Genomic DNA, 97,071 nt, shown 5'->3' with positions numbered 1-97,071 from the left:
TCCAGCGCCGATGGTACTGCACTCGACAGGGTGTGGGAGAGTAGGACACCGCCGAACACCCGTTAACCGGAAGGCCCCCACCAGCATTGGTGGGGGCCTTCCGGCATTTCAGCACCTCTTTCACCGACCATTCTTTTACCGCCGCCGGCCCCGGATCGAGGCGAGCGAGTCGAATGCCTACGGGCGCTCGGCGTCGTCGGAATTTCGGGCGATCCGGCGCAGGAGGCCGGCCAAGAGCGCACGCTCGTCGTCGTCGAGTCCTTGCAGCAGTTGCCGATCCCGCTCGACCCGGCGCGGAAATTCCTCGTCGACCATTGCGCGGCCGGCGTCGGTCACCCTGAGCAGGACGACGCGACCGTCGCGCTCGAAACGCTCCCGCGCCACGAGCCCCAGCTTCACCAGCCGATCGGCATGCTTGGTGGTGGCAGCACCGCTCACCATCGTCACCGCGGTCACCTCGCTGGCACGGAGCGGGCGCTCGCTGCGGGCAAGTGCGCAGAGCACCTCGAACTCGGCGCGCGACACTCCGCTGGGGCCCAAGGCGCGGTCGAGTCGGTGCAGGGCCTGTGAGCTGATCCGAGTGATCCGTCCGAGCACCTCGATCGGAGACGTGTCGACGTCCGGGTAGGTCGATGCCCACTCCAGACGGACTTTGTCGATGAAATCAGGCTCGGCGCTGACGGTCGGATCCACTTCCCCATCCTAGCCGCGAGCACTGTTCACTTCATTAGTATTTTACTAGTGAACTAGTGCGCGTACACTGGTTGAAGTGACGGCGCTCGAGACCCCTGACCCCACCCGGTTCGACCACGCCCGGGGAGCCTTGGCGCACGCGGTCGCACCGAGCACCTGGCGCCGGGCGTTCGACCTGCGGGCGGCCGACGCGACGATCGCGCCGGCGCTGCGGGTCGGTTTCGCCACGGCGATCGTGTTCGTCGTGGCCGGCCTCCTCGGTTATCGGGAGTTGGCCGGATTCGCGGCGTTGGGTGCGTTGGCGTCGGCGTTCGGCCGATACGAGCCGTACCCGCGTCTGGCGGGGAAGTTGTCCCTCGTCGGTCTGGCGCTCGTTGCCTTCGTCGCGTTCGGTGGTCTCCTGGGCGCGGCAGCGCTGCCTACCGTCGTGCTGATCGGCGTTCTGTCGGTGGCGGCGGGCCTTGCATCGGCCTTCATGAACACCTTCCAGCTGATCGGGCCCGGCCCGGTGATCCTGATCTTCGCGGCAACCGGGGCGGCCGGCTACTCGACGGCGTCGGGCGATGTCCTGTCGGTGACGACGGCCGCCGCCGTGGGCGTCGCGGTCGGCTGGGTAGCGGCGATGCTGCCGGGCCTGCTTCTGCCGTTGGGTCCGGCTCGGCTGGCGGCCGCGCGGGCGCTGGTGGCCGTCGGGTCACTCGAACATACGGGCGCCGAGCAGGTTTCGGCGGCGCGAGCGGCCGTGGGGCGCGCCCGGGATATCCTGGCCGCCAGCGGACACTCGCGCGCGCGGCGCGGGCACGGCCACGATCTCGCGCTGCTGCTCGACGCCGCCGCAGATGCGATCGACACCTGGGTGGCCGAGGGTGACCCGACCCGGATTCGTGAGATCGCCCGGCACGAACGTGAACTCCGCAAGGTGAAGAGGTCCGGACGTCTCGGCGGCGTCGGTGACCGCCCGACACCTCGCACCGAACTGCCGGCCCCGGCCCGAATGCTGCACGTGGCACGGGTGAACGTTCGGTCCGCGGCGCTTCGGCACACCGCCTATCGGGTTGCTGCGGCCTCTGCCGCCGCGGGTTGGTTCGCGTGGGCGTGCGGGCTCGCACATCCGCTGTGGGCGTCGATGGGCGCGATCGCGGCTCTGCAGGGCCTCAACTTCACGCAGACCGTACAGCGGGGTATTCAGCGACTGGTGGGCAACATCGGTGGTGCCGTCATCGCGGCCGGGCTCATCGCCCTGTCCCTGGGATTCTGGCAGGCGGTCGTCGCTGTCATCGTCCTGCAGACCGCCGCCGAGCTCATGGTGCTGATCAACTACGCGCTCACGTCGCTCGTGGTGACACCGATGGCTCTGGTGCTCACCGGGTTCACGTCGCCGATCACCCCCGAGGCCGGTATGACCCGAATCCTGGACACACTCATCGGCGTCGTGGTCGGTGTGCTCGTGGCGGCGGTGACGGTCAGCCGGGCCGACCGTCACCACGTGGTCTGACTCAGCCGACGCGCGTCACGATCGCGAACGGTCCCACCTCGTCGACGGTGAAGCGCGGGTCGTCGAACAGCGATTTCGGGAAGGAGACGCTGTAGCGGCGGACGTTCGGATCGTTCGGGTAGACGTCCTCGGCCAGGCGCAGGGTGTAGCCGTCGGCGCTCTTGCGGAAGACGAACACGTCCGGTGCGCGCCAGGGCAATTCGTCGAGCGCAGCGACGAGCTCGTCCGGCGTCTCGAACTCCGTCCAGCTCTCGATCGCCTCCGAGCGCTCGCGGAACTGCGCCAAAGGATTCGCGTAGTGCGACGTCAGCGCCTGGAATCCGTAGTACGGGTAGAAGCTGAGGAAGCTGGTGTCCGACGTGAGCACCACCGTGTCGTGGCGCTCGCCGGGGCGCCGCTCGAGGATCGTCCGGTCGATGTCGCCGTAGTAGGAGGCCGCGCCGGGCGGGCGCTGGTCGCCGCGGGCACCGTCGCCGTCCGTGTCGGTGTACGCGACGGTGATGTCGTTCGACAGCACCTGGGGGATGTTCTGCGCGAAGGCGATCAGACCCACGAGTCCGATCACGACGACGGACGCCTTCACTCGCGGATTATCGCTCGTCGCCAGGACGAGCCAGCGCGCGAAGTCGAAGAAGCCGAACACGCCGGCCGCCCCGAGCAGCAGGATGAGCACCGGTTCGAGGCGGAAGGACAGCAACGTGCCACCCACCGCGGTGAACGCCATCGACATCAGCGACCACAGGTAGATCGCCACCACGCCGATGCCGAGCGGTTGGGCTCGACGTGACGAGGTCACCCGGAACACCAGCCAGATCGTGCCGAGCAGACACAGCGCCCCGGAGAGCGAGAGCTGGAGCATCGGAAGCGGCAGGCGCGCACCGGCGTCGGGGAGGTAGTGCGTGGCGGTGCCGCTACCGGCGGGCACACCGTGCAGCGCCTCGAGCAGATAGGGCAGCCAGACGGTAAGCGCGATCGCGATCGCGATCGCGGCGATGACGGCCAACCGAACCAAGGGGGCGACTGCTCCGCGCCACGAGCCTTGCGCCCGGACGGCGAGACCCGCCGCGACCAGGGCCATGAGCGTGATGGCGAATGCCGAGAGTCCGAGGTACAGCGTGTAGAACGCGGCGGCGACACCGAGGAAGATGCCGGTGCCGACAACGGCGCCCCATCCTCCGCGGCCGGTCCGATCCGGACGGTGCAGTCCGCCCCACGCCAGCACGAGGACCGGTGGAATCAGGACGGCGATCACGGCGCCGTACGGCTCGGACGAGGCGTACGCGACTGTCAGCGCGGCGGTTGCCAGCGCGACCACGATCGCGCGGTCGGTGCGAATCAGCTTGGTCCACAACACCAGCGCGACGACGGCGGCTACGGCGATCGAACCGATCGCGTACGGCTTGAAGGTCTCCCAGCCGTCCATGCCGAGCAGGTTCGCGACACGTCCGCCGATCCAGAACCACCCGGCCGGGTAGTACGGCGGTAGATCCGCGTACGTCATGTCGTGCAGCGCTGCGGAATCGGTGAGGCGCGTGAGGTATTCGGTGCGGAACTCCTGGTCGACCGAAACGCCGTGCAGGTACAGCTTCGTGGCGCTCAGCGGCATGCCGAGCGTCACCGTCACGAAGCCGGACAGCCCGGCCCACGACAGTAGGGTCGCCGCGCGGGTCCACCGTCGGGCGCGGAAGAGGGCGACACACAGCGCGAGAACGGCGATCGTGACGACCTGCCCCACCGTCGTGACGGCCTGTGTGACGTTCGACGACGGAAACGCCGGCCACGACACCCGACCGAAGGCGAACAGTCCCACCGCGGCGACGATCGCGGCCACGAAGGCCCCGAGGATCATCTCGACAGCGGTTCCACCGGCCAGTCGGGCAGGGGCGACTCGCGACGTTGCGAGGGGGGCTGCACCTGATTGCGACACGGCCCGAGCTTACTTGGGCGCGGGTCCGGGACCGGGGTTCAGTAGGTTCGAGGAATGAGTGACGAGCACGCGCAGACTCCGCAGTGGTTCCGGGAGGCGCTGGCTGCGCCGGTCGAGACCGGCGAGGTGGACGTCGACGGCGCTGCCATCCGATTCCGCGCGTGGGGCGCAGCGGGGCAGCCGGGTCTCGTGCTCGTGCACGGCGGGGCGGCGCATTCGCGGTGGTGGGACCATATCGGCCCGCAGCTCGCGGGCGATCGCCGCGTCGTCGCACTGGACCTCAGTGGGCACGGTGACAGCGACACCCGTGAGCACTACTCGCTCGACCAGTGGGCGCACGAGGTGGCGGCGGTGGCATCGGCGTCGGGCATCGAGGGCCGTCCGGTCGTGGTGGGCCACAGTATGGGCGGCATCGTGTCGTTCGTCGCGGCGGACCTCCACGGCGACCGGCTCGCCGGCGTGCAGATCGTCGACTCCCCGATCCGGCAGCGCACCCCCGAGGAGGATGCCGCGCGCCGCAAGGCCGCGTTCGGACCCAAGAAGGTGTACCCGACGCGGGAGGAGGCGCTCGCCCGCTTCCGATTCGTGCCGCCGCAGGAGGCGGCGGTGCCGTGCGTTCGCGAGCACGTGGCGGAGACGTCGCTCATGGCCGTCGAGGGCGGCTGGTCGTGGAAGTTCGACCCCGCCATGTTCACCCGCTCCGGCGGTGACACGCTGGCCGTCGCCGTGCCGCGCTGCCCGATTGCGTACTTCCGTGCCCAGCACGGCATCGTCTCCGACGAGTTGATGGAGCAGATGCGGGAGCGGTTCGGTCCGTCGGCGATCGTCGCCGAGATCCCCGACGCGGGCCATCACACGATGATCGACCAGCCTCTCGCCCTGATCACCGGCATCCGCACGGTCCTCGCCGCCTGGGCCGCCGCCTCCTCCTGACCGCGTTTCGCGCACTTGTCGTCAGAATCCGGCCCTCCGGAGCGCATCAAGTGCGCAAAACGCGGGGGGTCAGGGGGAGGGGTCGGTGCGGGTGATCGCCCGCGTGAGCGCCGCTGCCGAGAACTGCGCGAACTCGTCGGAGTCGAGGTAGGACGCCCAGTTGTTGACGATGCTGGCGGCGACGCCCTGCATGCCGGACAGCAGGAAGGGCAGCACCGCGGCCTCGTCGCGTAGGACGCGCCCCTCCTTCGCTGCCGCGTCGGTGACGGCCTCGAGTACCGCCTCGTCATAGCGATTACCCGAATCATGCACTGCGCGAAGTGATTCGCGCTCCGCGTCCGCGGGCCGCTCGGCGTCGCGCCAGATCTGGGACATGCGACCGAGGCGACCCCACCGACGGGCGGACTCGTCGATGATGGCGGCGATCAGCGCGGCCACGCCGCGGTCGCGGGGCAGCGCTGCGACGGCCCGCGTCGACTCGACGATGTTCTCGTCGAGCAGCGCCATGAAGATGTCCTGCTTGTCGGCGAAGTACTGGTAGATGAGTCCGGTGCTCGTGCCGGAGCGCTGTGCGACCGACCGGATCGTCAGTGCCGAGTACCCGCCCTCGTCCAGCAATGCCGCGGCAGCGTCGAGCGTCCGGCGTCGCCGGGCCTCCGCATCGCCGTAGATCGACCCTCCGCTCGCTTCACCCACCGCAACACCGTAGCGGGGCGGATCGCCGACCACCAAGAATGAACAATGTTCGTTTTGGGATTGAACATGGTTCATTCTGTGGTTACAGTCACTCCCATGACCACTCGTGCCGTGACCCCGACCACATCCGATTCTGCTTCCGCGTCGGGAGCAGACTCGCTCGCCGCGGTCGAAATCGCCACGGAGGCCGGGAAACTGCTGCTCGATCTGCGTGAGGGTCTGGCGACTCCGGGGGTCGACGCCGCAGAGATCCGGGCGGCGGGCGACCGACGGAGCCACGAGCTCATCACCGGACTCCTGCGGGACCGGTTCCCGCAGGACGCGGTGCTCTCCGAGGAGGGCGCCGACGACCTGGCCCGCCTCGACGCCGAGCGCGTGTGGATCGTCGACCCGCTCGACGGCACCCGCGAATTCGGGGAGGCCGACCGCGCCGACTGGGCGGTGCACGTCGCCCTCGTCGACCGCGGCGCCCTCACCGTCGGAGCCGTCGCGATGCCCGCGGCCGGCGTCACGTACTCGACGATGGACGGGCCGGTCGACCTGCCGCCGCTGCGCGTCGTACCTCGCGTCGTCGTCAGTCGGACCCGACGGCCGGCGCCCGTCATGGAGTTGGCCGCTGCGCTCGACGCCGAACTGGTCGAGATGGGCTCGGCCGGCGCCAAGGCGATGGCGGTGGTCCGCGGCGACGTGGACGTCTACGCGCACGCCGGAGGCCAGTACGAGTGGGATTCGGCGGCGCCCGTCGCCGTCGCGCGTGCTGCCGGACTTCATGTTTCACGTATCGACGGGTCCGAACTCGTCTACAACCAGGAGAACCCCTGGTTGCCCGATCTACTGATCTGCCGCCCCGAGTGGGCGGACAAAGCACTGGAGGTACTTGCACGATGACCCGTGCGCTGACCCACCTCGAGAGACTCGAGGCCGAGAGCATCCACATCATGCGCGAGGCCGTCGCGGGGAGTGAGAACCCCGTGATGCTGTACTCGGTCGGCAAGGACAGCGCGGTGATGCTGCACCTTGCCCGCAAGGCGTTCTACCCGTCCCGGCTGCCGTTCCCCTTGCTGCACGTGGACACCACGTGGAAGTTCAAGGAGATGTACAAGCTGCGCGACGAGTCCGCAGCCGCAGGTGATTTCGATCTCCTCGTTCACCAGAACCCCGAGTGTGTGGAGAAGGGCATCAATCCCTTCACACACGGCTCGTCGACCCACACCGACATGTGGAAGACCGAGGGCCTCAAGCAGGCACTCGACCACTACAAGTTCGACGCCGCGTTCGGCGGCGCGCGCCGCGACGAGGAGAAGTCCCGCGCCAAGGAGCGCGTCTTCTCGGTGCGCTCGGCGGAACACCGCTGGGATCCCAAGCGCCAGCGTCCCGAACTGTGGCGGATGTACAACGTCCGGCGTTCTCCCGGTGAGACGCTGCGGGTGTTCCCGTTGTCGAACTGGACCGAGCTCGACGTCTGGGAGTACATCCGGCAGGAGGACATCCCGATCGTGCCGCTCTACTTCGCCGCGAAGCGGCCGGTCGTGGAGCGGGACGGCACCCTCATCATGGTCGACGACGATCGAATGCCGTTGCGGCCCGGTGAGGTTCCGGAGATGCGGAGCGTGCGGTTCCGGACCCTGGGCTGCTACCCGCTGACCGGCGCCGTCGAGTCGACGGCCGCGACCCTCACCGACGTGATCCAGGAGATGCTGCTCACCACCACGTCCGAGCGGCAGGGGCGCGTGATCGACCACGACAGCAGTGCCTCGATGGAGAAGAAGAAGCAGGAGGGGTACTTCTGATGGCCCACGCATCCAATCTGATCGCCGACGACATCGAGCAGTACCTCGAACGGCACGCGAACAAGTCCATGCTGCGCTTCATCACGTGCGGCAGCGTCGACGACGGCAAGTCCACCCTGATCGGGCGTCTGCTGTACGAGTCCAAGTTGGTGTTCGAGGATCAGCTCAGCGCACTCGAGAACGATTCGAAGAAGGTCGGTACCCAGGGTGAGGGTCTCGACTTCGCGCTCCTGGTGGACGGGCTCGCGGCAGAGCGCGAGCAGGGCATCACCATCGATGTCGCCTACCGCTACTTCACCACCGAGCGGCGGAAGTTCGTCGTTGCCGACACTCCGGGGCACGAGCAGTACACACGCAACATGGTCACCGGCGCCTCGACGGCTGACCTCGCCGTGATCCTGGTCGACGCCCGCAAGGGTGTGCTCACACAGACCCGCCGACACTCGTACCTGGTGTCGCTCCTGGGGATTCGGCACGTGGTCCTGGCCGTGAACAAGCTCGATCTCGTCGACTACTCGCAAGAGGTGTTCGAGCGCATCGCCGGCGAGTACGCGGACTTCGCGGCCGAGATCGGGCTCGAAAACGTGGTACCGATCCCGATGTCGGCGTACGTCGGCGACAACCTCACCGAGCACAGCCCGAACACCCAGTGGTACACCGGGCCGACGCTGATCGATCACCTCGAGACCGTCGAGATCGAGGACGCGGTGCAGACCGCACCGTTCCGGATGCCCGTGCAGTGGGTGAACCGGCCGGACCTCGATTTCCGTGGCTTCTCGGGGCAGATCGTGAGCGGCATCGTGCGCCCCGGGGACCGGGTGCGCGCGCTGCCGAGCGGGCGGGAATCGACCGTGGCGCGGATCGTGACGATGGACGGCGATCTGGACGAGGCCGTGGCCGGCCGGTCGGTCACCATCACCCTCGCCGACGAGATCGACATCAGCCGCGGTGACGTCCTCGCCGGTGTCGACGCGCTGCCGTGCGTCGCCGACCAGTTCGAGGCGCAGCTGGTGTGGATGGGTGAGCACGAGATGCTGCCCGAGCGGCCCTACCTGTGCCAGATCGGCACCGTGACCGTGCAGGCGCGAATCACCCGGCCGAAGTACAAGGTGAACGTCAACACTCTCGAACAGACCGCCACCAACACGTTGGCCCTCAACGAGATCGGCGTCTGCAACATCAGCTTCGACCGGCCGGTGCCGTTCGATCCCTACGCCGACAACCGCGATACCGGTGGCTTCATCCTCATCGACCGGCTGACGAACACCACCGTCGGGGCCGGAATGATCGCGCACTCGCTGCGCCGTTCGGACAACATCCACTGGCAGGCCGTCGACGTGAACGACGAGGCCCGTTCGCTGCTGAAGGGCCACCGCCCCCAGATCGTCTGGTTCACCGGACTTTCGGGCTCGGGGAAGTCGACCATCGCCAACGAACTGGAACGTCGGCTGTACACCCTCGGGTGCCACACCTACCTGCTCGACGGCGACAACGTGAGGCACGGTCTGGGTCGCGACCTCGGCTTCACCGAGGCGGACCGGGTGGAGAACATCCGCCGGGTCACCGAGGTGGCCCGGTTGATGGCCGATGCCGGCCTGATCGTCCTCGCGTCGTTCATCTCGCCGTTCCGTGCCGAACGCGATGCTGCCCGCGAACTGATCGGGACCGATCGATTCTGCGAAGTGTTCGTCGACACGCCCATCGAGGTGGCCGAGGAGCGCGATCCCAAGGGGCTCTACCGGAAGGCGCGACGTGGGGAGCTCGCCAACTTCACCGGCGTCGATTCGCCCTACGAGACGCCCACCTCACCGGACGTCCGGATCGACACCGCCGAGCTGACCCCGGAACATGCGGCCGACCGCATCGTCGAGGTCCTCCGCGAACGCGGCGTCATCTCCTGATCCGGCCCGATCCTGCCAATCACACCCGAGGAGCGTTCCCTGTGCCTACCCGAGACGAAATATGTTCGGTGATCGATTCGTACGTCAAGCATCTCGGCAATCACGATGTCGACGAACTGGTGGCGTTGTTCGCGACCGACGCGGTCCAGCATGAGCCGCTGGGTGTCCGGACCTACCGCGGCATCGACGAGATCCGCGAGTTCGACACCGCGAACGCGAAGGTGGCGTTCACGGTGAGCCGTCACTCGCCGATCGTCGTCTCCGGCCGGTATGCCGCGATGCAGTTGCGCGTGCAGCGAGAGGGCATGCCCGACTTCCTTGCCAGCGATCTCTTCGAGTTCGACGACACCGGCAAGATCGTCTCGCTCAGCGTTGTTCTGGATCCGGAGGCGCAGGTATGACGTTGGGATTGCAAGCACCACAGCAGATGCCGGCGCTGCTCGACGGGAAGGTCGTGGTCGTCTCCGGTGTCGGGGCGGGGCTCGGGCGCTCGGTGGCGGTCCGCGGCGCGCTGGCCGGCGCCCGGATCGTCCTCGCCGCACGGACCGAGTCGCGGCTGACCGAGGTCGCCGAGGAGATCCGAGAACTGGGCGGTATCGCGCTGTCCGTGCCGACCGATCTCACCGACGATGCATCGGTGACGAACCTCGTCGACGCGGCACTCGCGGAGTTCGGGGCGGTCGACGCGGTGGTGCACAACGCGTTCGTGCAGCCACCCCACGAGCGACTACTCGACGCCGACTTCGATACGGTGCGTCAGGGTCTGGACATCAACCTGCTGGCAGCGCTCAACCTGACCCGGAAACTGGTGCCCGCGCTGGAGAAGTCGCAGGGGTCGGTCGTGATGATCAACTCGATGGTGCTTCGGAACCAGTTGCCGAACTTCGGGGCCTACCGGGTGCAGAAATCCGGGCTGCTGGCTCTCGCTCGCAGTCTCTCGGTGGAGATGGGCCCGATGGGTATTCGGGTGAATTCTGTTGCACCGGGTTATATCTGGGCGGAACGAGTCCAGCGGATGGTGGAGAAGCAGGCCGATCAGCGCGGAGTCGAGCCGGCCGAGGTGTACGCCGAGATCGCGGCCGACACCGATCTGCGTCGGCTGCCCGAACCCGACGACATCGCGAATGCGGTGCTGTTCCTCGCCTCCGACCTCGCTCGCGCGATCACAGGGCAGTGCCTGGACGTCAACTGCGGCCATGCCCACCACTGATCCACTCTCACAAGGATGTAGGAATGACTCAGGATTACGACGGAATCGGTTCCATCGAGGACCTGCACGCGCAGGCGTCTGAAGAAACCGGTCTGGACGATTTCGGTGGCGACGAGCACCTCGAGGGTTTGCGGGTTCTGTTGGACTCGTTCGCGAACGAGGCCGACCTCACCCCGCAAGGGCGAGTGGTCGCCCGGAAGATGATCGTGTCGGCGCTCAGAGGCAGGCTGATCAGCGAGGCTGCGTTCGCGCGCAACCCCGGGCATGTCGATGTTGCGATCGAGCGGCCGATCTTCATGTGCGGACTGACCCGTACGGGCACCACCGCGCTCCATCGCCTTCTCAGCGCAGACCCTGCCAATCAGGGTGTCGAGATGTGGCTGGCCGAGGCTCCGCAACCGCGTCCCGCCCGCGAGACCTGGTCCGAGAACCCCGATTTCCTCCGCTGCGACGCCTTCTACCGGGCCCGTCAGGCGAACGAGGCCGACCTGATGAAGGTGCACTTCATGGGCGCCGAGGAAGTCGAGGAATGCTGGCGACTGCTCCAGCAGACGATGCTGTCGACCTCGTTCGACACCATCGCGTACGTGCCGTCGTACACGGAATGGCTGGCGAAGCAGGACTGGACCGACACCTATGCCCGGTACAAGAAGAACCTGCAGCTCATCGGTATGAACGATCGTGATCGCCGCTGGGTGCTCAAGAGCCCGAGCCACGTCTTCGCGATCGACGACATCCTGAAGGTCTTCCCGGACGCGCTGTTCGTTCGCACCTTCCGTGACCCGCACACCTCGATGGCGTCGACCTTCAGCCTCGCCGAGCAGGGCGGGCACGGTATGTCGAAGGCCTTCGACCGCAAGATCATCGGACGGACCCAGCTGGATCTGTGGGCGCGCGGGAACGCGAACTTCCAGGAGGCCCGGGCTCGCCACAACCCCGAGCAGTTCATCGACATCGACTACCGGGACTTCGTGGCCGACCCGATCGGGACGGCCGAGAAGGTCTACACCCAGTTCGCGATGCCGTTCTCCGACGAGGCGCGCCGGGCGATCGCGGATGCCCACGAGGCCAGCCTCGCCGACCACCGCCGTCCGTCGCACAAGTACTCGCTCGAAGACTTCGGAATCACCGCTGCTGAGGTCGACGCCAAGTTCGCCACCGCCTGACCCCCCTCCTGGATAGGAATCCACAATGAACGCCACCTGGGAAAAGTTCTGCACCGACCTGCTCGACGTGGGCAAGATCTTGTCGGACCCGATCGTGCCGCAGGATCCGCTGACACAGGCCGAGGGCGCCCGCTACCTGTCGCGCCTGCTGCGCTACTCGACGATCAACTGCGTCGAGTACACCGATCCGCGCTGGCCCCAGTTCACGTCGGCGCCGAACCCGAACATGATGACGAAGATCGGCGCCGACAACCCGGACAACATCTATATGCGCGCCAACATCTCCGGCAAGTACACGTACCGGATCACCGGCACGCGCGGGACCATCCCGCTGATCACGTTCGGTTCCCGCGTCAACCGGTACCACATCGACGGCACCATGCTGCAGACCGGCGACCTCCACATCCACGACCTCGAAATCGACCAGCACGGCCGGTTCGAGTTCATTGCCAGCGTGGACAAGCCGGCCGAAGGGGCATGGCTGCCGCTTTCCGTGGACAGCAACCTGATTTCCGTGCGGCAGACCTACGCGGACCGCCGCAACGAGGTGCCCGGTGAGCTGTCGATCGAGTGCCTGAACCCGGACGGTGACTTCGTTCCACTGACCGAGGAAGAACTCGGAGAACGTTTCGACCGTGCGATCGGCATGCTGAAGGGGTCGGCAGCGACGTTCCTCGAATGGTCGCGTGAGTTCATGCCGCAAGCCAACGAGATCTTCGACCGGGGCCAAGAGCAGTTCCAGAAGGCCGGCGGTGACCCGACGATCTTCTACTTCCACGGCTACTGGAAGCTCGCCGAGGACGAGGCGTGGGTGATCGAGACCGAGGTCCCGAACTGCGAGTACTACAACTTCGTGTTGCAAAATTTCTGGGTGGAATCGCTCGACTACCACCGCTCGAACATCTACATCAACAACCACACCGCCAAGCTCAACGACGACGGGACCCTCACGATCGTCGTTGCGGCCAAGGACCCCGGTTACGGCAACTGGATCAGCACCGACGGCCACACCGAGGGCACGTGGGCAATGCGCTGGATCAAGGCCGACTCGCACCCGATCCCGACCGCCAAGGTCGTGAAGATCTGAGTCACAGCGCTTTCCGTACGGTCCGTCCGCGCCGCTCGTCGCGGACGGACCGTGCTCGTGAGTCGACCGATCCGACAACGGAGGACAACGTGCACAACCAGGCCTTCCGGCCCGCTCGACTGTTGGTGGGCGGCCTCACTGCGGTCGCCGTCCTGCTCGCGGGATGCGCGTCCGGGAACTCGGATGCCACCGCTGCGTCCACGTCCCCACGGCAGGCCGGTTTCGTGGGCGAGCAGCCAGACGACGCCGAACCCGCCGCCGGTGGCTCGCTCACCTTCGGGTCGTACTCGCTGCCGACCGTTCTCGACCCGGCACGGACCCAGGCCGCCGCCTCGACCGGCGGAACCGAGATGGCAGCAATCTACGACACCCTCCTCCGGCACGACTTCGACAGCCGAACATTCGTTCCACAGCTGGCGGAGACGTTCGAGGGCAGTGACGACCTCACGACCTACACCGTGACGTTGCGTCCCGGCACCCGTTTCAGCGACGGGAGCGTCCTCGATGCCGACGCCGTGAAGTGGAGTATCGAGCGCTTCGTGACGGCGAAAGGCGATGCATCCCAGACCTGGACGAACGTCGTCGACACTGTCGACACGCCGGACGAGTTGACCGTCGTGTTCCGGCTGAAGCGGCCCTGGAGTGATTTCCCCGCCCTCCTCAGCCTGGGGCCGGGAATGATCGTCGGAGCCGGATCCGACACGGGCGGCACGTTCACCCCGGTCGGCGCAGGACCGTTCACGGTCACGAAGTTCGCGCCCCGCGAGGAGCTGCTGCTCTCCGCGCGTGCCGACTACGTGGGTGGGAAACCACTCTTGAACACATTGCGTTTCGTTCCGACGGCGGGCGCGCAGGCCCAGTACGAGTCAATGCGCAGCGGCCAGTTCGACATGACGTTCATCCTCCGCGACGAACGGGTCATCGATCAGGCACTGGCCGACGGGTACACCGGATTCCTCAGTCCGACCGGCCAGAACGGAATCGGCGTGATCAACAGCCGTCCGGGACGGCCGGGCGCGGATGTCCGGGTGCGCCAGGCCATCGCCTACGGTGTCGATCCCGAGGCGATCAATCAGCGCGCCAACGCAGGATTGGGCACTGCCAGCTCGGAACTCGTTCCCGAAGGTTCGCGGTGGTACAGCGGCGACGAGGGACTCCGGTTCGACCCGGAACGGGCCCGAGAGCTGCTCGACGAGGCGAAGGCCGACGGCTTCGACGGGCGCATCTCGTATCTGACGACCCAGGATCCCGGCCAGCAGGCGACGGCGCTCACGGTCCAGGCGATGCTCCAGTCGATCGGGTTCGACGTCGCCGTCGACTATGCGACCGACACCACCGATCTGGTTCGAAAGGTCTACCGGGACCACGATTTCGATCTGACCCGGGGCGGCGCACCCATCGGGGAGGAAGCGCCGTTCCTGAACCTCTACGGCAGCATGGGAAGCGACTCCCGCAACAATGCAACGGGATTCGCCGATCCCGAGATGGATCGCCTGCTGCTCGCGGTGCAGACGGCTCCCACCGACGACGCCAAGCGGGATGCGATAGGTGACGTCCAGCGCTACGCGAACGAGACCGTGCCCTACGTGCTCTGGGGGCCGGCGGCCGTCCTGACCGCGTGGGAGCCGACGGTGCACGGCGTCAAGCGCACCGTCACCGACATCATGCTGTTCGACGACGCCTGGAAGTCCGCGGGCTGAGGTCTCACGAGACGAACGGGAGTTCACGGCACGCCTACCAGCTCGAAGCGTGCCGTGGGTTCCCGTTCGAGGACGCAAATGGGTGGGCGATTCGGACCCCTCGGGTGCCTGGTGGCGGTCCCGGGCGGACGCCACTGTTGTAGGTGTCCACCCGGACCCCGACACAGAAGGACCCTCTCAGATGATCTCTCGCACCGTAAAGACGCTCGCCGCTTCGCTTCTCGTCGCCGGCGGTGTGGTCGGCGCCCAAGCCGCAGTTGCCCACGCCGAGATTCGTACCGCCCCCGACGGCACCCAGACGACCGTGTGCGTCTACGACGGCAAGGACTACAGCGTCGGCAGTAAGGTCTACCACCCGGACGGCACCTACCAGACCTGCAAGAGCGACGGCACGTGGCAGCGCGTCAAGCCCAACACCGGCAACGACATGCGGGCCGTCCCCGCCCAGCCCCGCTCGGCGATGTAGTCCAGAGCGAAACGATCAGGCCCACCGCAGTGCACTGTGGTGGGCCTGATCGCGAATGCTGTTCCTAGACGGGCAGCTTGCGGAAGATCGCGCGGGGGATGTGCCGCAGCACGACCATCACGAACCGGAACGGGCCCGGTGCCCAGACGATCTCCTTGCCCTTGTCGGACGCGGCGACCGCGAGCGCGGCGACGTCCTCCTTGTTCACCGTCAGCGGCGCTTCCTTGACGTGCGCGCTGAACTTGGTGCGCACCATGCCCGGTCGCACGACCGTGACCTTGGGTCCGAACGGGGCGAGTGCCTCGCCAAGTCCGAGGTAGAAGCCGTCGAGACCCGCCTTGGTGGAGCCGTAGACGAAGTTGGCGCGCTTGACACGCTCGCCGGCCACCGACGACATCGCGATGATGCGGCCGAAGCCCTGTGCCTTCATCTTCTCGCCGACGAGGACGCCCACCGAGACGGACGCGGTGTAGTTGACGTTCGCGATCAGCACGGCCTTGCGCTGGTTCTGCCACAACTCCTCGGCGTCACCGTCGAGAGCGAACGCGACGATCGCGACGTCGACGTCGCCCTTGGACCACGCCTCGTCGATGACCTTGGGGTGGCTGTCGGTGTCGAGCGCGTCGAAGTCGATGACGTCGACCTCGGTGGCTCCCGCAGCCTTCATCTGGGTCACGGCCGCCTCGCGGCCCGGATCGTTCGGCAGCGCAGCGAGAATCACGCGCAGCGGCGACTTCTTCAGGTACTCCTCGCAGATCGCGAGCCCGATCTCGGACGTGCCACCGAGGAGCAACAGGGTCTGGGGATTGCCGACGGCGTTGATCACTGCAGTTCCAACCTTCTGGACATGTCGGAGGCGAAGACGCCTGTGGGGTCGACGGATCGGCGAACCTTGATCCATTCGTTGATGCGCGGGTACATCGCGTGGAACGTCTCGGCCGTGGTCCGCGAATCCTTCGCGGTGTACAGGCGGCCACCGAATTCGAGCACCCGCTTGTCGAGTTCGGTGACGAACTCGTTCAGGCCCGGCTTGATCCGGAAATCGACGCAGATGTTCCAGCCGGCCATCGGGAAGCTCAGCGGCGCCTTGTTGCCCTCGCCGAACAGCTTGAACACGTTGAGGAACGAGTGATGACCGGACGACTGGATGTCGCGGATGATCTGCTTGAACTCGCCGACGGCCTCCGGCGGCACCACGAACTGGTACTGCAGGAAACCGTTGGAGCCGTAGGCGCGGTTCCACTCACCGAACATGTCGAGCGGGTGGTAGAACTGCGTCAGATTCTGGACCTTGCCGCGGTAGGTGCCGGACTTGCGGAACCACACCTCGCCGATCGCCGAGAAGTTGAACTTGTTGGCCAGGCCGTTCGGGAAGACGTCCGGGAACGTCAGCAGCGTCGGCGCGTCGAACTTCAGTGGATTCTTCTGCAGCTTCGCCGGTAGCTGATCGAGCTTCGCGAGGCTGCCGCGGGAGATCGCCGCGCGACCCAGCTTGGGCTCGGGCGCGATGGCGTCGAACCAAGCGCTCGAGTAGTCGTAGTTGTTCTCGCTGCCGTCGCTGTGCAGTGCGATGGTCTCGTCGAGCGTGTGGGTGACGTCGCCGTCGGCGATGAAGTACGCCGTCTCGGTCGGCGTCATCTCGATGGTCGCCTTGAGGATGATGCCCGTCAGGCCCATGCCGCCGACCGTGGCCCAGAACAGCTTCGCGTTCCGGCCGGCCGGGGTGAGGGTGCGGATCTGGCCGTCCGCGGTGAGCAGATCCATCGAGCGCACGTGATTGCCGAAGCTGCCGGCGCTGTGATGGTTCTTGCCGTGGATGTCGGACGCGATCGCGCCGCCGATGGTGACCTGACGGGTGCCCGGCAGCACCGGAACCCACAGGCCGAACGGCAGCGCGGCACGCATCAGCTGATCCAGGTTCACACCGGCGTCCACCGTCACCAGACGGGTGTTGGAGTCGATGTTGTGGATGCGCTTCAGCGCGTTCATGTCGACGACGAGCCCGCCCGCGTTCTGCGCCGGGTCACCGTACGAGCGGCCCATGCCGCGCGCGATGACGCCGCGTCGCAGATGCGACGGCTTCGACTCGTCCTGCTCCGCCACCTGCGCGACCGCCTTGGCGATCAGCTCGACGTCGGGCGTGGACAACACCTGTGCGGTGGTGGGCGCGGTGCGTCCCCATCCGGTGAGGGTGCGGGTCTGCGTGGGGAGCGGCTCGTGAACCGTCTCTTCTGCTGTCTCGGACATCGGGTACGAGGTTACCTGGCGGTAGTGGACGACCCTCGGAAAGCGTGCGCCGTTCCACATCTTCTTTACCCGCGTTTTGCGCACTTATCGCGGGAATTCCGGGGTCCGGGAGTGCGACAAGTGCGCAAAACGCGGGAGTGGGGGACGGGATCAGGCGGGGACGATGAGTCCGGTGGTCTGGGTGCGTGCCTTGGTGAAGCGGTCGGCGACGTCGGCCCAGTTGACGATGTTCCAGAAGGCGTTGACGTAGTCGCCCTTGACGTTCTGGTAGTCGAGGTAGAAGGCGTGTTCCCACATGTCGAGCATGAGCAGCGGGGTGAGGCCGATGCTGATGTTGCCCTGCTGGTCGTAGAGCTGGACGATGATCAGGCGCTGGCCGATGGAGTCCCAGGCGAGGATGGACCAGCCGGAGCCCTGGATGGCGTTGGCGTTGGCGGAGAAGTGGCTGCGGAAGGCGTCGAAGCTGCCGAACTGGTCGTCGATGGCGGCTGCGAGTTCGCCTTCGGGCTTGTCGCCGCCTTCGGGGGAAAGGTTGTTCCAGAACACGGAGTGGTTGGTGTGGCCGCCGAGGTGGAAGGCGAGGTTCTTCTCGTGCAGGTTGACCACGGGGGCGAGGGCGTCGGCTTCGCGGAGCTCGGCGAGCTTGTCGAGGGCGGTGTTGGCGCCGGCGACGTAGGCGGCGTGGTGCTTGTCGTGGTGGAGCTCCATGATCTTGCCGGAGATGTGGGGCTCGAGAGCGGCGTAGTCGTACGGCAGATCGGGCAGCGTGTAAACGGTCATGACGTTGATCTTGCAACCTCGAGTGCACTCGAGGTCCAGGGCCCTGTGCGGGATGTCACGCCGGTGTGCCCGGCGCGGGTCGCCTAGTCTCGTTGCGTGTCCGGAAGCCCCCACGCCCACGATCCGCATGCGCCGCTGCCGGTCGAGATCCCCGTCACCGATTCCATCGCCGACGAGTCCCTGGACCTCAAGACGCAGATCGTGCGCTTCGTGCTCACCGGTGGCCTGTCGGCGGTCGTCGACTTCGGGCTGTACCTGCTGCTGCTCGCCGTCGGGCTGCCGCTCAACCTCGCCAAGGCCATCAGTTTCATCGCCGGCACCACCACCGCGTACCTGATCAACCGGCGCTGGACGTTCAAGGCCGAGCCGAGCCGGGCTCGCTTCGTCGCCGTGGTCGTCCTGTACGCGCTCACGTTCGCCGTGCAGGTCGGACTCAACGGACTGATGGCCCACGTCTTCCCGGACGAGTGGTGGCGCATTCCGCTGGCCTTCGTGATCGCGCAGGGCACCGCGACAGTGATCAACTTCGTCGTCCAGCGTGCTGTGATCTTCAAGATTCGATAGCTGTCTGGACAGCTGTCTGTAGAGTCTTCCGATCCGGAGTGGAACCGGTTACATTTCCTGGTACCGACCACCCCGGAGGAGTCAGATCGTGCGCTACGGCATCAGCCTGTTCACCAGTGACCGAGGCATCACTCCCGCGACCGCCGCACAGGCCGTCGAAAAGTGCGGGTTCGACGCGTTCTACGTGCCCGAACACACCCACATTCCGGTCAACCGGGCGTCGAACCACCCCGGTACCGGCACCGACGCGCTGCCCGACGACCGCTACATGCGCACCCTCGACCCGTGGGTCGCGCTCGGCACCGCGGCGTCGGTGACGTCCCGGATCCGGCTGGGCACATCGGTCGCGCTGCCGCTCGAACACGACCCCATCACGCTCGCCAAGACCATCGCGTCGCTCGACCACCTGTCCGGCGGCCGCGTCACGTTCGGTGTCGGCTACGGCTGGAACGCCGAGGAACTCGCCGACCACGGCGTCGACCCCAAGAAGCGCCGCACCGCGCTGCGCGAGTACCTCGAGGCGATGCAGGCGCTGTGGACGCAGGAGGAAGCGTCCTACGACGGTCAGTTCGTGAAGTTCGGTCCCAGCTGGGCGTGGCCCAAGCCGGTCCAGCAACCCCGCCCGCCGGTCCTCGTCGGTGCGGGCGCGTCGGAGAAGACGTTCGGGTGGATCGCGCGCTCGGCGGACGGCTGGATCACCACCCCGATCGAGCAGGACATCGAGGACAACGTCACGTTGCTGCGCAAGATCTGGGCGGACGCCGGCCGCACCGGGCAGCCGGAGATCATCGTCCTGGCCGGCAAACCCGACGCCGACAAGCTCGCCCGCTGGCAGGACCTCGGCGTCAGCGAGGCACTGTTCGGCATGCCCGACGCCGACGAGGAACAGGTGCTCGCCTACCTGCAGCGCCTGGCGTCCAAGCTGGACATCGGCGGCTGATCAGCGCGGCGGACCCTCCGTCAGCACCATCGAGCCCGACCGCTGCGCGCCGGTGGCGTCGATCCACGCGACGTCGACGACGTCACCGGGGTGGAGCGCGATCATCCGGACCGTGAGGTCGGACGCCGTCCGGATCGGGACGCCGCCGAACTGCACGATCACGTCGCCGCGCGCCAGGCCCAGCCCGTCGGCGGGGGAGCGGTAACTCACCTGCACGATCTGCGCGCCGGCCGGAGTCCCCGCCTGTGGTTCGACGTGGTCGCGCACGCTCACGCCGAGCTGCGGGGTGGGGCCGATGTGCACCGAATCCGACGGGCGCCCCGCGAGGATCTGGTCGACCACCTCCAGCGCCGAGTCGATGGGGATCGCGTACGACTTCGGTGCGGGGGCCGACGGCTCGTCCCGCTGGACGGCGTTGCCCGCGCTGCTCACCCCGATCACCTCGCCGAACGCGTCGACCAATGGCCCACCGGAGTCGCCGGGCCGGACGTCGGCGTTCACCTCGATGAGCCCGGCCAGCTCGTTGCGGGAGCCGTCGACGGAGTTGCGGGTGAGCACCGTGACCCCGAGCCGGGTGACCGCGCCCGGCGCCGACTGCGGGACACCACCGCCCTCTGCGTTTCCGATCGCGGTCACCGGATCGCCGACACCGGCGTTCCGCGACGACCCGAGCGCGGCGGGTGGTAGCGCCGCGCCGCCCGGCAGGCGCAGAACCGCCAGGTCGCGGGAGCTGTCGTAGCCGAGAACCTCGACCGGGTAGGGGGTGCCGTCGCGCATGCTCTCGGCCGTGATGTCCGTCCCGCCGTCGATCACGTGATGGTTGGTGAGCACGATGGCGGCAGGTCCCGCCGGACGCAGCACGATCCCGGTGCCCGCTGTCGTGCCCAGTCCCGTCCGCGCCGTGATGGTGACGATCGTCGGGACGACGCGCTCGGTGATCTGCTGCGGGGCGAGGGGGACGGGTGGCGGTGGGGGCGGTGGCGCAAGGGCCGTCGTCGCCTGCGCCTGCTTCGGGACGTCGAGTGTGCCGTGTTCGAGAGGAATTGCCAGGAGTGCGAGGCCCACTGCGGCGAGCACTGCGATCGCAGCGCTGACGCGGCGCACCCCGAAGGCACTCATCGGCTCACTCGTGGCCCTCCCGGTAGACGGGCAGCAGACCCGCGTCGCGAGCCTGCTGAAGGGTCGGCGCCTCCAGGTCCTTGTCCGACAGCGTCCACTGCAGTGAGCTGCCGTCGCGGCCGACGACCGGCCAATCGATACCGATGCCCGGATCCAGCGGGCTCACCTCGTGCTCGCGGTCCGGGGCGTAGCCCGTGGAGCACAGGTAGATCACCGTCGAATCGTCCGCGAGGGACAGGAACCCGTGGCCCAGCCCCTCGGAGATGAAGACGGCGCGGCGGTCGACGTCGTCGAGCAGCACCGAATCCCACTGTCCGAACGTCGGCGAGCCCACCCGCAGGTCGACGACGACGTCGAGGATCGCGCCCCGCACACACGTGACGTACTTGGCCTGGCCGGGCGGGACGTCGGCGAAGTGGATGCCGCGCAACACGCCGGCCGCCGACACCGAACAGTTGGCCTGAGCCAGATCGAGGGTGCGACCGACGTTCGCGGAGAAGCCGGGGTCCTTGAACCATTCGAGGAACACCCCGCGGTGATCGCCGAACTGTCGGGGCGTGATCTCCCACGCCCCCGGAACCTTCAACTCCCGATAATCCATGGTCACCATTCTCGGCCGCGGTCGAGCAACCCCAGCAGGTACGTGCCGTAACCGGACTTGACCAGCGGTTCGGCGCGCTCGCGCAGTTCGTCGTCGGAGATGAATCCGCGCCGCCACGCGACCTCCTCGGGCACACCGATCTTGAGGCCCTGCCGCTGCTCGATGGTCCGCACGTAGTTCGACGCGTCGAGTAGGGAGTCGAACGTTCCGGTGTCGAGCCAGGCCGTGCCGCGGGGGAGCACCTCCACCTGCAGCCGTCCGGCCTCGAGATACGTGCGATTGACGTCGGTGATCTCGTACTCGCCGCGCGCCGAGGGCGTCAACTCCCGCGCGATCGTGACGACGTCGTTGTCGTAGAAGTACAGCCCCGGCACGGCGTAGTTCGACCGCGGCACCGCCGGCTTCTCCTCCAACGAGACCGCGGCGCCGGTGTCGTCGAACTCGATGACGCCGTACGCGCCCGGATCGGACACCCAGTACCCGAACACCGCGCCGCCCTTGACGTCGTGGAAGCGGGTGAGCGTGGTGCCCAGGCCGGGACCGTAGAAGATGTTGTCGCCCAGGACGAGAGCCACCGAGTCGTCGCGGATGTGGTCGGCACCCAGCACGAACGCCTGCGCCAGACCGTTCGGCTCGCGCTGCACCTGGTAGCTCAGCGAGATGCCGAACCGGGAGCCGTCGCCCAGCAGATTGCGGAACTGTCCGGCGTCCTGCGGGGTGGTGATGATCAGGATGTCGCGGATTCCGGCAAGCATGAGCGTCGAGAGCGGGTAGTAGATCATCGGCTTGTCGTAGACGGGCACCAGCTGCTTGCTCACGCCCAGCGTGATCGGGTGCAGCCGGCTGCCCGTACCGCCAGCCAGAATGATTCCGCGCATGTAGAGCAGTGTTTCACGGGCGACGGTGGGAGATCGCGGGAGTGGCGAGGCCGGTCGGCTACGACGTGATTGTCGGGGGTACCCCGCTCGTCCGGCGAAGGGGCTGCGGCTCCTTGTGCCAAGCGGAGTCGGACATGTCCCGTTAGCGTCGAAAACGACCGATGAAGAAGGTCTGCCTACCGCAGACCCCACGTCTGAAGGGGCCCTACGCATGCAGGAATCGACGTACGGTCCCGCGCGCCAGAAGACTGGCGGCGCCACCGAACCGGGCGCTGACGTGGACCAGCGGACGCTACGCAAGGCCATCGCCGGCTCGGCTATGGGCAACGCGACCGAGTGGTTCGACTACGGCGTCTACGCCACGACGGCCACCTACCTGACCCAGAACTTCTTCCCGGGGCACCTCGGCTCGATCGGCACGATGCTCGGCTTCGCGGTCTCGTTCGTGCTACGTCCGCTGGGCGGCATGATCTGGGGTCCGCTGGGCGACCGGCTCGGCCGCAAGGCTGTGCTGGCGACGACGATCCTGCTGATGTCGGGCGCGACCGCGTTGATCGCGGCGATCCCGTCGTACGCGTCGATCGGCATCGCGGCACCGATCCTGTTGATCCTGCTACGCGTGGTCCAGGGCTTCTCCACCGGCGGCGAGTACGGCGGCGCGGCCACGTTCATGGCCGAGTACGCGCCCGACGACAAGCGCGGCCGGTACGGCAGCTTCCTGGAGTTCGGCACCCTCGGCGGGTTCGCCGCCGGCACCGCCGTGGTGATGCTGTGCGAGCTGATGATCTCCGACGACGACATGGCGTCGTGGGGCTGGCGGATCCCGTTCCTGATCGCGCTGCCGCTCGGGTTGGTCGGCTGGTTCCTGCGCAGCAAGCTCGACGAGTCGCCGGTGTTCGATGAGGTGGACGCGCAGGGCGACAGCCAGAACTCGATCCTGGGTGGCCTCGCCGATCTGCTGAAGAACTACTGGCGCCCGATCCTGGTGCTGACCGGCATGGTCGTCGCCCTGAACGTGGTCAACTACACGCTGCTCACGTACCAGCCCACCTACTTGGAGTCGACGCTCGGCCTGAGCACGCAGTCGACGACGGTCATCATCCTGATCGGCGAACTGGTCATGATGGCGTGCATCCCGTTCTTCGGGCGCTGGTCGGACACGCTCGGCCGCAAGCCCATGTGGTGGGGCTCGCTGATCGGCTTGCTGATCGCTGCCGTGCCGATGTACTGGCTGATGGCGCAGGGATTCGGGTGGGCACTGCTCGCGTTCGCGGTGCTCGGGCTGCTCTACCTGCCACAGCTGGCGACCATCTCCGCGACGTTCCCGGCCATGTTCCCCACCCAGGTCCGCTACGCCGGCTTCGCGATCGGCTACAACGTCTCGACGGCCGTCTTCGGCGGCACCGCCCCACTCGTCAACGACGCGGTCATCCACTCGACGGGCTGGAGCCTGTTCCCCGCGATCTACATGATGGGCGCGTGCGTCATCGGCCTCGTCTCGGTGGCCTTCCTCCGCGAGACCGCGGGTGTCTCCCTCCGCGGCACGTCGATCCCGGGCGAGGAGGAGCAGACGCAGGAACCGGTGCGGGCATGAGCGGTCTGCGACCGTCGGTAGTCTCCCCGGTATGAGGCTGCTCGTCACCGGTGGCGCCGGGTTCATCGGTGCCAATTTCGTCCACCAGACCGTCGCGGAACGGCCCGACGTCCGGGTCACGGTCCTCGACGCGCTGACGTACGCCGGCAACCGGGCCTCGCTCGACGCGGTCGCCGATCGCATCGACTTCGTGCACGGCGACATCGCCGACGCCGACACCGTCAACCGCCTGGTGGCCGATTCCGACGCCGTCGTGCATTTCGCGGCCGAGTCGCACAACGACAACTCGCTGGCCGACCCCTGGCCGTTCGTGCGGACCAACGTCGTGGGCACGTTCACGCTGCTGCAGGCCGTGCGCGACCACGACGTCCGCTACCACCACATCTCGACCGACGAGGTGTACGGCGACCTCGAGCTGGGTGATCCGGGGCGCTTCACCGAGGCCACCGCCTACAACCCGTCCAGTCCCTACTCGTCGACGAAGGCGTCGAGCGACATGCTGGTGCGGGCCTGGACGCGATCGTTCGGGATCCGGGCGACGCTGTCGAACTGCTCCAACAACTACGGCCCCTTCCAGCACGTGGAGAAGTTCATTCCGCGGCAGATCACCAACCTGCTCGACGGCGTCCGCCCCAAGCTCTACGGGCAGGGCCGCAATGTGCGCGACTGGATCCACGTCGACGACCACAACCGCGCCGTGTGGACCGTCCTCGAGAAGGGGCGGATCGGGGAGACGTACCTGATCGGTGCGGACGGCGAGGTCGACAACCGCACCGTCATCGCGATGCTGCTCGAGATCTTCGGGCGATCCGCCGACGACTTCGACTTCGTCCCGGACCGGCCCGGCCACGACCTGCGGTACGCGATCGATTCGACGCGGCTGCGCACCGAGCTGGGGTGGGAGCCGCGCTACCGGGACTTCCGCAGCGGTCTCGAGGCGACCGTGCAGTGGTACCGCGAGCACCCCGAGTGGTGGCGTCCGGCGAAGGCCGCGACCGAGGCCGGATACGCGCGCACCGGGCAGTAGCCGCAGCCTGCGCGAAGCCGTCGATCCGGCCACGGCGACGGACGTCACGCGGTAGCGTCACCAGCATTCGCGTCGGGATCTGTCGCTCAGGGGACGAACCGGAGGGGGCGCTCGTATGGGGGCCGGACCGAAGAACACTGCCGCACCGAACAGCACTGCCGCACCGAACAGCACTGCCGCACCGAACAGCACTGCCGCACCGAACAGCACTGCCCGCCGGCGTCGTGCGTGCCGGGCACTCGTGGTCGCATCCGCGCTCGGGGCGGTGGCCCTGGGCTCCGCCGGCACCGCCGCCGCCGACCCGGTCGCGGGCGCGCCGGCCTGCGCGCCGTTCCGGGTGGAGGGACTGCTGGCCAACGCCACGGCCACCGTCGCGCCGGGCCTCGAACTTCCCGTGCCGTGCCAGGATGCGGTCGGCGTCGGCTACGTCGGACCCGCCGAGATCCAGGCCGGCGCCATCGGTTCGGCTGTCGCCGCCGGACTCGGCAGCCTGGGCCTGCTCGCCGCGAGCAGCATCGACTGGAACAACATCGGCCCCGACAACACCGGCTCCTTCAACCTCGGGTGGGCCAACACCGGGTCCAACAACGTCGGATCGGCGAACACCGGCTCCGGCAACGTCGGGTCCGCGAACACCGGCTCCGGCAACGTGGGGTCGGCGAACACCGGCTCAGGCAACCTCGGGTCCGCGAACACGGGGTCGTTCACCTACGGCTCCCTCAAGACCGGCATCGGGTCGATCGCCGCGGGTTCGCTCGGGATCGGCACGCTGAGCTGACATCGGGGCGCAGGGACCCGCGCGCGGTAACCCCCTAAGCTGGGGGTGCCCGGCGTACCTGCGGCGGCGGCCTCGCAGGGTGCGTGGGTTTATCGAGGAGATTGTCGAATGCTGTTGTCCGTCGTGGTGCCGTGCCACAACGAAGAGAGTGTTCTCGAGGAGCTCGTCCGGCAGGTTCTCGACACCCTCGAGGACGCGGACGTCGAGGCGGAACTCGTTCTCGTGGACGACGGCAGCCGGGACGACACCGTCCGGCTGATGCGTGAGATCAACGCGCGCGATCCCCGTTGCCGTTTCATCAGCTTCAGCCGCAATTTCGGCAAGGAAGCGGCGATGCTGGCCGGGCTCCGATACGCACGCGGCGACGCCGTCGTGATCATGGACGCCGATCTGCAGCATCCCCCGCATCTGCTGCTCGACATGCTGCGCCTGCACGGCGAGGGGTACGACCAGGTGATTGCCCGGCGCACCCGGGAAGGGGACGCGTTCGGCCGCACCCTGGTGTCGCGGCTGTACTACCGGCTCGTCAACTCGCTGGTCGACGTGAACATGGAGGACGGCGCCGGCGACTTCCGCTTGCTGAGCCGCCGCGCGGTCGACGCTCTGCTGCAGATGCGCGAGTACAACCGGTTCTCCAAGGGCATGTTCTCGTGGATCGGATTCCCCACTGCGACCGTGGACTACCACAACGTCGCACGTCAGGGCGGTGGTGAGAGCAAGTGGAGCTTCCGGAGACTGCTCAACTACGGCATCGACGGCATCATGTCGTTCAACAACGCGCCGCTGCGGCTCGCGGTCTACCTGGGCGCGGTCGTCACGGCGGTCTCGTTCGTGTACGTCGTCGCACTGGTCATCGCCGCCCTGGTGCACGGTGTCACCGCGCCCGGCTACGTCACGCTGATCGCCGCGATCACCGGTATGGGTGGTCTGCAACTGCTGTTCCTCGGCATCATCGGCGAATACGTGGGGCGGATCTACTACGAGACCAAGCGGCGCCCGCACTTCCTGGTCGCCGAGACCGAGCCTGGCGGCCGTGAGGTGGAGTCGCAGTGATGCGGCACATACTGCGGTTCGGGGTGGTCGGGGTCGTCAACACCGGCGTCTACTACGCGCTGTATCTCGTGTTCAACACGGTGATGCCGTACCTGGCCGCGCACCTGCTCGCGATTGCGATCTCGATGGTCGGCTCGTTCTTCCTGAACTGCTACTGGACGTTCAGGACGCGGCCGACGTGGCGCAAGTTCGCGCTGTTCCCGCTGACCAACGCCACCAACTACATCGTGACGACGGTCGGCATGGTGCTGCTCGTGACGTTCCTCGGCGTGGACGACCGGATCGCCCCGCTCATCGCTGCGGTCGCGGCCATCCCGGTCACCTTCCTGCTGTCGCGCCGCATCCTCACGCATCAGCCGGCGTCGACGGTGACGGTGGTCGAGACAGCCGACGGTCCCGGCGCGAACTCGGCCGGAAGCCCGACCGAGCGCCACTGACGCGGTCCCCGACGATTCCGGAACCCGCTCGTCACTGACTTATGCTCGCCCGGATGTCTGTGAGGGGTACGAACCAGTGACGGCAGTGACGACGCAGAGGAGCACGGTGGACGGCGGGCGGGCGACGGGCCTTCGGCGGCTGAACGACCGCTTACCGGACTGGGCCGTCGCGATCGGCGTCGGACTCGTCACCGCGGTGGTCGCCTCCATCGCCCAGTGGCGGGGAAGCTTCTTCTTCTACGTCGGCGACCAGCACGAGCAGTTCGCGCCCATGTGGCACATGTTCGGCGAGAGCCTGCGCGACCGCCAGTGGCCGACGATGGACCCGTCCGGCTGGATGGGCGGCAACTACGCCGCCGAGGGGCTGGACGGTATCTGGAACCCGCTCAACTGGGCGAACTTCCTCCTCGTGTCGCGGTTCGACAACCTGTCTCTGGCCGCGTTCGTGGTGATGATCGAGATCCTCGCGATCCTGGCGGCCGGTGTCTTCCTGCTCGCACGCGAGTACGGCGCGCGGCGCAGCGCAGCGATCATGGTGGCCGTCGCCGTCCCGGTCTCCGGTTTCACCCTGTGGTACGAAGCGTCTGGGTGGCCGGCCGGGCTGATGGCGTTCACGTGGATCACGCACTTCTGGTGGTCGACCCGCCGCTTCTCTCGGGGCGGCACCAATCCGCTGGTGCCGTTCCTGTTCGGGTTCCTCGCGATGACCACCGGAAACCCGTACGCGACGCTGGGCGCGATCGTCGTGCTCGCCGCCGTCGGCATCGAACTGCTGCTCGCCCGGGGTTACGGGCGCCTGGTGCAGGTCGCGGTGATGGGCGCGTGTGTGGGTGCGACGGCGCTGCTGGTGTTCCTGCCGCTGCTCGGCAGTAGCGACGTCACGACCCGGGACTCCCTGGCGGCCATCGCGAACGACACCTTCCTGGTGCCGGACCTCGGTGACATCGCCGCGAGCAGTTCGCCCACCTACCTGCCCTCGATGTCGACGTGGGCCGGTGGCCGTCTCGAGGCCAACCCGACCACGTATTTCGTGTGGTTCGCGCTGCCCCTGCTGCCGTGGATCCGGTGGCGGGAGCTGCGGGCCCGCACGGCGGGCGCGGTCAGTGTCTTCGTCGTCGGCGGCTTCTATCTGGTGGCGACGCTCGCGCCGTCGAACGTGTGGTTGTTCCGCTGGCCGGTGCGGTTGGTCGAGTACCTCTATCTCGCGGGCGCGGTACTGCTGGCCCTCGGGCTCTCGTCGGGCCTGGCCCGTGACCACGTGCGACGCCGGGCCGTCACGACCGCGGTGATCGTCGGCGCGGGCGCGTACCTGTCCTGGGCCGTGCGTCCGGACGAAACCCCGACCCATCTGTTCGGACTGGCCGTCACGGCCCTACTGGTCACGGCGCTGCTGGTCGCGTTCCGGCGGGCCGGCGCCGCAGCGGCGGCGTCCGTGGCCGTCGTCGGTACCGCCGCAGTCCTGTTCCTGCAGTCGAGTCTGCTGCCCGCACCGGCCCCGAAACCGGACCAGCCGCCGGCACCGGCGACGGCGGCGCCGGCCTTCGATCTCCCGCGGGTCGCCGCGGGCACGTCCGGTTATCGCGGCACCGTGCTGCAACTGGCCGCGCTGGACCGCACCGGACCGGAGGACGCCCGCAACGGCGAGATCCTGTTCGGCAATCTGCCGCGGGCCGCGGGTGTCGAGTCGATCGCCAGCTACACCGGCATGGGGTTCGCCGAGTTCGCCGAAGAACTGTGCATGGACTATCGGGGCGCCACCTGCGCCGCGGCCTACGACCGGCTCTGGCAGCCGGCCGACGATCGGACGCCCGCCCCGTTGATCGACGTCATGGGCGTCTCGACTCTCGTGTTGCAGCGGGCGCTGCTCCCCGAGGTCGCGGCCGGTGACCCTCCGCCCGGCTGGCACGTCGCCTACGACACCCCGGTCCGGGTCGTGTGGGTCCGCGACGTCGTTCTGCCGGAGGCCGGGCGGGTCACGTGGGCGTCCCCGGGGGTCGAGGTGACCGCGGAGTCCTCGGCGCCGGCCCGCGCGGAGATCCGGTTCTCGGCCGACGAGCCGGGACATATCGTGTTCGCGCGGCTGGCGTGGCCGGGCTACACCGCGGCCGTGGACGGCCGAAGTGTCGATCCGTCCGATGGCCCCGCCGGGTTGCTCGCGGTGGACGTGCCGGCGGGGGAGCACACCCTGGTGGTCGAGTACCGGTCGCCGGGACTGAGGTTCGGCGTCGCCGCAGCTCTGGGCGCGTTCGCCGTCGTGCTGGTGCAGACAATTCTCTGGTACGTACGTCCCCGACGGCGGTCCGCGAGTCCGGAGCCGTCGGACGCCGCTTGATACCCTCGAGCGACGGAACGGCCGGGTCCGGACCGGAACAGCCGTGGGAATGTACATGTAGGAGCGGGATGAGCGAGTCGGCGTCGGTGGTACCTGTGGACGGGAGCACGGCAGCTGTTCGCAGCGCCCTCCACGAGCATCCGGCGTCGGGTCGACTGGTGGTGCAGCGAGGCGTCTTCACAGGACCGACGCCCCGGGTGAAGGACGAGCTCTACGCCTCCATCACGTCGGGGTCGGCGCATCGGGAGCGTTTCGAGCTGCGGCTGGACAAGGGCGCGGTCGTCGACACCGACACCTACTTCGGGCGTTTCGCGGCCAGCTACTACCAGCGATGGACCACGGTCACCGAGGTCGAGGTGTCGTTCGCGTACGACGCCGCCGGTGTCTCGCTGGCGTTGCTGCGGGGATCCGACTCGGGCGGCAACACCCGGACCATCGCGACCGTCGAGGTGGACGGGGCGGGAACGGCGCGTCTGTCCGCGAAGCTCGACATGTTCCTCGACGGTGGCTCGCTGTGGCTCGAATTCCGGGCGGTGGACGGTCCGCTGGGCGTCCGCGAGTGTGAGTGGACCGTGCCGGCGCCCGCCGTCATCCGGCCCGCCGCGATCGCCATCTGCACGTTCAATCGGGCGCAGGATTGCGCGGACACGGTTGCCGCCATCGCCGGCGACGAGCAGATGTGCGCCGGGATCGACGCCGTCTACGTCGTCGATCAGGGCACCGACCACGTGTCCGAGCGCGAGTCGTTCGCCGCCACGGCGGACAAGCTCGGCGACAAGCTCGTCTACATCCGACAGCCCAATCTCGGTGGGGCGGGCGGCTTCACCCGAGGCATGTACGAGGTGACGGCCGTCAACGAACACGCCAACGTCATCCTGATGGACGACGACATCCTGTGCGAGCCGGAGACGGTGCTGCGGATGAATGCGTTCGCGAACGTGACGACGGAGCCGACCCTCGTCGGTGCCCAGATGCTCTACCTGATGAATCCGCAGAACCTGCACGTGAGCGCCGAGGAAGCGGATCTGGGGAAGCTGCGTGCCGGCCGCTGGGCCGCGAATTCGCTGCACGACGCCAACCTGATCAAGAAGCGTCAGGAGAAGCGCGTCGACGCCGGGTACAACGCGTGGTGGTCCTGCCTGATCCCCGCCGAGGTGGTCTCGCGCATCGGACTGCCGATTCCGATGTTCTTCCAGTGGGACGACATCGAGTACGGAATCCGCGCCCGCGCAGCAGGTTTCGTCACCGTGACCCTCCCGAACGCCGGTGTGTGGCATGCGGACTTCCACTGGAAGGATCGGGACGACTGGGCCAAGTACTTCAGTGTGCGCAACTCGCTCATCGTCGCGGCCCTGCACAGCGACTTCGACACGAAGTCCTTGAGCGTGACCCTCGGCCGGGAGATCAGCCAGTACCTGGTGTCGATGCAGTACGGCCTGGCGCACACCACGTTGCGCGGTATCGAGGACTTCCTCGCCGGTCCTGACGTGCTCCAGGACGGCGGGCAGGCGGTCCTCGGTGCGATCCGCAAGGAACGCGCCCGGTTCCCGGAGACGGTGAAGCACCCCGCGAACGACGTCCCCGGTATCCGGTCGTCGGATCTGGTGACCCGGGTGGCGGGCCCCGAACCCGATTCGGCCCGTGAGGACCTGGTGCTCGCGAAGCGCGTCGCGATGCAGTGGCTGGGGCGCACCCAGCACGGCATCGCGAACATCCCCGCCGCCGACGCGCACTGGTGGCACGTCTCCCTCTTCGACCACGCGGTCGTGACCGATGCTTCGCAGTCGGGGGTGCGTGTCCGTCGCCGCGACAAGGACCTCGCGAAGGAGATCACCGCCCGGATGGCGGCGCTGCTCAAGCAGTTCCGGGAGCAGGGTGCGACCGTCCAGCAGCGTTACCGCGACGCATTGCCCGAACTGACCGCCCGGGAGAACTGGGCTCGGCTCTACGGAAAGTAGTTCGCCGCAGTCCTATTCGCGGATGCGGACCACGACCTGTTCGTGGTCCGCGGTGTAGGCGAGGTAGTCGAACGGGACGCCGGTGCGCTCGACGAACTCCGTCCACGCCCGGTGTTCGTGGTTCTGCCAGCCCGGGTAGTTGAAGTACTCGTCGAAGACGAGGACCGAACCGGGCACCAGCCGGTCCTCGAGGAGGTCGAGCACAGCCCGGGTCGACGAGTACAGGTCGGCGTCGAGGTGGGCGAACGCGACCGGCCCGGGATGCTCGTCGAGGAAACCGGGCAGGGTGTCCTCGAACAGTCCCGACACCAGTCGTGCGCCCGGCACCGTCGGCTGGGACTCCTGTGCGAACTCGCCGGCCGGGAAGCCGGTGCGCCACGCCTCGGGCAGGCCGGTCCACACGTCGAAGCCCCACACGTCGTGCCCCGTGGCGCGTAGGGACTCGCTGACGATCCGCAGCGTGGTGCCGCTCGCGACGCCGAACTCGAGCGCCAGGCCGTCGACCTTGACCAACTCCAGCGCGTACCGGAGCGTGTCGTGCGGATGCCAGAACACCGGTGCCGTCGGCATGTGGTCGAGCACGAACTGCGCGCTCTCGGCTGTCGCCCGGATGTCGAGAGCGTGCGTGATGTCGCGGCGGGCGCGCTGTTCCAGGACGTCGAGGCGTTCGCTGATCGCCGCCACCTGGCCGCGGGTCTGCGCGAGCTCGTCGAGGACCCGCCGGGTCTCCGCGTTGTGCGCGGTGAGCTCCGCGAGTATCTGGTCGTGTCTGTTCTCGTGCTCGATCCGCGCCTGGCGGTCGGACTCCCGCACCACCTCGGCGACCGCCCGCTGCATCTTGAGCCTGGCCGACTTCCGGAACCGATCGAACATGCGTGGGAACCCCTCTCGCGTGCGTACGTCGAGTTCGCACTCATGCTGCCAGGGTCGGACGGACCTTGCCGGGATGAATCTCGGGGTGAGTCGGGTCGCCGGCGGGTCAGGGGCGCTGGAACCGCTCCCGCCGTCCCAGCCCACGCAGGCGCATCCACTCGACGAAGCCCTTGGGGTCGCGCCGGTTCACCAGGAAGTACCAGCCGAATCGCGCGTACTCCTGGGGCAGCAGCCGGCGCATGCCCGGCTGGGACATCAGGTAGCCGCGGTTGCGGTACGTGAAGAAGCGTTTGGTCTCGTTGTCCGGGTACTGCGTGTGCATCCGGCCGCCGAGGATCGGCTTGAACTCGTCGGCGCCGTCGGGATGCACGTAGGCGGTCTGCAGGCACGTGCCGAACGGCAGCCCCGACCGGACCAGGCGGCGGTGCACCTCGACCTCGTCGCCGCGCACGAACAGGCGCAGGTCCGGGACACCGACGGTGTCGATCGCGGCGGCCGAGAACAGCGCGCCGTTGAACAGCGACGCGATGCCGGGCAGCAGATCGTCGTCGCCGAGTTCGGAACGCAGCCGCTTCCACTCGACGCCGCGGCGGAGCGGAAACGCCAGCCGGTCCGGGGCGTCGATGTCGCACACGACGGGGGAGACCTCCGCCAGGCCGTGCCGCTGCGCGCACGCGAACAGCGTCGCCAGGACGTCGGGGCCCTCAGGGCGACCGTCGTCGTCGGCGAGCCACACCCAGTCCGCGCCCAGCGACAGCGCGTACAGGATGCCGAGGGCGAAACCGCCCGCGCCGCCGAGGTTGTGCTTGGAACCCAGGTACGTGGTGGGGACGTCGGCGCTCTCGACCAGTTCGCGGACGTCGGCCTCGTCGGCGTTGTCGACGACGACCAGGTGATCGAGGGGGCGCGTCTGCCCGGCCAGCACCTTCAGGGACTGGGCGAGCAGCTCGCGGCGCTTGTGCGTGACGACGACGCCGATGATCTTTTCGCTGTTCGTGTCACCGATCGTCTCGGTCACGACGCCCGCTCCTCGTCCTCTTCTCGCTTCATGTCGGCGATCACCTGGCGGACGTGGTCGGCGGCGTCGTCGCCCTCGTAGGCGCGGACGACGTCCTCGATCTCGCCGTGCTGGCGCACCTGGCCGTGGTCGATCCACATCGCGCTGTCGCACAACTGCGCCAGGAACTCGTTGGAGTGGCTGGCGAAGACGAGGATGCCGGAGCGTTCCACCAGCTTCTGCAGCCGGATCCGGGCCTTCTTCATGAACTCGGCGTCGACGGCGCCGATGCCCTCGTCGAGCAGCAGGATCTCGGGGTCGATGCTGGTGACCACGCCCATCGCGACGCGCACGCGCATGCCCGTCGAGTAGGTGCGCAGCGGCATGCTGAGGTACTCGCCGAGTTCGGTGAAATCGGCGATCTCGTCCATCTTCGCGAGCATCTGCTTACGGGTCTGCCCCAGGAACAGGCCGCGGATGATGATGTTCTCGTAGCCGGAGATCTCCGGGTCCATGCCGACGCCGAGGTCGAACACCGGCGCGACGCGGCCGCGGACGCGGGCGCTGCCACGGGTGGGTTCGTAGATGCCGGACAGCAGCCGCAGCAGCGTCGACTTGCCGGCGCCGTTGTGGCCGACCAGTCCGACGCGGTCGCCCTCCTTGAGCGAGAGGGTGATGTCCTTGAGCGCCTCGACGACGATGACGTCGGAGTCGTTGCGGCCGATGGATCCGCCCGCCTTGCCGAGGAAAGCCTTCTTCAGCGAGCGCGACTTGGCGTCGAAGATCGGGAAGTCGACGCACGCATTCCGCGTCTCGATGCTCACGTTGCCGGTCATGTCAATTACTCCTCGGACCCCTAGACCCAGTAGGCCACGCGGGCCCGGTACTTGCGCAGCGCGAACAGCGCGATCGCCCAGCCGACGGCGGTGATGGCCAGCACGATGTACCAGTGGTAGGCCTGCTGATCCTTCCCGAGCATGGGCGCGCGGACGATCTCGAGGAAGTGGAACAGCGGATTGAGCTCGGCGATCTTCGCGCGCTCGGCGACCTGCCCGCCCTGGGCCTTGAGGGCCTCGGTGGACCAGAAGATCGGGGTGAGCACGAACAGCAGCAGCGTCAGGCTGCCGAGGATCGGTGCGATGTCGCGGTAGCGGGTGGCGAAGATGCCGAACACGATCGACACCCACAGCGCATTGAGCACCAGCAGGGCGAGAGCCGGGATCGCGGCCAGATCGGGCCAGGTCAGGTTCCGCCACACCCCGAACGCGACCAGCATGATCACGTAGATCAGCAGGTTGTGGGCGAAGAACAGGATCTGCCGCCACACCAGTCGGTAGACGTGCACACTCAGCGCCGACGGCAGCTGCTTGATCAGGCCCTCGTTGGCGATGAACACCTCGGAGCCCTCGAGGATCGACGCGCTGATCATGGCCCACACGATCAGGCCGACGGTGACGTACGGCAGGAACTCCTTGATCGACATCCCCAGCAGCGCCGAGTACAGGATGCCCATCGCGGTGGCCTGTACGCCGGTGGCGATCGTGATCCAGAACGGACCGATCACCGACCGGCGGTACCGCTGCTTGATGTCCTGCCAGCCCAGGTTCAGCCACAACTCGCGCTGCGCGAAGCCGTCCCGGAGGTCCTTGAACGCACGACGGAACGTCTGCGAATCGGACACGACGACGTCGGTGTCGGCGTCGGACGCCGGTTCGTGATCCAAGGCTGCTGCTGACACGAGTTCCGAGCCTACCGCTCGCGTCGGAAGAACCCGCGTGACCGTCGCGTCGGGTTACAGGTACTGACCGGTCCCCCCGGGAGCGGGACCGTCGTCCGGGACCTGCATCCGGTGCTGCGGACCCATGCTCATGCCGGGCGGAAGCGCACCCTGCCGCATCTGCTCGAGCTGCGCACGTGCCGCCATCTGCTGCGCGAACAGGGCCGTCTGGATGCCGTGGAACAGCCCCTCGAGCCAGCCGACGAGCTGCGCCTGCGCGATCCGCAGCTCCGCATCGGTGGGCACCGAGTCGTCGGTGAACGGCAGCGTGAGCCGCTCGAGTTCCTCCCGCAACTCGGGTGCCAGACCCTGCTCGAGTTCCCGCACGGACGACTTGTGGATCTCCCGCAGCCGAGTGCGGCTGGCGTCGTCGAGAGGCGCCGCCCGCACCTCCTCGAGCAGTTGCTTGATCATGGTGCCGATTCGCATCACCTTCGCCGGCTGTTCCACCATGTCGGTGAGCGAGTCGCCGTCCGCTCCCTCGGGGGCGGCCGTCTGGGCGCTCCCGTCCTGGGTGGGCCCGGCAACGGGCACGGGGTGGCCGTCGGGGCCGATGACGAGCACACGTTCGTTCTCCGGTTGCGTCATGGCTCCATCTTGTACGGTTCCGTAGCGGATTGGCGAGGGCGGGTTGGTGGTGTCGAAAGTGTCGTGTGCTAGCACGCATTCCGAAAAGTCGGATCTGAATCACAGGGTGTTGACATCGGGTCCTAGAGTGTCGGGCATGGCTTTCGACGTTGCCCGGGTACGGGGACTGATCCCGTCGTTGGGCGACGGATGGGTCCACCTCGATCCACAGGCCGGCATGCAGATCCCCGACGCGGTGTCGCGCACCGTGTCGACGGCCTTCCGCGCGTCCGCGTCGTCGGCCGGTGGGAGGCACGTGTCGTCCCGGCGCAGCGCGGCGATCGTCGCCGCCGCACGCGAGGCCGTCGCCGATCTGGTCGGCGGTGATCCCGCCGGTGTCGTGCTCGGGGCCGATCGGGCGGTGCTGCTGGCGTGGCTCGCGGAGTCGCTCAGTTCACGGTTGGGGCTGGGCACCGGACTGGTGCTGTCCCGGCTGGACGAGGAAGCCAACGTCGCCCCGTGGCTGCGGATCGCGAGCCGCTACGGCGCGCAGGTCCGTTGGGCCGAGGTGGAGATCGAGACGTGTGAGCTGCCGAGCTGGCAGTTCGCGGAACTGATCCAGCCGACGACCCGGCTGATGGCGCTCACCGCCGCATCGCCGATCGTCGGATCGGCGCCCGCGGTCCGCGTCGCGGCCGACCGGATCCACGAGGTGGGGGGCCTGCTGGTGGTCGACGCCGTCGGCGCCGCACCGTACGCGCACCTCGACATCAACGAGCTGGGCGCCGACGTCATCGCGGTGAGCGCGCCGTCGTGGGGTGGCCCGCAGGTCGGTGCGCTGGTGTTCCGCGATCCGACGCTGCTCGACCGCATCCCGGCGGTCTCGCTCAACCCGTACGCCCGCGGCGCCGAGCGAATGGAGGTCGGCGGTCACCAGTTTGCGCTGCTGGCCGGGCTGACCACGTCGATCGACTTCCTCGCCGGGCTCGAGGAGACCGCGACCGGCAGCCGTCGGCAGCGCCTCGAGACGTCGATCAGTTCGCTGCAGGCCTACCACGACCAACTGTTCGACTATCTGTTGCGCTCGCTCGACGCGCTGCCGCAGGTGACCGTGATCGGGCGGTCGCCGCTCCGGGTGCCGACGCTCAGCTTCACCGTCGCCGGTGTACCCGCCGACAAGGTGGCGGCGCACCTCGCCGACAACCGGATCGCGACCGTGAGCGGTCCCCAGAACGGCGGCCGGCTGCTCGACGCGCTGGGCGTCAACGACGAGGGCGGCGCGATCACCGTAGGCCTCGCGCCGTACACCACCCGTTACGAGATCAACCAGCTCGTCAAGCACCTGTCGGCGCTGGGCTGAGCCGCCCCGTCAGTCCTCGCCGACGGTGAGGACCACCTTCCCGACGGTGTCGGGGGAATCGAGCAGCTCGTGCGCCGTCGGCGCCTCGGTGATCGGCAGTTCCGCCGACACCACGGGCACGACGATGCCGTCGCCCACCAGCGGCCACAGCTTGTCGCGCACCGCGGCGATCACGGCGGCCTTGCTCGACGGCCCGGTCTCCGGACGTCCCCGCAGGCCCGTCGCGAGCACGCGGGCACGCTTACCGAGCAGCTTGCCGATGTCCAGTTCGCCCTTGCGGCCGCCCTGCATGCCGATGATCACCAGCTGGCCGTCGGGCGCGAGCGCGTCGATGTTGCGATCCAGGTACGACGCCCCCATGTTGTCGAGGATGATGTCGGCGCCGCGGCCACGGGTGGCTTCGCGCAGCACCTCGACGAAGTCGGCCTCGCGGTAGTTGATCAGGATTTCGGCGCCCAGTTCGGCGCAGCGCTCGAGCTTGTCGGCGGATCCGGCGGTGACGGCGACGCGAGCACCGAGCGCCTTACCGACCTGGATCGCGTGGGTGCCGATGCCCCCGCCGCCGCCGTGGACCAGCAGCACCTGGCCGGCGTGCAGACCGCACTCCATCACCAGGTTCGACCACACGGTGCACGCCACCTCCGGCAGCGACGCCGCGGCCCGCAGGTCCAGCCCCTCCGGCACGGGCAGCAGTTGAGTGGCGGGAACCGTGACCTTCTCGGCGTAACCGCCGCCGGCGAGGAGCGCGGCGACGCGGTCGCCCACCTTCCAGCCGTGCACGTCGGGGCCGATCTCGGCGATCACTCCCGAACACTCGAGGCCGATGATGTCGCTCGCGCCGGGCGGCGGCGGGTAGAAACCCTGCCGTTGCAGCAGATCGGCGCGGTTGACGGCGGTGGCGACCACGTCGAGGAGGACCTCGCCGCGGCCGGGCGTCGGATCGGGAACCTCGGACCAGGACATCACGTCGGGTCCGCCGGGCTCGGAAACTGTGATCGCGTACATGTCCCCGACGCTAGTCCGGTCGCGCCGTCCCCACCGCGCGAGTGTTCCCCGCACCGGCACGGCGCCCGACATGCGGTTCGATTCCGAACGGACAAACCGTGGTGGGCAAGGTAACTCGTCGTCCTGCAGCCCCGACGTCCGAGGACCGAACCGGTCTCCTCTTTTCGTCCGAAAAGTGTTGTCCACGAACAGGAAGAATGCGCGCGTGTCGGGAATGTCGTTGGCGGAACAGGATCCGGAGAATGGGGTCGACCGGTTTGACAAATCTCACGAAACTCGCGCGAGTGTGCTGCACACTGTCGAACGACCGATAGCACTACGATGCATTCGTGACAGCAGATGCTCGAGTAACCACGGGTGCCGGGGTGGCGTGGCTCGGTGCCGAGGAAATGCGCGCGTGGCGCGGTTTCATCGACGGCAGTCAACAACTGATGGCTGTGCTGAACCGGGAGTTACAGTCCGCGCACGACATGTCGCTCGCCGAGTACCGGATCCTCGTGATGCTGTCGGAGTCGCCGGACGGCTCGCTGCGCATGAGTGACCTCGCCGACGGTGTGCTGTCGTCGCGCAGCCGACTCACCCACCAGATCCGCCGCATGGAGACCGAGGGCATGGTCGAGCGCAGCCAATGCGTCGAGGACGGCCGCGGTGTGCTCGCGGTCATCACCGACGAGGGCCGGCGCCGTCTCTCCGAGGCCGCGCCGACGCATCTGGCCGGCGTCCGCCACTACCTGATCAACCTGCTCGACAAGCAGGAGATGCGGGTGCTGGCGAACGTCTTCGACAAGGTCGACAACGCCATCGGCGACCGCGCCGTCGGCTGAGCGGTTTCACGCGCCGCCGTCCGTGCGGTTAGGATCCCCCACGGAAGCGTGGCAGAGCGGCCGAATGCACTCGCCTTGAAAGCGAGCGTGGCGTCAAACCCACCGGGGGTTCAAATCCCTCCGCTTCCGCCGATGGAAGAAGGCTCTGATCTGGTTTCAATCGCCAGGTCAGGGCCTTTTTCGTCGTCTGGCAACTGCGTGGTCAGTCGGCCCGTGCCCACGTCTTGCCCACACTTGCCTTCGATCGTGCCTGATCGAGCGCGCTGCCCACGGCCTCGAGGTCGTCGTCGAACAGGTCCGCGTACGTGTCGAGTGTCATCGCGGCAGACGCGTGTCCGAGCATCCGCTGGAGTGCCTTCACGTTGACGCCGGCCGACACGGCGAGCGACGCCGCGGTGTGCCGTAGGTCGTGCGGCGTCACCCGAGGGACGCCTGCGCGCTCGACGGCCTTCGTGAACCACCCCGTGAAGCTCACAGAGCGGCGCTGGTACTCGCCATCGCGGCCGGGGAACACGAGATCCTCGCGCCCCTTGCCTTCGCACTCACGCGCGAGCTCGGTGGCGAGGAACTCGGGGATCGGGACCCACCGCGTCGTGTGACTCTTCGGCGTGCCGACGTGCATCTCCATGTTCACCTGCACCGCGTTGTCGACGACGTGCAGACGCTTCCGCAGCAGATCGAGGTGCTTCACCCGCAGCCCGACCGCTTCGCCCCACCGCAGGCCCGTGTAGGCGAGCAGGAGGACGAGCGTGCGGCGGTCGCCAGCCTCGTTCGCGAGCGCCTCGACTTGCTGATGGTCGAGGTACACGCGCGGCTTGGGCTGCTTGCGGGGGAGGTTCTCGACACCGCGGGCCGGGTTCTTCGCGAGCCGACCGGACTTCACCGCGGTGTCGAGGATGCCGGCGAGGACGCCGTAGGCGCGGATCACGACGGAAGCGCCTCTGCCTTTCACCTTCCCTCCGTCGACGGTCTTCGTGCGGCCGAGGTCGGCGATCCACCGCTCGACCGAATCGAGGTCGACGTCGGCCAGGCGGACGCGGCCCCAGCGCGGCTCGACGTGCACGCGCCACGCCGTCTCTAGCGACCGGTACGCCGACGGCTTCAGGTCGGCCTCCTTGCGCTCGAGCCAGTCGGGCCCGATCTCGCCGATGGTGATGTAGCCGAGCTTCGGCGGGATGTACTCGCCGCGCATCTTCTCGACCTCGACGGTAGCCGCGAAGGCCTGCGCCTGGCGCTTGCTCGTGAACCCGCGCTTGTCGGTCTGGCGGCGGTCCGGCGTGCGGTAGCGGACGCGCCAGCGCCTGCCGGCCTTCGTCTCGTAGGACTCGATGGTGGCCATCAGTCGCCCTCGGCATCAAAAATGCTTGCCTCGCCAATTCCGGTCTGCAGTGAGACGTTTCGCCCGTCGCTCTCGATTTGCCGGTTAACGAGGACGGGTTTGATGCTCTTGCCGGTACGACGCCTCAAGCTGGGCACCGGTGAGAGAAACTCGGGCTGCGAGTGAACGACGAAGTCGAGTCCGCCATCGGTGAGCGAGCGCATCCCGTCGAGGAAGAACCACAGCTCTCGGGCCGTCGAAGTTATGGTCGCAGTTGGATGAACTTCGCGATCTCCGTCGGTACCACCCTGCATGAGGAGCGTATTCGGCGAGACTTCCAGGGCGATCGCGAGGGCAACCAGATCGTCCACATCGATTCTCCTGTCGCCCTTCTCAATTCGGCTGAGCCCGAGGGGCGGGATTGGCCTGCCGATTGCGGTCAGCCTGCGCGAGAGTTCCGCAATCGAAAGCCCTCGTTCCGTCCGCCAGCGGGCGACGTTCATTGACGCTGCCTCGCCCATGGGGCCGAGGGGGTTCTTCTTGTCGCTCATCACCGAAGTATGAGGCATCAAAATGATGTTCGCCAGCATCTTGTTGACTGCGGAACCATCGACATGCATAGTGTTCATTGAACCTATCGAAATGATAGGTAAGAACATCACCATGAAGGGCTGGCAATGTCGAACTCACCTCTCGCCACAGCGGACGAAGCCGCGGAGTTTCTTCGCACGACCACCCAGCGACTCGCGCAAGATCGCTATCTCGGCACCGGTCCGCGCTTTGTGAAGCACGGCCGACGTGTCCTCTACCGCTGGGAGGACCTCAACGCGTACGTCGAGGCGAACCTCTTCCAGCGCACCGACGACCGACCCGCGGCCGTGTGATGGCCACCGTGACGGGCACGACCGAGGACCTCGAGCAGCTCGTGAGGGACATGGACGACGCCGGCCCCGGCGCTACCGAGTCCAAGACCTACCGCGCGATCGTGGCCGAGCTCGAACGCCGCGCAAACGAAGAAGCCCCCGCCGAGAACCCCGCAGTTGGCGCTACGGGCGACGAGGGCCAGGTCCACCCCAACTTCCAGGAAGGAACGGATCCGATCGCGACTGTACCGAACGCCCAGGCCTGCGAACGCTGGGACGCAGCTGCTGCGGCGAGTCAGACCGACGAAGAGATCGACATCGAATCGATCATCCCGGACTGCATCAGGCCCCGTTGGTGGGATCACAACGCATTTAACGGCCGAACGCCCGCGTCGGCGGAGATGCGTTCGGAGCATCGCTGGATCGCGCTCAAGCGCCACGCCGGCAGTTCGTACAACCACCACGAGACGATCCTGCCGGCGCACGCCGTCCTGTCGATCCGTCAGATCGTCACGGAGCGTGATCCCTCGATCTACCTCGAGCGGTGGCAGCACGTCGAGGGCAGACGGGCTCGACCCGATGGTTCGAGGTACCGGTTCACGCTCGACGAGGCGGAGGAGCTGGCGAACGCGCTTCAGCTTGCTGTCGCGGCCGCGCGCGAGGGTGCGGGCACCGTAGAAATCGATCGGCTCGACAGTGGAGTGCTCGGCGAAGGAGAGGCGCGATGACCTCGGTTGAGCTGGTCCTGGCAGCCCTCCTGGCTTTTCAGTCGATCGCCTGGATAGCAACGGATTTCAGGAGGTTACTCAAGAGCTGAGACATCGCTGTTCAAGGCCCGGTGCAACGAACCTGAACGGCAGCCGGGACGCGAGTACGAGTCTCGCGTCCCGGCGTGAAAGAAGGAGCTCACCATGCCCCACAACGAGGGTATCGGGACCGAGCGCAGGTCACTCGTGATCGGCCTGGTGGTCGCACGTGAGTGCTGAAACCGTCCCTGCAGATGGTGATTGGGGTGGACCTCTCGGCGAGTGCCTCCCGTCGGATCGCTTCGAATGGGAGCGGATCGTGCGCCGAGTCCACATGGTCCAGTCGACCAAGCTTCTCGCGTTCGTGCTGGCTACCTACGCGGACATGAACGGTTCACGAGTCCGCCCGGGAGTCGGCCGACTCTCGCGGGTTGCGGGCGTCACTGATCGAACTGTCAAGCGGGCCCTGGCGACCCTTCGTGAACTCGGCCTCATCGAGCGCGTGAAGCAAGGCAACCGATGGGCCGGCCACGCCGATGAGTACCGGCTGACGATCCCGACGAACCTGCTCGATCTGCCGATGCTAGACCCGGACGAGAACGACAGGTCTGGGGGACGCCAGTGACACCTAGACAGGTATCCACAGGGACGTGTCTGAGTGACACCGGTGTCCCCCAGACCCGTTCATCCAGAGTAAGTCTGGGGGACATTCCAGCCGGGTCTGGGGGACATCTGAGGCAAGTCTGGGGGACATTTCGCGAAGTCTGGGGGACACGGGTGTCACCCCACCATCACAAGGTCACCATCCCAGGTAACCACCCACACAACCATCCCAGCGTTCGTGCCCGATTTGAGAACGCAACTCACGACCGCATGTGCGTGCGAGGAGAACGATGAGAGATCGAACTGGCGAGCGCATTGACGACGAGCCAACTGCGGTCAATATGACCACGGTTGCCCACGACTCCCGATGCCGAAGCGGCTGGCTCGGCGAGGATCTCGACGGTCGGCCGATTCCGTGCCTGCGGTGTCGGCCGCATCTGGCGAGCACGGCGGTCGTCAACGATTGCAGCGTGCGATGACCGATCTCGTCGCCCGCCTGGACGCACTCGGGGTGCCGGTCGACGCATCCCGACGCGAAGCGCTCGAGACGCTTCGGCTGAACGGCGGGGGAGTAGCGACGACGGCGATCCGCGTGGCGCTGGCCGAGCGTCGACGCCGAGCGGGTCTCACACCCCGCGCGCACGCCGTGCGGAAGCCTGGCGGGGACCTGCGTGTCCCTGAGCGACACGCAGCCCAGGTCCGGCGCGCCCGCGCCGCGCTCGAAGGGATCTACGACGAGAGGCTGCGCGGTGCCGCCTGTGTGGGCCGCCACGAGCTTTTCGATGCCGAGTTGGACTACGAACTCGCAGAAGCGCGTTCAAAGCGCCACAGGGCCGCTCAAGCGATCTGCGCCCGATGTCCGGTCATCGCTTCCTGCCACCAGATCGCCCACGTGCACGCCGATTCAATCTCGGGCGTATGGGCAGGGGAGGTGCGCTGAGTGGCGCTGCATCGCCGCGGCTCGTCGTCCATATGCGCCACCGGTGGCTGCCGGTATCTCACCCGGCATCCGTCCGGGCGCTGCCCGACCCATCAGGAGGAACCCGTGCGATTGCACTCGAAGAATCTGCGCACGAGCGTGCGCACCGACGAAAGCGCCACGCGCCCGGTACTGCTCACCTTCGCCGGCCTGACCGTCGCGATGACGGCCGCGGAAGCGCACGAGCTCGGTGACCGGCTGCACGATGCTGCCGAGGAGGGACGAGCGTGATCGCCTCGCGGCTGACTGCGGGTGATCGAACGTCTCTGTCGTACGCGGACATGTCGGTGAACAACGTCACCGACCGTCACATCCTCGACCCGGAGCATGCGACCGACCTCGACACGAACCCGCTATGGCGCGGTGGGTGGAAGTGGTTCGACATCGACGTTCCGGCCATGCGGCTGCGTTCCCACACCCGCTACATCATCCAAGCGTCCACCTATCGCGCGACGTGCCCACACAAGACGGGGAGGATTCCAAACAAGAAGTGCCCCTGCGGACTCCACTACGTCCACGATCGAGACGGCTTCCTCTCGCGAGCAGGGCACATGTGGAACTCCCCACAGATGCGCACCGTGATCGACGACCAGTCAGCACTCCGCGCCGCCCTCTGTCTCGTCCACGCCCATGGCCCGGTGAGGCTGGACAAGCTCGTCAGCCAGAAGTGGGGAGGTGCAACCGCGCTCCGTGCGCGGACCCTCACCCTCGACTGCATCCTCCTCTCGGAGCAGTTCCACGTAGCGCAGCCCGGTGCGCAATCGGAGTTCACGTCGGTATACGGCGTCGACGTCGGAGTCTTTCCCGAGGTTCTCACCGGACGCCGCGCATCGGAGTTCATGGCCGATGTCGAGAAGCTGTACGGGCGGCAGACGTGACCGGGCCGCCGATCCAACAGTTCGGCGCCGCGGTGCTGTTGCAGGGGCCGGCGCTCACCGCCGCACGGCACGCGATCCGCGCCGCCCAGCACAAACGCAACCGAGACGGTCTTGGTCCCTCGCCGACGCTCGTCGAGCTCGACGCCGCGCTCGTGTCCGCACTCGGACATCCGGACGTCCGCGACGAGGTTGACCTGTCACCGTCGGTTCATGAGTCCGACGACATCACGATCGCCGATGCTGCAGCACTTCTCGGCGTCAGCGATCGGCAGTGCCGACGGCTCGCGACGCAACTCGGTGGACGCGTCATCGGCGGCCGGTGGCTGCTCGATCGCCAGACCGTGAACGACTACCTGATCGAGAGAAGGGAAGCCTGACATGGATCGACGACAGATCGTCGACTACATCGCGGCGCTCGACGACAACGAGTACAGCTCGCTCCTGCGGGATGCCCGCAATACCCCGCCGCCGGCGCGCCCGCAGCCCGGCGTTGACCGTCTCGCGCAGGCGTTCAACGACATGCGCGACGCAGAGCAGGAGGGCCGCCAGTGAGCACCACCCGTGTGACCTACGACGGCAGGGGGGTTGTCCAGACCCCCGCCCCCGACCCGACCCCCGAGGGGCCCGAGCAGGCGTGGGCCCGGCACTACCTCCAGCACGTCGCCCCCGGCGAGCAGGCCGCACTCGGCAAGGCCACCCGCCAGGCCGAGCGAGAGTTCCGCGCGGCCCTCGCCGACCAGCCGTGGGTGCAGGCCCTCGTCGACTTGGCCGCCGCCCAGCGTCGTCGCGACGTTGTGGCCGCGATGGTCGAGCGCGCACACGCAGCGCTCGGGAGCGAAGCGCCACCGCGGAACATGGCGGCACTCGATTCGATCGCGGGGTGGCACGACGGGCAGATCTCGCCCGACTTCCTCGCCCGGCCGATCGCTGCGGTTGTCGACGATGCAGCGAGCGAACGGATCGCACGCGAGATCGCCGAGAGCAACGCAGCCGCAGACGCCGTGATCGCCGACAGCGAGAAGCTCGCAGAGCTGCGCGAGCAGAACGCGCAAGACACGCAGCGCGCAGAGGCAGACCCTGCAGCCAGGGTCAGGCTTGGCGGTGGCCGCGTGGAGGTCTCGACGGTCGACATCGACGGGGTGACCTACACCCGACACCACAACCTCGACACCAACGAGTCCGTCATCGTCGACGCCGACGGCAACGAGTACCGACGTCCCCAGCAGTTCCGGGCACCCGAGGCCCCACCGGACTGGACGACGTAGAGGCCCGGGCGTCAACGTCGCCCCGCCGCGCGACGACAGCCGGCACCGCGGACGGGGAGCGATGGCAGGCGAGGCCGGACCGTCTCCTTCATCGACCAGAGACCCTGCCAGCGCCCGAGGGACCGCCCACCGACACGGTGCGGCGGTCCCTGTTCGTCGGAGGCCCTGGCCGGCCGAGGGGTAGGGGTGGACCCCCTTCGAGGTCGAACGGCCGCAACACGGCGAGGCGTCCGATCTCCCCCCGACGTCCTGAACAAATCGGCCCTACCGAAAGGAGCCCGAATCGTGGCCACCACGACCCGAATCCCGAAGCCTCCGATGCCGCTCAAGACCGGCGGCCGGCGCCTCTGGCGGTCGGTCCTCACCAGGTTCGCGCTGGCAGAACACGAGAAGGTCATGCTGCTCGAGTGCTGCCGCACCATCGACACCATCGACGACCTCGTCGCGATCGCCGCGGCCGACGGCGTCGTGATCGAGTCCCCGCAGGGCCGCAAGGCGCACCCCGCGCTGACCGAAGCGCGCCAGCAACGGCTCGTTCTCACCCGATTGCTGCGCATGCTCGGCATCCCTGACGACGCCGACGAGCCCACAGAGGGCGACGATGCGTAGGCGCCGGATGGAGACCCCGACACCCCAGCAGGCCGTCCCGGCACGCTTGCGGACGTTCGACGCTGCGGATTGGCCGGCCGACACCGCTGCCGACAGTTACGAGCTGTGGTCGGCTGCTCGAACGGCGTGGGCAGACGAACACGGCTGGCCGGGCGGTGCGCTCGACCTGTTCCTGTCCGCCGTCGACGCGAAGTGCGTGATCTACGGCCGACGCCCGCCCCGTCGACGAAGCTGATCGGCCTTCAACGCCGATCAGGCCAGATTGTCTGACGCTCGTGCAACACTGATCGCCCAGAACACAGTTGGGAGGGGAAGCATGCCTGCGGTACTCGGCTTCATCGCTGCCTTCGTCGTCCTGGCGCTCATCCTCACGTACTGGAAGCTGCTCATCGGAATCCTCGTCCTCGCGGCAGTCGCGGTCGGCGCCTACCTGACAATCGGCGAGTGGCGCTTCCGCCGGCAGAAGCGCATCCGAATCGAGCGCGGCCGTGCGTCCCGCCTCGCAGCTCGCGCGGAGACGCAACATGAGCAGTACCTCGCTGGCGATGAGCGGGGCCTGTACGGGAGCTATCGGCCGTCGTCGCTCGACTGACTTAGCTACGAGCGCCCAGGCCCCACAACGCGAAGGCACGTTCTGCCAACTGCAAGCTGTCCCTCGGCAGGCAGTAGCTGTCGGACTCCGAGATGTAGAACGAACTTCTGGCCGCGGTTGATTGGAGGCGTTGCCTCGTGACGGGCGTCACGCGTCTGGTTTGATTGCGCCCAATAGACTGAAGTCCGAAGTTGAAAGAGATCACGATGACCGGTGCCGGGCGATGAGCCTCGATGTGTTGCCAGATTTCATTGCTGGAGTGGACGGCTACGAAGTCCTTCCCACTGGCCGCTGGACCTGTACAGAGCAGTGTTTCATCGACCGATTTGTGACGGATCTCCCTGACAGTCAGCGCAGGAAGGAGATCTTCGACGACTTCACCCAGTACCGGGCGATGCAGGCTCAAGCTGGCCTCGTTGTGATCTCATACTGGATCGATGGAAGCTTCACTTCCGGGAAGCTTAACCCCGGCGACATCGACGTCACAGCCGTAATTGACGGCGAAAACTCGGCCCCTAAGCCAGGGTACGAAGACTGGATGACCCCGATGGACAAGTGGAAATCGCTGGTTCATCCAGAGGTTGGCCGTACCTTGTTGGTAGACGGATATTCGATCGTGAAGACACCGGACAGCCACCCGAACATCAGCGCATATCACCAGATGCGTGGATACTGGGACGACTTCTGGCAGCGAAGCAGAGGCACTGGCGAGGCGGCCTCGAAGGGCTACGTGGAGGTGATGTTCTGATGACTGCGTTCGAAAACCTCTTTGAACTGAACCAGGGCCTCTCATCGATCGTCCGGCGTGAGGTGCCCTCCGATGACTGGATGACGAGAGCGAACATCCAGTCTGCGCGCAGTCTCCGGGACCTTGTCCATGAGAGTTGGATGCCGTTCCGAAAGGGGATACTTGCAAGGTTCCACGATGGTGCCGTCTCGGGGCATACTGCGCCGGCATATCAGGTACTTCGCACCGCATCAGAGTTGAACGATGCCGTGGTGGCTGTGTCGAACGCGATGCTTGAGAAGCCGTTCGCGACCATCAACGATTCGGTTCGTAAGAAGCTCGGCCTACTGATGAGACCTGTCCTCGCCGGCTCCGTCGAGATCGACTTGGTCTGCCCAATTCCCGGTCTCGACGAGGACGTGGCGCTACCGAACGAGATCGACGGTCAAACGGTGATGCCCGAACTGGTACAGCTGAACTCGGTCGGAGTCCAGGCCTTAGACCGGGTTCTGAGTGTGCTCAGAACCGCAACCACTCCCAGCGACCGCGACAGCTTGGGCGGACATTCCGAACTCATCGGAGTCGACGGCTGGCAGAAGGTTGCGAGACTCGCCAACAGGTGCGTGGAGGCAGACTTCACGATCGACTTCACTTCCCGGACGGACCCCAGCGATTGGTTCTCGTTCGCTCCGTCGCACGCCGCGGCTCTGAAGTCCTTCATCAAGGACCGTTCGTTGACGAGCGTCGAGGTCGAATACACCGGCCTCTGGCAGACCGCAAGCAGCGTTCGTACTTGGTTCGATCTCGAGACCGCCACCAAACAGCGCGTGAGTGGGACGGTGCCGAAGGACCTGCTAGCTGAGTCGATGCAGTTTCTCGACCAACGTGTACGCATTGTTGTTCGGGAAGATCTCGATACGGAACAGGAAGGGCCGACTGTTCGGCGCAAGCTCGTACGGATCGAGGGCATCGACCACTGACCCGGTGGTGGGAGTTGACGCGTAGCCGTCATGTCGGAATTTGGGACTTCCTGCGGCGCCCGCCCACATTTTGCCCACACTTGCTCACGAAACCGGGTGAATCAGTGCGACTGATCTTGAGCTATTCGCGCTGGTAAGGCCCGATTCAGCGGTACAACCAGGGGGTCCGAGAGAGTTCAAATCCCTCCGCTTCCGCCAAGAGCCCCTCACCTGCACCGCAGGTGAGGGGCCTTTTTGTGGTGTGGAGAAGCGCTAGCCGGCGCATCCGATGCACGTGCGGGCGCCGGGCAGGGCGTCCAGCCGCGCCTCGCCGATCAGGTTTCCGCAGCGGGCGCAGACCCCATAGGTGCCGTCCTCGATCCGTTGCACGGCCGCGTCGAGTTCCTCGAGTTCGCGGCGTGCGTCGGCGAGCAGAGCGGCCACCTGGGCGCGCTCGAACGCGATGGTCGAGCCTTCGGGGTCGTGTTCGTCGTCGTCGGTCGTGAACTCGGAACCCTCGACGATCGCGGTGAACCGTGCCGAAAGGGACTCGATGCGTCGTTCGGTGTCGGCTCGTTCCGCGGCGATCCGGGCGCCGTGATCCGGAGCGGACATCGGTGAACCTCCAGCACGAGGACTGACAGGGAAGAAGAAGAGCGGACCGATGCGCTCGGTCGCCTCACGGCGAAAGGCGCAACGCGGCTCCAGCCGAACGGAACTCCGCGAAGGCAGATAATTGAGCCCGGGGGACACGGAGCGCATCGATCCGAACAGGTCAACGCCGTCCCCCGCGGGGGTATTCCAAACGTTCGGAGTGATGTAGGCCACCCGTCGGCCGTTGCCCGGCGGCGGCTCGGATCCGTACGTACCGTGGGTGTCCACCGATACCCAGGGGGAGGGCGGAGGAACGATGGGTCGAGCAGCAACGACGGTCGCGGGGGTCGTCCTCGCGCTGTCGATGTCCGGGCCGGCGGTCGTGGCACAGGCCGCGCCCGTCCACCAGGCGCCGCCGGTGGCCGAGGCGGCTGCGCGCGTCGACCACGTGGTGAGGATCGACGACCGGCGCACCGCACTGTTCGTGTTCTCGCCGGCGATGGACAAGATCGTGCAGGTGCAGATCCTGCATCCGGACGGGAACGCCGAGCGGCCGTCGCTGTACCTGCTGGACGGCGTCAGCGCCGGATCCGAGTCCGACTACACCGAGAGCACCTGGACGCAGAAGACGGACGTCGTCGACTTCTTCGCCGACAAGAACGTCAACGTCGTGCTCCCGGTCGGTGGCACGGCGAGCTATTACACCGACTGGGAGAGAAACGATCCGGTGCTGGGCACGAATCGGTGGGAGACGTTTCTGACGAAGGAACTCCCGCCGATCGTCGACGGACGCTTCCACGGCAACGGGACCAACGCGATCGCGGGACTGTCGATGGGCGCACAGGGCGCGATGACGCTCGCCACCCGGAACCCCGATCTCTATCGCGGCGTGGCCGCGCTGAGCGGCTGCATGGACACCGGCCGCGTCGAATCGCAGGCGGCGGTGCGCGGCACCGTCGCGTCGAAGGGCGGCGACGCCGACAACATGTGGGGTCCGTCCGGCGACCCCGCATGGCCCGCGCACGATCCGACGGTGAATGCGGAAACACTGCGCGGCAAGGACATCTTCGTCTCGACCGGCAACGGCCTCGCGGGTCCGTACGAGCTGGGCGCGCCCGACGCCGTCGAGAAGGTCGTGGTGGGCGGACCGCTGGAGGCGGCCTCCAACTCGTGTACCCAACTGTTCGAGGCGCGCCTCTCCCAGCTCGGTATTCCGGCCACGTTCCTGTTCCGCCCGTACGGAACCCATTCGTGGCCGTACTGGCAGGACGACCTCCACGAGGCATGGCCGACGTTGGCCCGGGCGCTGGGAGTCTGACGAGCGTCAGTCGAGCTCGCCGGACAGCATCGCGAGGTAGTCGTCGACAGGCCCTGCGGTCAGCAGTCCGCTCGCCGCGCCGGCGATCTGCCCTGCGGCCGGAGCCAGCGCGGCGTGGCTGCGCCTCATGAGGGCGGTGTCGTGTACTTCGACCGCCGCCGTCGCGGCGAGTGCCCACAGTGCCTCGGCGAGGTGGTCCGCAGGCGGGTCCGGGAGGGATCGCGCCGCAGCTGCGGCCTGCTCGCGACGGCCGTCGGCGAGGAGGAGCAACGGGCGTGCCCACGGCGCGTACGGGCCCCAGTCGATGTCTCGGTCGAACTCGATCGGCCGCCTCTGCCACACGCGCAGACACAGCACGGCCAGCGGCAGAATTCCCCGGTCGACGCCGGTCATCCCGGCGTCCTCGAGGCTCGCGGAGGCACTCCGATACGCGGATTCAGCCTCCCTCCAAGGGATCCCGCTCGCCGCTCGCCGCATCGCGCGGTACCACGTGGCGAACGGCGCCACCAGCGGACGCTCGTGCAGCGCGCCGAGCGCTTCCACCGCGTCGGCCTGGTGGTCCGCGTCGTCGAAGCGTCCCAGCCCGCCGAGGGCCTGCATGCGGATGAGGTGGCCGAGGACCTCGAAGTTCACCAGCGCGTGTCGACGCGCGAGCCCGAGAATCTCCCTCCCGATCGAATCCCGCTCGGGTGCAAGGCCGCAACGGTGGAAAGACTGCATGAAGACTCCGCTCAGGGCATGTGCCAGCAGGGCCGGATCGTCGAGTGCTCGCGCCAGACGCTCGGATTCCGCGGCGGCATCCACGGCGGCCGGGTCGCGGGTGCCACGCGACTCCATCGCGACGACCGCCAGCAGCCGACACCGCACGCTGTCGTTGCCGTCGGGAAGGGCGGCCAGCGCGCGCCGGGCGGCGGCGACGACGTGTGCAGCCTGCTCGGGATCGTCGGAACGTGCCCAGACGCCCGGTACGTCGTAGCTCCCGATCACCCGGGCGGTGAGCACGGGATCGCCGAGTTTCTCCGCTGCGGTGATCGTTGCGAGTCGTTGCTCGCGGGCCGCGGTCAGTCCGGCGCCGCCGGTCACCGCGAGGCTGCGCAGCAGGCTCACCGCGGACTCGAGTCGGGCGCGCGAGCCGCCGCCGGCGACCCGCTCGTAGGCCGTGGCCGCGGCGGTGAAGACCCGCGCCGTGTCGGAGTCGTCTCGGCCGCGATCCAACTTCGGACTCTGCTGCAGCACATCGATTTCCAGTTGTCGCAGCGCCGGAGACGGGTCGATTCCGAGCTCGTCCGCGAGCCGTGCCCGCGCGCGCCGCAGCACAGCGAGGGACTCGCCCTGCCTGCCGCAGCGGTAGAGCGCGAGCCCGAGAAGCCGCCATCCCTCCTCGCGCCACGGATGCTCGGTGACGTGCGCGTCGAGTTCGGGGACGGCGTCGACCTCCAGACCGAGCGCCAGAAGGGTCCCCGCCCGGCGTTCGACGGCGACCAGCCGGAGCTGCTCGAGGCGTACGCGTTCGCTTCGCGCCCAATCCATCTCGTCGAAGTCGGCATAGGCGGGCCCGCGCCACGTCGCGAGAGCGGCGTCGAGTAGTTCGCGGGAACGATGGGGCGGCATGCCGGCCGACTCGACGACCATCCGCTCGAAAGCCCAGGCGTCGACCGCGTCCGGGACGGGACGTACCGCATATCCGGGTCCCTCGGTGACGAGCAGAGTTGCCGGCGCACGCGGCGGACGGTCCGGCTCGAGGGAGCGGCGTAGTGCGGCGACGAACGTGCGAACGGCAGCGGCCGCACCGTCCGGCGGCGTGTCCCAGAGATCGTCGATCAGCACGTTCAGCGGGACGACGCGGCCCCGCGCCGCGAGCAGGCGGGCGAGGACGGCGCGATGACGTGGCCCCTTCAACGCGACGGGACGACCGCCGTCGTCCCACGCCGCGGTCGGGCCGAGCACACCGAACGTCGTCGACACCGGTGCTCGCCCCTTCCCGTCGCGTGCTCATCGATTGCTCATCCGTTCCCGCCAGGGTGGACAGCGCATCACCGACAGCGAAAGGACCGACACATGTCTGCAGTGCACTCCGGGCCCACGATTCCCGGCTTCGACTACCAGCGCGTGACCGTGGCCGACGGCGTCGACCTCAACGTCGCCACCGGCGGAACGGGCGACCCGATCGTACTCCTGCACGGCTTCCCGCAGACCCACCTCATGTGGCGTCACGTCGCCGGTGCGCTCGCCGACGATCACACCGTCATCTGCCCCGACCTGCGCGGATACGGCGCCAGCGACAAGCCGGTGGAGGCGGACCGCGACGTGTACTCCAAGCGCACCATGGCGGCCGACGTGGTCGCCGTGGCCACCGCGCTCGGCCACGACCGCTTCGCCCTGGCCGGCCACGATCGGGGTGCGCTGGTCGCGATTCGCGCCGCGCTCGACCATCCCGAGACCGTGACGCACCTCGCGAGCCTGGACGTGCTGCCCACCCTCGACATGTGGGACGTGTTGCACGGCGCGAACGCGGCCGTGGCCTTCCACCTCTATCTGATGGCCCAGCCGCCGGGGCTTCCGGAGCAGATGATCGAGGCGACCGCCGACGCCTTCTTCGGCTACTTCCTTGATGCGTGGACGCGGAATCCCGACGCGATGCCCGCCGAGATTCGGGCCGAGTACCTGCGGGCGTCGCGGGAGGCCGTGCCGTCCATCGTCGCCGACTACCGGGCCTCGGCGGGTATCGACGTCGAACACGACCGCGCGGACCGTGACTCGGGGCGACGGCTCGCGATGCCGGTCACCGTCGTCCAGCAGAACTGGGGCGACGCTCTCGGCTACGACGCGGTCGCGCTGTGGCGGGCATGGGCACCCGACCTGGTCCACCGGACGACCGACGCCGGTCACTTCATGGCGGAAGAGTCGCCGCGGGAGATCGTCGCAGTCCTTCGCGATCTCCTCGTGCGATAGTCGCGGCCGCCCGCGTTGTGGCGCCGCTCACTACACTCTGACCGAGTCGGCGCAGCGGGCGCTCGGAGTCGAGTGGAGGGCACGGAAGTCATGTCTGCGGTGTCTGCCACGCGTTCGGGCCGCGACTCCCTGCTGGCGCGGATGACGCGGATCCTGGACGTCTTCGACGATCCGAATGCCGACCTCAGCCTCGATCAGATCGCCCGCCGATCGGGGCTGCCCCGGTCGAGCACACACCGGATCATCGTGGAGATGATCGAGCTGGACTGGCTGACGCGGTGGGGCCGCAACTTCCGCCTCGGTCCCCGCGCGCTCGGTGCCGTCGGACCACAGGCCACCCACGCCCGCATCCGGGTGGGCGCGAGCGGGGTGCTCCAGGAACTCTTCCTGCGTACCGGAATGGTGATCCATCTGGGGGTTCTCGACGGCGGGCAGGAGTATTTCCTCGACAAGATCGGTGGCCCGTTCGCGCGGCGCCTCCGCTCGCGGGTCGGTACCCGGCTCCCCGCCGATCGCGGGGCCGGCGGGCGGTCGATGCTCGCGCTGCTTCCACCGGAGGAGGTGGACGACATGATGGGACCGGTCCTCTCCGGTCAGGGTGCCGGGGCCCGATGGACGATGCCGGCGCTGCATGCGGAACTCGCCCGGATCCGCGCCAGGAAAGGCGTCGCCTTCGAGACCGTGGCGACGGGCGACGGCACCGAGATGCTGATTGTCGGGAGCGTGGGCTGTGCCGTCCGGTCGAAGGACGGCGCGGCGGTGTCCCTGAGCGTCGCCGGCGACGCCCACTCGATCCACCCCGATCGGCTGGCGCCGCTCGTCCGGGAGGCAGCCGCCGCGCTGGCGAGGACCGTCTGAGCCCATTCGTCTCGTGTGGCGGGACGAGCGCGCCGCAGTCGCCGGACTCGTGACTGACTGTCTGCGAAACGCACACGACGAAGGGGTTGCGATGAATCGTTTCGAAGGACGGGTTGCGCTGATCACCGGCGGTGCGCGCGGGCAGGGACGTTCGCACGCCGTCGCGTTCGCGGAGGGCGGCGCCGATGTGATCGTCACGGACCGCTGCGCGTCGAGCAACGTCGTCGGATACCCGATGGCCACTGAGGACGATCTTCAGGAGACGGTGCGGCTGGTGGAGAAGACCGGGCGCCGTTGCCTGGCCGTGAGGGCCGACGCGGCCGACCGTCCCGCCATGGAATCGGTGGTGGCGCGGGGGCTCTCAGAGTTCGGCCGGATCGACATCGCCGTCGCCAATGCCGGAGTGTCCGTCCAGGGTGCTGTGCAGGACACCTCGTCGGAGGTGTGGGACGAGGTGATCGGCACGAATCTCACCGGCGTGTTCAACACCGTCGTCGCGGTGTCGCCGACCATGATCGGGCAGGGCTACGGCCGGATCATCACCATCTCGTCGATGCTGGGACGTCAGGGCAACACGAACATGGCCGCCTACTGCGCGTCGAAGTGGGGGGTGATCGGCCTGACCAAGAGCGCCGCTCTCGACCTGGCGAAGTCGGGGATCACCGTCAACGCGATCGCCCCCGGCAACATCGCTACGACGATGCTGCACAACGATGCCCTCTACCGGCACCTGCGGCCCGATCTGGAGACGCCGGGACCCGACGACATCGAGAGCATCATGCGGGGGCTGCACGCGATTCCGACGCCGTGGCTCGAGCCCGGTGAGATCACGCGTGTGGTTCTGTTCCTCGCGGACGACGCCAGCGCACACATCTCGGGCACGGTGGTCCCCGTGGACGGCGGCAACGCCGGCCGCGTCACGGCCTGAACATCTTTCACGATCACACACGTGAGGAAGGAGGACGCCGCGATGACGCCGCACCTCGACGACGGCCGGATCCGAGAGATCGAAACCGGCACGGTTCCAGATCGTTTCGCTCGCGGCTGGCACTGCGTCGGCCTCTCGGAGTCCTTCAAGGGCGGCAAGCCGCACGCGATCCAGGCGTTCGGCACCAAGCTGGTCGTGTTCGCCGACAACGAGGGCGACGTGCAGGCTCTCGATGCCTACTGCCGGCACATGGGTGGCGACCTGAGCAAGAGCGGGATCAAGGGCGACTCGGTCGCGCGGGGTCGAGCGCCGCATCGAACGCTCGACCCCACGGCCGGTGGCACCGAGCTCAGGCGCCGAGTGATCCGCTGAAGAAGTCGAGAGCGCCGAACAGATCGGAGGAGGCGCCGAAGAACTCGGACAGGTAGCTCAGGTCCATGGGAGAAAAACCTTTCGGTCGTAACGGGTTACGCGGTTGCGCACTGCCATGCTGCACACCCCGGCTGTGGGCCGGCTTGAATCCGTCTGGCAGTTCTCTGGCAAACCCGTGCCGCGCCGAGTGATGTCAGTTCGGGGCCGCGATCGCGATGCGTCCTGGTGCGGGCGGCGCGACGGGGGAGTGGGCTTCGAGGTACGAGGTGAGGGCTTCGAGATCGTTTCCGGCGGAGGCGGGTTCGGTTCCGCCACGCAGAGCGGTGAACCCGTCGCCGCCGTCGGCCAGGAACTTGTTGACCGCAACCCGGTAGCGGCCGTCCGGGACGACGGTGGTGCCGTCGACCCGCAGATCGGCGATGCGGGCGCCGACAGGCGCAGCACGGTCGATGCGGTAGGTCAACGACGCCGACGGCGCCAGGATCAGCTCCAGCGTCGAGCCGTCCGGTCTCGTCTGGAACTGTTGCTCCAGAACTTCTTTCAGCTGCGCGCCGGTGAGGGTGCGCACCTCGAGCGAGTTCACGAACGGCTGCACCTGGTAGGCGTCGCCGAACGTCACCGTCCCGTCGGCGCCGCGGAGCAGGTCGGTCCGCACGCCGCCGGGATTGGTGAGAGCGATCTGCGCGCCGCGCCCGCGCGCGGCCGCGAGTTGGGCGTCGGCGATGAGGTCGCCGAGCGGGCTCTCGCCGCCCGGTCCCGGCTCGCGGGTGATGTCGGCGGTGATCGCGCCGACGGGTCGCTGCGCCACCTCCGCCGACTGCACGCCGGCGCGGGCCACCAGGTCGGCGACGGTGGGATCGGGCGGGATGTCCTGCGTCACGATCTGATTGAAAGCCTGGGTGCTCGGCCGGTCGACCTCGCCGGTGGCCCGGTCGAGCGTCATGTCGACCACCGAGACGATCCGGCCGTGGGAGGCCGCCTGCATCACCGGCCGTGGGTCGCCCGCCGGGTCGTCGACGCTGCAGTTGTACTGGGCGTGGCTGTCGGCGGTGAAGATCGCGTCCACCAGCGGCGTCGCGCGGGTCGCGATGGTGCGGACCGGGCCGTCGGCGAGGTCGCACGAGTTGGGCCCGCCGACCGTCGGCTCGTCCCCGCGGTGCAGCAGCACGACGACCGCGTGGACGCCGAGGAAGTCCAGTGTCGCGGCGGTCCGGTCGATGGTGGCGAGTTCGTCGCCGAACTCGAGTCCTGCGACACCGTCGACCGCCACCTTCGCCGGGGTGTCGGAGGGCATCACCCCGATCACGCCGACCGGGACGCCGTCGACGTAGTCCACCGTGAACGGGAGCGTCGCGGGGGTGCCGTCGGCGAGAGCCATGTTCGCCGCGAGAATGGGGAACTTCGCGCCCGCGAACTCGGGTTCGAACTGGCAGCCGTCGACGGTGTGGCAGCCGCCGGTCTGCATCCGCCGGAACTCGCCGAAGCCCTCGTCGAGTTCGTGGGTGCCGACCGAGGCGGCGTCCACGCCCATCGTGTTGAGCAGGTTGACGGCCGGTTCATCGTGAAACAGTGCGGATTCGATGGGGGAGGACCCCCAGTTGTCGCCCACCGAGTAGAGCAGCGAGTTCGGCGCCTGCCCGCGCAGCTGCCGAATGTACGCGGCGAGGTACGCGGCCCCGCCGGCGTCGACCGGTGGGCCGTCGGGACGCAGGATCTGTGCCCGCGCCCCCTGCGGCGGTTGCAGGCTGCCGTGCAGGTCGTTGATCGCCAGCAGGCGGACGGGCACCTTGTCGACGTCCGGCGGGCGCGCCTGCGCGGTGTGGATGCCGACGGTCAGCGACGTGCCGAGCGCGGCGGCGAGAACGATCGCGGGGCCGCGTCGGCGGCGTCCGGACAAATCGCTTCCTGGTCGGCACACCGGGACGAGTTTGCCAACGAATCGGTGGTGGCGGACCCGTCGACCGATAACGGTTGGATTACACCGTGGGCGACCCGGCCGGGATCCCGGCCAGTTCCTGCGCCGCCGGCGACGTCGCGAACGCGAGGAACGCGTCGTTCTCGTGGGGATCGCCGATCGTGATCCGCACCCCGTCGACGCCGTACGGGCGGATCAGCACGCCGGCCTCGGCGCTCGCCTCGCCGTACGCGGCGGAGCGGTCGGCCAACGGCAGCCAGACGAAGTTGGCCTGCGACTCCGGGACGTCGTAGCCGGCGGCCCGGAGCGCGTCGCGGACCCGGTCGCGCTCGGCGACGACGTCGTGCGTGCGGCGGAGCAGTTCGTCCCGCGCTCCCAGGCACGCGATCGCAGCGGACTGCGCCACCGCGTTGACGCTGAAGGTGATGTGGACCTTGGCCAGCGCGGCGATGATGGCCGGATCGGCAACCGCGTACCCGACGCGCAGCGCGGCCAGGCCGTACGCCTTGGAGAAGGTGCGCAGCACCACGACGTTGCGGCGGGTGCGGGCCAGGTCGATGCCGTCGACGCCGGACCGGTTGTACTCGAAGTACGCCTCGTCGAGCGCGACGACGACCCGGGCCGGGACGGCGTCGAGGAAGCGCTCGAGCTCCTCTCGGCCCAGCGCGGTCCCGGTGGGGTTGTTGGGGTTGCACACGAAGATCAGACGGGTGCGGTCGGTGATCGCGGCCAACATCGCATCCAGGTCGTGGCCGTGCTCGGGGGTGAGCGGCACCGGGACCGAGACGGCGCCGGCGACCTTGGTCACGACGGGGTACGCCTCGAACGAGCGCCACGCGTAGACGACTTCGTCGCCCTCGTTGCACGTCGCCTGGACCAGTTCCTGGCACAGCGCCACCGAGCCGCAGCCGGTCGCGATGTTCTCGGCCGGTACCCCGAGCGACTCGGACAGCGCGCGGATCAGCGCGGCCGACGTGTTGTCGGGGTAGCGGTTCGCGACGGACGCGGCGTCCGCGATGGCCTGCGCCACGCCGGGCAGCGGACCCTGGGTGGTCTCGTTGCTGGCCAGCTTGATGGCCCCGGGATAGCTGCGGCCCGGCACGTAGGTCGGGATGGATTCGAGGTCTGCGCGGGTCACGGGGGTCACGATGCGATTATGCGCCCCGCGATCGCGTGCACTGCCGCCGTGGTCGTGCCAAGGTTGATTCATGCCGGGGATCTTCCGGGACGACGCCCCCTTGCGCTCCGACGTCGACGCCCCCGTGGAGTCGGAGGAACGCGTGCCGCTCACCGCCGTCGAGCCGGATCGACCGGCCCGCGGCGGCATCGTGCTCCTGCACGAATCCCGAGACTTCGCTCCCGCGCTGCTCGATCTGATGCGCGCGCTCGCCGCGGAGGGCTGGGTGGTGGCCGCCCCGCATCTTTTCCACCACGAACCCGCGCACAGCGACAGCGAAGTGTTCGGCGAGACCCTGTTCGCGGCCTTCGACGCCACCTTCGACTGGCTGGTCGGACGTGGTATCTATCCGGACTGTGTGGGCGTCCTGGGCTTCGACGACGCCGGCACCGCCGCGTTGCTCGTCGCGACGAACCGCCCGGTCGGGGCCGCGGTCAGTGTGTCGGCGCGCGGCATCGTGGCACCGCTCACCGACGACACCCCCGCGCTCGTCGACGCGGCGCCGTCGCTCCGGGCGCCCTGGCTGGGCCTGTACGGCGAGGACGATCCGCGAACCCCGCCCGAGCATGTCGAGCGACTGCGGGATGCCGTGGCGAGGTCGGACGCGCCCACCAACATCGTCAGCTACGTCGGACTCGCGCACCGCGCCGACGAACCGCCCGTCCCGGAGCCGTCGGCGGACGACGACGATCCGCTCGTGGTCGCGATCCTCGACGCCCAACGCCGGATCTTCGACTGGTTCGACAGCAACCTGAGATAGGAGATGACGCTGACCAGGCGTTTTGCGTTTGCTGGCGAACTCTGTGTAATGTTTCGCCCGGCGGATCGGAAACGAGCCGGCCCCCAAGGAGGCGTGCCAGAGCGGCCGAATGGGACTCACTGCTAATGAGTTGTCCCCCTTAAAGGGGACCGGAGGTTCAAATCCTCTCGCCTCCGCCACACTGGTCCTTTCGCGGGTCCAGTACAACTGAAGATAGAACATGCGCCCGTAGCTCAACGGATAGAGCACTTGACTACGGATCAAGAGGTTAGGGGTTCGAATCCCTTCGGGCGCACATCAGAAAGACCCCCACCTGCAGTGATGCAGGTGGGGGTCTTTCTCGTTCCCAGGAAGAGGGCATTTGCCGCCGTTTGGTGATGTGGGCGGGCTCACGCCTCGCCGTCGACGGTGCCCTCGAACCGATGTGCCGTGTAGGCGTCGGCTGCGGCGACTGCGCCACTGTTGATCCATCGAGGTCGCTCGCTCGCGCCTTCACGACCCGCCGACATCGCCTGCCAGAGGTCGCGTGCCAGTCGCTGGATCTCGTCCACTCCGACGTCGTTGCGTTCGACGACGTCGAAGGCGACGATTCGCATTGCCATGCCGTCGTCACCCCTGTCCGACGAGTTCGGCTGGAGAGTCGAGGAGCAGGGCCATCTGTCGGTATCCGTACGCGGTGTCTGCGCCCGGCTCGACGATGGCGATGTCGATACGACTTCCGTTGCGGCCGTCGACCCTCATGACTCGGCACGGCTGGCCGGGCTCGGGGCCGGTGACGTCCAACCCGTCGTCCGAGTCGATCTGGCGTTGCATCGCGCTGACCGCGTTCCAGTCGAAACGGATGCGCGCGACAGGGCCGAGTCTCGGGGTGAGAGCGACGACGAGGTCGTGGAGTTCGATGCTCAGGTTCTGGGTGCGCGGCCACCACACCGCTTCCACCTCACCCAGGCTTCCGGTGCTGAACAGCAGCCTGGTGATGCGGGTCGGGGCAGAGAAGGGCTGGCCTCCGTCCCCCGGCGGAGATTCCCGGCGAAGGTCGAAATGGGCAGGAGTTTGCGTCATTCGAGACGCTCCTTAGCGTGGCCGCGAATCGGCCTTGATTTCCAAAAGCGGCCCGCACGGGAGTGCCGATGCGTGGATAGCTGCGATGACTCGACCGTACACGTCACGAGTCTGCTGAACGCCCAGGCGCTCGACCGCGCTGTCCGTGCTGCTCGCCGGTTCTCGGGCCGCCGCGCCGAGACGTGTGACGCGTAGGCTGAAGGTATCGACGTGCTAGGTCGCCGGCGGTTCTCGTACGGCAGTGCATCGGTCGGACAAGGATCGGTTTCGTCCTCCGATGAAGGAGCGGCAGGAGTCATGACACGACAACCGGATCTGGTCAACGGCCTTCTTTACGAGGTCGAGACCGCGGACGGCCTGCAGCCGTTCCCCGTCCCGAGTCGTACTCCACGACTGGTCCTGCGTGGGCAGAAGTCGGGGTCCGGCCAGATCGCCGGTGCGTGGTGGCCGTGGACTTCGAACCTCACCGCTCAATTGCACGACCTGATCTCGGTGCTGGCACCGCGAACGGGGCCGATCGAGCGGATCGCATTCGATTGGGACATGCTCAGCATCAACCAACGTCGAATCGACAACACCGATGGGATCCGGTTCACCGAACCGCTGCCGGGGCAGCCCGCCGGGGTCATGTGCCTGATCGGCACGGATAGGCGCGGCACCCTCCTGGTGGTGATTCCACCGACGACCCAGCCGCAACGCGCTTACGACGACATGCGATCGATAGTCGACGACGGCTACCGGGTGGCATAGACACTCGGCGTCGAGGCGACCGGCTGATCAGGCGCACGCCGAGAGTTGTTCGTCTGCAGGTAGATTCATGCACCCTGCTCGGTCGGCGGCGGCGGGGTCTTACGCTGTTGCTCGGCGCGTGCGGTGTCGGCCCGGTGGATCTGGTCGAGTTCGTTTCGGGCGGCGCGCCCCCGTCGGGAGGACCGCCGGGCTCCGGCCAGAAGTAGCGCGAGGCCGGCCACGCCGACCGCGCCGACGACGACGCCGAAGAGGAAGAGCGTCCCGGTCGATCCGGTCACGTGGTAGCCCAGGATGGAGAAGTCATCCGTTATCGCGTGCTCACTACCGCCGTTGGTCAGGACTCCCGCGACCGCGATCACGATGGCTGCGATGAGGAGAATCAATCCGATGATCACAAGCATGTCGACTCCAGTCGGAAGTGGGTGTTCAGGGGCGTGGGACGTATACCCGTTCCTGGACCTCTTCACACCAATGCCGTGCCGTACGGTCGGACGATCCTGACGTTCCTCCGGATCCGACAGCCTCCTGAGTCATGCGCGAAGCGCGACAACACGATTGCGAGGTATTTCGTCGTTCCCATGTCTCTCTCGGGGGAGGACACTCGGAGAATGAGGCTCGGAATCCACTCCCCGCCGAATCACAGCAGGGGTGTCTGTTGCACTGCTGCGGTCCGCGTCGACGGCCGCGGCCGATGAACCCCGGGGACCGGGCCTGGGATCTCGGGTATGCGGCAGGTTGGCGGTTGGTGCGCGCCCTGCCGGAGCGGTCGGCGAGGCGACTGTTCGACTTCGCGGCTGATCGCGCGGCCCGGGGCGGCGGCCCGGACCAGCTTCGTCGCAATCTGGCCCGGGTGCTGTCCACGACGCCTGCGCAGGTGCCGGACGATCTCGTGCGGGCAAGCCTGCGTTCCTACGCCCGCTACTGGTGCGAAGCCTTCCGGCTCCCGACGATGGATCCGGTGCGGCTGGTCGAGGAGATCGAGTCGTCGGCCACGGGGCTCGGCAACATTCACGAGGCGGTCGAGCGCGGCAGGGGTGCGGTTCTGGCTCTGCATCACAGCGGAAACTGGGACATGGCCGGTGTATGGATCGCGCGACGCGTGGGTCCGCCGGTCGTCGTCGCCGAGCGCCTCCGGCCCGAATCGCTGTACCGCCGGTTCGTGCGATTCCGGGAGGGGCTCGGATTCGAGATCATCCCCCTCACCGGCTCCGCGCAACCACCGTTCGAACAACTGACCACGCATCTACGCCGCGGGCGGATCGTCGGGCTCCTCGCCGAACGCGACGTGACCGGCACGGGCGTGCCCGTCACGTTCTTCGGCGAACCGACTCGCATGCCGGCCGGGCCGGCGCGGCTGGCGCTCGACACCGGTGCGCCCCTGCTACCGGTCAACTGTTGGTTCACACCCGACGGCTGGGGGTTCCATGTCGGGCCGCCGATCGACACGAGCGGTGGACTGCAGCCGACGACTCAGGCGATGACCAGCCGGTTCGCGGCGGGGATCGCCGCACACCCGGCCGACTGGCACATGCTGCAACGGGTGTGGACCGCCGACATCCGGGTCGATCGGTAGCACGCGGTATGCACTGTGCGTCCACGTATTTCGTCGACGGCTACTCCGACTCCAACCACCGGTGCAGCGCGCTGCGTGACTGCGCGATCTTGTCGTCCCACGCTGCGCACTGCTCGCACTGTGGATAGGCGAGACCGTCCGGCCCTACCCCGGGCTCCCGGTCGGCCCGGGCGATCCGCATGCCCGCCGGGCAGTCCAGGAAGTTGTGGTACACCCGCGCCGCCCCTCGTCGAGTCGAGAAATACGGCAGGAACTTCCTCACACTTCTTCACCCCGGGATGCCGATCGAAATCCGATATGCCCTGACGATGCCGTCGGAGGTCCCCATTCGGATAGGGGACAACGCCCCGTCGCTCCAGGGGCTTTCGTCCTGGACGAACCCGAATGGAAACGCCGGACGCCCCCACCTGCGGTGTGCGGGTGAGGGCGTCCACGGGTGACGGAGGGTCTACGAGCCGAACGGCAACTCCAGCGAGCCGAAGGAGAAGCCGGACGAGCCGGCGGACGAGCCCGTCGATCGGCGCCACGGCCCGCGGATCGCGACGGTGATGCCGGGGCTCTGGATGTTGGCGTACAGCGTCTGGCCGTCGTGGCTGAACGCCGGACCGCAGAACTCGCTGTCGTTCAACTCGTTCCGGGCGACGGAGACCGGCTCGCCGCTCTCGGTCACGCCGATCAGGTGGCTGATGCCGTCGCCGTCCTCGGCGAGGATGAGACCACCGTGCGGCGAGACGGTGATGTTGTCGGGGCCGTCGTAGTTACCGGTGTCGACGGACGGGTCGGGGTTGACCCCGAACAGCGTCTTCAGTTCGACGGTCTGGGTGGCCGGGTCGTAGAACCACACCTGTCCGTCGTGCTCGGCGACGCTGCCGTCGCTGGTGCGGGCGAAGCTGGCGACGAAGTACGCGCCGCCGTCGCCCCACCACTGCCCCTCGAGCTTGCGGCTGCGGGTGACCTGGTCGTTGGTGAACTGCTTGCGCACCGAGGTGGTCTTGGCGTCGCGGTCGGGGACGTCGACCCACTGCACGGTGTACTTGACCCCCGGCGTCGCGGCCTGGGCGAGGTCGGGCACGTGGGTGCCGTCCTGGAAGCACTTCATCGCCTGCAGGCTGCCGGCGGTGTCCCCGCCCGGCGACTGTGCGAGCGCGTGGAACGCGCCCGGTCCGCCGACGAAGCCCTGCGGCGGCGTCCACCGGAAGAACAGGCCGTTGGGGCTGCCCGCGTCCTCGGTGAGGTAGACCGCGCTCGACGACGGGTCGACGGCCACCGCCTCGTGCGCGAACCGGCCGAGGAACTTCAGCGGGATCGGGCTCTTGCCGACGTTCGCAGCCTGGCTCGCCGGATCGACCTCGAAGACGTAGCCGTGGGCCTTGGTGAAACCGTTCGACCCGGCACGGGCCTCGGTCTCCTCGCACGTGAGCCAGGTGCCCCACGGGGTGATGCCGCCCGCGCAGTTGTTCACGGTGCCCGCGACACTGACGTACTGGGCCTGACGCGCGCCGCTGCGGTCGAGCGTCGTCGTGGTGGTGCCGCCGCGGGCGCCCGGGTCGTAGGTGAGGCCGTCGACGGCCGGGACACCGAACGGCTCGCTGCCACCCACCTCGTGGTTGGTGACGATCGTGGTGCCGTTGCCGGCCGCGAACACGCCGTTGGCGTCGGGATCGCTGGGGAACGGGACGCCGCCGTCGAGCAGCGTCTCACCCGAGCGGGAGACGATCGTGTACGAGAAACCCTTGGGCAGGGCGAGGATTCCGGCGGGATCGGCGACGAGCGGGCCGTAGCCGATCGCGGCACCGGGGGCGGCGCCCGCGACGGCGGGGCGGAACAGGGTGCCCACACTGCCGGCGAGCGTCACCCCGATTCCGGCGAGGGCGGTGCGCTCGAGAAACGTGCGGCGGTTGAGCGGTGACATGGGCACGATGCGGCCTCCCTGTTGATGATCAAGGTCGGGAGGAAGGTAGGACGGCAACCGCAACGACAGAATGCGGCCGGATGGCCGGTCGGTGAACCGGGCCGGAACTTCCGCGTACCGGCGCCGGATCGGAAGCCGCGCGTGTGATGGCGGGCCGCGCAAACGAAAGTCCCCCACCGGATTCGCCGGTGGAGGACTTCCACGTTGCGGAGGACCGCGGTGTACGCGCGGCCGCGCTTCGGGTCAGCTGAAGGAAGCCAGCGTTCCCAGCACACCGAGGATCGTGGCGACCGCGGTGAGTGCGCCGGCGATGCCGCTCACGACCGGCTTGACCTCGGCGACGGACGTGGCGAACTCGGAAGAACTCATGACTGCTTCCCATCCATTTGTTTGTTTGATTGCGCAGATCGCGCGCTCGCAAGTTACCCCAAGGTAAGGCCGGGGTGTGCACCCTCCCCGGAATTCACCCGTGGATTCAACCGGCCCGGTCGGCCGGGTCAGCGACTCCAGCTCGAGGGCAGGATTGCCGCGACGGCGCCAAGGGCGAGGCCGGTGAAGACGACGAGCCAGAGGATCGCGAAGGGGGACCGGCCGAGGGCGAAGGCGATGGCGCCGGGAATCAGCGACAGCAGCACGAATGTCACCGCCACCGCCAACCGCGACGCGGCCGTGTGCGCATGCGCCCGACCGCGGTGCGGTCCGTTCGGAGAAGCACTCATGATCTCGCCCCGCTCGGAACACCCCTATCGACTGACCTTACGCCGGATCTCGTCGGCTCAGCCGTCGGGCGTTTCAGGTCTCGCGAATATTCGGCAGGTGGGGGAGCAGGTCGTCCGCGTGGATCGGCAGTTCCCGCACGCGTGTCCCGGTCGCGTTGCAGACGGCGTTGACCACGGCGGCAGCGCTGCCGACGTTTCCGATCTCGCCGGCGCCGCGGGAACCCATCGGGGTGGCGCGCTCGTCGACGTCGTCGAGCCAGATCGCGTCGATGTCCCGGACGTCCGCGTTCGTGGGGAAGTGATACGTCGCGAGATCCTGGGTGACGACGTGCCCGAACCGCCCGTCGCGGACGCTCTCCTCGAACAGCGCCATCGAGATCCCGAACGTCATGCCGCCGAGTAGCTGCGAGCGGACGGTGCGCGGGTTGACGACTCGGCCGATGGAGAACACCCCGAGCATGCGGGGAACGGTGATCTCGCCGGTGTGTATGTCGACCCGAGCTTCGACGAAATGCGCTCCGTAGGAATTGATTCGATAGTCGTCGTCGGGTTCGGTGTCCGATTCCGCGGTCACTTCGGCTCCCGGGAGGGGATCGTCGCCGAACTTGGCGCGGAACTTGCGTGCGGCCGTCAGGATCGCCCAACCCCACGACGACGTCCCGGACGATCCTCCCGCGACGGTTCCGTACGGCAACGCGGTGTCGCCGATCTCGAGTGCGATGCGTTCGGGGTCGCAACCCAGGGCGTCGGCGGCGATGAGCGTGAGCGTGGTCCACGTGCCGGTGCCGATGTCCACGGCGCCGATCTGCACGCCCAGCCGACCGTCCTCGCGCAGTCGGATCGTTGCCTTCGAACCCGGATTGATCATGTGTGGATAGGTGGCGCTCGCCACGCCGAATCCGACGAGCGCGTTCCCCTCGCGCCGACTCCCGGCCGGCCACGGCCGCGTCTCCCAGCCGAATCGGTGGGCGCCCTCCCGCAGGCAGTCGACCAGTCGGCGCGACCCCCACGGTTTGCCGCTTTCGGGGTCGACGGGCGGATCGTTGCGGACCCGCAGCTCGATCGGATCGATCCCACAGGCGTCGGCGAGCTCGTCCATCGCGACCTCACCCGCATACATTCCGGGGGCCTCGCCCGGGGCGCGCATCCAGTACGGCACCGGGACGTCGAGTGCCACGGCTCGGTGCGAGGTGCGCCGATGCGGCGCCGTGTACATCGACCGCGACGGGACCGCCGTCTGCTCGACGAACTCCTTGGTGTGCGAACTCTGCGAGTACGCATCGTGCACCAGCGCGGTGATGCCGCCGTCGCGGTTCGCGGCGATCCGGATGTGCGACGCCGTCGGTGGGCGGTAGCCGACGAAGACGAACATCTGTTGCCGCGTCACCGGGAACTTCACCGCTCGGCCGGGCAGTGTCATCGCGGCCAGGGCGGCGAGCACGTCGTGCGCGTGCGGGGCGCCCTTGGAGCCGAATCCGCCACCCACGTGCGGCGCGATCACCCGGATCTGTTCCGGGGACAACCCGAGTATCGGCCCGAGTGTGTCCGCGACGCCGTGCGGCCCCTGGGTGGAGTCGTACAGCGTCAGTTCCTGTGCGTCCTCGGCCCACAGCGCGACGGTGGTGTGCGGCTCCATCGGATTGTTGTGCTCTTCCGGGGTGGTGTACCAGCCGTCGACGATCACCCCGTCGGCGCGGGCGCGGGCGAACGCAGTGTCGGGATCACCTTCCTCCGTGGAGGTCTCGTAGCCGCCGTTGGCGGATTCGGGGAGGTACATGCCCGCTGCGTCCGTACGAAACGTGGTGTCGTGAGTCCGGACGTCGTACTCGACGCGCACGAGCGTCTGCGCGTGACGCGCCTGCTCCGGGGTCTCGGCGATCACGGCACCGATCGGTTGCCCGCGGAACGCCACCTCGAGGCCCTGCAGCAGGCGGTACTCACCGTCCGAGGTGTCCTCCAGGCGCGGCGCATTCCACGGTGTGAGCACCGCCAGCACGCCGTCGGATCGTTCGGCCGCGGTGCTGTCGATGTCCACGATGGAACCGCGTGCAATCGTCGAGGTGATCGGGTACAGGAACGCCGGGGCGGCGACCGAGTGCTCGTACGCGTACGGCGCCCTTCCGGTGACCTTGGCGGGGCCGTCGATGCGCGCGAGGGATGTGCCGATGGCATTCACTGTGTCGCCTCCCCGGCAAGCTCCCGCAGCACGGCAACGGTGGCGCGTTGCAGCAGTGGGACCTTGAATCGGTTGCCGTCCAGGGGATGTGCCGACGCCAGTTCGGCGTCGACCGCATCGGCGAAGGTGTCGACGTCCGCGGTGCGCCCCCGCAATGCCGCCTCGGCGCGCGTGGCCCGCCACGGCTTGTGCGCCACGCCGCCGAAGGCGATGCGGACACGGGTGACGACTCCGGCGTCGAGTCCCAGTTCCGCGGCGACGGAGACCAGCGCAAACGCGTACGACGCGCGCTCGCGCACCTTCCGATACGTCGACACCGCACCGGGCGCCGGCGCCGGCAGTTCGACCGCGAGGATCATCTCGTCGGGTTCCAGCACGGTGTCGATGTCGGGGTCGCGTCCCGGAAGCCGGTGGAAGTCTGTCACCGGGATGCGGCGCTGACCATCGGGCCCCAGCGCCAGCACCTGGGCGTCGAGCATTGCGAGCGCCACCGCCATGTCCGACGGGTGGGTCGCGACGCAAGCGTCCGAGGCGCCCAGAATGGCGTGATGCCGGGTGAATCCGCCGACCGCCGAACACCCGGTGCCGGGCTGCCGCTTGTTGCACGGCGTCGACACGTCCTGGAAGTAGACGCAGCGCGTGCGTTGGAGCAGGTTTCCGCCCGTCGTGGCCAGATTGCGCAACTGTGGTGACCCGCCGGCGACAAGTGCGCGCGACAACGCCGGATACCGTTCGCGGACAACGTGGTGGGCGGCCAGATCGCTGTTGCGCACGTTGGTCCCGATCCGGAGTCCGCCGTCGTCGGTCGGCTCGACGGAATCGAGTGGAATACGCGAAATGTCCACGACGAGTTGGGGGGTGGCGATGCCGAGCTTGAGGTGATCGACCAGGTTGGTTCCGCCGGCCAGCAACTTCGCGCCCGGATTCTCGTGCAGCAGCGCCACCGCCGCGGGCGCGTCGGCGGGTCGCTCGTAGCGGAAGGGGATCACGTGTCCGCAGCCTGCTCGTGGGCGACCTGTCGGACCGCGGCGACGATGTTGGGGTAGGCGCCGCACCGGCACAGGTTGCCGCTCATCCGTTCGCGGATCTCGTCGTCGGTCAACTCCGGTGCGGAGGTGAGGTCCTCGGTCACGTGACTGGGTGCCCCGTCCGCGGCTTCGGCGAGCATTCCCACCGCCGAGCACACCTGGCCGGGCGTGCAGTAGCCGCATTGGAACGCGTCCTGATCGATGAACGCCTGCTGGACAGCGTGGAGGCCGGAGTCCGACAGTCCGGACGCCGTGACGATGTCGGCGCCGTCCTGCGCCACGGCGAGCGACAGGCACGTGGTCACCCGTCGGCCGTCCAGCAGCACCGTGCAGGACCCGCATTGGCCGTGGTCGCAGCCCTTCTTGGGCGAGAAGACGCCGAGGCGGTCACGGAGTGCGTCGAGCAGCGTCGTGCGGGTGTCGACGGTGCAGGTCCGTTCGGCGCCGTCCACACAGAGGGTCACACGCATCTCCATGCCCAGGGACTACCCCCGGATCGCCGGGCGGAAACACCCACCGTGCGGAACCGGGGCGCCACTCCCGGTTCCGCCTTCGCCGTGGTCAGGCCGCGGTGCCCGCGGAGGGCATCAGCCGCGCCAGGACGTCGGCGAGGGTGATCAGTCCGATCAACCGTCCGGCGTCGTCTCGCACGATCGCGATGTGGCTGCGGGTGTTCCGCATCGTCGCGAGCGCCTCGTAGACCGGTGTCGCAGCCTGGACGGTGAGCACGTCGCGCATCAGATCGCGGGCCCGGGTCTCGGGCGCCGCGCCCAGGCTGTCGCGGACGTGCAGGACGCCCACGACGTCGGTGCCGCTGCGGACCAGCAGGCGCAGGTGCCCACTGGCATCGGCGGTCTCGCGGATCCGTTCGACGGGCGCATCCGCGTCGACACTGCTCGGCCGGTCGTTGGGACGGACGATGTCGCCGACGGTGAGCGACTCGAGTTCCAGCGCGCTGGTGAGATGCCCGTGGTAGCGCTCGTCGAGCGTGCCGACGGTCGCCGAGTGCTCGACGAGGTGCCGCAGCGCCTCGGGATCCTGGCCCGACGCCACCTGGTCCACCGGCTGCACGCCGACCTTGACCAGGCACCAGTTCGCGGCACGGTTCAGGATCACGATCAACGGCCTTGTGAGCCACATGAATCCGCGCATCGGGATCGCGAGCAGGGTGGCCGACTTCTCCGGGTGGGCGATCGCCCACGACTTCGGCGCCATCTCGCCGACCACCAGGTGCAGGAACGTCACGATGAGCAACGCGAGCACGAAACCGGCGACATCGGCCAGCCACAGCGGGGCGCCCCAGTCCGCGAACGCCGGCGTGAGCCAATGGTGCACAGCCGGTTTCGTCACCGCGCCGAGCGCGAGGGTGCAGACGGTGATGCCGAGCTGCGAGCCGGCGAGGAGCACCGACAGCTCGGACGCGCTGCGCAACGCGGCGCGTGCCGAACGGCTGTTCGGGGCGGCGTCCTCGAGACGGTGCCGGCGGGCGGCGATGAGTGCGAACTCCACCGCGACGAAGAACGCGCTCGCGGCGATCAGCAGCACGGTGACGGCCAGGACGATCCACGGGTTACTCATCGACGGCGTCCTTCCGGTCGGTGTGGACGGTCGCGAACAGCGCCGACGGCACGTGCTTGTCGACGGCACGGACCTCGACGTCCAGATACGTCGGTGGTGGCGGTTCGTCGGCGACGAGGTCGGCCGGATCGGCGGGCAGCTGGACGGTCACGGTGTCGCCCACCCGCGGGAGCCCGCCGAACTCGGCGATCACGAGGCCCGCGAACGTCTCGTAGTCGTCGTCCTCGGGCAGGTGCTCGTCGAGCACGCGGGCGACCTCGTCGACGTGCACGCCGCCGGGAATCAGCCAGCCGCCGTCGACGGCCTGCACCTCGGTCTCCTCGTGGTCCGGATCGTGCTCGTCGGCGATCTCGCCGACCAGCTCCTCGGCCATGTCCTCGACGGTGACCACACCGGCGAAGCCGCCGTACTCGTCGATCACCAGCGCCATCTCGTCCTTCGCGGCGGTCAGCTGGGCGAGGACGTCGGGCAGCGGCAGCGTCGTCGGGACGATCACGGCGGGCCGGGCGTGGTCGGCGGCGGTGCCGACCGGGTCGGCACCGAGGAGGTCGTGCAGGTGGACGACGCCCAGCAGGTCGTCGCTGGTGGCGCCGACGACCGGGTAGCGGGTGTGCCCGGCGCCCATCGACGCCACGACGGCGCCGATCGGTTCGTTCGCGCGGATCACGTCGACCCGGGCCCGCGGGATCATCGCGTGCTCGGCGGTGCGGGTGGGGAAGTCGAGGATGCGGTCGAGCAGCGTCGACAGCTCTCGCGGCAGTTCGCCCGCGTCGCGGGACTCGGCGACGATGTGCTCGAGGTCGCGCGCGGTCGCCGAGTGTTCGACGTCGTGCACGGGCTCGATCTTGAGCGCACGCAGCAACAGGTTCGACGACTGGTCGAAGAGCCAGATCAGCCAGCCGAACAGCTTGAGGTAGAGCGTCGTGGACAACGCGAGGCGTCGGGCGACGGGTTCGGGTCGGGCGATGGCGAGGTTCTTCGGGAACAGTTCGCCGAAGACCATCTGCACGACGGTGGAGAACAGCACCGCGAGGATCGCGCCGACGGCGATGCCGACGCCGGTGGGGATCCCGATCCCGCCCATCAGTTCGCCGAGCCCGCGGCCGATGAGCGGTTCGGCGACGTAGCCGACGAGCAGACCGGTGACGGTGATGCCGAGTTGGGCGCCGGACAGCATGAACGAGGTGCGGCGGGTGACGCCGAGGGCGCGGGCCGCGGCGCCGTCGCCGGATTGGGCGCGCGCCTTCAGGCGGGACCGGTCGACCGCCATGTAGGCGAATTCCTGCGCCACGAAGTAGCCGGTCAGCGCGGTGATCGCCAGGACGACGGCGACACCGGCGACGATTCCGAGCAGGGTCAGCACGTGGACACCTCCACAGTGGTGGTGTCAGTGATGATCACACGTCGGACGACGGGTCTTCGAGGTTTGCGGGGCCTGCGTTTCATAGCCTTCTTTCTCTGTTGGTGGACATGTCCTACGAAAATAGGACGAATCACCCATGGGGATGGTTCCCGAGGTCTGCGATCCGATGCGAGGACGCCTAGCCTCGGACCGAGATCCGGACGCCCGGGTCGTGCCGTGTGAGGAGAATCCGTGACGACGACGCCGACGCCCATCGCGCTGGGACCCGCGCCCGACGACCTGCTCGTGGACGCCGTGGTCCGCGGCGGTGGCCGCGTCGTCGACCTGGCCGACGCCGAGGCGCTCGTCTGGGCCGGCGACGACACGGCGCGCTTCCCGGCGGAGCTGCCCGACTCGATTCGCTGGGTGCAGCTGCACTCGGCCGGCGTCGAGCACTGGTTCGATGCCGGGGTGATCCAGCGGCACCCCGACGTGGTGTGGACGTCGGCGGCAGGCGCATTCGCCGCGACCGTCGCCGAGCACGCCTTCACGTTGTTGCTGGCGGGGGTGCGGGCGCTGCCCGAGCACCTGGCCGCCACCACATGGCGGCAGCGGGAGTTCTTCGACAAGGTCGGCACGTTGCGCGGGGCCCGGGTCGCGATCGTCGGCGCCGGCGGGATCGGTCGCGCGATGATCCCGATGCTCACCGCGGTGGGTGCGACGGTCGTCGCGGTCAACCGCTCCGGCCGGGAGGTGCCCGGCGCCGCCGAGGTCGTCACCGCCGACCGGGTCGACGAGGTGTTCGGCCGTGTCGACCACGTCGTCGTCGCGGCTCCGGCCACCGCCGACACGCGGCACCTCGTCGGGGCTCCGCAGCTCGCGAAGCTGGGGCCCCGGTCGTGGGTGATCAACGTGGCGCGGGGTCCGCTGGTCGACACCGACGCGGTCGTGGACGCTTTGCGGGACGGTCGGATCGGCGGCGTGGGACTCGACGTGACCGACCCGGAACCCTTGCCCGACGGTCATCCGCTGTGGGCGCTGCCGAACGCGATCATCACCCCGCACGACTCGAATCCGCCGTCGGTCCGCTCGGCCGCTTTCGCCGATCACGTCGCGGAGAACGTGCGACGCTTCGTCGGCGGCGACGAGTTGGCGGCGCAGATCGACCCGGCGGCCGGCTACTGACCCGTCTCATCGCGAATTTTCTAGTCGAAATATCTCGTTCAACGGTCATCCGCGGGATGCGACCGGCGCCGCCGATCCAGCTTCGGCCGCATGACGCAGACATCCAGCCAGACCCTGCCCCTGCACGGGAAGAGTGCACTGATCATCGGTGGTGCAGGGGGCATCGGCGGCGCCGGCGCCCGGGCACTGCTCGCCGACGGGGCATCGGTCACGATCATGAGCCGGGACGAGGCGCGCATCGCGGCGTTCGCGTCCGAACTCGCGGCGGTGGCGCCGGCCGGTGCATCCGTCCGGCACATCGCCGGAGACTCGTTGGTCGAGGACGACGTGGCCGCGGCCGTCGCGCACGCGAGTGGGGACATCGGCTTGGACATCTGCGTCAGCACCGTCGGTCGCGGTAGCACGACGCCGTTGTTGCTGGGCGACGCGGAGAGCTTCACGAACGAACTGCGGATCAACATCACCAGCGCGTTCGTCGCGATCAGGGCGTGCGTCCCTGCAATGGCCGCGGCCGGCGGCGGGTCCATGGTGTTCACGTCGTCGGTGATCGCCGCCCAGAGCTTCCCGTACATGAGTGGCTACTGCGCCGGCAAGGCCGGTCTCGAAGCACTCGTCCGCACGGCCGCTGACGAATTCGGGCACCTCGGGATCCGTGTCAACTGCATCAGGCCGGGGTTGGTGAACTCGCCCGACAACCCCAAGGTGGCCGCGAGCTTCGAGGGTGACAGGCCCGCCGCCTTCCTGGAACAGACGCCGCTCGGCCGCCTCGGGGTCCCGGCCGACATCGCCGGAGCTATCCGTTTCCTCGCCGGCCCGGAGTCGTCCTGGGCCACCGGAACTTTCGTCACCGTCGACGGCGGCGCCCACCTGCGCCGGGCCCCCGACGTGCAGCAGCGGCTGCGTCAGGAGCTCGGCGACGACGTGGTCGACACGATCCTCGCCGGACGAATCCCCGGACGGGACAGCTAGGCAACGGCTTTCGCTTCAAGGTGCGGTCACCGGCAGTACCGTGCCCTGGGCGACGGCGCACAAGCGGGGGCTGCCGTCGTCCGCGATCATCTCGAGGCTGCACGTGCACACTGCGCGGCGGCGCCCGGCATGGGTGACCCGCGCGGTGGCGCGCAGCGTGCGGCCCTGCGCCGGGCGCACGTACTCGATCGTCATCCCTCCCGTTAGCACACCCGGCCCGAGGGCCGTCCCGGCCGCGTAGGTGAGCGCGTTGTCGGCGGCATAGGCGAGCACCCCGCCGTGCAGGAAACCGTTCTGCTGCAGCAGGTCCGGTCGGGCATCGACCTCGAGCACGGCGCCGTACTCGTCGAACGAGACCAGTCGGGCACCGAGCAGCACGCTGAACGGTTGTGACGCCAGGTGGGCGCGGGCCTCGTCGAGACCGAGTCGAGGGGCGGTCACGATCGCACCGCCTGCAGCGGCGACCAGTGGTCGAGCAGCGCGCTGAAGGTCTCGCACGCGGAATCGGAGAGTCCGTACGGCGCTTCCAGGTGCACGCTCAGCGGGAACCCGAGGTCGCCGACGCCGTCGAGGATCCGACGGTAGAGGTCCACGAGGTCGGTGCGGCGCCGCTGCGGTGACCTCGCGGCGAGGCGCGCGACGAATGCCTGCTCCGGTGCCACGTCGGCGTTGCCGTCGTCGTGGAGGAGCCAGTCGATGAGGCGAACCCGCGTCTCGACGCCGGGGACGAAGCCGAACGACAACAAAATCTCCGGGCGGTGTTCGGAGCGGGCGGCGAAGGCGCGGAGGAATCCGACGATCCGGTCGGAGTAGAGCATTTGGGTGAGCGCGAACGTCGCGCCGTGCGCGCACTTGGTCTCGAACCGATCGAGTTCGCCGCGGCGTGTGGGCATAAGGACCACACCGCGGTGCGCGACCTGGCCCCGGAAGCGGGTGAGCGCCTCCTGTGGCGTTGGCCCCGGCGTGTCGGCGACCGGGGACCCGTGCGGTTTGCCGACGAAGACGACACCGTCCATCCCGGCACCGACGAGTTTGCGGACCCGGTCGGCCAGCGCCGATTCGGTCTCGAAGACGGTGACCTGGGTGCACAGACCCGACACGGGCGCGAGCGCGGCCCGGAGCGCGGTCCAGACGTCCAGAATGTCCATTCGCGGGGTCAGCGGCACCGGTCGCGCCCCGTCCTCGGGGATGATGCCGGGAACCAGCACATGCCCGAGACGCTCGAGCAGTCCGTGCTCGTGACAACGTTCGGCCACGGCCCGTGCCGCCTCGACCGCCGACGCGGTCTGCTCCGGCGGGGCCAGTTCCAGGGCCACCGTGCGCAGGGCGCTCAAGTGCGTTCGGCCGTCGCGAGCCAGGCCGGCACGAGCAGCCGGCCACGGTCGTCGACCTGCATGTCCGCAGCGGCCGCGGCGACCGGGGAACCGGGCTGCGTCGTCATCTCGTCCCGAGTGAAGGCCGTGGTGTAGGTGGTCGGTTCGATGCGCTGCACCGTCCATCCCGCCGCGGTGAGAGTGTCCCGGAGATTGTCCTCGGTGATGCGGTACGGCCCGGGAAAGCCGTCCGGCACCCGGTCCGAGAAACAGACCACGTGCAGGCGGGCCTGCGGGCGGCACGCCCCGAACAACGACGCCGCGTAGCGGTGGCGCTGGTCCTCGGGGAAGCAGTGGTAGAGCGCGCTGTCGATGACCGACACGAATCGGTCGGCATAGTCGGACAGATCCGTCGCGTCGGCCACCTCGAAATCGACCCCACGCTCCATGCCGCGCTGTCGGGCGCGTTCGCGGGCGATGTCGATCGCGGCGGGTGCGGCGTCCAGTCCCCACACCCGATAGCCGCGCGAGGCGAGGAAGAGCGCGTTCTCGCCCGGTCCGCAACCGATGTCGAGCACCTCGCGGGCGAACTGGCCGCTCGACTCGAGCGCCCGCACCGCCGGTTGGGCCTCGCCGATGTCCCACGGCACCCGATCGAACGTGAATCCGGGAGCGGTCGGCTCGGCGTCGGCATTGACGGCGGCGAAGTCCCCGCGATAGAGCGCGTCGAAATCTCCGACCTTCGGCGGGGGAGTCGATTGGGGAACATCGGCATTCATGAAATGCTCCTTCCTGCTCTGGTCTCTCCCGATCGGGTCGGCGCAGAGCTTGCGCAGAGGCGGGCGAGTTGCCGGGCAGCGCGTCCGGATACCCGTCCGGCGGCGGCGCACGGGCGGACAGTCCGTTACCGATGGTACCGAGAAAGCCGACGATGCCTCCGCCGATTACTCGACGGAGGCATCGATTTCGCCTCGGCGGCCTAATTCTTCGCGGCCGGGGCAGGCAACTCCAGGCCGCGCTCGGTGAGGACGGTGCGCAGACGGTCCGGCCGGTCGGTGATGATTCCGTCCACCCCGAGGTCCATCAGCACGTGCATGGTCTCGGGGTCGTTGACGGTCCACGGGACGACATCGATGCCACGGGCATGTGCTGCTTCGACCATCTCCTTTGTCACGTACAGGGTGAAGCCGGGATCGGAGACTTTGCCGCCCTGCGGGTTTCCCTGCACGGGGGAGTATGCGGACGCCCCGAACGTGGCGATCGCCGCGATCGCATCGCCGCCGAAGTCGTCGATGTCGAGTCCGCCCAGCCAGGGCGAGGCGCCGTCCTTGCCGACCTGCAGGAAGTCACCGTTGGTGAGCGCGACGGTGGGTACCGACGGCTCGAGATCGCGGGTGAGCATCAATGCGCCCCAGTCGAAACTCTGGATCGTCACCCGATCGAGCATGCCGGCGTCGCGGATCGTGTCCAGGACGGTACGGACGAACTTCTCGCGGGGAGCGGTCTCGGACGGTGCGCCGGCCTCCACTTTGGTCTCGATGTTCATCTTCACGTCCGGAGCGTTGTACGACTCGACGAGGTCGAACACCGCAGCCAGCGTCTGGATCTTCGCGCCGGGGACGGTCTGCTGCTCGAGGTGGTCAGCCAGTTGCAGTGAACCGCAGTCCATGGTCTGGATCTGGGCGAGCGTCAGGTCCTTGATGAACTTGCCGACATACGGGAACTCGGGGTCGCCGGCCGTGACGGGCGCGGTGTCCTGGCACTTCTTGTTCGAGATCTTGCGGTCGTGGGTCACGACGGCGATGCCGTCCTCGGTGATCTGGGTATCGAGTTCGAGTGTGGTGACGCCCATTTCGAGCGCGTTGGCGAACGCTTCGAGGCTGCTCTCGGTGAACAGGCCCAGGCCACCGCGGTGAGCCTGGACGTCGAAGACTGCATCGGGCTTCGAACCGGTGCTGCCCAGCGAGCCGCTCCAATCGAGGCTGCCGGTGGCGGACGCGGTGGCCGGGGTCAACGCGGCGAGGGGCAGGGCGGTGAGGGAAGTGACGGCGAGGGTGGTCAGTACCCGACGGAGATTCATGCCGCGAAGGCTAGGCAGGGGCTGTGGCTACCCAGTGGTCGTGAGGTAAACGAAAGGTAATGATCTGAGCTATTTCGATCACGCCACACCGTCTCTCGGTGGCCGTCCCGGGGTAGCGCACACGCCACCCCGAGACGGTCCTGTGGGCTACAGCGATTCGCGGCTGCACGCCGTGAAGTGGAGGCATGACAACTGCACCGCCCGTTCCGACATCCGTAACCGACCGCGACCGTTGCGTGCGCAGGCGCGGAGTCGGCTGGTTCCTCGCCCTCGCCTTCGGGGCGTCCTGGATTCCGTGGGCGATCGTCTGGGCGGCCGGATACTCCCTCGACGACCCGATCGTCCAACTGCTCACCGCGGCATTCGTGCCCGCGCTCGCCGCGATCGTCACGCGCCGCTGGATCACCCGCGAAGGGTTCGCGGACGCGGGGCTGAGGCCACGTCTGTCCGCTGCCTGGACCTCCTACGTGATCGCCGCGCTGCTGCCGATCGGGATCCTCGCGACCGCGTCGGCGTTGGCGGCGGCCACTGGGGTGTGGGACGTCGCCGCGTGGCAGTTCGGGCGGGACGATCTGCTGTTCGTGGGGTTCGCGCTGGTGGTGCCGGTGGTGGCTGCGCCGATCTTCTGGGGCGAAGAGTTCGGTTGGACCGCCTACCTGCGTGACCGGTTGGTGCCGGGCCGGCCGGTCGCGACGACGTTCGCGACCGGCCTGATCTGGGGGGTATGGCACTGGCCGCTGCCCTGGGTGGGGTACTTCGGGTCCGGCGGCACCGCGAGCGACGCCGTCGTCGCGATGCTGTTGTGGCTGCCGCTGTCGGTGCTCCTGGAATTCGTGATCGGTTGGCTGTGGAGCCGGAGCCGATCGGTGTGGCCGCCCGCGATCCTGCACGGCGGCAGCAACCTGGTGGTGGCCGTCGGCCTCGAGCGTTTCGTGGGCTCGGGCGGTCACGCGAGTGCCGCTACCCTCCTGATGTGCGCTGCGTACGTACCGGTCGTTCTCTGCATCGTGGCAGCGTCGATCATGCGTGAGCGTCGGAAGGCGGGGGTGGAGCAGTGACGGACAGTGTCGGGGCGGCCCTGCGCACCGGCCCGCGCTACCTCGGTACCCGGTGGCCGTGGCGGGCACTCGCGTGCCTCGTCGTCGCGGGCATCCTCTCGTGCGCCACTGTGATCGGCATCGTCCCGGTTCTGCTGCTGGGGCTCACGCGGCGACTGCGCACGGCGTTGTGGGAGCCGATGCTGCGAGCGCACTGCGCGCGGCTGCGGTTGATCGACCCGTCGGTCGCGGAACGTGCGGACGCGGAGGTGCGGACCTCCGCCGACGAGCAGCGGGTGCCGACCGTGCGGCACGTGGCCTATGTGCTGGCGGCGGCGGTCTCCGGCGGTGTCGCCGCTCTCCTGGCGGTGTTCGCCGTCGTGATCGTCGGGGTGCTCCTCGCGGCACCTCTCGTCGTGCGGGACGACCGCTTCGACCTCGGCGCATGGACCGTCGAAACCGTATCGGGTGCTTGGGGACTGGCGTTGTGCGGCGTGGTGGTTCTCGCCCTTCTGGCGGTGGTCGCCGGTGGTTGGGCGGCTGCGGAGGCGCAGCTGGCCCGACTGCTGCTCGGGTTCGATGCCGACCCGTGGCGTCTCGAGGCCGCCCGACTGGAGACGACGCGATCGGCGCTGCTCGACGCTGAGGGATCCGAGCGGGCGTTGCTCGAATCGGAACTGCACGACCGGGTCCAGCACCGGTTGGTCGCGCTGTCGATGAGCCTCGGGTTGGCGGAGGCCGCCGACGCGGACGGGCCCGCCGGCCGGCTCGCCGCCGACGCGCATCGTCAGGTGGACGAGACGCTCGCCGAACTGCGCGCCGTACTGCTCGGGTACTCCCCGCGGGCGCTGATCGAGCGGGGGCTCGCTCCCGCGCTCGCGGATCTGGTCGCGGACGTCCCGCTGGACGTCGACGTCCGACTCGACGGGCTGTCCGATCGGCGGCTGCCCGCGCCCGTCGAGCACATGTCGTACGTGCTGGTGTCCGAGGCCCTGACGAACGCGGTTCGGCACGCTCGGGCGCGGCACGTCACGGTCCGCGGAGGCCGCGTCGGCGGCACGTGGGTGTTGACCGTCGCCGACGACGGCGTCGGGGGCGCACAGCTCGCCGCCGGGCGCGGCCTCGACAGGCTGCGCGGTCGCGTCGGCGCCGTCGATGGAACCCTCGCCGTGACAAGCCCCGTCGGGGGACCGACGACGATCCGGATGGAGTGCCCGGTGTGACATCGACGGAACGGCCGCTGCGGATCGTGCTCGCCGAGGACAGCCCGCTGCTCAGAGCGGGAGTGGAGAGCGTGCTCGCCTCCGCCGGACACGACGTGTGCGCCGCCGTGGGGGACGCCCCGACGCTCCTGCACGCGTGGGAGGCGTACCGGCCGGACCTCGTCGTCACCGATGTCCGGATGCCGCCGACCAACACGGACGACGGGTTGCGGGCGGCCGCCGCGATCCGGAAGCGGGAGCCCGCACTGCCCATCGTCGTGCTGTCCCAGTACGTCTCGGTGGCGTATCTGGACGAGCTTCTCGACGACGACGCGGAGGGCGGGGTCGGGTACCTCCTCAAGGAGCGTGTCGGTCACGTCCGCCAGTTCCTCGACGCGGTGGCCCGGGTGGCGCGCGGCGAGGCGATCATCGATCCGGACGTCGTGCGGGCACTCGTGAAGGCGACCAGGAGTCGGGGCCCACTCGCGGCACTCACCCCGCGCGAGCGGGAGGTGCTCGCGCTGGTCGCCGAGGGGCACACCAACACCGGCATCGCGCAGCGGCTGACGGTGTCCGAGGCGGCGGTGCGCAAGCACATCGGATCCATCTTCTCCAAACTGCCGTTGGAGGACGGCGATCGGCGAGTGCAGGCCACACTCGTCTACCTGCGCTCGCTCGGATGACCGCCGACGGTCGCCCGCAGCCCGCGTCAGCCCGACATCCCCATCCGCCACGACGGATACTTCGGCACCCAGCCGAGGTTGCGCGCCTTGACGTTCGACGCGCCGCGGCCCGCCCCCGGGCTCAGCCCGGTCGGGGTCTGTCCGCCCACCCAGCGGCAGAACACCGGCAGCCACTGGTCCGGACCGGCCGGTTCGTCGTCGACGACGTTGACGATGCCTGCGGGCCAGCCGAGTGCGGCGACGGTGGGAGCGACGGTGTCGGCGATGTGCAGGAAGCTCTCGATTCCGTTGCCGCTGAACACCCCGTCCCGGGCGGCACGGCCGAAATCGCCGTCCGGGGAGTACCACGTGCCGGGGCCGTACAGCTTGCCGTAGCGCAGGATCACGTGGTCCGGGATCTCCCTGGCCGTGTGCTCCATCGCGACCACGCCCTCGATGGTGCGCGCGCTGGGTCCGGTGGCCTCGCGCAGCGGCACCGTCTCGTCGGCCAGGCCGTCGCCGTCGGCGTAGAGCCACGCGATGCTCTGGGTGATCAGGCGCTGCACGCCGTATCGGCGCATCGCGTCGACGAGGTTGCGGGTGCCGACGATGCGCAGTTCGGCGTTGGCCTCGAGGTCGACGGCGGAGAGGTCGGTGAGCTGATGGATCACCGCGTCGGGGCGCGCCTCGGCGATCGCGTGCTCCACCGACGCGAGGTCGAAGGCGTCCATCCGGACGACGGTGGCACCGGCGTCGTGCAGTTCGGGACGGGAGTCCGGATTGCGCGAGGTGCCGATCACGGCGTGGCCCTGCGCGATCAGTTCCCGGGTCAGCGGCAGTCCGACGACGCCCCCGGCGCCGGCGACGAGGATCCTCATGTCGACGAGCCTAGGAAACTCACGGCGTCCACACCGGTTTCGCGGCCGATTCGAGACCGACCGATCACGCGGGCCGCAGTGCCGCCTGCACCCGATCCGCCGCTTCCGTCGGGTCCTCGTGTTCCCAGATCCGCACCACCGTCCAGCCCGCGTCCGCGAGCCGGGTGTCGGTGTCGCGATCGCGAACGACGTTGGCGGCCAACTTGTCCGCCCACCATTGCGCGTTGTTCTTCGGGGAGGTGGCGTGCTGTGGGCAACTGTGCCAGAAGCAACCGTCGACGTAGACCGCGACGCGGCGGCGGGGGAACACCAGGTCGGCGCGCCGTCGCAACCCGCGTAGCGGTGCCCGATCGACGAAGAACCGGGCCCCGCGGCGGTGCAGTTCTCGGCGCAGTGCCACCTCCGGCGCGGTGTCGCGGCGGCGTTGCGCCCGCATCCGGGCGCTGGTCAGGGGATCGGTCGAGGGCATCGACACCATCCTCGCACCGCGATCAGGCAACCGCTTCGGGGTAGCCGCCCATCCGGTCGAGGTGGCTCTCGACGTCGTCGAGGAAACCGGGCACGAACCGCAGGCTGCCGGTGCGGGCGCGCTTGAGGAACCCGGCCGTCGCGCGCGCGGACAGCAGCTGCGAGTGCTCGAGGAAACCGCTGAGGTCCTCGTACGGTTCCTGCACCGGCCAGTGCGACTCGTGCACCCGGAACGCCTGCCGGTTGCGGCCCCACGCCGCGCTGGGCCACGCGTCGCCCGGCTTCAGCGGGGTCTCGTGGTCCAGGCTGTACGCGATGCGGTCGACGAGGCGTCCGCCCACCCACTCGGCCATCCGCACGCTCACCGCGTTGCCGACCAGGCGCCAGCGGTGCCCGTTGCGGATGCCCTTCAGTTCGGTGGCCGGGGCCGTCCAGTCGGGGTCGAAGCCCTGCAGGCGTTCGGCGTCGATCAGGCCGGGCGTCACGATCTCACCCGACGGCAGCCGTACCGCCGGGGGAGAGGCGATCCCCACCGTCGACCCGCCCTTGAGCGTGGGCACCGCGTTGACGGCCCAGCCGAGCCCGCGGATGCCCTCGGTCCAGTAGAAGCCGCACGGGAACTGCGACGGGTCGCCCTCGTCGGGCAGGCCCGCATCCTGCCCGAACAGCACCTCGCGGGGGTCGTCGGTCCGCGAGGCCAACATCAGCACCCGCTGGCGGCGCTGCGGCAGCCCGAACGCCCGGGCATCCACCACCCGGTACGCCCACGTGTAGCCGAGGTCCTCGAGCGCGTCGGTGATGTGCCGCATCGCGGCACCGCGGGAGAGGTTGAGCATGAACGGGACGTTCTCGATCAGCAGCCAGCGCGGCCCTTTCTTGCGCTTGACCAGACGGAACACCTCGTCGACCAGGCCGGAGCGGGCGCCGGTGATGCCGGCCGTCCTGCCGGCCTGGGACAGGTCCTGGCACGGGAAACCCGCGGCGACCAATTCCGTGCGCTGCGGCAGCGAGCGCAGCCGGGTGACGTCACCGTGCAACTCGACGTCCGCGAACCGGGTACGCAGAACCTGCTGGGCGCCCGGGTCGATCTCGCACAGCAGCTCGGTCTCCCAGCCGTGGCTGCGAAGCCCCAACTCCACCCCGCCGATGCCGGCGAACAGCCCCACCATGTTCCCCGTCGACGTCACAGCACCCTTCCTCACGCACAGATACAGGAGCACGTTACTCGAGTCCTCCGGCGTTGCCGCGTCACACTCTCTGTAGCAGCGCTGCCGTGGTGGACGGGGTGATGATGGGATGAAGGCAGGCTCGCCGACCGTGATGCGGCGCATTGTCACCCTCTGGCACGACTCGGTCGTCGCCCGCACAATGACCGCCTTTCGGCATCGGTGAACGCGCCGGCTTCGGAATGCGGTACCTGTGAGGTTGCTGGGCGATTCCCCGACAGGCACCGGCCGGGACCGCCATGATGAAGGCCGCACCGGACTCGAGTGTCGGCTCCGATCGAACGAAAGACCCGCACATGACGACCGTCTCTGACTCACTCGGCGCGGCGGCGGCGATCACTGCGTTGAGTGCTGCCACCCAAACACTCGACGACCTGACCGAGCTGCCTTCAACCTCGGGGCTGTACGCGTGGTGGGCGGCCCCCACCGTCCTACCGAGCCTGCCTGGTCCCGCTCACTCACGCGAGCGGAATCTACGCCTGCTTTATGTCGGGCTCGCTTCGAACCTCCGGCGCCGCATCATCAGTAACCATATGCGGCGCAGTGGAAGTTCGACCCTGCGCCGGACAGTCGCCGGGCTACTGCTGACTGAACAGGGGTATCGCACCGAGCGCACCGATCGTGTCGTGCTGATCGCCGAGGACGAGGAGCGGCTCACCGACTGGATGCGCGCACACCTGCGCTTGACCTGGTGTGAGCACGCCACCGCGCGAGCCGTCGAGCCCGCTGTCATCGGGCGGTGGGCGCCGCCGCTGAACATCGATCACACGACCGGCGCGGTACGTGAGCTCGTCAAGGCTGCCCGGACCGCCTACAACACGAGCGCCTGACGGGCTAGCCGCTATCGCGGATTGCGACATCATCTCGGCCGGCATCAGCTGGCCCACGACGCCAGAGTGATCGCTGAGTGGGAGCTCGAGCATCTCCCGGTGCCACGCAGCAAACAGGCTCGGCCCGAAGCCTGACGTGGCTTCGGGCCGAACACAGTCGAATGCGGAGCGCAGGATTAGCGGGCGGTGAAGAAGCTGGGCTTACCCGTGAAACCTGCAGATACCGACCACAGTCCGTCGGCTCCGGCAGGAACAGCGACGCAGGTGTTCCCCTCCGCGACACCGCCGGGATAGACCTCGTCCACATCGTTGAGATTATCGGGGATCACGCCGCACCTGTCGCTGTACGCCTTGTTATCCGAGCCGACGAACTTGATTGTCAGATCGACCCATGCGGTCCCAGTGTCATCACCGGTATATGTCGCCGTGACCGGCACGATCCAGAATTCCATTCCTGGCTTCGGAGCGTCGTTGAACTGGTTTTCGGCGCTGACCTCACTGCCGGCCTCGCGGGGAGTGCCGAGGACGATGTTCCAATCGTTGTTGACGACCATCGCGCCGATCGGAAGGGGGTTCTCCCGGCTGCCCATGGCGCCTTCGTTGTTGCCGCTTGTCACGGACCCACCGCCGGAGTTGGGTTCGACTGCCGACAGATCTGATTCACTGAATGCGTCGTCGACAGCATCTGTGACCACGGCGAAGAAGACGATGAAACCGACAATGGTGCCAACGACCGCGACGATAACCGCAGCAATGCTTGTGCCTTTGACTTTGCCGGATTGGCATAGCCCCACGATGCCGAGGATGAAAGCGATTGGGAGCAGGACCCACCCCACGATGAGGGCGCCAGGAATGCACGCGAAGACGAAGCCGGCCGCCGCCGTGATGACAGCAATCAAACCTATGGTGTTCTTCTGCTTCATCGGCTGCTCGGGCATCGCCGGGTAGGGGGCATATCCAGGCGGAGGCATGTTCATACTCGGGTTCTCCATCGGTGTCATGTTTCTGTCGCACGGCGAAGTCGCCTGCGCGCAGAGGGATTCAGTTCAACTTAATAGGGCATCCACCCTGAGGCTGTCCTTTTCGAGGTGAATGCTCCGAAGTATCTGCTCAGATATAAGCAGACGCCACTGACAAATGCGAAAACGCGGCCTGGATGTGAGCATCGGCCGCGCTCGATCCCTGCACCCTGCAGCGACAACACCCGCCGTTGGAGGTCGATCTCGGCTCGCGCGCTCGCGCAACGAAGTGCACGGAAGGTGACCTCCCCACTTTCGAATGGGCGATCTGAGTGGGGAGCGGCGGTGTGCAGACGAAAAGGGCAGCACAGGTGAACAAGCGAACGCGTGATGAGGGAAGCGGGGCACTCTGCGATCCTTTCGGGATCGCGGAAGCCGCAAGAGTGGGATGCACGAGTCGGCAGGTACCGGAACTCGTCAAGAGTCCAAACCGGTCATGCTGACGCGGTGCGAGGAGTTCCTACAGCACGGCGCTCGGCCGGATGATCCGGCCGAGCGCCGTGCACGAGCGGGAGATCAGGTGTCCGACGACGCCTTCTCCGGTTCGGTCGGCAACGAGCCCTCACCCTTGCCGGGATGCACGACGCCGAGTTCGAGGCCGCCGTTCGCGGACACCCTCACGATGTCCTCCGGTTCGAGTTCGCCGGACAGCAGCAGCCCGGCGAGCCGGTTGTCGAGCTCCTTCTGGATGGTCCGCCGTAGTGGCCGGGCGCCGAACTCCGGCTGGTAGCCCTTGTCGGCCAGCCAGTCGACGGCCTCCTCGGTGATGTCGAGTTCGACGTTCTGCGCGTGCAGCTGGCGTCGGGTGCCGTCGAGGATGAGCTCGATGATCTGCCGCAGCTCGGTCTGGTCGAGGCGGTGGAAGACGATGGTCTCGTCGATCCGGTTGAGGAACTCGGGCCGGAAGTGCGCCCGCAGCCGCTCCATCAGCGTCGGCACCAGGTCTTCGACGTCCTCACCCTTCGCGCCGAGGATCAGATCGGAGCCGATGTTGCTGGTGAGGATCACGATGGTGTTCTTGAAGTCGACGGTGCGGCCCTGCGCGTCGGTGACGCGGCCGTCGTCGAGCAGCTGCAGCAGCACGTTGAACACGTCCGGATGGGCCTTCTCGACCTCGTCGAACAGCACCACCGAATACGGCTGCCGCCGCACCTTGTCGGTGAGCTGACCGGCCTCCTCGTAGCCGACGTATCCGGGCGGGGCGCCGACGAGGCGGGAGACGGTGTGCTTCTCCTGGAACTCGCTCATGTCGAATCGGATCATCCGGCCCTCGTCGCCGAACACGGCCTCCGCCAACGCTTTCGCGGTCTCGGTCTTGCCGACACCGGTGGGTCCGAGGAACAGGAACGAGCCGATGGGACGGTTCGGGTCGGACAGCCCGGCCCGGGACCGGCGTACCGCCTCCGCCACCGCGGTGACGGCCTCGTTCTGCCCGATCACCCGGGCGTGCAGGACGTCCTCGAGCTTCATGAGCCGCTCGCGTTCCTCCGACGTCAGGTCTGCCACCGGGATTCCGGTCTGCCGCGACACGACGTGCGCGATGTCCTCGACGGTCACCTCCGGGGTGGTCTCCTCCGCCGTCTCGCCCAGGCGTTCCTCGGCCTCGGTGATCTGCCGCTTGAGGGCGTTGGCGCGCTCGTAGTCCTCCTGCCCGACGGCGGAGTCCTTCTCCCGCTTGAGCCGGGCGATCTCCTCCTCCGCGGCACGGGTGTCGACGTCGGGTGTGCGGGTGCGCAGCCGCACGCGGGCCCCGGCCTGGTCGACGAGGTCGATTGCCTTGTCGGGCATGAACCGGTCGGTGATGTAGCGGTCGGACAGTTCGGCCGCCGCGACGAGCGCCTCGTCGGTGTAGTGCACCTGGTGGTGCGCCTCGTAGCTGTCGACGAGACCGCGCAGGATCTCGATGGTGTCGTCCACCGACGGCTCCGCGACCAGCACCGGCTGGAAACGGCGTTCGAGCGCGGCGTCCTTCTCGATGTGTTTGCGGTACTCGTCGATGGTGGTGGCGCCGATGGCGTGCAGCTCACCGCGGGCCAGCGCCGGCTTGAGTAGATTGCCGGCATCCATCGCACCCTCGCCGCCCGCTCCGGCGCCGACGATGGTGTGCAGCTCGTCGATGAACAGCACCAGTTCATCCGAGTGCGCCTTGACCTCGTCGAGAATCTTCGTCAACCGCTCCTCGAATTCACCGCGGTACTTGGTGCCCGCGACGAGCGAGCCGACGTCGAGCGCCACGACGCGTCGGTCGGTGAGCGTCGACGGCACGTCGCCGTTGACGATGCGCTGCGCGAGACCTTCCACGATCGCGGTCTTGCCGACACCGGGATCGCCGATGAGGACCGGATTGTTCTTGCGGCGGCGGGACAGGATCTCGATGGTCTGCTCCACCTCCTTGGCGCGCCCCACCACGGGGTCGACGTTGCCGGCGCGGGCCTCGGCGGTGAGGTCGCGGCCGTACTCGTCGAGCGTCGGCGTGGAACTCGGCGGCGCCGACGACTTCTCGCCTTCGATGGTGGCGCCGAGCAGCGCCTTGCCGGCGGGGCTCTCGGAGTTCGCGGCGATGCCGATCAGGATGTGCTCGGGGCCGATGTAGCTGCTGCCGGATTCGCTGGCCTGCTGCTGCGCCGTCCGGAGTGCGAGCTTGGCCGCCGGACTGAGGCTGGGTGCACCGGGTGTCGTCTTCGGCGTGCCGTGCTTGTCCAGGTGCGCGGCCATCTTCGACGCCAACTCGTCCGGGTCCAGATTGATGCTGCTGAGCACGCCACGCGTCGGATCGTTCTGCGCCGCCGCGTACAGCAGGTGCTCGGGGGTGATCTCACTGTTCCCCCATTCGCTCGCCGCGTCGCGCGCGGTGGCGATGAGGCGCCGGGCGTCGTCGTTGAGCAACCGCCCGAGATCGACGCGCTGCACCGGGGGCTGGGACGACAGTCCCGATCCGAAGAACCTCGCGAAAATGTCGTCGAAGGGACTGTCCATGCGTCCCCAACCTTCGGTCATGTCCTATCCTCCAAATCTCTGCACACAGCTATCTGGTTCGGACTCGTCCGCACTCTCGGTGGACTCACCCTCAACCTTGCGGCCACCGTGAGGGAATGTAAAGAGTCTTCGTACCCCGTCGCCGGCGCCGGCCGTCGACGACGACCGAAAGGGTTTGCGCCGCATGGCGACAATCAGCACGCCACCCGAACGGGCGTCCAGGGTTCGGAATCCGAGACTGTTGCGTGATGCCCAGGCCGGTGCGTTGGTCGAGGCGTTCGTCGTCATCGGGATCCTCACGATCCTCGTCACACGCGCCTACCTGCACGCGACGGGGTACCCCCAGATCGGTGGTTCCACGCTGCACATCGCGCACGCGCTGTGGGGCGGCCTCGGCATGGTCGTCGCGCTCGTGGTGGTCTTCTCGTTCCTGGGCGCGCTGCCGCGGATGGTCGCGGTGGTGGCCGGCGGCATCGGTTTCGGGCTGTTCCTCGACGAGGTCGGCAAATTCGTCACCCAGACCAACGACTACTTCTTCCAGCCCTCCGTCGCGATCATGTACGTCGTCGTCGTGGCGCTGCTGTTGGTCAACCGCTGGATCCACGACAACCGCACGCAGTCCGCGGCGGAAGACCTCGCCAATGCCGCCGGCACCGCAGCGGACGGCCTGATCCACGGCCTCACCCCGGAGCGTCTCGCGCGGGCGCGGCGGCAGTTGCGGCGGGCTGCGGCGGCGGGCGTCGACCCGGGCGCGATCGCGGGCGTCGAGGACCTGCTGTCGCGGTGCGCGCCGCGCCGCAACGGGCGGCTCGACGCCACCGGAACGTGGCTGCGCGTGCACCTCTCCCGAGTGTTCGACGGCCCGCGCGCGGTGTGGGTTGCGGCGGTCGCTCTCGCCCTGTTCTCCACGGCCGGCGTGGTCAATGCGATCGTCACGCTCGCCGAGGATCTCGAGGGCGGTACCGGCACCGACATCACCACGATCGGTCAGATGTGCGGGTCGACCGTCGCGTTCGTGCTGTGCTGGGTCGCGATTGCCCGACTGCGCGGCGGCCGGATCTGGCCGGTGCGGATGCTCCGGATCGCGGCGCTCGTGACGATCCTGCTGACGGAGATCTTCAACTTCGTCGCCGAGGAGTTCGGCGCGCTCATCAACGTCGCGGTGGGCCTGAGCGCGCTGGTGGTGTTCTCGCGCCGCATCTCGGTCCTCGAACGCGAACAGGTCGAATTGTCCGAATGACGACGCGGGCGAACCAATCTCACCCGCCGTCCCCGCCTGGACGGCCGTCGTCGCCTAACGTAGAAGCCGTGAGCAATCCGAGTCCTGCGTCGCACTGGCCTGCCGTTCTGACGTGGCGTGCCCACTCCGCGCCCCGCATGGAGTCCGTGCGCGTGCAGATGAGCGGGAACCGGATCAAGGCCACGGGCCGCATCGTCGGTGGCGCGTGCCCCGAACATCCCGCGTTCAGCGCGTCCTACGACCTGGTGACCGACGAGAACGGGGTCACCCGCCGACTGTCGCTGCACACCGCCCTCGCCGCGGGGGAGCGGCACATGTCGATCAGCCGCGACGAGGAGGGCGTCTGGATGGTCGAGACCGGCACCACGCACCTGCGGTCCGGATTCGCCGGAGCCAAGGACGTCGACGTCGTGCTGAGCCCGTTCTTCAACACCCTGCCCATCCGCCGCTTCGGCCTGCAGCACGAGTCCGAGGACATCCAGGTCCCCGTCGTGTACGTCAATCTGCCCGACCTCGCGGTGCAGGAGGCCTCGCTCACCTACAGCAGCGGCGCCGACGGCATCCATGTGCTCTCGCCGGTGTCGTCGTCGTCCATCAAGGTCGACGCGGACGGTTTCGTGCTCGACTACCCGGGGCTGGCCGAGCGGATCTGACGGGTCACCCCGCCGCGGCACAGTCGCTTTCCGTCGGAATCACACACGGGTTCCCCGGTTCACACATGTGTTCGCTGTCGAGAGCGGGTGTGAGCCCGGCAAAGGGGGTGTGGTCCGCCTGACGGGCGAGAGGTCAGCCGACCGCGAGCGCGCAGGCCAGGGCCGCGGACTCCGCGGGGTGCGACCCGTGCCCGCCGGCCGTGGTCGGCAGCCCGATCACCTGGATGCCGATCGGATCGCCCTCCACCCCCGGTGCCGGTACCGAGATGGCCGGAATGCCGAGCGCGTTGAACGGGATGCACATGCGCAGCAACGGGGTTCGGGCCACCGCCGGATCCGCCGAGAGCGCCTGCTCCTGGGAGACCGCGCGCAGAGGAGTGGTCGCGGTGACCAGTGCGTCCAGCCCCAGCTCGCCGCTTAGCCGGGAAAGAGCCTGGCGGCGAAGGCGTTCGACGGTGCGGGCGGCGTGCAGGTACTCGACGGCGGGACGGTCGCGTTGCGCGGCCAGCAGTGCGGCGGTGGCCGGCTGATACAGCTCGGGGCTGTGCTCGAACCACTGCCGGTGCGTCTCGTACGCTTCCGAACCCGTGATGATCGGGTACGCCGCGAGGAACTGCTCGGTCTCGGGCAGTTCGACGTCCAGTACCTCGGCGCCCGCGTCCACCAGCGCCCGGCAGGCGGCGTCGACGGCGGCCGCGATCGCCGGATCGGCGACGTCCCAGTTGTCGCCGCGCAGCCGGCCCACCCGCAAACCGGCGACCGGGGTACGCACGTGCGCGATGCCGGGCAGCGCACCCCACGCGAGCGAGACGTCCAGCACGTCGGCGGCCAGTAGACCGATGTGGTCGAACGTCGTCGACAGCGGGAACGCCCCCGACGTGGGGAGCGCGTCGAAGCTCGGCTTCATCCCGACGATGCCGCACAGCGACGCGGGAGTTCTTGTGCTGCAGCCGGTGTCGGTGCCGATCGCGACCGGGACGACGCCCTTGGCGACCAGTGCCGCCGACCCCGACGACGAGCCGCCCGGAACGAGGTTCGGGTCGTGCGGGTGTGCGGCCGGACCGGAAGCGTTGATCGCGCCCGTCGGGCCGTACGCGAACTCGTGCAGGTGCGTCTTGGCGACGACGATCGCGCCCGCTTCCCGCAGGCGCGCGACGATCCGGGCGTCGTTCGCGGCCGGCGGGGCATCGGCGAGTACCGCGCTACCGCAGCGCGTGGGCATCCCGGCGACGTCGATGTTGTCCTTCACGGCCACCGCGATGCCGTGCAGCGGGCCGATCCAGTCGCCGGCGGCGATCGCCTCGTCCGCCCGCGTCGCGGCGGCGAGCGCGGCGTCGTCGTTGCGGGCCGCGACGAGGTTCTCCCACGGCGTCCCGAGCAGCCCGTCGAGGGCGTCGAGCGTCGCGCGGACGTGTTCGGTGGCGGACATCTCGTTCTTGGCGAGCAACTGGGCGACGTCCCGCAGCATCGGTATGCTCACGGCCGCAACACCCCGCCGCGGCGTCCGGCGTCGCGCAGTCGCTCGCGCCAGTTCTCGGAGCCGGGGTCGATGCCGGTGATCGTCCAGCGTTCGCGGTCCTCGTAGCGGCGACGGGCCTCGAAGCCGGGCTCGACGAGCCCGGCCAGGGTGCCGTGATCGGCCAGTTCGGCGCGCGCCCGGGCGAGGACGTCCAGCGTCTCGTCCAGCGCGGTCAGCAACGCGTCCCGGTTGCCCTCGCACATCGCCCGCACCAGGGCCGGCGCGCTGCCGGCCACGCGGGTGCCGTCGCGGAACGACCCGGCGGCCAAGCCCAGCGCCAGATCGCCCCCGGCCGCGCCGGACAGCGCGAGCGCCTCGGCCAGCACGTGCGGCAGGTGCGAGATCCGCGCGGCCGCGGCGTCGTGCTCGACGGACTCGGCGGGCACCACCACCGACCCGCAGTCCAGCGCCAGCCGCACCACCTGCGACCACACCTGCGGGTCCACCCCGTCGTCGGCGCTCACCACCCACACCGCGTCGCGGAACAGTTCGGCGTCGCCGGCCTCCCATCCGGACTCGCTGGTTCCGGCCATCGGATGCCCGCCGACGAACCGGTCCTGCAGACCGTGCCGGGCGACCGCCGTGGCCACCTCGGCCTTGACGCTGACGACGTCGGTGACCGGACAGTCTGGGGCGTGCTCGGCGATGGCCGCGAGCGTCGCGTCGACGGCCGGCATCGGCACCGCGACCACGATCAGGGCGCGCGCGGCCCGGGCTCGGCGCAGCACCGCAGTCAGGTCGGTGTCGGCGTCGAACCCGTCGGCGCGTGCGGCGCCGACGGTGGGTGCGGACCGGTTCCAGCCCCAGCCGTCGCGGCCGGCGGCGACGGCCGCGCGGAGCAGCGATCCACCGATCAAACCCAGGCCGAGAATGCAGACGGGCGGTGCGGAGACGGCATCAGACACCACATCAGGTTGGCACATTCGTCGCTGGACTTCTGTTACCGGCACCGCGCGGGCTACCGTTGCGCGCATGGGTGCACAGCGCGCGAACAACAACAGCGCCTCCGCAGGCTCGATGGAGGATCTGGACGGCTTCGGTATCGCCGTCGTCCGTGAGGAAGGCCGCTGGAAGTGCACCCCTTTGACGGGCGATGCGCTCACCAGTCTGCGGGTCGCGGAGAAGGAACTGCTCGAGCTTCGCAGCTCCGGTGCCGTGTTCGGTCTGCTCGACGTCGACGAGGAGTTCTTCGTCATCGTCCGGCCCGCGCCCGCGGGCACTCGGCTGCTCATCTCCGACGCGACGGCGGCCATCGACTACGACGTCGCGGCTGATGTCCTCGATGCCCTCAACGTCGAGATCCCGGACATCGACCCGGACGAGCTCGACGACGTCGAGCCGTGGGAGGAGGGCGACCTCGGCCTGCTCTCCGACCTGGGCCTGCCCGACGCGGTGCTCGGTGTGATTCTCGCCGAGACCGACCTGTACCCGGACGAGCAGCTGACGATGATCGCGCAGCGCTGCGGTTTCGAGTCGGAGTTGTCGGCCGCGCTCGACAAGCTTCCCCGCTGACCGCCCGGCGTCCGGCGTGACCCTGCAAGACGACGAGCGGATGATCCGCGCCGCCCTGTCCGCGGCGGCCGCGGCCTCGGATGTCGACGTGCCGGTGGGCGCCGTGGTGTTCGACGCGGACGGCGTCGAACTCGCGCGTGCCGCGAACGCACGGGAAGCCACGGGCGACCCGACGGCGCACGCCGAGATCCTGGCCCTGCGCGCGGCGGCCCGCGTGCACGGCGACGGCTGGCGTCTCGAGGGCGCGACCCTGGCGGTGACGTTGGAGCCGTGCACCATGTGCGCGGGTGCGCTGGTGCTCGCCCGCGTGGAGCGGGTGGTGTTCGGGGCATGGGAACCAAAGACCGGCGCGGTCGGTTCGCTGTGGGACGTGGTGCGCGACCGCCGGCTCACCCATCGCCCCCAGGTGCGCGGCGGGGTGCTCGAGGGCGAGTGCGCGGGCATTCTCGAAAGTTTCTTTCAGGGCCAGCGTTGATGCCCTGACCAGGTGTAATGTCTTTTTTTCGGCGTTCGGCGGACGAAGTTCCCCGGCACGATTGCGCAGATCGTGGTGTCGTGGAGGTAGGTGCTCGTGTGGCACCGGGACCGCATGGTCATTCACAGATTCACGGAGGTGACTCGTGGGAATCGGAGACAAGGCCCAGAACAAGGCTCAGGACCTCGGTGGCAAGGCCAAGGAGGCTGCCGGCAAGGCAACCGACGACGAGGATCTGAAGAACGAAGGCAAGGGCGATCAGGTGCAGTCCGCCGTCAAGGACGCGGGCGAAAAGGTCAAGGACGCCGCCTCGACGGTCAAGGACAAACTCACCGGAAAGTAGCGCTGACCAGCCGATTTCTTGCTGAACGCTGACTCCGGTACAGTTCTCGGCGGTGGCGTGTCCGAGCGGCCGAAGGTGCAGCACTCGAAATGCTGTGTACGGTAACCCCGTACCGAGGGTTCAAATCCCTCCGCCACCGCCAAAGAGCCTCCCATCTGCTTGCAGATGGGAGGCTTCTTTTGTTTCGGTTGGCGGTCGTGTGCGTCAGCTCAGGGCCGCGAACAGGTTGAGCTCGCTCATCGAACCGTTCTCGCTGACGAAGAGGTCGACGAAGCTGCCGAAGGCGAAGCCGAGCAGGTCGAGCGCGGACAGAGATCCCATGTGATTACCCCTTGGACGAATGCGATTGGACTGCAACGAATGCCGAGACCGAACGGTCGACCGTCCCGGAACGTGGCAGGTTGCGACATGAAGCTAGCTGCCGCGCACTCCGCTTGTCGTCCCGAGACATGATGAAGGAGCGGGTGATTCGGAGTTCTTGACGCATCGATCGAGTCCGTCAACTTCACCCGATCGGCAGCGCATGTGATCCAGGACACGGTAAGTCCCGGTGGTCGGGAACTTCCCGCAGGCCCCGACGTGATCGACGTTACTTTTCGGACCGAATTGCCGGTTTCGTGGAAGGGGCGTCATGTCAGGACGGGTAGCCGGAAAGGTCGCGTTCGTCACCGGTGCGGCCCGGGGGCAGGGGCGCAGTCACGCGCTCCGGCTGGCGGAGGAGGGCGCCGACATCATCGCCCTCGACATCGCGGACGGTATCGACACCGTCACCCCGCTCTATCCGCCCGCCACCGCCGAGGACCTTGCCGAGACGGTGCGCGGGGTCGAGGCCCTCGGACGTCGGATCGTCGCCGAGAAGGCCGACGTCCGCGATTTCGACGCCGTGCGCGCGGTGGTCGACCGCGGTGTCGCGGAGCTGGGCCGCATCGACGTCGTGGTGGCGAACGCCGGCATCTTCATCAGCGGCGAACCCGCGCACCGGATCACCGAGGCCGAGTGGGACGACGTCCTCGACGTCAACCTGAAGGGCGTCTGGCACACGTGCAAGGCCGCCATCCCGCACCTGATCGAGCAGGGTGACGGCGGATCGATCGTCATCACCAGTTCCACCGCCGGGCTCAAGGGTGCGGCTCGTACCGCCGCCTACGGGGCCAGCAAGCACGCCGTCGTCGGACTGATGCGCACCCTCGTCGGCGAACTCGGCGGGCACCGTATCCGGGTCAACACCGTCCACCCGGGCGCGACGGACACCGACATGATCATCAACGACCGCTGCTTCGGGCTCTTCCTGCCCGGCGTCGAACACCCCTCCAAGGAACAGGTGGCCCCGTTGTTCGCGGGCGCCAACGCGATCCCCGTGCCGTGGGTGGAGCCGGTGGACGTCTCTCATGCCGTGCTGTTCCTGGCCTCCGAGGAGGCGCGGTACGTCACCGGCACCGAACTGAAGGTCGACGCCGGATTCACCACCCGCTGAAAGTGAAGGAGTCTCGATGACAATGCAATTGGAGTCTCCGGAGCTGGACGACGCCGCCGTCGCAGCGGTGGCGCAGCAATGGCTGACCGGGTTCGCGGAGTTGCTCCGTGCGGGTACGGGAGCCGAGGAGGTTCTGCACACCGATCTGTGGTGGCGCGACCTGCTGGCCTTCACCGGCGACCTGCGCAGCCTGCACGGCGCCGAGAGGATCGGCGCCGTGCTCGACGTCGGCCGCGCACAACAGGTCTCCGGCGAGCGGCTGGATCCGGCCGCGCCACCGGTCCTGCTCCCCGGCGCGGCCGGTGCCGGTTCGATCCAACTGTTGTTCCGCTTCGACACCCGGCTCGGGCACGTGCGTGGCGTCGCACGCCTGGTGGTCGACGGCGGCGCGTGGCGGGCCCGGAACCTGCTCACCGCGCTCGACTCGCTGGCCGGGCGCGAGGCGGCGATCGGCGCTCGACGGCCGGAGGGCACCGAGATGCCCGCCGATCGGGTCGAGTACTGGTCGGCGCGCCGCGAGCGTGAACTCGACTGTCGCGACGGCGATCCCGACGTTCTGGTGATCGGCGCGGGACACTCGGGGCTGGCCCTCGCTGCTCAGCTCGGCGTGCTGGGGGTGCGGACGCTGCTGGTCGACCGGGCCGATCGGGTCGGTGACAACTGGCGCGGCCGGTACGACTCGCTGGTGCTGCACGACGCGGTCTGGTCGAACCACCTCCCGCTGCTGCCGTTCCCGGCGAACTGGCCGGTGTTCACGCCCAAGGACAAGATGGGGGACTGGCTCGAGATCTACTCCCGGGCGATGGAACTCGACGTCTGGAACCGCACCAAGGTCGTGGAATCGACATTCGACCCGGACCGTCGGCGGTGGACCGTCGTCGTGGACCGCGACGGGACCCGGCGCACCCTGCACCCGCAGCACGTGGTGCTGGCCACCGGGCTCAGCGGCACCGAACCGGTGATGCCCGCGTTCACCGGTGCCGACGATTTCGCCGGGGAACTGCTGCATTCGAGCGCGTACCGAACCGATCCGGCGCGACGCGGTACCCGGGTGGTCGTGATCGGTACCGGCAACAGCGGCCACGACATCGCCCAGGACCTCCAGGAGGCAGGGGCCGAGGTCACGCTGGTCCAGCGCGGTCCCACGCACGTGGTCAGCGGGCAGGCGCTGGCGCGGCAGGCGCGCCGCAGGTACGCCGAGCACATTCCCACCGAGGTCGCGGATCTGCTCGACGCCGCCACTGCCCGGCTGGATCCGCAGTTCGTCGCCGGACTGCGGATGGGTGTGGGCATGCTCGCCGAGCACGATCGCGAATTGTTGGACGGGCTCACCGCCCGCGGCTTCACGCACGACGGCGGACCGGACGGGACCGGCGTGATGATGCTGTTCCTCACCCGCAACGGCGGCTACTACATCGACGTGGGTGCCTCGCCGATGGTCGTGGACGGCCGGATCGGGCTGGTCTCCGGGACGATCGAGCGGCTCGACGCGGACGGGCTGGTGATGTCGGACGGCACCCGCGTCCCGGCCGACACCATCGTGTGCGCCACCGGGTTCCGCGGCATCCTCGACACCGCGCGCCGGGTGCTCGGTGACGCGGTCGCGGACGCCTGCGGACCGGTCTGGGGGCTCGACGACGAGGGCGAGCTGCGTTCGGTGTGGCGGCGCTCCGGCCACGACCGGTTCTGGATCCACGGCGGCAATTTCATGCTGGTGCGCAATTACAGCAAGTACCTGGCGCTGCAGATCCAGGCGGACCTGGCGGGCGTCGACCTGCCCGCGCTCGGCCGTCGTGTTTGATCGAGGTTCGACGGGATTGACAGTGGGAGGACGTTCGATGACAGGCAAGCAGGCACGGCTCGATCTGGAGACCGCGAGGCGCGCGGCGGACGCGGCGATCGCGGCGGCCCGGGAGGGCGGCAACCGGGTGAGTGTCGCCGTCGTGGATACCCGTGGCCACGACCTGCTGGTGGTCCGCGACGACGGCGCCGCGTGGTTCACCGCCGGGGTGGCGCGCGCCAAGGCCGCCACCTCCGCGCTGATCGGCATCCCCACCACCGCCTACTCGGGGCTCGCCGACGCACATCCCGCGCTCGCCGAACTGATCGACAGCCAGGCCGCGCAGTCCCTGACGACCCTGCCCGGTGGCCTGCCCTTCGTCGTGGACGGTGACGTGGTCGGCGGCATCGGCGTCAGCGGCGCCCAGCCCGACGAGGACGTCAGCTACGCGAAAGCGGGCCTGGCCGCAGGCTGATCCGGCTGCCCGCCCTCGGTTCAACGTCCGGTCGCGCCGTCGATCAGTTCGCGGAGGATGTCGGCGTGACCGGCGTGCCGGCCGGTCTCCTCGATCATGTGGGTCAACGCCCAGCGGACACTCGGGGCGTGGTCGTTGGGCGTCGGTCGCGGGACCGGCGCCCCGAGGTCGGTGCATTCGTCCAAGACGAGGTTCGCTTCCCGGGCGGCATCGCGGTAGCGGGTGGCGACGTCGGCCACGGCGGCGGTGGGCGGCACGTGAAACGTCTTCTTCCAATTGGTGACTCGTTCGCCCAGGAAGACCGAGCGTTCGACGAACGTCAGATGGTTCAGCAGACCGAGCAGATTCGTGCCCGACGGCACCGCGGCGGTCCGGACCTGTGGTTCGGGCGCACTCTCGACCTTGGTGAGCACGGACGCCCGAAGGT

General features: G+C 68.4%; 102 protein-coding genes, 4 tRNA genes and 1 pseudogene (1 of these 107 cut by a window edge). 62 read left to right on the top strand and 45 right to left on the bottom strand.

Features of this window, described 5'->3' with window-relative positions; all coding sequences use genetic code 11:
• Positions 1-177: 177 nt before the first annotated feature.
• Complete coding sequence (locus PSS76_RS21115) at positions 178-693, bottom strand: MarR family winged helix-turn-helix transcriptional regulator (RefSeq protein WP_013414525.1); 516 nt, start codon at positions 691-693, stop codon at positions 178-180.
• Between the two features lie 76 nt (positions 694-769).
• Between PSS76_RS21115 and PSS76_RS21110 the strand changes: the two genes are divergently transcribed.
• Entirely contained in the window at positions 770-2,188 is a 1,419-nt protein-coding gene (locus PSS76_RS21110) for an FUSC family protein (RefSeq protein WP_205317339.1), read from the top strand.
• 1 nt (position 2,189) lies between these two features.
• On the opposite strand, the gene PSS76_RS21105 is transcribed toward PSS76_RS21110, so the two are convergent.
• Positions 2,190-4,037 carry a galactan 5-O-arabinofuranosyltransferase gene (locus PSS76_RS21105; protein ID WP_221278736.1) on the bottom strand — a complete coding sequence of 616 codons (1,848 nt, stop codon included), beginning with the start codon at positions 4,035-4,037 and terminating at the stop codon, positions 2,190-2,192.
• A gap of 132 nt (positions 4,038-4,169) precedes the next feature.
• Here PSS76_RS21105 and PSS76_RS21100 point away from each other — a divergent pair, with 132 nt between their 5' ends.
• Positions 4,170-5,048, top strand: coding sequence for an alpha/beta fold hydrolase (locus tag PSS76_RS21100; protein ID WP_013414528.1), 879 nt, complete (start codon positions 4,170-4,172; stop codon positions 5,046-5,048).
• Positions 5,049-5,117: 69 nt separating this feature from the next.
• Here the strand turns inward: PSS76_RS21100 and PSS76_RS21095 are convergent, their stop codons facing one another.
• A complete protein-coding gene (locus PSS76_RS21095) occupies positions 5,118-5,744 on the bottom strand; it encodes a TetR/AcrR family transcriptional regulator (protein ID WP_044990294.1) in 627 nt (208 codons plus the stop codon).
• A 96-nt stretch (positions 5,745-5,840) separates the two neighbouring features.
• Here PSS76_RS21095 and PSS76_RS21090 point away from each other — a divergent pair, with 96 nt between their 5' ends.
• The 9 genes from PSS76_RS21090 (at position 5,841) to PSS76_RS21050 (ending at position 15,064) form a co-directional block, all read left to right on the top strand.
• Positions 5,841-6,632, top strand: a complete 792-nt coding sequence (locus tag PSS76_RS21090) for a 3'(2'),5'-bisphosphate nucleotidase CysQ (protein ID WP_081205672.1) — start codon at positions 5,841-5,843, stop codon at positions 6,630-6,632.
• Positions 6,629-7,534, top strand: coding sequence for a sulfate adenylyltransferase subunit CysD (gene cysD, locus PSS76_RS21085; protein WP_005516287.1), 906 nt, complete (start codon positions 6,629-6,631; stop codon positions 7,532-7,534). Before PSS76_RS21090 ends, cysD begins: the two co-directional genes overlap by 4 nt.
• Entirely contained in the window at positions 7,534-9,435 is a 1,902-nt protein-coding gene (gene cysN, locus PSS76_RS21080) for a sulfate adenylyltransferase subunit CysN (RefSeq protein WP_081188594.1), read from the top strand. The genes cysD and cysN overlap by 1 nt, the downstream gene beginning before the upstream one ends.
• A 41-nt stretch (positions 9,436-9,476) precedes the next feature.
• The gene (locus PSS76_RS21075) at positions 9,477-9,836 is read left to right on the top strand and encodes a nuclear transport factor 2 family protein (protein WP_013414532.1); all 360 of its coding nucleotides are present in this window, start codon (positions 9,477-9,479) and stop codon (positions 9,834-9,836) included.
• Entirely contained in the window at positions 9,833-10,645 is an 813-nt protein-coding gene (locus PSS76_RS21070) for an SDR family oxidoreductase (protein ID WP_081186187.1), read from the top strand. Before PSS76_RS21075 ends, PSS76_RS21070 begins: the two co-directional genes overlap by 4 nt.
• A gap of 23 nt (positions 10,646-10,668) precedes the next feature.
• A complete protein-coding gene (locus PSS76_RS21065; protein ID WP_221278378.1) occupies positions 10,669-11,811 on the top strand; it encodes a sulfotransferase family protein in 1,143 nt (380 codons plus the stop codon).
• A 25-nt stretch (positions 11,812-11,836) separates the two neighbouring features.
• Positions 11,837-12,898: a DUF1214 domain-containing protein gene (locus PSS76_RS21060; protein WP_005516281.1), complete on the top strand. Its 1,062-nt coding sequence runs from the start codon at positions 11,837-11,839 to the stop codon at positions 12,896-12,898.
• A gap of 89 nt (positions 12,899-12,987) precedes the next feature.
• The gene (locus PSS76_RS21055; RefSeq protein WP_084846674.1) at positions 12,988-14,598 is read left to right on the top strand and encodes an ABC transporter substrate-binding protein; all 1,611 of its coding nucleotides are present in this window, start codon (positions 12,988-12,990) and stop codon (positions 14,596-14,598) included.
• Positions 14,599-14,779: 181 nt separating this feature from the next.
• Positions 14,780-15,064, top strand: a complete 285-nt coding sequence (locus PSS76_RS21050; protein WP_064059765.1) for a hypothetical protein — start codon at positions 14,780-14,782, stop codon at positions 15,062-15,064.
• Positions 15,065-15,128: 64 nt separating this feature from the next.
• Here the strand turns inward: PSS76_RS21050 and dprE2 are convergent, their stop codons facing one another.
• The 3 genes from dprE2 to PSS76_RS21035 all read right to left on the bottom strand — a co-directional run bounded on the left by dprE2 (position 15,129) and on the right by PSS76_RS21035 (position 18,091).
• A complete protein-coding gene (gene dprE2 / locus PSS76_RS21045) occupies positions 15,129-15,890 on the bottom strand; it encodes a decaprenylphospho-beta-D-erythro-pentofuranosid-2-ulose 2-reductase (RefSeq protein ID WP_064059766.1) in 762 nt (253 codons plus the stop codon).
• Positions 15,887-17,311 (bottom strand): decaprenylphosphoryl-beta-D-ribose oxidase, encoded by a 1,425-nt coding sequence (dprE1, locus tag PSS76_RS21040; protein WP_221278379.1) that lies wholly within the window; start codon positions 17,309-17,311, stop codon positions 15,887-15,889. Before dprE1 ends, dprE2 begins: the two co-directional genes overlap by 4 nt.
• Positions 17,312-17,461: 150 nt before the next feature.
• Complete coding sequence (locus PSS76_RS21035) at positions 17,462-18,091, bottom strand: superoxide dismutase (RefSeq protein WP_013414538.1); 630 nt, start codon at positions 18,089-18,091, stop codon at positions 17,462-17,464.
• Positions 18,092-18,187: 96 nt separating this feature from the next.
• Here PSS76_RS21035 and PSS76_RS21030 point away from each other — a divergent pair, with 96 nt between their 5' ends.
• Together PSS76_RS21030 and PSS76_RS21025 are read left to right on the top strand one after the other, a co-directional pair.
• Entirely contained in the window at positions 18,188-18,655 is a 468-nt protein-coding gene (locus PSS76_RS21030) for a GtrA family protein (protein ID WP_084968778.1), read from the top strand.
• A gap of 88 nt (positions 18,656-18,743) precedes the next feature.
• Complete coding sequence (locus tag PSS76_RS21025; RefSeq protein WP_081185591.1) at positions 18,744-19,595, top strand: LLM class F420-dependent oxidoreductase; 852 nt, start codon at positions 18,744-18,746, stop codon at positions 19,593-19,595.
• Here PSS76_RS21025 and PSS76_RS21020 read toward each other — a convergent pair whose 3' ends face one another.
• The 3 genes from PSS76_RS21020 to rfbA are packed head-to-tail and all read right to left on the bottom strand — an operon-like array spanning position 19,596 to position 22,193.
• On the bottom strand, positions 19,596-20,714 hold the full coding sequence (locus tag PSS76_RS21020; RefSeq protein ID WP_084957307.1) for a S1C family serine protease: 1,119 nt from the start codon (positions 20,712-20,714) through the stop codon (positions 19,596-19,598).
• A 4-nt stretch (positions 20,715-20,718) separates the two neighbouring features.
• A complete protein-coding gene (locus tag PSS76_RS21015; RefSeq protein ID WP_216317504.1) occupies positions 20,719-21,315 on the bottom strand; it encodes a dTDP-4-dehydrorhamnose 3,5-epimerase family protein in 597 nt (198 codons plus the stop codon).
• 2 nt (positions 21,316-21,317) lie between these two features.
• On the bottom strand, positions 21,318-22,193 hold the full coding sequence (rfbA, locus tag PSS76_RS21010) for a glucose-1-phosphate thymidylyltransferase RfbA (protein ID WP_005516267.1): 876 nt from the start codon (positions 22,191-22,193) through the stop codon (positions 21,318-21,320).
• Between the two features lie 211 nt (positions 22,194-22,404).
• Here rfbA and PSS76_RS21005 point away from each other — a divergent pair, with 211 nt between their 5' ends.
• The 7 genes from PSS76_RS21005 to PSS76_RS20975 all read left to right on the top strand — a co-directional run bounded on the left by PSS76_RS21005 (position 22,405) and on the right by PSS76_RS20975 (position 31,372).
• Entirely contained in the window at positions 22,405-23,787 is a 1,383-nt protein-coding gene (locus PSS76_RS21005; protein ID WP_013414543.1) for an MFS transporter, read from the top strand.
• A 31-nt stretch (positions 23,788-23,818) separates the two neighbouring features.
• Entirely contained in the window at positions 23,819-24,814 is a 996-nt protein-coding gene (gene rfbB, locus PSS76_RS21000) for a dTDP-glucose 4,6-dehydratase (protein WP_005516265.1), read from the top strand.
• Between the two features lie 115 nt (positions 24,815-24,929).
• Positions 24,930-25,592 carry a pentapeptide repeat-containing protein gene (locus PSS76_RS20995; RefSeq protein WP_231849548.1) on the top strand — a complete coding sequence of 221 codons (663 nt, stop codon included), beginning with the start codon at positions 24,930-24,932 and terminating at the stop codon, positions 25,590-25,592.
• Positions 25,593-25,700: 108 nt separating this feature from the next.
• Complete coding sequence (locus tag PSS76_RS20990) at positions 25,701-26,645, top strand: glycosyltransferase family 2 protein (protein WP_005516262.1); 945 nt, start codon at positions 25,701-25,703, stop codon at positions 26,643-26,645.
• Positions 26,645-27,082, top strand: coding sequence for a GtrA family protein (locus PSS76_RS20985; RefSeq protein ID WP_022593438.1), 438 nt, complete (start codon positions 26,645-26,647; stop codon positions 27,080-27,082). The genes PSS76_RS20990 and PSS76_RS20985 overlap by 1 nt, the downstream gene beginning before the upstream one ends.
• Before the next feature lie 85 nt (positions 27,083-27,167).
• Positions 27,168-29,414, top strand: a complete 2,247-nt coding sequence (locus tag PSS76_RS20980) for a hypothetical protein (protein WP_049799388.1) — start codon at positions 27,168-27,170, stop codon at positions 29,412-29,414.
• Between the two features lie 68 nt (positions 29,415-29,482).
• The gene (locus tag PSS76_RS20975; RefSeq protein WP_013414546.1) at positions 29,483-31,372 is read left to right on the top strand and encodes a glycosyltransferase; all 1,890 of its coding nucleotides are present in this window, start codon (positions 29,483-29,485) and stop codon (positions 31,370-31,372) included.
• 12 nt (positions 31,373-31,384) lie between these two features.
• Here PSS76_RS20975 and PSS76_RS20970 read toward each other — a convergent pair whose 3' ends face one another.
• The 5 genes from PSS76_RS20970 to PSS76_RS20950 all read right to left on the bottom strand — a co-directional run bounded on the left by PSS76_RS20970 (position 31,385) and on the right by PSS76_RS20950 (position 35,607).
• Complete coding sequence (locus PSS76_RS20970; protein ID WP_005516257.1) at positions 31,385-32,245, bottom strand: class I SAM-dependent methyltransferase; 861 nt, start codon at positions 32,243-32,245, stop codon at positions 31,385-31,387.
• A 106-nt stretch (positions 32,246-32,351) separates the two neighbouring features.
• Complete coding sequence (glfT1, locus tag PSS76_RS20965; RefSeq protein ID WP_005516256.1) at positions 32,352-33,263, bottom strand: galactofuranosyltransferase GlfT1; 912 nt, start codon at positions 33,261-33,263, stop codon at positions 32,352-32,354.
• Positions 33,260-34,078, bottom strand: a complete 819-nt coding sequence (wzt, locus tag PSS76_RS20960; RefSeq protein WP_005516255.1) for a galactan export ABC transporter ATP-binding subunit Wzt/RfbE — start codon at positions 34,076-34,078, stop codon at positions 33,260-33,262. Before wzt ends, glfT1 begins: the two co-directional genes overlap by 4 nt.
• A 20-nt stretch (positions 34,079-34,098) precedes the next feature.
• Positions 34,099-34,980, bottom strand: coding sequence for a galactan export ABC transporter permease subunit Wzm/RfbD (wzm, locus tag PSS76_RS20955; protein ID WP_005516253.1), 882 nt, complete (start codon positions 34,978-34,980; stop codon positions 34,099-34,101).
• A gap of 54 nt (positions 34,981-35,034) precedes the next feature.
• Complete coding sequence (locus tag PSS76_RS20950) at positions 35,035-35,607, bottom strand: bacterial proteasome activator family protein (RefSeq protein WP_005516251.1); 573 nt, start codon at positions 35,605-35,607, stop codon at positions 35,035-35,037.
• Between the two features lie 136 nt (positions 35,608-35,743).
• Between PSS76_RS20950 and PSS76_RS20945 the strand changes: the two genes are divergently transcribed.
• Complete coding sequence (locus PSS76_RS20945; protein ID WP_013414548.1) at positions 35,744-36,946, top strand: cysteine desulfurase-like protein; 1,203 nt, start codon at positions 35,744-35,746, stop codon at positions 36,944-36,946.
• 9 nt (positions 36,947-36,955) lie between these two features.
• Here PSS76_RS20945 and PSS76_RS20940 read toward each other — a convergent pair whose 3' ends face one another.
• Positions 36,956-37,951 (bottom strand): NAD(P)H-quinone oxidoreductase, encoded by a 996-nt coding sequence (locus PSS76_RS20940; protein WP_005516249.1) that lies wholly within the window; start codon positions 37,949-37,951, stop codon positions 36,956-36,958.
• Positions 37,952-38,340: 389 nt separating this feature from the next.
• Between PSS76_RS20940 and PSS76_RS20935 the strand changes: the two genes are divergently transcribed.
• Both PSS76_RS20935 and PSS76_RS20930 read left to right on the top strand, forming a co-directional pair.
• A complete protein-coding gene (locus PSS76_RS20935; protein ID WP_049799583.1) occupies positions 38,341-38,775 on the top strand; it encodes a MarR family winged helix-turn-helix transcriptional regulator in 435 nt (144 codons plus the stop codon).
• 42 nt (positions 38,776-38,817) lie between these two features.
• Positions 38,818-38,904 (top strand) — tRNA-Ser (locus PSS76_RS20930).
• 73 nt (positions 38,905-38,977) lie between these two features.
• Here the strand turns inward: PSS76_RS20930 and PSS76_RS20925 are convergent.
• Together PSS76_RS20925 and PSS76_RS20920 are read right to left on the bottom strand one after the other, a co-directional pair.
• Positions 38,978-40,114: a tyrosine-type recombinase/integrase gene (locus tag PSS76_RS20925; RefSeq protein ID WP_286461229.1), complete on the bottom strand. Its 1,137-nt coding sequence runs from the start codon at positions 40,112-40,114 to the stop codon at positions 38,978-38,980.
• Positions 40,114-40,713 (bottom strand): helix-turn-helix domain-containing protein, encoded by a 600-nt coding sequence (locus PSS76_RS20920; protein WP_337456600.1) that lies wholly within the window; start codon positions 40,711-40,713, stop codon positions 40,114-40,116. Before PSS76_RS20920 ends, PSS76_RS20925 begins: the two co-directional genes overlap by 1 nt.
• Before the next feature lie 57 nt (positions 40,714-40,770).
• On the opposite strand from PSS76_RS20920, the gene PSS76_RS20915 reads away from it, so the two are divergent.
• The 14 genes from PSS76_RS20915 (at position 40,771) to PSS76_RS20850 (ending at position 48,335) form a co-directional block, all read left to right on the top strand.
• Positions 40,771-40,977 carry a helix-turn-helix domain-containing protein gene (locus PSS76_RS20915; RefSeq protein ID WP_286461227.1) on the top strand — a complete coding sequence of 69 codons (207 nt, stop codon included), beginning with the start codon at positions 40,771-40,773 and terminating at the stop codon, positions 40,975-40,977.
• An 8-nt stretch (positions 40,978-40,985) separates the two neighbouring features.
• On the top strand, positions 40,986-41,684 hold the full coding sequence (locus PSS76_RS20910) for a hypothetical protein (protein ID WP_337456599.1): 699 nt from the start codon (positions 40,986-40,988) through the stop codon (positions 41,682-41,684).
• A gap of 247 nt (positions 41,685-41,931) precedes the next feature.
• Positions 41,932-42,327: a helix-turn-helix domain-containing protein gene (locus tag PSS76_RS20905; RefSeq protein ID WP_337456598.1), complete on the top strand. Its 396-nt coding sequence runs from the start codon at positions 41,932-41,934 to the stop codon at positions 42,325-42,327.
• 453 nt (positions 42,328-42,780) lie between these two features.
• On the top strand, positions 42,781-43,245 hold the full coding sequence (locus tag PSS76_RS20900) for a WhiB family transcriptional regulator (protein WP_286461224.1): 465 nt from the start codon (positions 42,781-42,783) through the stop codon (positions 43,243-43,245).
• Between the two features lie 105 nt (positions 43,246-43,350).
• On the top strand, positions 43,351-43,515 hold the full coding sequence (locus tag PSS76_RS20895; RefSeq protein ID WP_286461223.1) for a hypothetical protein: 165 nt from the start codon (positions 43,351-43,353) through the stop codon (positions 43,513-43,515).
• Entirely contained in the window at positions 43,512-44,162 is a 651-nt protein-coding gene (locus tag PSS76_RS20890) for a hypothetical protein (protein ID WP_286461222.1), read from the top strand. Before PSS76_RS20895 ends, PSS76_RS20890 begins: the two co-directional genes overlap by 4 nt.
• A complete protein-coding gene (locus tag PSS76_RS20885; protein WP_286461221.1) occupies positions 44,159-44,539 on the top strand; it encodes a helix-turn-helix domain-containing protein in 381 nt (126 codons plus the stop codon). Before PSS76_RS20890 ends, PSS76_RS20885 begins: the two co-directional genes overlap by 4 nt.
• A gap of 1 nt (position 44,540) precedes the next feature.
• Positions 44,541-44,714 (top strand): hypothetical protein, encoded by a 174-nt coding sequence (locus tag PSS76_RS20880; RefSeq protein ID WP_286461220.1) that lies wholly within the window; start codon positions 44,541-44,543, stop codon positions 44,712-44,714.
• Positions 44,711-45,427: a hypothetical protein gene (locus tag PSS76_RS20875; protein ID WP_286461219.1), complete on the top strand. Its 717-nt coding sequence runs from the start codon at positions 44,711-44,713 to the stop codon at positions 45,425-45,427. The genes PSS76_RS20880 and PSS76_RS20875 overlap by 4 nt, the downstream gene beginning before the upstream one ends.
• 285 nt (positions 45,428-45,712) lie before the next feature.
• A complete protein-coding gene (locus tag PSS76_RS20870) occupies positions 45,713-46,036 on the top strand; it encodes a terminase (RefSeq protein ID WP_286461218.1) in 324 nt (107 codons plus the stop codon).
• 7 nt (positions 46,037-46,043) lie between these two features.
• Positions 46,044-46,271 carry a hypothetical protein gene (locus PSS76_RS20865; protein WP_286461217.1) on the top strand — a complete coding sequence of 76 codons (228 nt, stop codon included), beginning with the start codon at positions 46,044-46,046 and terminating at the stop codon, positions 46,269-46,271.
• Positions 46,272-46,352: 81 nt separating this feature from the next.
• On the top strand, positions 46,353-46,628 hold the full coding sequence (locus PSS76_RS20860) for a hypothetical protein (RefSeq protein ID WP_286461216.1): 276 nt from the start codon (positions 46,353-46,355) through the stop codon (positions 46,626-46,628).
• A gap of 223 nt (positions 46,629-46,851) precedes the next feature.
• The gene (locus PSS76_RS20855) at positions 46,852-47,376 is read left to right on the top strand and encodes a DUF6932 family protein (protein ID WP_286461215.1); all 525 of its coding nucleotides are present in this window, start codon (positions 46,852-46,854) and stop codon (positions 47,374-47,376) included.
• The gene (locus PSS76_RS20850) at positions 47,376-48,335 is read left to right on the top strand and encodes a hypothetical protein (protein WP_286461214.1); all 960 of its coding nucleotides are present in this window, start codon (positions 47,376-47,378) and stop codon (positions 48,333-48,335) included. Before PSS76_RS20855 ends, PSS76_RS20850 begins: the two co-directional genes overlap by 1 nt.
• A gap of 252 nt (positions 48,336-48,587) precedes the next feature.
• Here PSS76_RS20850 and PSS76_RS20845 read toward each other — a convergent pair whose 3' ends face one another.
• Positions 48,588-48,929 (bottom strand): TraR/DksA family transcriptional regulator, encoded by a 342-nt coding sequence (locus PSS76_RS20845; RefSeq protein ID WP_022593450.1) that lies wholly within the window; start codon positions 48,927-48,929, stop codon positions 48,588-48,590.
• 295 nt (positions 48,930-49,224) lie between these two features.
• Between PSS76_RS20845 and PSS76_RS20840 the strand changes: the two genes are divergently transcribed.
• Positions 49,225-50,226, top strand: coding sequence for an alpha/beta hydrolase (locus PSS76_RS20840; protein ID WP_205317266.1), 1,002 nt, complete (start codon positions 49,225-49,227; stop codon positions 50,224-50,226).
• Between the two features lie 6 nt (positions 50,227-50,232).
• Here PSS76_RS20840 and PSS76_RS20835 read toward each other — a convergent pair whose 3' ends face one another.
• Entirely contained in the window at positions 50,233-52,191 is a 1,959-nt protein-coding gene (locus PSS76_RS20835; protein WP_084865569.1) for an AfsR/SARP family transcriptional regulator, read from the bottom strand.
• Between the two features lie 93 nt (positions 52,192-52,284).
• Here PSS76_RS20835 and PSS76_RS20830 point away from each other — a divergent pair, with 93 nt between their 5' ends.
• The 4 genes and pseudogenes from PSS76_RS20830 to PSS76_RS20815 all read left to right on the top strand — a co-directional run.
• Positions 52,285-53,178, top strand: a complete 894-nt coding sequence (locus tag PSS76_RS20830; RefSeq protein WP_084865571.1) for an alpha/beta fold hydrolase — start codon at positions 52,285-52,287, stop codon at positions 53,176-53,178.
• Positions 53,179-53,268: 90 nt separating this feature from the next.
• Positions 53,269-54,036 carry an IclR family transcriptional regulator gene (locus tag PSS76_RS20825; protein WP_139809549.1) on the top strand — a complete coding sequence of 256 codons (768 nt, stop codon included), beginning with the start codon at positions 53,269-53,271 and terminating at the stop codon, positions 54,034-54,036.
• Positions 54,037-54,127: 91 nt separating this feature from the next.
• Positions 54,128-54,964, top strand: coding sequence for a mycofactocin-coupled SDR family oxidoreductase (locus PSS76_RS20820; RefSeq protein WP_084865574.1), 837 nt, complete (start codon positions 54,128-54,130; stop codon positions 54,962-54,964).
• 42 nt (positions 54,965-55,006) lie between these two features.
• Positions 55,007-55,261, top strand: a pseudogene (locus PSS76_RS20815) (Rieske 2Fe-2S domain-containing protein); the annotation flags it as partial.
• 268 nt (positions 55,262-55,529) lie between these two features.
• Here the strand turns inward: PSS76_RS20815 and PSS76_RS20810 are convergent.
• Both PSS76_RS20810 and hisC read right to left on the bottom strand, forming a co-directional pair.
• Positions 55,530-57,233: a bifunctional metallophosphatase/5'-nucleotidase gene (locus PSS76_RS20810; RefSeq protein ID WP_064075878.1), complete on the bottom strand. Its 1,704-nt coding sequence runs from the start codon at positions 57,231-57,233 to the stop codon at positions 55,530-55,532.
• A 79-nt stretch (positions 57,234-57,312) separates the two neighbouring features.
• The gene (hisC, locus tag PSS76_RS20805) at positions 57,313-58,398 is read right to left on the bottom strand and encodes a histidinol-phosphate transaminase (RefSeq protein WP_044990306.1); all 1,086 of its coding nucleotides are present in this window, start codon (positions 58,396-58,398) and stop codon (positions 57,313-57,315) included.
• Positions 58,399-58,459: 61 nt separating this feature from the next.
• On the opposite strand from hisC, the gene PSS76_RS20800 reads away from it, so the two are divergent.
• From PSS76_RS20800 to PSS76_RS20790, 3 genes are all read left to right on the top strand, one after another.
• Positions 58,460-59,188 carry a dienelactone hydrolase family protein gene (locus PSS76_RS20800; RefSeq protein WP_064075879.1) on the top strand — a complete coding sequence of 243 codons (729 nt, stop codon included), beginning with the start codon at positions 58,460-58,462 and terminating at the stop codon, positions 59,186-59,188.
• A gap of 87 nt (positions 59,189-59,275) precedes the next feature.
• Positions 59,276-59,367, top strand: a tRNA-Ser gene (locus tag PSS76_RS20795).
• Positions 59,368-59,410: 43 nt separating this feature from the next.
• Positions 59,411-59,483 (top strand) — tRNA-Arg (locus PSS76_RS20790).
• A gap of 94 nt (positions 59,484-59,577) precedes the next feature.
• Here PSS76_RS20790 and PSS76_RS20785 read toward each other — a convergent pair.
• The gene (locus PSS76_RS20785) at positions 59,578-59,790 is read right to left on the bottom strand and encodes a hypothetical protein (protein ID WP_139791980.1); all 213 of its coding nucleotides are present in this window, start codon (positions 59,788-59,790) and stop codon (positions 59,578-59,580) included.
• 7 nt (positions 59,791-59,797) lie between these two features.
• Positions 59,798-60,250, bottom strand: a complete 453-nt coding sequence (locus PSS76_RS20780) for a DUF5994 family protein (protein WP_064078252.1) — start codon at positions 60,248-60,250, stop codon at positions 59,798-59,800.
• Positions 60,251-60,547: 297 nt separating this feature from the next.
• Between PSS76_RS20780 and PSS76_RS20775 the strand changes: the two genes are divergently transcribed.
• Positions 60,548-61,000, top strand: a complete 453-nt coding sequence (locus PSS76_RS20775; RefSeq protein WP_081185564.1) for a DUF5994 family protein — start codon at positions 60,548-60,550, stop codon at positions 60,998-61,000.
• 65 nt (positions 61,001-61,065) lie between these two features.
• On the opposite strand, the gene PSS76_RS20770 is transcribed toward PSS76_RS20775, so the two are convergent.
• Entirely contained in the window at positions 61,066-61,401 is a 336-nt protein-coding gene (locus PSS76_RS20770) for a hypothetical protein (protein ID WP_022593473.1), read from the bottom strand.
• Between the two features lie 290 nt (positions 61,402-61,691).
• Between PSS76_RS20770 and PSS76_RS20765 the strand changes: the two genes are divergently transcribed.
• Positions 61,692-62,573 carry a phosphatidylinositol mannoside acyltransferase gene (locus tag PSS76_RS20765; protein ID WP_044990308.1) on the top strand — a complete coding sequence of 294 codons (882 nt, stop codon included), beginning with the start codon at positions 61,692-61,694 and terminating at the stop codon, positions 62,571-62,573.
• Positions 62,574-62,613: 40 nt separating this feature from the next.
• Here the strand turns inward: PSS76_RS20765 and PSS76_RS20760 are convergent, their stop codons facing one another.
• The 9 genes from PSS76_RS20760 to PSS76_RS20720 form a co-directional block, all read right to left on the bottom strand.
• A complete protein-coding gene (locus tag PSS76_RS20760; RefSeq protein WP_037084727.1) occupies positions 62,614-62,835 on the bottom strand; it encodes a hypothetical protein in 222 nt (73 codons plus the stop codon).
• A 186-nt stretch (positions 62,836-63,021) separates the two neighbouring features.
• Positions 63,022-64,491, bottom strand: coding sequence for an alkaline phosphatase PhoX (locus PSS76_RS20755; protein ID WP_337456597.1), 1,470 nt, complete (start codon positions 64,489-64,491; stop codon positions 63,022-63,024).
• A 237-nt stretch (positions 64,492-64,728) separates the two neighbouring features.
• On the bottom strand, positions 64,729-64,854 hold the full coding sequence (locus tag PSS76_RS20750) for a hypothetical protein (RefSeq protein ID WP_005516225.1): 126 nt from the start codon (positions 64,852-64,854) through the stop codon (positions 64,729-64,731).
• Between the two features lie 128 nt (positions 64,855-64,982).
• Positions 64,983-65,204: a hypothetical protein gene (locus PSS76_RS20745; protein ID WP_064058545.1), complete on the bottom strand. Its 222-nt coding sequence runs from the start codon at positions 65,202-65,204 to the stop codon at positions 64,983-64,985.
• A gap of 73 nt (positions 65,205-65,277) precedes the next feature.
• Entirely contained in the window at positions 65,278-67,380 is a 2,103-nt protein-coding gene (locus tag PSS76_RS20740; RefSeq protein ID WP_064078251.1) for a xanthine dehydrogenase family protein molybdopterin-binding subunit, read from the bottom strand.
• Positions 67,377-68,369 (bottom strand): FAD binding domain-containing protein, encoded by a 993-nt coding sequence (locus PSS76_RS20735; protein ID WP_337456596.1) that lies wholly within the window; start codon positions 68,367-68,369, stop codon positions 67,377-67,379. The genes PSS76_RS20740 and PSS76_RS20735 overlap by 4 nt, the downstream gene beginning before the upstream one ends.
• Positions 68,366-68,884 carry a 2Fe-2S iron-sulfur cluster-binding protein gene (locus PSS76_RS20730; protein WP_005516219.1) on the bottom strand — a complete coding sequence of 173 codons (519 nt, stop codon included), beginning with the start codon at positions 68,882-68,884 and terminating at the stop codon, positions 68,366-68,368. The genes PSS76_RS20735 and PSS76_RS20730 overlap by 4 nt, the downstream gene beginning before the upstream one ends.
• 85 nt (positions 68,885-68,969) lie before the next feature.
• Complete coding sequence (locus tag PSS76_RS20725; protein ID WP_022593486.1) at positions 68,970-69,986, bottom strand: hemolysin family protein; 1,017 nt, start codon at positions 69,984-69,986, stop codon at positions 68,970-68,972.
• Positions 69,979-71,349 carry a hemolysin family protein gene (locus tag PSS76_RS20720; protein WP_337456595.1) on the bottom strand — a complete coding sequence of 457 codons (1,371 nt, stop codon included), beginning with the start codon at positions 71,347-71,349 and terminating at the stop codon, positions 69,979-69,981. The genes PSS76_RS20725 and PSS76_RS20720 overlap by 8 nt, the downstream gene beginning before the upstream one ends.
• Before the next feature lie 231 nt (positions 71,350-71,580).
• On the opposite strand from PSS76_RS20720, the gene PSS76_RS20715 reads away from it, so the two are divergent.
• Both PSS76_RS20715 and PSS76_RS20710 read left to right on the top strand, forming a co-directional pair.
• A complete protein-coding gene (locus tag PSS76_RS20715) occupies positions 71,581-72,513 on the top strand; it encodes a D-isomer specific 2-hydroxyacid dehydrogenase family protein (RefSeq protein WP_013414566.1) in 933 nt (310 codons plus the stop codon).
• A 90-nt stretch (positions 72,514-72,603) separates the two neighbouring features.
• Positions 72,604-73,482, top strand: coding sequence for an SDR family NAD(P)-dependent oxidoreductase (locus tag PSS76_RS20710; protein WP_064058550.1), 879 nt, complete (start codon positions 72,604-72,606; stop codon positions 73,480-73,482).
• Positions 73,483-73,497: 15 nt separating this feature from the next.
• On the opposite strand, the gene PSS76_RS20705 is transcribed toward PSS76_RS20710, so the two are convergent.
• The 4 genes from PSS76_RS20705 to PSS76_RS20690 all read right to left on the bottom strand — a co-directional run bounded on the left by PSS76_RS20705 (position 73,498) and on the right by PSS76_RS20690 (position 76,875).
• On the bottom strand, positions 73,498-73,923 hold the full coding sequence (locus PSS76_RS20705) for a PaaI family thioesterase (protein ID WP_013414568.1): 426 nt from the start codon (positions 73,921-73,923) through the stop codon (positions 73,498-73,500).
• The gene (locus PSS76_RS20700) at positions 73,920-74,816 is read right to left on the bottom strand and encodes a mycobacterial-type methylenetetrahydrofolate reductase (protein ID WP_081265033.1); all 897 of its coding nucleotides are present in this window, start codon (positions 74,814-74,816) and stop codon (positions 73,920-73,922) included. Before PSS76_RS20700 ends, PSS76_RS20705 begins: the two co-directional genes overlap by 4 nt.
• Complete coding sequence (locus tag PSS76_RS20695; protein ID WP_337456594.1) at positions 74,813-75,574, bottom strand: SAM-dependent methyltransferase; 762 nt, start codon at positions 75,572-75,574, stop codon at positions 74,813-74,815. The genes PSS76_RS20700 and PSS76_RS20695 overlap by 4 nt, the downstream gene beginning before the upstream one ends.
• 200 nt (positions 75,575-75,774) lie before the next feature.
• Positions 75,775-76,875 (bottom strand): glycerophosphodiester phosphodiesterase family protein, encoded by a 1,101-nt coding sequence (locus tag PSS76_RS20690; protein ID WP_084924798.1) that lies wholly within the window; start codon positions 76,873-76,875, stop codon positions 75,775-75,777.
• Between the two features lie 236 nt (positions 76,876-77,111).
• Here PSS76_RS20690 and PSS76_RS20685 point away from each other — a divergent pair, with 236 nt between their 5' ends.
• Genes PSS76_RS20685 through PSS76_RS20675 form a run of 3 tightly spaced genes read left to right on the top strand, consistent with a single transcriptional unit; the run spans position 77,112 to position 79,797 of the window.
• Positions 77,112-77,933, top strand: a complete 822-nt coding sequence (locus PSS76_RS20685; protein WP_231814147.1) for a CPBP family intramembrane glutamic endopeptidase — start codon at positions 77,112-77,114, stop codon at positions 77,931-77,933.
• Positions 77,930-79,135, top strand: coding sequence for a sensor histidine kinase (locus tag PSS76_RS20680; protein WP_084848650.1), 1,206 nt, complete (start codon positions 77,930-77,932; stop codon positions 79,133-79,135). The genes PSS76_RS20685 and PSS76_RS20680 overlap by 4 nt, the downstream gene beginning before the upstream one ends.
• Positions 79,132-79,797 carry a response regulator transcription factor gene (locus tag PSS76_RS20675; protein WP_005516204.1) on the top strand — a complete coding sequence of 222 codons (666 nt, stop codon included), beginning with the start codon at positions 79,132-79,134 and terminating at the stop codon, positions 79,795-79,797. The genes PSS76_RS20680 and PSS76_RS20675 overlap by 4 nt, the downstream gene beginning before the upstream one ends.
• 26 nt (positions 79,798-79,823) lie before the next feature.
• Here PSS76_RS20675 and PSS76_RS20670 read toward each other — a convergent pair whose 3' ends face one another.
• From PSS76_RS20670 to PSS76_RS20660, 3 genes are all read right to left on the bottom strand, one after another.
• On the bottom strand, positions 79,824-80,654 hold the full coding sequence (locus PSS76_RS20670) for an NAD-dependent epimerase/dehydratase family protein (protein ID WP_005516203.1): 831 nt from the start codon (positions 80,652-80,654) through the stop codon (positions 79,824-79,826).
• A 64-nt stretch (positions 80,655-80,718) separates the two neighbouring features.
• Positions 80,719-81,123, bottom strand: a complete 405-nt coding sequence (locus PSS76_RS20665) for a very short patch repair endonuclease (protein WP_337456593.1) — start codon at positions 81,121-81,123, stop codon at positions 80,719-80,721.
• Positions 81,124-81,145: 22 nt separating this feature from the next.
• The gene (locus tag PSS76_RS20660; RefSeq protein WP_337456592.1) at positions 81,146-82,309 is read right to left on the bottom strand and encodes a DNA cytosine methyltransferase; all 1,164 of its coding nucleotides are present in this window, start codon (positions 82,307-82,309) and stop codon (positions 81,146-81,148) included.
• Positions 82,310-82,644: 335 nt separating this feature from the next.
• Here PSS76_RS20660 and PSS76_RS20655 point away from each other — a divergent pair, with 335 nt between their 5' ends.
• A complete protein-coding gene (locus tag PSS76_RS20655; protein WP_064058555.1) occupies positions 82,645-83,178 on the top strand; it encodes a GIY-YIG nuclease family protein in 534 nt (177 codons plus the stop codon).
• 176 nt (positions 83,179-83,354) lie between these two features.
• Here the strand turns inward: PSS76_RS20655 and PSS76_RS20650 are convergent, their stop codons facing one another.
• Positions 83,355-84,116, bottom strand: coding sequence for a hypothetical protein (locus PSS76_RS20650; protein WP_081263898.1), 762 nt, complete (start codon positions 84,114-84,116; stop codon positions 83,355-83,357).
• Positions 84,117-84,713: 597 nt separating this feature from the next.
• Entirely contained in the window at positions 84,714-87,194 is a 2,481-nt protein-coding gene (locus tag PSS76_RS20645) for an ATP-dependent Clp protease ATP-binding subunit (RefSeq protein ID WP_106850855.1), read from the bottom strand.
• Between the two features lie 163 nt (positions 87,195-87,357).
• Between PSS76_RS20645 and PSS76_RS20640 the strand changes: the two genes are divergently transcribed.
• Both PSS76_RS20640 and PSS76_RS20635 read left to right on the top strand, forming a co-directional pair.
• A complete protein-coding gene (locus tag PSS76_RS20640; RefSeq protein WP_081188080.1) occupies positions 87,358-88,413 on the top strand; it encodes a hypothetical protein in 1,056 nt (351 codons plus the stop codon).
• A gap of 68 nt (positions 88,414-88,481) precedes the next feature.
• Complete coding sequence (locus PSS76_RS20635) at positions 88,482-89,066, top strand: putative glycolipid-binding domain-containing protein (protein WP_080559291.1); 585 nt, start codon at positions 88,482-88,484, stop codon at positions 89,064-89,066.
• Between the two features lie 133 nt (positions 89,067-89,199).
• Here PSS76_RS20635 and PSS76_RS20630 read toward each other — a convergent pair whose 3' ends face one another.
• Both PSS76_RS20630 and PSS76_RS20625 read right to left on the bottom strand, forming a co-directional pair.
• The gene (locus tag PSS76_RS20630) at positions 89,200-90,534 is read right to left on the bottom strand and encodes an amidase (protein WP_337456604.1); all 1,335 of its coding nucleotides are present in this window, start codon (positions 90,532-90,534) and stop codon (positions 89,200-89,202) included.
• Between the two features lie 8 nt (positions 90,535-90,542).
• Positions 90,543-91,508, bottom strand: a complete 966-nt coding sequence (locus PSS76_RS20625; RefSeq protein WP_337456591.1) for a prephenate dehydrogenase — start codon at positions 91,506-91,508, stop codon at positions 90,543-90,545.
• 49 nt (positions 91,509-91,557) lie between these two features.
• On the opposite strand from PSS76_RS20625, the gene PSS76_RS20620 reads away from it, so the two are divergent.
• The 7 genes from PSS76_RS20620 to PSS76_RS20590 all read left to right on the top strand — a co-directional run bounded on the left by PSS76_RS20620 (position 91,558) and on the right by PSS76_RS20590 (position 96,644).
• Positions 91,558-92,097: a tRNA adenosine deaminase-associated protein gene (locus tag PSS76_RS20620; protein WP_005516190.1), complete on the top strand. Its 540-nt coding sequence runs from the start codon at positions 91,558-91,560 to the stop codon at positions 92,095-92,097.
• Between the two features lie 16 nt (positions 92,098-92,113).
• Positions 92,114-92,572: a nucleoside deaminase gene (locus PSS76_RS20615; protein ID WP_005516189.1), complete on the top strand. Its 459-nt coding sequence runs from the start codon at positions 92,114-92,116 to the stop codon at positions 92,570-92,572.
• Positions 92,573-92,717: 145 nt separating this feature from the next.
• Positions 92,718-92,915, top strand: a complete 198-nt coding sequence (locus PSS76_RS20610) for a CsbD family protein (RefSeq protein WP_005516188.1) — start codon at positions 92,718-92,720, stop codon at positions 92,913-92,915.
• A 51-nt stretch (positions 92,916-92,966) separates the two neighbouring features.
• Positions 92,967-93,057: transfer RNA gene (locus PSS76_RS20605), tRNA-Ser, on the top strand.
• Between the two features lie 489 nt (positions 93,058-93,546).
• The gene (locus PSS76_RS20600; protein WP_005516186.1) at positions 93,547-94,389 is read left to right on the top strand and encodes a mycofactocin-coupled SDR family oxidoreductase; all 843 of its coding nucleotides are present in this window, start codon (positions 93,547-93,549) and stop codon (positions 94,387-94,389) included.
• Between the two features lie 16 nt (positions 94,390-94,405).
• The gene (locus PSS76_RS20595; RefSeq protein WP_337456590.1) at positions 94,406-96,190 is read left to right on the top strand and encodes a flavin-containing monooxygenase; all 1,785 of its coding nucleotides are present in this window, start codon (positions 94,406-94,408) and stop codon (positions 96,188-96,190) included.
• A 37-nt stretch (positions 96,191-96,227) separates the two neighbouring features.
• Positions 96,228-96,644, top strand: coding sequence for a GlcG/HbpS family heme-binding protein (locus PSS76_RS20590; RefSeq protein WP_337456589.1), 417 nt, complete (start codon positions 96,228-96,230; stop codon positions 96,642-96,644).
• A gap of 20 nt (positions 96,645-96,664) precedes the next feature.
• On the opposite strand, the gene PSS76_RS20585 is transcribed toward PSS76_RS20590, so the two are convergent.
• Positions 96,665-97,071, bottom strand: partial view of a DinB family protein gene (locus tag PSS76_RS20585; RefSeq protein ID WP_084848654.1) — the 3' portion only. 91 nt of this gene lie beyond the right edge of the window; 407 of the gene's 498 nt are visible here — the last part of the coding sequence; its start codon lies off the right edge, out of view — the gene reads right to left on this strand; its stop codon occupies positions 96,665-96,667.

It is taken from the genome of Prescottella sp. D32 (genome assembly GCF_037287305.1).
In the GTDB taxonomy this organism is placed as follows: Bacteria; Actinomycetota; Actinomycetes; order Mycobacteriales; family Mycobacteriaceae; genus Prescottella; species Prescottella equi.
Note: the sequence above shows the minus strand (reverse complement) of the source record. Positions and strands in the feature narration are given on the sequence as shown.

Bases quoted from the DNA above. Each gene is read 5' to 3' on its own strand.
- PSS76_RS21105 (WP_221278736.1), bottom strand. From the start codon at position 4,037: ATGATCCTCGGGGCCTTCGTGGCCGCGATCGTCGCCGCGGTGGGACTG.
- PSS76_RS21035 (WP_013414538.1), bottom strand. From the start codon at position 18,091: ATGACCGTTTACACGCTGCCCGATCTGCCGTACGACTACGCCGCTCTC.
- PSS76_RS20765 (WP_044990308.1), top strand. From the start codon at position 61,692: ATGAACCCCGGGGACCGGGCCTGGGATCTCGGGTATGCGGCAGGTTGG.
- PSS76_RS20745 (WP_064058545.1), bottom strand. From the start codon at position 65,204: ATGAGTGCTTCTCCGAACGGACCGCACCGCGGTCGGGCGCATGCGCAC.
- cysN (WP_081188594.1), top strand. From the start codon at position 7,534: ATGGCCCACGCATCCAATCTGATCGCCGACGACATCGAGCAGTACCTC.
- PSS76_RS20830 (WP_084865571.1), top strand. From the start codon at position 52,285: ATGTCTGCAGTGCACTCCGGGCCCACGATTCCCGGCTTCGACTACCAG.
- PSS76_RS21060 (WP_005516281.1), top strand. From the start codon at position 11,837: ATGAACGCCACCTGGGAAAAGTTCTGCACCGACCTGCTCGACGTGGGC.
- PSS76_RS21065 (WP_221278378.1), top strand. From the start codon at position 10,669: ATGACTCAGGATTACGACGGAATCGGTTCCATCGAGGACCTGCACGCG.
- PSS76_RS20900 (WP_286461224.1), top strand. From the start codon at position 42,781: ATGACCGATCTCGTCGCCCGCCTGGACGCACTCGGGGTGCCGGTCGAC.
- wzt (WP_005516255.1), bottom strand. From the start codon at position 34,078: ATGACCGGCAACGTGAGCATCGAGACGCGGAATGCGTGCGTCGACTTC.
- rfbA (WP_005516267.1), bottom strand. From the start codon at position 22,193: ATGCGCGGAATCATTCTGGCTGGCGGTACGGGCAGCCGGCTGCACCCG.
- PSS76_RS21070 (WP_081186187.1), top strand. From the start codon at position 9,833: ATGACGTTGGGATTGCAAGCACCACAGCAGATGCCGGCGCTGCTCGAC.
- PSS76_RS20590 (WP_337456589.1), top strand. From the start codon at position 96,228: ATGACAGGCAAGCAGGCACGGCTCGATCTGGAGACCGCGAGGCGCGCG.
- PSS76_RS20655 (WP_064058555.1), top strand. From the start codon at position 82,645: ATGACGACCGTCTCTGACTCACTCGGCGCGGCGGCGGCGATCACTGCG.
- PSS76_RS20780 (WP_064078252.1), bottom strand. From the start codon at position 60,250: ATGACGCAAACTCCTGCCCATTTCGACCTTCGCCGGGAATCTCCGCCG.
- PSS76_RS20990 (WP_005516262.1), top strand. From the start codon at position 25,701: ATGCTGTTGTCCGTCGTGGTGCCGTGCCACAACGAAGAGAGTGTTCTC.
- PSS76_RS20665 (WP_337456593.1), bottom strand. From the start codon at position 81,123: ATGCCCTCGACCGATCCCCTGACCAGCGCCCGGATGCGGGCGCAACGC.
- PSS76_RS20625 (WP_337456591.1), bottom strand. From the start codon at position 91,508: ATGTGCCAACCTGATGTGGTGTCTGATGCCGTCTCCGCACCGCCCGTC.
- PSS76_RS20800 (WP_064075879.1), top strand. From the start codon at position 58,460: ATGCCGGGGATCTTCCGGGACGACGCCCCCTTGCGCTCCGACGTCGAC.
- PSS76_RS20820 (WP_084865574.1), top strand. From the start codon at position 54,128: ATGAATCGTTTCGAAGGACGGGTTGCGCTGATCACCGGCGGTGCGCGC.
- PSS76_RS20985 (WP_022593438.1), top strand. From the start codon at position 26,645: ATGCGGCACATACTGCGGTTCGGGGTGGTCGGGGTCGTCAACACCGGC.
- PSS76_RS20770 (WP_022593473.1), bottom strand. From the start codon at position 61,401: ATGCTTGTGATCATCGGATTGATTCTCCTCATCGCAGCCATCGTGATC.
- PSS76_RS21100 (WP_013414528.1), top strand. From the start codon at position 4,170: ATGAGTGACGAGCACGCGCAGACTCCGCAGTGGTTCCGGGAGGCGCTG.
- PSS76_RS20925 (WP_286461229.1), bottom strand. From the start codon at position 40,114: ATGGCCACCATCGAGTCCTACGAGACGAAGGCCGGCAGGCGCTGGCGC.
- PSS76_RS20945 (WP_013414548.1), top strand. From the start codon at position 35,744: ATGGCTTTCGACGTTGCCCGGGTACGGGGACTGATCCCGTCGTTGGGC.
- PSS76_RS20845 (WP_022593450.1), bottom strand. From the start codon at position 48,929: ATGTCCGCTCCGGATCACGGCGCCCGGATCGCCGCGGAACGAGCCGAC.
- dprE1 (WP_221278379.1), bottom strand. From the start codon at position 17,311: ATGTCCGAGACAGCAGAAGAGACGGTTCACGAGCCGCTCCCCACGCAG.
- PSS76_RS20750 (WP_005516225.1), bottom strand. From the start codon at position 64,854: ATGAGTTCTTCCGAGTTCGCCACGTCCGTCGCCGAGGTCAAGCCGGTC.
- PSS76_RS20725 (WP_022593486.1), bottom strand. From the start codon at position 69,986: ATGAGTAACCCGTGGATCGTCCTGGCCGTCACCGTGCTGCTGATCGCC.
- PSS76_RS20840 (WP_205317266.1), top strand. From the start codon at position 49,225: ATGGGTCGAGCAGCAACGACGGTCGCGGGGGTCGTCCTCGCGCTGTCG.
- PSS76_RS20785 (WP_139791980.1), bottom strand. From the start codon at position 59,790: ATGGCAATGCGAATCGTCGCCTTCGACGTCGTCGAACGCAACGACGTC.
- PSS76_RS20645 (WP_106850855.1), bottom strand. From the start codon at position 87,194: ATGACCGAAGGTTGGGGACGCATGGACAGTCCCTTCGACGACATTTTC.
- PSS76_RS21090 (WP_081205672.1), top strand. From the start codon at position 5,841: ATGACCACTCGTGCCGTGACCCCGACCACATCCGATTCTGCTTCCGCG.
- rfbB (WP_005516265.1), top strand. From the start codon at position 23,819: ATGAGGCTGCTCGTCACCGGTGGCGCCGGGTTCATCGGTGCCAATTTC.
- PSS76_RS20860 (WP_286461216.1), top strand. From the start codon at position 46,353: ATGCCTGCGGTACTCGGCTTCATCGCTGCCTTCGTCGTCCTGGCGCTC.
- PSS76_RS20730 (WP_005516219.1), bottom strand. From the start codon at position 68,884: ATGGAGATGCGTGTGACCCTCTGTGTGGACGGCGCCGAACGGACCTGC.
- PSS76_RS20695 (WP_337456594.1), bottom strand. From the start codon at position 75,574: ATGAATGCCGATGTTCCCCAATCGACTCCCCCGCCGAAGGTCGGAGAT.
- PSS76_RS20630 (WP_337456604.1), bottom strand. From the start codon at position 90,534: ATGCTGCGGGACGTCGCCCAGTTGCTCGCCAAGAACGAGATGTCCGCC.
- PSS76_RS20855 (WP_286461215.1), top strand. From the start codon at position 46,852: ATGAGCCTCGATGTGTTGCCAGATTTCATTGCTGGAGTGGACGGCTAC.
- PSS76_RS20600 (WP_005516186.1), top strand. From the start codon at position 93,547: ATGTCAGGACGGGTAGCCGGAAAGGTCGCGTTCGTCACCGGTGCGGCC.
- PSS76_RS21015 (WP_216317504.1), bottom strand. From the start codon at position 21,315: ATGGATTATCGGGAGTTGAAGGTTCCGGGGGCGTGGGAGATCACGCCC.
- PSS76_RS20650 (WP_081263898.1), bottom strand. From the start codon at position 84,116: ATGCCCGAGCAGCCGATGAAGCAGAAGAACACCATAGGTTTGATTGCT.
- PSS76_RS20690 (WP_084924798.1), bottom strand. From the start codon at position 76,875: ATGAATCTCCGTCGGGTACTGACCACCCTCGCCGTCACTTCCCTCACC.
- PSS76_RS20880 (WP_286461220.1), top strand. From the start codon at position 44,541: ATGGATCGACGACAGATCGTCGACTACATCGCGGCGCTCGACGACAAC.
- PSS76_RS21050 (WP_064059765.1), top strand. From the start codon at position 14,780: ATGATCTCTCGCACCGTAAAGACGCTCGCCGCTTCGCTTCTCGTCGCC.
- PSS76_RS20850 (WP_286461214.1), top strand. From the start codon at position 47,376: ATGACTGCGTTCGAAAACCTCTTTGAACTGAACCAGGGCCTCTCATCG.
- PSS76_RS20935 (WP_049799583.1), top strand. From the start codon at position 38,341: ATGCGCGCGTGGCGCGGTTTCATCGACGGCAGTCAACAACTGATGGCT.
- PSS76_RS20915 (WP_286461227.1), top strand. From the start codon at position 40,771: ATGTCGAACTCACCTCTCGCCACAGCGGACGAAGCCGCGGAGTTTCTT.
- PSS76_RS20710 (WP_064058550.1), top strand. From the start codon at position 72,604: ATGACGCAGACATCCAGCCAGACCCTGCCCCTGCACGGGAAGAGTGCA.
- PSS76_RS20920 (WP_337456600.1), bottom strand. From the start codon at position 40,713: ATGCATGTCGATGGTTCCGCAGTCAACAAGATGCTGGCGAACATCATT.
- PSS76_RS20970 (WP_005516257.1), bottom strand. From the start codon at position 32,245: ATGTTCGATCGGTTCCGGAAGTCGGCCAGGCTCAAGATGCAGCGGGCG.
- PSS76_RS20995 (WP_231849548.1), top strand. From the start codon at position 24,930: ATGGGGGCCGGACCGAAGAACACTGCCGCACCGAACAGCACTGCCGCA.
- PSS76_RS20940 (WP_005516249.1), bottom strand. From the start codon at position 37,951: ATGTACGCGATCACAGTTTCCGAGCCCGGCGGACCCGACGTGATGTCC.
- PSS76_RS21020 (WP_084957307.1), bottom strand. From the start codon at position 20,714: ATGAGTGCCTTCGGGGTGCGCCGCGTCAGCGCTGCGATCGCAGTGCTC.
- PSS76_RS21005 (WP_013414543.1), top strand. From the start codon at position 22,405: ATGCAGGAATCGACGTACGGTCCCGCGCGCCAGAAGACTGGCGGCGCC.
- PSS76_RS20620 (WP_005516190.1), top strand. From the start codon at position 91,558: ATGGGTGCACAGCGCGCGAACAACAACAGCGCCTCCGCAGGCTCGATG.
- PSS76_RS20975 (WP_013414546.1), top strand. From the start codon at position 29,483: ATGAGCGAGTCGGCGTCGGTGGTACCTGTGGACGGGAGCACGGCAGCT.
- PSS76_RS20950 (WP_005516251.1), bottom strand. From the start codon at position 35,607: ATGACGCAACCGGAGAACGAACGTGTGCTCGTCATCGGCCCCGACGGC.
- PSS76_RS20670 (WP_005516203.1), bottom strand. From the start codon at position 80,654: ATGAGGATCCTCGTCGCCGGCGCCGGGGGCGTCGTCGGACTGCCGCTG.
- cysD (WP_005516287.1), top strand. From the start codon at position 6,629: ATGACCCGTGCGCTGACCCACCTCGAGAGACTCGAGGCCGAGAGCATC.
- PSS76_RS20595 (WP_337456590.1), top strand. From the start codon at position 94,406: ATGACAATGCAATTGGAGTCTCCGGAGCTGGACGACGCCGCCGTCGCA.
- PSS76_RS20640 (WP_081188080.1), top strand. From the start codon at position 87,358: ATGGCGACAATCAGCACGCCACCCGAACGGGCGTCCAGGGTTCGGAAT.
- PSS76_RS20775 (WP_081185564.1), top strand. From the start codon at position 60,548: ATGACACGACAACCGGATCTGGTCAACGGCCTTCTTTACGAGGTCGAG.
- PSS76_RS20865 (WP_286461217.1), top strand. From the start codon at position 46,044: ATGGAGACCCCGACACCCCAGCAGGCCGTCCCGGCACGCTTGCGGACG.
- PSS76_RS20825 (WP_139809549.1), top strand. From the start codon at position 53,269: ATGTCTGCGGTGTCTGCCACGCGTTCGGGCCGCGACTCCCTGCTGGCG.